The organism is Pseudomonas sp. SMV7, from assembly GCF_052041995.1.
Lineage (GTDB): Bacteria > Pseudomonadota > Gammaproteobacteria > Pseudomonadales > Pseudomonadaceae > Aquipseudomonas.
The window spans coordinates 1-112018 of record NZ_JBKGGT010000001.1; the positions used below are offsets into that span (position 1 = coordinate 1).

The window sequence follows — 112018 nt, forward strand, 5'->3', positions numbered from 1 at the left end:
GGCGGCCCCAGGGTAATTTGCATTTCAGACGGGATAGCACATCAATGGCTCATGTACCGCAAGTAAGAATCCCCGCCACCTACCTCCGTGGCGGCACCAGCAAAGGCGTGTTCTTCCGCCTGCAGGACCTGCCCGAGCGGGCGCAAATCCCCGGGCCGGTTCGCGATGCCCTGCTGCTGCGGGTGATCGGCAGCCCCGACCCCTATGGCAAGCAGATCGACGGCATGGGCGGCGCCACCTCGAGCACCAGCAAGACCGTGATCCTGTCGCAGAGCATCAAGCCCGATCACGATGTCGACTACCTGTTCGGCCAGGTCAGCATCGACAAGGCCTTCGTCGACTGGAGCGGTAACTGTGGCAACCTCTCTGCCGCAGTCGGTTCGTTCGCCATCAGCAGCGGCCTGGTCGACCCCTCACGCATCCCGCGCAATGGCATCGCCACCGTTCGCATCTGGCAGGCCAATATCGGCAAGACCATCATCGCCCACGTGCCGATCAGCGAGGGTGAAGTGCAGGAAACCGGCGACTTCGAGCTGGACGGGGTGACCTTCCCGGCCGCCGAGGTGCAACTGGAGTTCCTCGACCCGGCGGCCGACGAAGACGGCGACGGTGGGGCGATGTTCCCCACCGGTAACCTGGTCGATGACCTCGTGGTGCCGGGGGTGGGTACCTTCAAGGCGACCCTAATCAATGCCGGCATCCCGACCATATTCCTCAATGCGGCAGACATCGGCTACACCGGCACCGAACTGCAGGATGCCATCAACGCTGACCCGCAGGCGCTGCTGCGTTTCGAGACGATCCGCGCGCATGGCGCCGTGCGCATGGGCCTGATCGACAACGTTGACCAGGCTGCCGGGCGTCAGCACACGCCGAAAGTAGCTTTCGTCGCGCCACCGAGCACCTACACTGCGTCCAGTGGCAAGGCTGTGCAAGCGGGTGATATCGATCTGCTGGTACGGGCCCTGTCCATGGGCAAGCTGCACCACGCCATGATGGGTACGGCCGCAGTGGCGATCGGCACTGCGGCGGCCATTCCGGGGACGCTGGTGAACCTCGCCGCAGGCGGGGGCGAGCTTGGCGCCGTGCGTTTCGGCCACCCCTCGGGCACCCTGCGGGTGGGGGCCGAGGCGCGCCAGGCGAAGGGTGAATGGACAGTGACCAAGGCAATCATGAGTCGCAGTGCCCGGGTGCTGATGGAGGGCTGGGTTCGCGTACCTGGCGATAGCTTCTAACGCACCACCGGCGCTCGGCTTTAGTTCGTTGGGGCCGCTTTGCGCCCCTTCGCGGGCTTGCCCGCTCCCACAGGTAATCGCAGGCTCCGAAGGCTGTGGTGTACCTGTGGGAGCGGGCGAGCCCGCGAAGGTCTGCAACGCAGCCCCGGCAATTCTTAAGGGAGCTGCATATGAGCGCCAACGTAGACCTCAACGCCCGCCCGGACTACGACCGGGTGCTGCAAACCCTCGCCGACTATGCCCTCACGTACCGGGTCGACTCCGCCGAAGCCCTGGACACCGCCCGCAACTGCCTGATGGACACCCTCGGCTGCGGCCTGCTGGCCTTGCGCTTTCCCGAATGCACCAAGCTCCTCGGCCCCCAGGTAGAAGGCACCGTGGTGCCCAACGGCGCGCGCGTCCCAGGTACCAGCTACCGCCTCGACCCGGTCAAGGCGGCCTGGGACATTGGCTGCACGGTGCGCTGGCTGGACTATAACGACACCTGGCTGGCCGCCGAATGGGCACACCCCTCGGATAACCTGGGGGGCATCCTGGCGGTTGCCGATCACCTGTCGCAAAAGCGCGTGGCCGCAGGTGAAGCACCGCTGCTGATGCGCGATGTGCTCGAAGCCATGGTCATGGCTCACGAGATCCAAGGCGTGCTGGCGCTGGAAAACGCCTTCAACCGCGTAGGCCTCGACCACGTGATACTGGTCAAGGTGGCCTCCACCGCCGTGTGCGCCAGGCTGATGGGGGCCAACCTTGAGCAGATGCTGAGCGCCTTGTCCCACGCCTTCGTCGATGGCCAGGCGCTGCGTACCTACCGCCATGCGCCCAACGCCGGTTCGCGCAAGTCGTGGGCCGCTGGCGATGCTTCCAGCCGCGGCGTGCGCCTGGCTGATATCGCCCTGCGCGGCGAGATGGGCGTGCCGGGTGTGCTCACGGCGCCGCAGTGGGGCTTTTACGATGTGCTGTTCAGCCACACCAACAAGGACCTGGCACTCAAGCCTTCCGAGCAGCAAGCGCTGCGGGTGCCGCAAGCCTTGGGTAGCTACGTGATGGAAAACGTGCTGTTCAAGGTGAGTTTCCCGGCCGAGTTCCACGCCCAGACCGCCTGCGAGGCGGCGGTAACCCTGCATCCACTGGTGCGTAACCGCCTGCACGAAATCGACCGTATCGTCATCACCACCCAGGAGTCGGCGATCCGCATCATTTCCAAGAGCGGCCCGCTGGCCAATGCCGCCGACCGCGACCACTGCCTGCAGTACATGGTGGCGGTGCCGCTGATTTTCGGTCATCTGGTGGCCGAGCACTATGAAGACGCCTTCCATGCCAACCACCCAAGCATCGACCGCCTGCGCGAGAAGATGGAGGTGGTGGAAGACCCGCGCTTCAGCCGCGAATACCTGGAACCGGACAAGCGCTCGATTGCCAACGCGCTACAAGTGTTCTTCAAGGATGGCAGCAGTACCGAGCAGGTGGTGGTGGAATACCCGATTGGGCATCGCCGGCGGCGAGGGGAGGGCATACCTTTGCTGGAGGCCAAGTTCAGGGACAACCTGGCGACGCGCTTTGCGCGGCAGCGGTGTGGGGAAATTCTTGAGGTGTGCAAGAACCAGCAGAAGCTGGAGGGGATGGCGGTGCACAGGTTTGTGGATCTGTTTGTGATCTGAATCGGCCTGTTCCGGCCTCTTCGCGGGCTTGCCCGCGAAGAGGCCGGTAAAACCGACACAACCCTCACAAAAAAGCCCCGGCATCTCTGCCGGGGCTTCTTCTTGTAGCTTGCAGCTTACAACTTGCCGTTCAGCTTACGCCTGGACCACTGGGATCTTTGCGTTGGCTGCCGCTTCGCGGAACTCGGCGATCTGGTCGAAGCTCAAGTAGCGGTAGACGTCGGCAGCCATGCTGTCGATGTCTTTCGCGTACTGCATGTACTCTTCGACGGTCGGCAGCTTGCCGATGATCGAAGCGACAGCAGCCAGCTCGGCCGATGCCAGGTACACGTTGGTGGCGTCGCCCAGACGGTTCGGGAAGTTACGGGTCGAAGTGGATACCACGGTCGAACCGGTCTGCACACGTGCCTGGTTACCCATGCACAGCGAGCAGCCTGGCATTTCCATGCGCGCACCGGCCTTGCCGTAGATGCCGTAGTAGCCTTCTTCGGTCAGCTGGTGAGCGTCCATCTTGGTTGGCGGAGCCAGCCACAGACGGGTAGGGATACCGCCCTTGACCTTGTCCAGCAGCTTGCCGGCGGCGCGGAAGTGACCGATGTTGGTCATGCACGAACCGATGAACACTTCGTCGATCTTCTCGCCCTGTACCGAGGACAGCAGGCGGGCATCGTCCGGGTCGTTCGGCGCGCAGAGCACAGGCTCCTTGACGTCGGCCAGGTCGATTTCGATGATTTCAGCGTATTCGGCATCGGCGTCGGCCGACAGCAGCTCAGGCTTGGCCAGCCAGGCTTCCATGGCCTGGGCGCGGCGCTCCAGGGTGCGGGCATCGCCGTAGCCTTCGCCGATCATCCAGCGCAGCAGGGTGATGTTCGACTGCAGGTACTCGGCGATGGCCTTTTCCGGCAGCTTGATGGTGCAACCGGCAGCGGAACGCTCGGCCGAGGCGTCGGACAGCTCGAAGGCTTGCTCGACGGTCAGGTCGTTCAGGCCTTCGATCTCGAGGATGCGGCCGGAGAAGATGTTCTTCTTGCCTTTCTTCTCGACGGTCAGCAGGCCCTTCTGGATGGCGTAGTAAGGGATGGCATGGACCAGGTCACGCAGGGTGATGCCTGGCTGCAGTTTGCCCTTGAAGCGCACCAGTACCGATTCCGGCATGTCCAGCGGCATGACACCGGTGGCAGCAGCGAAGGCTACCAGGCCGGAACCGGCCGGGAACGAAATGCCGATCGGGAAGCGGGTGTGCGAGTCGCCACCGGTACCCACGGTGTCGGGCATCAGCATGCGGTTCAGCCAGCTGTGGATGATGCCGTCGCCCGGGCGCAGCGACACGCCGCCACGGGTGCGGATGAAGTCTGGCAGGGTGTGGTGGGTGGTCACGTCGATCGGCTTCGGATAAGCCGCGGTGTGGCAGAACGACTGCATTACCAGGTCAGCGGAGAAGCCCAGGCACGCCAGGTCCTTCAGCTCGTCGCGGGTCATCGGGCCAGTGGTGTCCTGGGAACCGACGGTGGTCATCTTCGGCTCGCAGTAGGTACCTGGGCGCACGCCCTTGCCTTCCGGCAGGCCGCAGGCACGGCCGACCATCTTCTGCGCCAGGGTGAAGCCTTTGCCCGAATCGGCAGGCTGCTCCGGCTTCTTGAACAGGTCGGAAGCACCCAGGCCCAGTTCGGCGCGGGCCTTCTCGGTCAGGCCGCGGCCGACGATCAGCGGGATACGGCCGCCAGCGCGGACTTCATCCAGCAGCACTTCGGTCTTCAGCTGGAAGGTGGTGACCAGTTCGTCGCTGCCGTGACGGCGCACTTCGCCCTTGAACGGGTAAACGTCGATGACGTCGCCCATGGCCAGGTTGGTGCAGTCGAATTCGATCGGCAGGGCGCCGGCGTCTTCCATGGTGTTGTAGAAGATCGGGGCGATCTTGGTGCCGAAGCAGAAGCCACCGGCACGCTTGTTCGGTACGTACGGGATGTCGTCGCCGAAGAACCACAGTACCGAGTTGGTAGCCGATTTACGCGAGGAACCGGTACCGACCACGTCACCGACGTAGGCCACCGGGAAGCCCTTGGCCTTGACCGCTTCGATCTGGGCCAGCGGGCCGACCGAACCAGGCTGCTGCGGCTCGATGCCGTCGCGGGCCATTTTCAGCATGGCCAGGGCGTGCAGCGGGATGTCAGGGCGCGACCAGGCGTCCGGGGCAGGCGACAGGTCGTCGGTGTTGGTTTCGCCAGGCACCTTGAACACGGTCAGGGTGTACTTGTCGGCGATCGCCGGACGCGAGGTGAACCACTCGCCGGCAGCCCAGGATTCCAGCACGGCCTTGGCGTGAACGTTGCCGGCCTTGGCCTTTTCGGCCACGTCGTGGAAAGCGTCGAACATCAGCAGGGTGTGCTTGAGCTGTTCGCCCGCGACGGCGCCCAGTTCGGCGTCATCCAGCAGCGCAACCAGCGTTTCGATGTTGTAGCCGCCCTGCATGGTGCCCAGCAGTTCGGTGGCGTGCTTGCGGTCGATCAGTGGCGACTTGGCTTCGCCCTTGGCGATGGCGGACAGGAAAGCGGCCTTGACGTAGGCGGCTTCGTCGACCCCTGGTGGTACGCGGTGGGTGATCAGGTCTACGAGGAAGGCTTCTTCGCCGGCCGGCGGGTTTTTCAGCAGCTCGACCAGGCCTGCAGTTTGTTCGGCGTTCAGCGGCTGGGGCACGATGCCCAGGGCGGCACGCTCTTCGATGTGTTTGCGGTAGGCTTCAAGCACAGTTATTTCCCTCATCAGTGGTCCCTAAAGGGGGTCCGGGACGCTCATCCAGCATTCAATGCACCCATGCGCTGCCACGGCTTTGTGGGCCGCCCAGCCAGAGTCGCAAGGAATCCTTACAGAAGCTGCTTTCAAAGTTTTACGCCTGCAGAACGGAAAGCTGATGAGGGCTGGCACGGGCATGCGAGGGATGCATGGCCCGGGCCAACGCCGTTCTACCGGATGAACTGTGCTCGTGACGCTTTGAAAACAGCTTCCAACGGACATTGTTGCCTTTGAAAAGGCCGGATGATTCTACGGCAAAAAAAGCCCGAAGGTAAGGCGGCGAAGATGACTTTAACGAGTGACCCTGGTTAGACAAAGGGCTAACATGGGCTCGTGTTCCACCGCCAAGCTGTTGTTTTTCATGTCCAACAAGTCCATCAAGACCCCTTGCGTCGGCCTCTGCTCCACGGTCTATGGAGACACGGTGTGCCGTGGCTGCAAGCGGTTTCACCACGAAGTGATCCACTGGAATGGCTACGACGATGCGCAAAAGCGCGCCGTGTGGCTGCGCCTGGAGCAGTTGCTGGTGCAGGTGATGATGGCCAAGCTGGAAGTGTTCGACAAAGGGCTGCTGCGCCAGCAGCTGGAGCAGCGCTCCATCCGTTTTGTCGAACAGCAATCGGAATATTGCTGGGCGTACCAGCTGATCGCCCGCGGCGCACGGATGATCCGTGACCTGGAAGCCTACGGCATGGTCCTGCTGCCGGAATTCCGCGACTGGGAGCTGCCGCAGTTGCGCGACGCCATCGACCGCGAGTTCTTCCTGTTGTCGGAAGCCCATTACCAGCGCTACATCGCGCCGGCGTTCCTGAACAGCACGCTGGAATAGTGGTTTCCAGCGGTCGGCCCGGCCAGCGCCAGGCCGCTATCCATTCAGCCCGTTTGCGGGCGTAGCGTCAGCGCCGGAGCCAGCCCTGGCTGCATCAGTCGCCGGTGTACTCGCAGCCGCTGGTGCAGGTTTCGTGGATGCGCACCTTGGACAGTTCCGGCATCAGCGGCTTGACCTGCTCCCAGATCCACTTGGCGATCACTTCGCTGGTGGGGTTTTCCAGGCCGGGGATGTCGTTCAAGTAGTTGTGGTCCAGCTGCTCGTAGATCGGCTTGAAGATCGCCTTCACCTCGGCAAAATCACGGATCCAGCCGGTATGCGGGTCGAGCGGGCCGGTGAGGTGCAGGCCGACCTTGAACGAGTGGCCGTGCAGGCGGCCGCATTTGTGCCCGGCCGGGACATTGGGCAGGCGGTGGGCCGATTCGAATGTGAATTCCTTGAAAATTTCCACGCTGTCGTAACTCTTTGTGAATCAACAATGCGCGCAGTCTACCAGCATGGCCGCTACAAGGCTTGCAGGCGTTCGTGCAACCGCCCGGTGGCGATCAGCTCCAGCAGCTCGTCGCCCAGGCGCTGGCTTTCGGCAATGGCTTTGTACCAGTAACGCTTGCGGCTTGGGGCGTCGCCCATGAAACGCTTGAAGTCGTTACGGTCGGGCAGCTTGCCATAGGGCAGGGCGGCCAGGTATTGCGGCGACGGTGTCAGCAGCAGCACGTTCTGCAGGCGCGTGGCGTCGCCCTTGCGCCACGGCAGGGCCTTGTCGAACCAGCCGGGTACCACCTTGTCGGTGAAGTGCGGGTACAGCACCAGGTCGTCGCCGCGGTAGGGCAGGTCGAGGTGGTAGTCGAGCAGGCCGCCGTCGCGGTAGGTGCCCGCGCCCGCGCCAGGAATGTCCCGGACGCCTTGCATGACCAGCGGAATCGAGCCTGAGGCGAGCAGGGCCTGGCGCAGGTTGGCCAGCTCCAGCGGCAGGCAGCGCGAGGGGAAATCGGTGAGTGCCTCGAGCGGCGGGGTAGCGCGGCCGTCGTGCAGGATGATGCGCTCGAAGTGGCGGGCCAGCCGCGCCCGGCCAAGCAGGTTGCTGGCCACCACCGAGCCCAGGCCAAGGCCCAGGCGGCCGCGGTGGTCATGGGCGAGGTGGCCATGGCTCTTCACCACCAGGATGTTCAGGCGATAGTTCGGGTTGGCCAGCAACTCACCGTCGCGACCTTGCAGCAGATCATCGAGCATGCGCTGGCAGCTGCGGCTGATCTCGGCGGGTGTGACGCCCTTGGCAAAATCCTGCTCGGTGTACAGTTCGCCCAGGCGCCGGATACCCGCGACCGGGTCGTCGAGGCAGGCACTGGCAAAGCGCCAGGCGCCGATCGAGGCGCCAATGAGGGCTCGCTGGCGTGGTGCCGACGGCAGCCATTCACCGAACAGTGCCAGGTCCAGGCCCTGGATACCCAACGGCTTCGGCCCGCCCGCGGCACCCGGCAGCACGCCCACGTCGAGCGCCTGCAGGCCGCGTTCGCGGATCTGCCGCAGGGCACGCTGGCCGGCCTTGAAGGTGAGGGCTGGGTATTTGACGTGGATGGCGCTCATGGCAGGTCTCTTCGGCGGTAAGCGGGCATTATAGGGATGGCACCGGGATCTGGGCGCGGACAAGCCCGTTGCCGCCTTGACCTGCGCTATCATGCCGCCAGTTGTTTTCAGGTTGAATTAAGGACCGGTGGTTAATCTTAACCCCGTAGACAACTTGTACAGTTCTCAGGAGAGAAGAACGATGAAAACCTTGACTGCCCTGTTCACCGCCGCCGCCCTTGCCGTGGGCGCCAACGCCGCCTTTGCCAAGGACGTGCAGCCCGACGAAGTGGTCAAACTGGTCAATGCCAAGACCATCAAGTCGCTGGATGAGCTCAAGGCCGCCGCCGTGGCCAAGCACCCCGGCGCCACCGTTACCGACTCGGAGCTGGAAGACGAATACGGCCGCTACATCTACAAGGTCGAGCTGCGTGATACGCAGAATGTCGAGTGGGACGTCGACCTGGATGCCAAGACCGGAGAAGTTCTGAAGGACGAGCGGGACAACTGATGATCCACCTACCGCGGTCGGCACGCTACCTTGCGCTGACGCTGCTGGCCGCATGCTCGCTGGCCATGGCCCGCGACCTTGACCAGGATGAAGCCCTGGAGCTGCGCCAGAAAGGCATCATCCTGCCACTCGAGCACCTGCTGGAAGCCGCCCTGGGGCGTCACCCCGGGGCGCGCCTGCTGGAGGCCGAGCTGGAAGAAGATGATGATCGCTACGAATACGAGGTCGAGTTGCTGACGGCCGAAGGTGTGGTACGCGAGATCAAGCTCGATGCCAGCACCGGTGCCCTGCTCAAGGACGAGGAAGACGACTGAATGCGCCTGTTGCTAGTCGAAGATAATGTCCCGCTCGCCGATGAACTGACCGGCGGCCTGCAACGCCAGGGCTATGCTGTCGATTGGCTGGCCGATGGCCGTGACGCCGTGTACCAGGGCCAGAGCGAACCTTACGACCTGATCATCCTCGACCTTGGCTTGCCAGGCTTGCCGGGCCTCGAGGTGTTGGCCCAATGGCGCGCCGCCGGCCTGGCCACGCCGGTGCTGATCCTCACCGCGCGCGGCTCGTGGGCCGAGCGTATCGAAGGGTTGAAGGCCGGGGCTGACGATTACCTGAGCAAGCCCTTCCACCCTGAAGAACTGCAACTGCGCATTCAGGCACTGCTGCGTCGTGCCCGTGGGCTGGCCAACCAGCCGACGCTGGAAGCGGCCGGCCTGCAGCTGGATGAAAGCCGCCAGTGCGTGATCCGGGATGGCGTGGATATCCAGCTGACCGCCGCCGAGTTCCGCCTGTTGCGCTACTTCATGCTGCATCCGCAGCAGATCCTGTCCAAGAGCCATCTGGCCGAACACCTTTACGACGGTGAGACCGAGCGCGATTCCAACGTGCTGGAAGTGCACGTCAACCATTTGCGGCGCAAGCTGGGCCGCAGTGTCATCGAGACCCGCCGCGGGCAAGGTTACATCTATGCCGGGAGCGCGGCGTGAAGTCGATCCAGGCGCGCCTGAGCCTGGGCCTGGTGGCGGTACTGGTGGTGGTCGGCCTGGTGCTGGCGCAACTGACCTTGTGGCTATTCGAGGCCGGCCTGCAGCGCTACCTGGAAAATGGCCTGCGCAAGGAGAGCGAAAACCTGTTGATGGCGCTGGTGCGCGGGCCTTCGGGCCTGCAGCTGGATGAGCGGCGTATCTCGGCGGCTTACCAGCGGCCATTTTCCGGCTATTACTTCCGCATCGATTTCGATAAAGGCACCTGGCGTTCTCGCTCGCTGTGGGACCTGGACATGCCCAAGCCTGCCGCTCCGGGGCTTTCCGACAGCCACGCGCTGGGGCCCGAAGGCCAGCAATTGCTGGCCTTGCGCGCCGACTACCGGCGCCTGGGCCAGGACATCTCGATCAGCGTGGCGCAGGACTATTCGCCAGTCCGCGAAGGGTTCCGGCGCATGCAGCAGATCGGCCTGGGCATGGGCCTGGTGGCACTGATCCTGGTACTGGTGTTGCAGCGCATCACCGTGACCCGCTCGCTAAGGCCGCTGGAGCGTGCGCGCCAGCAGATTGCCCAGTTGCAGCAGGGCCAGCGCTCACAGCTGGACGCCCAGGTGCCCAGCGAACTGGCGCCGCTGGTGGGGCAGATCAACCATTTGTTGACGCATACCGAAGACAGCCTGCGCCGTTCGCGCAATGCCCTGGGCAACCTTGGCCATGCGCTGAAGACACCGCTGGCGGTGCTGCTGAGCCTGGCTTCCAGCGAGCGCCTGAACGACTTGCCCGAGGTCCGTGCGCAGATGCGCGAGCAACTGGAGCAGATCCAGCAACGCTTGGCGCGCGAGCTGAACCGGGCGCGGCTGGCGGGTGACGCGCTGCCAGGTGCGCAGTTCGATTGTGGCGCCGAATTGCCGGGGCTGCTGGGGACGCTGGGCATGATCCATGGCGAGGGCTTGTTGCTGGCCAGCGACGTGCCGCCCGGGCTTTTGCTGCCATGGGACCGCGAGGATGTCCTCGAATTGCTCGGCAACCTGCTCGACAATGCCTGCAAGTGGGCCGACAGCGAGGTGCGCCTGGGCATCGCGGCGCATGCCGAGGGCTACCGGCTGTGGGTCGATGACGATGGCCCGGGCATCCCCGAGGCGCAGCGGCAGCAAGTGCTGGAACGCGGTTCGCGGCTGGACGAGCAGGTTGACGGGCATGGCCTGGGGTTGGGCATCGTGCGCGATATCATCGAAGCCTGGGGCGGGCGCCTGGCGTTGCTGGAGAGCCCGTTGGGTGGGCTGCGGGTCAGCATCGACCTGCCGCGCAAGCCTCGATAATGCCGGCGCCGCTTGCCGGCCAACAGGTAAAGCGCTGGCTTCGGATCGACGCGAAACGTGCAGGAGCGGCTTCAGCCGCGATCACCGGCAAAGCCGGTGCCATCCGCCGTGTCGCCTGCATCGCGGATAAAATCCGCGCCTACAGTCCGAATCGATGGGCTGTGATATCACCAATGCAAAAAAAATGCAGTACAGCCGCATTTTTTTGAATTAGCCCTACCTCAACCTGCTCGGCAAAATCCCCTGCACGAAATCCGGCCTTCAGTACCGGGCTTTCTCTCCTGCCAGAAAAACCAAAGATCCTGATTATCCAAATGTCTGCCTCGCGTTCCGAAAATCGTCTGCAGCGGCTGTTGCCTGCACCGCTGAACATACCCCCCAGAGAATGGTTGCGTGCCGCTATCGGTGCATTGCTCGGCCTGTTCCTCGCCGGCTGGCTGACCAGCATGGCCTTTGGCCCCGGCATCGCCTTGCACCTGCTCGGCCCGTTGGCGGCTTCGGCGGTGCTGGTGTTCGCCGTGCATTCCGGCCCGTTGGCCCAGCCCTGGCCGGTGCTGGGCAGCTACGCCGTCGCCGGCGTGGTCGGCCTGGCCATGCGCCAGGGCTTCGGCACGGAGTTGTGGGTGGCCGCCACAGCCTTGGCTATCTCGCTCCTGGTGATGTGCCTGCTGCGCTGCCTGCACCCACCGGGTGGCGGCGTGGCGGTGAGCGCGGTGCTGGCCGACTCGGGGCTGAGCGCCATGGGCGATCGGCTGTTGGAGCCGGTAGTGCTCAATGCGCTCATCCTGGTGGCGGTGGCGATCATCTACAACCGCCTGACGGGCGTGCGCTACCCGAAAGGCGCTGCACCACGCAAGGACCTGCACCATACCCATGACCCGCTGCCCAGCGAGCGGGTCGGCATCCGTGGTGAAGACCTGGACCAGGCGCTGGATGAACTGGGCGAGTTCGTCGATGTCACCCGTGACGAGCTGGAACGCATCATCCTGGCCACCGAACAGCACGCCCTGCAACGCAGCCTCGGCGGTATCACTGCAGCCTCGGTCATGTCCCGCGATGTTCAGTTCGCCTCGCCCGACACCACCCTGGAGCAGGCCTGGCGGATGCTGGCCAGCCATCACCTGAAAACCCTGCCGGTGCTGCAGCACGGCAAGCTGGTGGGTATCGTCAGCCTCAGCGACCTGGTCGGCCCGGCCATGCTGCGTGGCCGTTTCAGTTGGCGCGGCTTGTTCGGCCGCAAGGCCGTGCGCGTGGAACAGATAATGAGCCGTCGGGTCGTCAGCGTCAGCAGCCAGCATCCGCTGGAGCGATTGCTGCCGTTGTTGTGCGAGCAGGGCCTGCATTGCCTGCCGGTGGTCGATGACGAGCAGTTGGTGGGGGTGATCACCCAGACCGACCTGATCGCCGGCCTCAAGCGCCAGTTGCTCAGCCGCACAGAGGGTTCAGGCCAGCGGATCCCAACGTTGTGACCAGTCGCTGCTGCCGGCGGCTATCAGCTGGCGGAGGATGGCAAAGGCTTGTTGCAGGGCGTCGCTGTCGCGTTTGCGCGGGTACACCAGAAAGGTTGGGTAGGTGAACTCCGGCGCCTGCGGTACCCGCTCGAACACACCGCTGTCCAGGTAGGCTTGCACCACCCGCGTGCGGAAGTAACCACTGCCGCCCTGGTCGAGAATGAACTGCAAGGCCAGCGGGCCCAGGTTGAAACTCAGCGCCGGGCGCGCGCAGTCGGGCAGGGCGGCATCGTGCTGGCGGCGGAAGGCCTCGCCCCAGTCGATGTAGATGTACGGCTCTGGCCGGTCGACCCGGCGCACGCGAATCAGCTTTTCTTCCATCAGCTGCTCCACCTGCAGGCCCGGGCCGTAGCTCGGCTGATAGACCAGCGCGGCATCCAGCAGGCCCATCTCGACCTTGCGCAGCAGCGCGTCACCATCGCTCACCTCGCTACGGATGGCATGGCTGGGCAGCTCGCGGTGCAGGGCACTGACCCAGTCGAGGAGCATCGGGTTGCCCAGGCTGACCTCGCCGCCGACATGCAGCACTTGCTGGCAACCTTGCGGCAGGGGCAGGTCGCGGCGCGCGGCTTCCCAGGTCTGTACCAGCTGGTTGGCATAACTGACGAACGCCTCGCCGTCACTGGTCAGGCTGGCGCCGCTACGGCTGCGCACGAACAGTTGGCAACCCAGTTGCTGCTCCAGGCGCTGCACCCGCGCGGTAATCGCCGTCTGCGACACGAACAGGCGCTCGGCGGCGGCCACCAGGCTGCCGCAGCGCACGATTTCCAGAAAGGTCCGGGCCTGGTCGATATCCATGAGCTGCTCGCGGGTAGAAGGGTGGCCTATTCTAGAGGCTTTGCACCGTCATGGGGCGCTTTTGCGTTGTCTGCAAATTTGCAGGTCGGTTGTGACTTTAGTCCCGTGGCGGTGGCGGTGTAGCGGTCCATACTCAGGTTTCGCCCTTCAATAACAACAAATACCGGGTTTCCCTCGATATGAGCTACCAGCACAGCTACGCCCACTCCATTACCGACCCTGCCGCATTCTGGGCGGAACAGGCCGCGCACCTGGCCTGGCACCGCAAGCCTGCCCTGACCTTGCAGGACAACGCCGACGGTACCCACCGCTGGTTCGCCGATGGCCGCCTGAACAGCTGCTACCTGGCCCTCGATCACCAGATCGAGCAGGGCCGTGGCGATCAGCTGGCGCTGATCTACGATTCGCCGGTAACCGGCGTGCAGCAGGCATATACCTACCATCAGTTGCGTGACGAGGTGGCACGCCTGGCCGGTTTGCTGCGCCAGCTGGGGGTGAACAAGGGCGACGGGGTGATCATCTACATGCCGATGGTGCCGCAGGCGGCCATGGCCATGCTGGCCTGTGCGCGGATCGGTGCGGTGCACTCGGTGGTGTTCGGTGGCTTTGCCGCCAACGAACTGGCCGTGCGCATCGACGATGCCCGGCCAACGTTGCTGCTGACGGCATCCTGCGGGCTGGAGTTCGACCGGGTGATCGCCTACAAGCCGCTGGTCGACCGCGCCCTGCAGCTGGCCCGGCACCAGCCGCGCAACGTGCTGGTGCTGCAACGGCCGCAAGCCCACGCCGAACTGCAAGCGGGTCGTGACCTGGACTGGCAGGCGGCCTTGGCGAGCGCCGACCCGGTGCCGCCGGTCGAGCTGGAGGCGGGCGACCCGCTGTACATCATGTACACCTCGGGTACCACCGGCAAACCCAAAGGCATCGTGCGGGAAAACGGCGGCAACGCCGTGGCGCTGTGCTACGCCATGCGCCACATCTACGGCATGCAGGCGGGCGACGTGTGGTGGGGAATTTCCGATGTCGGCTGGGTGGTCGGCCATTCGCTGATCGTCTACGGGCCGCTGATGAGTGGTTGCACCACGGTGTTCTACGAAGGCAAGCCGATCCGTACCCCGGACGCTTCGGCCTACTGGCGGGTGGTGGAGCAATACCAGGTCAATGCGCTGTTCTGTGCGCCCACCGCCATGCGCGCCATCCGCAAGGAGGACCCGGACGGTGAGCTGATCCGCAAGCATGACCTGAGCTCGCTGCGCCAGTTGTTCCTGGCAGGTGAGAAACTCGATTCCAGCACCCACGAATGGCTGGAGCGGGTCACTGGCAAGCCGGTGCACGACCATTGGTGGCAGACCGAGACCGGCTGGCCGGTCACCGCACCCTGCGTCGGGCTGGCGGGCAGCGCGGCGAAGCCGGGGTCCAGCAACCGCGCGGTGCCGGGCTATCACGTGCAGGTGCTGGATGACGACGGCCATTTGCTGGGGCCGAACCACCAGGGCGCGATCGTCATTGCCCTGCCGCTGCCACCCGGGTGCAGCCAGACGCTGTGGGGCGATCACGAGCGTTACCTGCAGGCTTACCTGCGCACCTACCCGGGGTACTACCACACCGGTGATGGCGGGTACCTGGACGACGAAGGTTTCGTCTACATCATGGGGCGCACGGATGACGTGATCAACGTGTCCGGGCACCGCCTGTCCACCGGCGAGATGGAGGACCTGGTGGCGCGTCACCCGGCGGTGGCCGAGTGCGCGGTGATTGGCGTGCACGACGAGATCAAGGGGCAGGTGCCATTGGCCCTGGTGGTGCTCAAGGATGGTGAGGGCATTGCCGAGGCGCAGTTGCTGGTGGAACTGGTAGGCAGCGTGCGCGAAGAGATCGGCGCGCTGGCCTGCTTCAACCGGGTGCGGCTGGTGAAGCGGCTGCCCAAGACCCGCTCGGGGAAGATCCTGCGGGCCGTGCTGCGCAAGATTGCCGACGGGCAGGACTACGTGCCGCCTTCGACCCTGGATGACCCGGCGGTGCTGGGAGAAATCGAGGCGGTACTGGCGGACTTGCCCAGGGCCGGCTGAGCATGTGAGCTTGCGCGCCTGTTCGCGGGGGCGCCCGCGAACAGGCCTGTCAGGCCACCCGATCCTGGGGCCCAAGCTGACGCAACTGCCCCAGCCGGCTGCGCGTGCGCATCAAGTCGGCAAGCGGCCCGTCCAGGCTCTGTTCCAGCGGCCGTTTACCGAGCACTACCACCTCCCGGTCCTGGTCATACAGCACATCCACCAGGTTGACCAGGCGCTGCTGAGCCGCCAGCGAGCATTCCGTCAGATCGTCCAGCCCGTCGATGATCCACTCATCGTATCGCTCGGCCAGCACCAGGTAGTCGATGACCGCCGTGGCGTTCTCGCACAGGTCTGCAAAGGCAAACAACACCCGTCGGCCATCGCTGGCCAGCGCGCGCAACGGGCGCTTGTTCACTTCCAGCATTACCGGTTGCGGGTGCGGAACCCTGAGCGCCTGGCGTTGTGCCGCCGTGCCTGGCCAGGCATAACAACCACGAGTGAAGCGCTGGTGCTCGCGATTGGCTGGCAGGCTGCGGAAATCGGTGTCGCCACCCACCTCAAGGACTTCCATCGAGCTGTTGATCAGGTGGATCACCGGCAGGAAGCGCTCATGGTACAACGGGTTGGGCAGCAGCCCTGCGGGCGCATAATTGGACGTTACCAGCAACCACACCCCGCGGCTGAACAGGGCGTTGAACAGGCGCGTTAGCAACATGGCATCGCCAATGTCGTGGACGTGGAATTCGTCGAAGCACAGCACCCGGCAGCCGCCCAGCAGTTCGTCGAGAGTCGCGCCCAGTGCATCATCCAGCGCGCGGTGGCGGTGCATGCCCTGGTGCAGGCGGGCAAAGAAGTCATGAAAATGCAGGCGCTGCTTGGCCGTTATCGGCACGGCCTGGAAGAAACCATCGAGCAGCCAGCTCTTGCCGCGCCCCACCGGCCCGTACAGGTACAGGCTGCGCGCTTGGCCGTGTTCGAGCTGTGCCAGTTGCCGGGCCATGCATTGGATCACCCGGCGTTGGCCGTCGCTGAGCTGATAACCGCGGCTGCGTGCCTTTTCTTCGAACCAGCCGAGCAGTTCGCTTGGCCGGGCGCTGCCACGCAGGCGCTGACCGAGCTGGCGTAGCGGGGTAGGGATCCAGGCAGGCAAAGCAATGCTCCTCGGGCGACGGCGGGGTAGCGTGCAGCTTGCCCGAGGGCGGCCAATTTGACTAATACAGAAGGTGCCCGGCAATGATCGCCTGGCGAGATAGGTCGGCCCTGCAGGCGTACAGTGAAGGACATGACCGACACCGAGGAGGGACAAGCATGCATGCCGACCATGATCTGGAGCGCTTCGTCGAGGCGCAGAACCGGGTGTACGACCAGGTGATGCAGGAGCTGCAGGCCGGGCACAAGCGCAGCCACTGGATGTGGTATGTGTTTCCGCAGCTCGATGGCCTGGGCCGCAGCGCCATGGCCGAGCGTTATGCCCTGGCCGGGATCGACGAAGCCCGGGCCTACCTTGCTCACCCACTGCTGGGGCCGCGCCTGCAAGCTTGCCTGAGTGCGCTGCTGCAACACCGCGACAAGAGTGCCAGGGCAGTACTCGGCAGCCCCGATGACCTCAAGCTGCGTTCGTGCCTGACCCTGTTCGCCCGGGCAGCGCCCGACAACCCGTTGTTCCAGCGGGCGCTGGTGCAGTTCTATGACGGCAAGCCAGACCCCCTGACGTTGGCCGCCTTGGCAGGTTAGCTCAGCGCTTGCGCTCCAGTTGGCGCTCGATCATGTATTTCACGGCCAGCCGGCGTTCCTTGAGGTGACGCAGGTCTTCGTCCTCGAAGTTGCCGGCCGAGATCGACTCGGCGGCAAGCACCTGGTTGTCGATGTCCACGTACTCGTCGAGCAGCCGGTCCAGTTTCTTGTCCTGCTGGCGGCGTTGCTGGACGATTTCACGTGGGTAATGCAGGTCCTGGTAGAGATCGTGAGAAACAGGCATGGGAGTCCTCCATGGTCGATGCAGTTGCCTCATCTGATTGGAAGGGAGGAATGCGATTGTGTTGAAGCGAGGCGGGCGGAAAGCGACGGATGGTCACTGGGTAAACCACGAAAACGACTAACTCGCTGTTTTCTGGCAATTTTTTTTCATCAGGGGGTTCACAGACCGAAAGTTTGTTGTTAAAGTGCCGCGCATTCCAAGACAACAACCCAGTTGTCACTCAGTTGGAATTGTCTGAGCAGCAACTGCTGCATCCGATACAGGGGCGTCGCCAAGCGGTAAGGCAGCAGGTTTTGATCCTGCCATGCGTTGGTTCGAATCCAGCCGCCCCTGCCATTTTCCAGTTTCAAACGTATCTTGGTCCGGTGCTTGGGCAGTAAGCGCCGGGCTTTGCCGTATCTGCCTTTTGCGTTCCCTTGCAGGCGCGACACAAGACCGCGCCTACGCGGTCCTGGTCGTCAGCATCTCGTTCAGCACCCGGGCCAGTTCATCGGCCTGGACCGGCTTCTGCACCACCAGGCTGCCCGGCAGCTCCAGCCCCTGCAATTCCGCGTAACCGGTAAGCAACACCACTGGCAGGTGCGGATACCGTTCGCGTGCGGCCAAGGCCAGTTGTGCGCCGTTGAACTCGGGCATGGCGAAATCGCTCAGCAGCAAGTCGATGCGCTCGTCCAGCAAGGCCAGGGCCTGTTCGCCGCTGTGTGCCTGGCGCACCTGGTAGCCATACTGGCGTAACACATCGCCAAGCATGTCGCGCACCAGGTGGTCGTCATCCACCAGCAGTATCGTCCGGTTGCCGCCGCTTGCGCTGATCGAGTGGCTGAGCAGCGGCGGTAGTGGTTCACTCACCGCTTGATCCTTGACCGCCGGCAGGTACACCGCCACCTGCGTGCCGCGCCCCGGCACGGTGTCGATGTGCACGCCACCCCCGGACTGCTTGGCGAAGCCGAACACCTGGGCCAGGCCCAGGCCCGAGCCCTTGCCGATGTCCTTGGTGGTGAAGAACGGCTCGAATACCTTGGCCAGCACCTCTTCGCTCATGCCGCAGCCGGTGTCGCGGATGCTCAGCACCACGTATTCGCCCGGGTCCGGGTCTTCGGGGCGTTGCGGGCGGGCCTCAACACGGGTGTTACGGGTCGCCAGGGTCAGTTGGCCACCGTCAGGCATGGCATCGCGGGCATTGATCGCCAGGTTGAGGATGATCATCTCGGTCTGGGTCGGGTCGGTCAGTGCCTGCCACAGGGTCGGCTCCAGGTCCAGGCGTACCGAGACATTGCCGCCCAAGGTGCGGCGCAGCAGCTCCTCCAGGCCGGCCAGGGTGCGGTTGAGGTTCAGCGGCACCGGCTCCAGGCGCTGACGGCGTGAGAAAGCCAGCAACTGCGAGGTCAGCTTGGCGCCGCGTTCGCCGGCTTCGCGGATGTGCGTGAGGCGCGAGCGGGCCTTGTCCAGGTTGCCCTTGGCCAGGTCGCGTTCGAGGAAGCTGGCACCGGTGAGGATCACTGTCAGCAGGTTGTTGAAGTCGTGGGCCACGCCAGCGGTCAGCTGGCCGACCGCCTCCAGGCGCTGCATCTGTTGCAGCGCTGCCTCGATGCGTTCGCGTTCGTCGATCTGTTCGCGCAGGCGCGCGTTGGCTTCGGCCAGGCCCATGGCGGCCTCGCGTTCGCTGGTGATGTCGCGTGCCACCACGTACAGCAAGGTGTCTTCCGGCACCACCACCCACGACAACCAGCGCTGCTGGCCGCCGGCATGCAAGACGCGCCCGACGAAGCGGGCGCTGGTGCGGCCATGGGCGAGGGCGGCCAGTTCGGTGAGCAGCAGTTCCTGGTCGGGCTCGGGCAGCAGGTGCAGCAGCGAGGACTGGCTCAGGCGCTCGCGGGAAAAGCCCAGGCTGGCCTCCCAGGCGGGGTTCAGCGCGACCGGGGTCAGGTCCTTGTTGAGCACCGCCAGCAAGTCCTGTGACAGTTCCCAGGCGCGGTCGCGCTCACGGGTACGACGCTCGACCCGTTCCCCGAGCATCTCGTTGAGCTGGCGCAGTGCCTGGGTGGCCAGGCGCTGGGTATGGATGTCCTGCAGTACGCCGGAGAAGCGCACGCACTGGCTGCCGACGAACTGGCTCTGGCCGCTGCTGAGCAACCACCGCGGCTCCCGGCCATGAGGCTGCTCGATGCGAAATTCCACCCGGTACTGGCCGCCGCTTTCCGGGCGCATGGCACGCTCCACCGCCTCGCGCACCAGCGGCAGGTCGTCGGGGTAGATGCCGGCGTAGAACACGTCCAGGGTCATTTCGGTGCTGGTGGGCAGGCCGAACAGGGTCTTGCAGCGGTCGTCCCACAACAACAGGCCCTCTTGCGGGCGCATGTCCCAGGTGCCCATGCCGGCAGCGTCGATGGCAAAGCGTGCCCGTGCCTCGACGTCGGCCAGGGCTTCTTCGGCGCGGCGTCGGCGCTGGCGTTCCTGTACCTCGGTCAGGGCGCGGCGCACCGCCTTGGGCAGCAGTGGCAGGTTTTTCTTCAGCACATAGTCGGTGGCACCCAGGCGGATCATTTCCACCGCATGCTCTTCGCCATAGATGCCGGAAAGGAAGATGAACGGAACGTCCGGGGCCAGGCGCTGGGCGATGGCCAGCACTTCGGTGCCGGACGAGCCCGGCAGCACGCAGTCGCACAGGATCAGGTCGTAGCGGGCCTCGCGCAGGGCGTGCTCCACGCCGACATGGTCGAACACCAGTTGCGCCTGCACATGCAGCCCGCTGCGCTCCAGGCGCATCAGGGTCAGCTCGGCATCCATCGAGCTGTCTTCGACCATCAGCAGTTTCAGCGGCGTTGGCTGCATCGTCGCGGCGGCCTCAGTTGCTGCCGCGCCGGTTCAGGCGCAGCGAGCCGGGTGGGGGTTCGTTGAGTACTGCCCAGAAAATGCCCAGGTCGGAGATGGCGGCGACGAATTCCTTGAATTCCACCGGCTTGACCACATAGGCGTTCACCCCCAGCTCATAGGCGCGCAACAGGTCGGGCTCTTCCCGCGACGATGTCAGCATGACGGTCGGGATGCTGCGCAGTTCGGCGGTGGCGCGCACTTCCTTGAGCACCTCCAGGCCGTCGACCTTCGGCAGTTTCAGGTCGAGCAACAGCACGGCGGGGTTGCCGTCGTCACGTTCGGCGTAGGCATTGCGGCGCAGCAGGTAGTCCAGTGCCTCGGCACCGTCACGCAGCACGATGACTTCGTTGGCCAACTGGCTGCGCTCCAGCGCCAGAAGGGTCAGCTCCAGGTCGCGTGGATTGTCTTCGACCAGCAGGATGGGTTTGAGCATGATGGTAGCGGTGCCTCAGGTGGTCGCGGGGTGGCGCGGGAGGGTGAAGTGGAAGGTGGCGCCCTGGTCGACCTTGCCGTGGGCCCAGACCCGGCCGTCATGACGTTCGATAATGCGCCGCACGCTCGCCAGGCCGATGCCGGTGCCTTCGAAATCTTCCATGCGGTGCAGGCGCTGGAACACGCCGAACAGCTTGTTGGCGTAGGCCATGTCGAAGCCTACACCGTTGTCGCGAATGCACACCTCGATTTCGTCCGGGTGCTGCACGGCGCTGATGCCGATGCGCGCCGGGGTGCGGCCACGCGTGTACTTGATGGCGTTGGCCAGCAGGTTGTGCAAGGCCAGGTTGATGAAGGCAGGGTCACCGATCACCTTGGGCAACGGGGCGATGTCCCAGATGATTTCACGGCCTTCATAGTCGGGGGCCAGCTCACTGCGAACGGCTTCGACCAACGCATTGAGGTCGACGTCCGACAGGCGCAGGGCGGAGCGGCCCATTTGCGAGAAGTTGAGGAGGTTGTCCACCAGGCTGCCGGCAAAGTGTGCGGCTTCATGGATGTGGTGCAGGAAGCGTTTGCCACGCTCGCTCAGGCTCTGCTCCTCGATTTCCGCGAGCAGTTCGGTGTAGCCGGCAATATGCCGCAACGGCGCACGCAGGTCGTGCGATACGCTGTAGGAAAAAGCTTCAAGCTCCTTGTTCGAGCGGCGCAGTTCGCCGGCCAGCTGCGCCAGCTCCTCGGCCTTGCGCAGGACGATGCCGAGCACGGCGGTGCGCAGCTCCAGCACGCCTTCGATGACCAGTGGGTGCCAGGGCTCGCAGTAGCCGCGCAGCTGTTCCTGCCAACGTTCGAAACTGTGACGTGGGTCGAGGTTGCCCTGCGGCCCGACCTGCTTGGTCGGTTGCCCGGCCCAGTTAACCGTGCGCACCTGCTCGGGGCGGAACCACAGCAGGTAATGCGAATGGATCTGCGAGATGGCGACGGCCAGCACACCACCCGCATGGGCGGCGAGCTCGGGCAGTTCGTCGATGTCGCGCTGCAGGTTGTCGCTGTGGAAGACGGTCTCTTCGCCCCGTTGCGTCAGCCAGTGCACCAGCGCAGTGACTTGCGCGGCGGGCGGGGTCTTGCCGATCAGGTCGCAACGTTCGGCCGAGATGACCGCAGCCCCCTGGGCACCGGCGAAGGCCAGCAACACATCTGGCAGATCGCGCAGGCCGTCGCTGACACTGTCATGGTCGGCCATCGAGGAAATCATGCGCACGATGTGCTGGCGCAGCTGCAGCAGCTGACGCGTGTTGGCGTGCGACTCGCGTGACTCGATCTGCAACGACAGCACGCTGGCCAGCAGTTCGCAGGCGGTGCGGGTGCGCAGGTCCACCGGGCGTGGCTGCTGGTGGTGGCAGGACACCAGCCCCCACAATTGCCCGTCAACCACGATCGACAGCGACATCGAGGCCAGGGTGCCCATATTGCGCATGTATTGCAGGTGCACCGGCGAAACGCTGCGCAGCGCAGCAAAGCTCAGGTCCAGCGGCTTGCCGGTGCGCGGGTTGGCCGCGGGCAGCAGCGGTGAGGGCTGGTAATTGGCATCCTCGATCACACGGATGCGGTTGACCCGGTAAAGTTCGCGCGCCTGCGGCGGAATATCGGACGCCGGGAAGCACAGGCCCAGGTAACTGGGGTAGCCCGGGTCGACCGCTTCGGCCAGCACCTGGCCGTTGCCTTCGGCATCGAAACGGTAGGCCTTGACCCTGCCAAAACCGGTAATGCGCTTGAGTTGCAGCACGGTTTGCTGCAGCAGTTCGTCAAGGCTGGCGGCCTGGTGCAGACGGCCGACGAAGCTGCGCACCAGCGGGTAGTAATCACCCTGTGCGGCAAGGTCGTCCGGCAGCCGTGGGGGTTCGAACTCGGCAATCAGGACCTGGTCGTGACGGTGTGTCAGCAGGTGCAGTGTGTGGCTGTACGGTGCGCCCTGGCGCAGTTGCACGTCACCGATATGGAACGGAAACGCTTCGTCCTCGGGCTGGCGGGCCAGGTGCAGACGCAGGTCGAAGTCAGCGCTGACCAGCTCGGCAAAGCTGCAACCGAGGATTTCCCTGGCGGGTATGCCCAGCCACTGCTCGACATTTTCACTGGCCTGGAGCACGCGCAGATCGGCTTCGTCCAGCACCAGCAGGAACCCGTGGGGCTGGATGCTGCCAGGCAGCCGGATCGGCTCCTGGGCACAGCGTTCAAGGGCCTGGGTGAGCGTGCTGTGTGCAGTCATCGATGAAACGCTCCTGTCATGTCTGTCCATGCGTGCCGTAGGTGCCTGGTGCAGGATAAGAGTGCTTCACCCTAACAGATTATCGCCACCAGTGCCGGCCTTGAGCATTGGAGGCCTGAAGCGGCGGTGGGTTCTGCACCCGGCCGGCTGTTTTTATCGGGGCCCTATCGCTTTGTTGCTAACACAAAAAAAGTGGCTGTACGCCACCTCAATGATGTCAACTCGCTGCTACGCTCAGGTCTGCACACATCGACAAGGATAATCAAGGTGACGGAGCGCTTCCTGCCCGCGCTGTTGGGCCTGATGGTGAGCACCAGCGCCACGGCGACGGACTTCCTGGTGGAGGTACGCGTGCTGGTGCAGCGCGGCTGCATGCTGGTCGGCCAACCGCGCGACGCCGGCGCTCAGGCGCTGGGGCTTGTCGACTTGGGCGCGGCTGCCCGCCTTGACGGCCCAGGTGCGCCGCTCAGCGGTGTGCTGCTGAGCCAGCGCCCGCCACGCCTGGAATGCAATCCGCAAACTCCGTATCAGGTGCGCGTCGATGGAGGCCAGCATGGCGGCATCGGCGAGCTGCGTTTTCTCGCCAGCGACGATGACAAGGCCCGGCCGATCCCTTACCGGCTGTTCCGCGATGCTGCCTGGCGCGAACCGTTGGCAGTGAATGTGGCGCTTTCGGCGCGGGTGCCGGACAGCGGCTCGGCCGAGCTGCCGTTGTACGCACGCATCGACAAGCTGGCCTGGGTACCGCAGGCGGGCAGGTATGCCGACCTGCTCAAGATCACCCTCACCTGGTAGGGCTGCCGTCATGCACAGCAACTCGACGGCCATGAGCCGAACCTCGATCCTGCTACTTGCCCTGGGCCCATTGCTGGTCACCAGCGGTGCCGCGCATGGCACCAGCACCGGCTTCATCCAGGCACGCCTGGTGATCAGCGCAGCCTGCCAGGTCAGCAGCAACGGCACGCAAGCGACCGTGGTGGGCAACCCCGGCGTGCTGGATTTCGGCGAGCGCGGCCTTGGCTGGGACCAGCCGCTGCGCAGCCAGGTCGATGACCTGAGTGGCCAGGGTAGCCTGCAGATCAGCTGCACCCCTGGGGTTCGGGCGTTCAACGTGCGCATCAACGGCGGCCTGAATGGCGGCGATGGCATACGGCGGCTGAGCAACGGCCGCGAACTGATTCCCTATCAACTGGCCATCGACCCGGGTGGCAACAGCCGCTACGGCATCGGCCAGGCGCGTGCCTTCACCATCAGCGGCACCCGCCAGGTGCCTATTCCTATTTACGGTGTGGTGGTGGCGCATCCGCGTGCCCTGCCGGCCGGGCTGTACCGTGACACCCTGAGAGTGACCCTGGACTGGTAACAACGCTTAGGAGACGCCGATGCGATCGAACCTTTCATGCTGCATCCTTGCCAGTCTGGGCCTGGCGCTGGCCTTCCAGGCGCATGCCGCCACGACCGGGACCATCAGCTCGACGCTGACCCTGACCGCGGCATGCCAGGTCAATGGCAGCTCGGGCACCTCGGGGATGAACTTCGGTAGCTTGAATTTCGGCACGCAGGATGCCCTGTTCACCACCGCCGGCGCCCAGGTATTGGGCGGTGGCGGGGGGGCGATGAGCGTGCTGTGTTCGGCCGGTACGATCCCGGTGATCCGGGTGCGGGCTGGCCTCAACGACGGCCAGTCGACCGGGGGCACGCGTGCGCTGGCCGATGGCGCCGGCCATTACGTGCCGTACGACTTCTACACCGATGCCGGGCACTCGCAACTGCTGGCCATCGACGGCACCATCACCTTGCCGACCAGCACCGGCGTGGCCCAGACCGTCAACCTGTACGGCCAGGCACGTGGCAAGGCGGGCCTGCCGGCAGGGGTGTACACCGACACGGTGTCTGTCGAGCTGTCGTTCTGAGCCATGCGCAGTTGGCTGGCGGGTGGGCTGACCTGCCTTGGCGTGCTGCTGGCCGCGCCGCTGGATGCGGCGACCTCCAGCAGCTTTGCGGTAACCGCGCAGATCGTCGCCGGGTGCCTGGTGGTGGGGGGTGTCAGCAGCTACGGAACGCTTGACTATGGCTCGCAGTCGGCGCTGGCCAGCGGGGTTCTCGGCACCTCGCTGGGCGGCTCCACGGTGACCTTCCAGTGCACCCCGGGGGTGGCCTTGAACATGAGCGTGGATGGCGGGCAGAACAGTGCCGGCGGCACACGTAACCTCAAGCGCACTGGCGGCACCCAGGTGCTGGCATACCAGCTGTACCAGGATGCCGCCTACAGCCAGAACCTGGGGATCGGCCAGAGCGTGGCCGTGAGCTACAGCGACCCGACGGCGATCAAGCTGCCGGTGTACGGGCGGGTCCAGCTGACCGGTACGCTGCCGGCCGGGGCCTATACCGACGTGGTGCAAGTGACGGTGAGCTGGTGAACACAGCGGCAGCAAACCAGTATTCAAGGAGAGATTCATGGGGGCAGGCGCGAAGTGGGCGCGTGGTTGGGGGCGTGGGTGGATAGCAGCGTTGTGGCTGGCGAGCCTGCCGGCCGGCGCGGCCACCTCGGTGCTGATCTGGCCGATCGATCCGGTCCTGGAAGCTGACCAGAAAGCCGGCGCGCTGTGGCTGGAAAACCGCGGCACCACGGCGGCCAACCTGCAGGTGCGGGTGTTCGCCTGGCGCCAGGCTGACTACCAGGAGCAGTTCCAGGCGCAGCGCGAGATCATCGGTAGCCCGCCCGTGGCAAGCATCGCGCCCGGGCAGAGGCAACTGATCCGCCTGACCCGCACCGCGCCCTCGCCAGTCGGCCAGGAGCAGGCCTACCGCATCATCATTGACGAAATCCCGCCGGCCATTGCGGTCGACAAGGCCGAGCCTGGCACCACGGCGGCAATCCGCCTGCAGATGCGTTATTCGGTACCGCTGTTCGTCTACGGCGAAGGCCTGTGGAGCAGGGCCGACCCGGAGGGCAAGCGCACTGCCGAGGGCATGGGCAAGCCGCAACTCAGCTGGCGTGCGGTGACCGTGCAGGGCAAGCCCTATGTGGAGCTGCGCAATACCGGCCCGGTGCACGCACGCCTGACCGATGTGGTGGTGCAGCAGGGTAGCCAGAGCAAGGCCCTGGCCGAGGGCCTGCTGGGCTATGTACTGCCGGGGGCCAGCATGCGCTGGCCGGCGCCGCTGGCTGTGCATGCGGGCAGCGAGTTGAAAGGGCGGGTGAACGGCCAGAGCAGCGCGGACGCCATCCGCCAGGGCCAATGAGCCAGCGCCTGAATGTTGCTCGTGGGCCAGGGGGGACCCGGCAATGGCAGGAATCCGTGTGTGAGGTGGCTGACGAGGGTGCCCCGCTGGTGCCTGCGGCTGGCCATGCTCGGCTCCGGCCTGGTGCTGGCCGACGAGCTGCCGCCGCCACCCACGGAAGTGTCCGCCATCGCCGATGCCACGCTGTACCTCGAGCTGCTGGTGAACCAGATGCCCAAGGCTGAATTGGTGGCGGTGCAGCAGCGCGCCGGGCGGCTCTATCTGGACAGCGAGGTGTTGCGCGCGGCCGGTGTCTCGCTGCCAGGCAACCCCCAGGGTGAACTGGCCCTGGAGGCCATCGCGGGGTTGCACACCGACTACGACAGCCAGAACCAGCGGCTGCAGCTACAGGTACCGCCCGCCTGGCTGCCCGACCAGCAGGTGGGCGAGCGCAACCTGTACCCGGCGACTGAGGCGCGCAGCAGCTTCGGTGCCTTGTTCAACTACGACCTGTACCTCAACGACAGCGATGATGCTGGCAGCTACCTGGCGGCCTGGAATGAGCTGCGCCTGTTCGACAGCTGGGGCACGTTCTCCAGCACCGGGCAGTGGCGCCAGTCGTTCAACGGTGCGCCGGGCGGCGAGACGCAGCAGGGCTTCTTGCGTTACGACACCAGCTGGCGCTTTACCGACGAGCAGCGCCTGTTGACTTACGAAGCCGGTGACCTGGTGACCGGCGCCTTGCCCTGGAGCAGTTCGGTGCGGGTGGGCGGCTTGCGCCTGTCTCGCGACTTCGCGATACGTCCCGACCTGGTCACCTATCCGTTGCCGGCGTTCGCTGGCGAAGCGGCGGTACCGACCTCGCTCGACCTGTTCATCAATGGCTACAAGGCCAGCACCAGCGAGCTGCAACCTGGCCCCTACACCTTGACCAACGTACCGTTCATCAATGGTGCCGGGGAGGCCGTAGTGGTCACCACCGATGCGCTTGGCCGGCAGGTGTCGACCACCTTGCCGTTCTATGTCACCAGCAGCCTGCTGCAAAAAGGCCTGGTGGATTATTCGATGTCTGGCGGTAGCCTGCGCCGGGATTATGGCGTGCGCGATTTCGCCTACGGCCCCGGGGTTAGCTCGGCCAGCCTGCGCTACGGGGTCAGCGACAGCTTCACTCTGGAAAGCCATGCCGAGAGCGCCGAATCGCTGATGCTGGGCGGGATGGGCGGCAACATGCGCCTGGGCAACCTGGGTGTACTCAACGCGGCCCTGGCGCAGAGCCAGTTCGAGGGGGACAACGGGCATCAGGTCGCCCTCGGCTACCAGTACAACAGCCAGCGCATCGGCTTCAGCTACCAGCGCCTGCAGCGTTACGGCAGCTACGCCGACCTGACCCGTGTCGACAGCCAGGACCTGCAACTGAGCCAGCGCAGCGAACAGGTCACGTTCAGCCTGAACCTGAACCAGTACGGCAACCTCGGCGCCGGCTACTTCGACGTGCGGGCGGGCGACGGCACCCGTACCCGGCTGCTCAACCTCAGCTACAGCAAGCCACTGTGGGGCAGCAGCAGCCTGTACCTGTCGGCCAACCGCGAACTGGGGGACAGCCAGTGGGCGGTGCAGGCGCAGTTGGTGATACCGTTCGACCTGCACGGCACCCTGGCCATGGCCCTGGAGCGCAGCCAGCAGGGCGAGCGCCTGCAGCGCGTGAACTACAGCCGCGCGGTGCCCGTTGGTGGCGGTGTCGGTTACAACCTGGGCTATGCCGCCGGTAGCGAGCGCGATGCCTACCGCCAGGCCGATGTCACCTGGCGCTTGCAGTCGGTGCAGTTGCAGGCAGGTGTGTATGGCAGCACGGGTGAGATGACCCGTTGGGCCGATGCCAGCGGATCGCTGGTGTGGATGGATGCAGGGCTGTTCGCCGCCAACCGCATCGACGATGCCTTCGTGCTGGTCAGCACCGATGGTTACGCCGATGTGCCGGTGCGCTATGAAAACCAGGAGGTCGGCCGCACCGATGCCGGGGGCCATCTGCTGGTGCCGTACAGCAGCGGTTACTACCGCGGCAAGTACGAAATCGACCCGATGGACTTGCCGCCGGATATCCTTGCCACCGAAGTGGAGCAGCGCGTGGCGGTGCGCCGTGGCAGCGGCTACCTGCTGGAGTTCCCGCTGCGGCGCGTGCTGGCGGCCAGCGTCGAACTGGTGGACGCCAACCGGCAGGTGCTCACGCTGGGCAGCCGCGTCACCCATGTCGAAACTGGCAGCCAGGCCGTCGTCGGATGGGATGGCCTGGTGTACCTGGAAAACCTGGCGCCGCACAACAGCCTGCAGGTGGAGCTGGCCGGCGGCGGGCAGTGCCGGGTAGCGTTCGACCTGCCTGAAGCGCAGGGCTCGATCCCCCTGATCGGCCCGTTGGAATGCAAGTGATGGGCTGCTGGCGCGGATTGCTGGCCTGCGCCTTGTGCTTGGGGGCGGGTACGGCCTGGGCCAAGTGCACTTCCGTGGTGACCGCGCCAGCGGCATTCGGCTCGCTGAACTCGACTCAGGTACGCAGTACGGTGCAGATGGCCTCCAGTACCAATTCGGGCCTGCAGTGCAATGGTTCGGTGGTCAGCGTGCTCAGCAGCACTGACTCGTTCAAGATCAAGATCACTGCCACCACCAGCGGCCTGGTGGGGCCAACCGGGGATGTCATCCCCTACACGCTGTATGCCGACGCCACCACCAGCTATCCGATCACCCGTGGCAGCGCCTTCGAATACCGCTCCACCGGCATCCTCGATCTGCTGGGCCTGCTCAACGGTACCCCCAGGAACGTGCCGCTCTACATGCGCACGCAGGTGGGCAGCAACGTTGCCGCAGGGGCCTACCAGGAAACCCTCAACGTCGAATGGGCCTGGGATTATTGCGAGGGGATCGGGCTTGGCGGGCTTTGCATAGGCCGGGACACTGGCAGCGGCAGCAAGACCCTGACGGTGAGCCTGACGGTGACCAATGACTGCCAGATCACCACGCCCGACATCAGTTTCGCCAGTGCACCGGTGGTGGCGGGGTTCGGTACGGTCAGCCAGAACCTCAGCGTGTCGTGCACCAAGGGCAGTGATTACACCGTTGGCCTGGACGATGGCAAGAACGTGGCCGGCGGGCGGCGGCGCATGAAGTCGGCGGCGAACAACTACCTTGCCTACGATATCTTCAAGAGCGCCGGGGCGCAGCGCTGGGGTTCGGTAGGGGCCGCACGGCGGGCCAGTGCCGATGCCGATGTGAACCCCGGTGCGGGTACCGGGACCGGTAGCCAGGTGTTCAACTACAACGCCAAGGTCTACACCGACCAGGCGACACCGCCAGCGGGCAGCTACGCCGACAGTGTGATTCTGGATGTGCAGTTCTGAAGCAACCCACGCACTTCCAGCTTCAGGAGCGGGCATGCCCGCTCCCACAAGGACGGTGCAAGGTTCAGGTGCCGGGCGAGACAGTTGCGCCGACAGCAACCGAGGTCAGGCACGGCTCAACGCAAATCGTCCACCATCTGTGCCAGGGTCTCCAGCACTGCCCCGGCCAGCGCCTTCGACCGTGCCCCCGACCACCCGCTGACCGGGTCGGGCGCGTCGTCGTGGTCCTTGAACGGCATTTCCAGGGTCAGCGACAGGCAGTCATGGGCCATCCCCACGGCATTGCAGGCCAGTGTCGTGTTGGCCTGCCCCGGCTCGTCACGGGTGTAGCCGTGCACGGTCTGGAAGTCACGGGTCAGGCTGCACAGGGTGCTGCGGAACTGCGCTTCCAGCTGCGCCAGCCGCGGCGTATAGCCCGGGTTGCCTTCGCAGGCCGCAGTGAACACATGGGGAATCTCTTCGTCGCCATGCACGTCGATGAACGCATCCACCCCGTATTGCTTCATCTGCGCCTGGGCGAAGAACACCTCGGGGCTGAACTCGACACTGGCGTCCTGCCAGGCGCGGTTGAGGTCCTTGCCCTTGAAGTTGGTGCGCAGGTGGCCGAGGAAGGCACCGTCGGGGTTCATGTTGGGGATCAGGTACAGGTCGGCCTTGGCCAGCAATTGGCGGATCACCGCGTCGTCGGCCTGCAGGCGGTCGATGACCCCTTCCATGAACCATTCGGCCATGTGTTCGCCCGGGTGTTGCTGGGCAATCAGCCACAGCTTGCGCTTGCCTGCGGCGCCATCGCCGGCACGCAGCAGGGGAATGTCGCGGCCCTGGACGCTGCGGCCGCTGGCCAGCAACTCGACCCCTGGCAGTTGCCGGGCACGTTCGATCAGCTGGTTGTGGCGGGCGCGTGAGTAGGGTTCGAAGTAGGCGAACCAGATTTGCGGCTGTTCGGCGGTTACCTCGAACGACAGCGCCGTGCCATCGTACTGGCTGGGTACGCGGAACCAGCTTTGCTGGTCGTAGGAGGCCACGGCGTTGTAACCGCTCCAGGCATTTTTGTAGGACGAGCCGGAGGCGTTGTCGAGGCTGAAGCGGTGGACCTGGCCTGGCGTCAGCCCGCTGACCTTGAAGTGGAACCACTGGTAGTGGCCGCTGTGGGTGTCGGGGCGAATGGCCAGGTGCACCCGGGCCGGGTTGCTGGCATCCAGTACCTGAATGTTGCCGGAGTCGAAATCGCAGTCGATCTGCAAGGGGGACAGCGTTGCGGTCATGTGCCGGGCTCCTTCTGGGCTTTGTTGTGAGCCTACTGTACACGCCATGACCGGGTTGCTGCGTGAGATCGTGCAATGTTTGTTTTGCCGGTCATTTGAAGAACTGGCTGGGCGTGGTGCCGAACTGGCGCTTGAACATGCTGGCGAAGGCGCTTGGGCTGTCATACCCCAGCGCCACCGCGACATCGATGATCCGCTCGCCCAGGGCGATCCGTTCCAGCGCCTGCATCAGCCGCGCCTGCTGGCGCCACTGGCCGAAGGTCATGCCGGTTTCCTTGCGGAACAGGCGCTGGATGGTCTTTTCATCCACCCCCAGTTGCAGGCCCCAGTCGGCCAAGGTGGCGTTATCGTCAGGGCGTTGCTGCAATGCCGCGCAGATCGCCCGCAGGCGCCTGTCGCCGGGCTGCGCCAGCTTCAGCGGCAGGGTGGGCAGCACGCAGATCTCATCGAGGATCAGGCGCATCACCCGGCCTTCGCGCGAGTCATCGGCAAACGGCGCCGCGAAGCCCACCGAGGCCTTGATCAGTTCGCTGAGCAACGGCGAGATGCTGATCGCCTTGCTCTGCCCGGGCAACTGAACGGCGGTGTCGGTGCGCACGAACACACTGCGCATCTTCACCTCGCCCACGCAGCGTATCGCGTGCACCTGGCCGCAGGGCATCCACACCCCGCGGCTGGGTGGCACGGTCCAGCGTTCATTGCCGGATTCGACGATCATCAGGCCTTTGATGGCATAGATCAGCTGATGCTTGGCATGGCTGTGCGGCTCGATGAACCAGTCGGTCGGGTAGTCGGTTGCGCGGCTACCCACTTCCCAGGTCCATTCATCGACCTCCACCAGCAATTCCTGCTGCGGTTTGAGCATTGCTACCTCGTGTTCAGGCTGCCGGGCCCGGCCACTTTAACAGCAGCGGGCGGGGCGGGCTTGCGAGCGGGTTGCCGGCAGCAGCGCAGTGGCCAGCCCCAGCAGCGGCAGGAACGCGATGGCCTGGTACACCCACTCGATGCCATGCCGGTCGGCCAGCTCGCCGAGCCCGGCGGCACCGATGCCGCTGATACCGAACATCAAGCCGAACATCACCCCCGACACCATGCCGACCCGGCCCGGCACGGCCTCCTGGGCATACACCACCAGGGCGGCGAAGGCCGATGACATCACCAGGCCGATCAGCACCGCGAGGACCGCCGTCCAGGCCAGGTTGGCGTGGGGCAGGGCGAGGGCGAAGGGGGCCACGCCAAGGAACGAGACCCAGATCACTGCCTTGCGCCCGATCCGGTCACCCACCGGGCCGCCGGCGAAGGTGCCCAGCGCCACCGCTGCGAGGAACACGAACAGGTACAGCTGGCTGTGCTGCACGCTCAGGCCGAAATGGTCGATCAGGTAGAAGGTGAAGAAGTTGGTGAACGAAGCGATGTAGACGAACTTGGCGAACATCAGCACGGCGATCACCGCCACCGCGCGCCACATGGCGCCACGTGCCAGCCCGGGCGGCTGCTGGCCGGCGAAGGTGTTGAGCCGGGTCTGGCCGTGGCTCATGGTCCAGCCGGTCACCCGCCACAGCACCCACACCGCCAGCGCAGCTGCCAGCATGAACCAGGCGATGGCGGGCTGGCCATGCGGAATGACGATGGCGGCGGTCAGCAGCGGGCCAAGCGCCGAGCCGGTGTTGCCGCCCACCTGGAAGGTCGATTGCGCAGTGCCGAAGCGGCCGCCGGAGGCCATCCGCGCCACCCGTGAGGCTTCCGGGTGGAAGGTGGCCGAGCCCACGCCGACCACTGCGGCGGCCACCAGCAGCATGGTGTAGCTGCCGGCGCAGGCGAGCAGGGCGATGCCCACCAGGGTCACCAGCATGCCAGCCGGCAGCAGGTAGGGTTGCGGGTGCTTGTCGGTGTACAGGCCGACCCAGGGTTGCAACAGCGAGGCGGTTACCTGGTAGACCAGGGCAATCCAGCCGACCTGGGCGAAGCTCAGCGCGAAATCGCTCTTGAGCATCGGGTAGATCGACGGCAGCACGGCCTGGATCAGGTCGTTGAGCAGATGGGCGAACGCGGCAGCGCCGACGATGCGGACCAGAAAGCCCTGGGGTCGGTCGGCAGGCGTGTTGGCGGCCATGGAGGCGGAGGGAATCGTCATGGGCGAAGTTCTTCTGTCGAAAGGGAGCAAGGCATTGCCAGAGGAGGGTAGCCAGCGCCCTGCTTGCCTGTCTCACGCCGAACGGGCAGCCACTGTCGCGTTTCGGACATTGCCCAATCCGCTGCGCTTCCTTCACGCTTCCTGGCGAGCCATCCAGCGCAGCAAGGTGGCAATCGGTACGCTGCGGTGAGCCTCGTGGCGGCAGGGTTTGCCGTCGCCGGTAAAGCGTTCCCGGTAGCGGCTCAGCACCAGGCTGCGGCCATCGGCAGACAGGCGGGCTTCCAGCTCATGCAGCAGCAGCGGCTGTCGGGCGGCGCCTTCCAGGCGCCTGAACAACAGCACGGCGGTTTGGCTATCAGTTGCCACGGCCACCCCCGGCACAATCGACCTGCCATGCGCCCGGCTCGCCGGCCTTGCCTTCTGCCACCCGGTTGCTGCGCCGTTGCGCGGTGTAGTCACGCAGCGCAACGTAGTAATCCGGCCAGGTGCGCAGCAGGTCGGTCAATGGCAGGGCTTCGGCCCGTGCGTCGACGATGCCACCCGCCGTGGCGACGTTGCCCAGGGTGGCGACGGTATCGCTGTTGCCGCCAAGCGGGTCCAGCGCCATGCCCAGTACCGTGCCGGTGGCATCGCGCAGGTTGTGTGAACCCAGCAGCGGCAGCTCGACGATCGGGCCATTGGCGATGTTCCACACGCCGAAGGTCTGGCCAAAGTCCGAACGGTGCTGGCTCAGCCCCATTTTCCCCGACACATCGACCAGCCCCGCCACACCCAGGGTGGTGTTGAAGATGAAGCGCGTGAGGCTGGTCATCGCCCGCTCGCCATTGCCCTGCAGCACATCGTTGACGAACACCTTGGGCTCGGCGAAGTTGCTGGCAAAATTGTGCAGGCCCTGGCGGGCGAAACCGGGCAGCGCTGCATAGCCCCGGGCGACGGGGGCCAGCAGGTAGTCATCGACGCTGCGGTTGAAGGCGAATACCGCGCGGTTGGCGGGTTCTGCCGGGTCGCTGAGCTGATAGGCGACGTTGCCGCACATCGCCGTGGCGGGAGCGCGTTGGCTGCAGCCGCCCGCGGCCAGCAGCGACAGGGCCAGCACGGCAGAGCGCGCTGAACGGGAGGCGGAAAATGAACGGGACATAGGTTGCTTCCTGGCAAGAACTGGCGGCGATGCTGCGCAGTTTTGTTTGCCGGGTGATGTCCGGAATGTCTCGGCGTCGACACTTTGTTACCGGGTTGAAATATATGACGGCTGGCGGGAGATGGCCTTAAAGTACCGCTGGATTTCTTGTTTTGGTGGGTTCCAGTGAGCCATTTGCTGATAGTCGACGACGATGTCGAAGTACTCGACCTGCTGCAGAAGTTTCTTCGCCAGCACGGTTACGAGGTGGACGTGGCCAGGGACGGCAAAGCGCTCTGGCAGGCCGTCGAACGGCGGGTGCCAGACCTGGTGATTCTCGACGTGATGCTGCCGGGTGATAGCGGCCTGGTGCTGTGCCAGCGCTTGCTGGCCGAGCACAAGGTGGCGGTGATCATGCTCACCGCCATGGGCGAGCTGAGTGACCGGGTGGTGGGCCTGGAGCTGGGCGCGGATGACTACCTGACCAAGCCGTTCGCCGCGCGTGAATTGCTGGCGCGGGTCAGGGCAGTGCTGCGGCGTGCCGGCGAAGCGGCTGGTCGCGCAGCCGCTGGCGCCGCGGGCCATGCCTGCGCGATCCTCGAGTTTGCCGGCTGGCGGCTGGACGTGGTGCGGCGCGAATTGCGTTCGCCGGCCAACGTCATGATCCCCTTGTCCAACGGTGAATTCGAACTGTTGCTGGTGTTCGCCGAGCATCCGCGCCGGGTGCTCAGCCGCCAGCAGTTGCTGGACCTGGCCCGTGGCGATGCCTACGAGGCCTATGACCGCAGCGTTGACGTCCAGGTGAGCCGGCTGCGCCGCAAGCTTGAAAGCGAGCACGGCCACGAGCCCTTGATCCGCACCTTGCGCAACGCCGGTTACCTGTTCACGCCCACGGTCGCCAGGCGATGAGCCTGCTTGCCCGGGTTCGCCAGGCCCTGCCACGGCCGAAGATCACCATTGCCCGCTGGATCGCGCTGACCACCCTGACGGCGATGCTCTTCCTGTTGCTGCTCAAAGGCCTGTTCAGCCTGCTGCTGAGTGTCTGGGCGCAGCCACCGCTGCTGGAAAGCGGCGTGATCGAAAAGGTCGCAGCGGTTACCCGCATTCTCGATGTCGCGTCCTTGGCAGAGCGGGCCAGCATCGCCAGCGCGGCGGGCGACGGCAGCTACTCGGTGCGCTGGTTACGCCGCCATGACGAAGCCGGCGTGCCCGCGCTGGTCGATGCCGAGTTCAGCGAGGGCACGCCTATCCTGCGCGCGCTGCTCAAGCGCCCGGATGCCAGGATCGAAGCCTTCGAACCGTCCGACATGCCGGAATACGCACCTGAGCGTGGCTATGCGCTGATGATCGAGCTGAGCGACAAGTCCTGGGTGCTGTTCCGCGCCACTGCCCGCAGCTGGGGGCTGGATGAGCTGCCACGCAACCTGATCATCCTGACCCTGATGCTGCTCTCCAGCCTTGCCGTTGCCTTGCTGGCCACGCGCTACCTGGCCAAGCCGCTGGAGCGTTTTGCCGAAGGCGCACGGCGTTTTGGCAAGGACTTCAACGCGCCACCGATTCCGGTGGTCGGCCCGCACGACCTGCGCCAGGCGATTCTTGCGTTCAACGCCACCCAGGCGCAGCTCAAGCACTTTCTCAACGACCGCACCCAGATGCTTGCGGCCATTTCCCATGACTTGCGTGCGCCCTTGACGCGCATGCGTTTGCGCGCCGAGTTCATTGATGATGCCCAACTGCAGGCCAGGCTGTTCAAGGATGTTGACGAGATGCAGGCGATGGTCGAAGCGGCGCTGGCGTTTTTCCGCGACGATGCGCGGCTGGAGCAGGCCACCGTGTTCGACCTGGGCGAGTTGCTGTCGACCGTGGTGGACGATTTCAGGGATGCCGGCGTGGAGGTGGGGCTGAGCGGGCCACGTCGTTGCGTGTACGAGGGGCGGCCGATGGGTATCAGGCGGGTGCTGGTCAACCTGATCGACAATGCCGCGAAGTATGGCCGTGACCCCACAGTGTCGCTGGCGCTAGGTACCGGGCAGATCGAAATCAGCGTGCAGGACCGTGGCCCGGGTATCGCGCCGGAGCTGCACGAGCAGGTGTTCGCGCCGTTCTACCGCATCGAAGGCTCGCGCAACCGTAATACCGGTGGCGTCGGGCTGGGCCTGCCGGCAGCACGGGCCATCGTGCTGGAGCAGGGCGGCAGCGTGACCTTGGGCAACCGCCCAGGGGGTGGCCTGGAAGTCAGGGTCACGCTGCCGACAGGCTGATCAGAGCCCCAGCTCGCTGAGCCCGGGGTGATCATCCGGGCGCCGGCCCAATGGCCAGTGGAACTTGCGCTCGGCTTCGCTGATGGGCTGTTCGTTGATGCTCGAATGGCGGTTCTGCATCAGCCCGTCGTCGGCGAATTCCCAGTTTTCGTTGCCATAGGCGCGGTACCACTGGCCGCTGTCGTCGTGGTACTCGTAGGCATAACGCACGGCAATGCGGTTACCGGTGAAGGCCCACAACTCCTTGATCAGGCGGTACTCCAGTTCGCGGTTCCATTTGCGCGTCAGGAAGGCTTCGACCTCGGCGCGGCCGCGGGGGAACTCGACGCGGTTGCGCCACACGGTGTCGACGGTATAGGCAAGCGCGACCTTGGCCGCGTCGCGGCTGTTCCAGCCATCCTCGGCCAGGCGGACCTTTTCGATGGCGCTTGCGTGGGTGAAGGGCGGCAGGGGTGGGCGGGACATGGGCTACTCCTCGGTTCGATTGGCTGGTGAGGAGCTTAGCCGCCGCTGCGTGGCCAGAGAATGGATGTGCCTGGCACTTCTTAATTGCATTGCCTGGAACAATGCCTGGCTGCCAGGCCAGGCACAGTCCCGCTTCTGCAGGTGGTCGCGATCAGGCCGCGTCGGCAGCGGTGTTTTCGACCGCCTTGCGGCGCCCGCCCAGCCAAACCAGCAGCAGCCCGGCTGCCGCGAGCACGCCCCCGGCCATTGGCACCGCCGCATAACCCAGGTTCAGGCTGATCACCGCACCACCCAGCGCAGCGCCCAGGGCGTTACCCAGGTTGAACGCACCGACGTTGATCGACGACGCCAGCCCCGGTGCCTCGATGGCCGCGATCATCACCCGCATCTGCAGTGGTGGCACCACGGCAAAGGTGAACATGCCCCACACCAGCAAGACCAGGGCGGCGCCGATATGGCTGCCCAGCACCAGCGGCATCAGCAGCATGATGGCCGCCAGCGCTGCGAGGAAGATCCGCGCTGCACCGTCCAGCGACCAGTCGGCCAGGCGCCCGCCCAGGCTGTTGCCCAGGGTGAAGCCCACACCGATCAGCACCAGGCCGAGGGTGACGAAGCTGTCCGAAGCGCCGGTCAGTTCGGCCAGCACCGGGGCGACGTAGGTGTACAAGGTGAACATGGCACCGGCGCCAAGCACCGTGGTGGCCATCGCCAGCAATACGCTGGGGCGGGCGATGACCGCCAGCTCCTTGCGCACATGCGGCACGCTGCCGCGCTCACCCTTGGGCAGGGCGAACCACAGTGCGGCCATGGCCAGCAGGCCCAGTGCGGCGGTGCCGGCAAAGGCCATGCGCCAGCCGACCTGCTGGCCGACCCAGGTGGCCGCCGGTACGCCGCCGATGTTGGCAATGGTCAGGCCCATGAACATGGTCGCCACGGCACTGGCCTGTTTCTCCTTGGGCACCACGCTGGCCGCCACCACCGCGCCAAGGCCGAAGAACGCGCCGTGGTTGAGGCTGGTGACCAGCCGCGAGGCGAGCAGGGTGTAATAGTCCGGTGCCAACGACGACAGCAGGTTGCCCAGGGTGAAGATGGCCATCAGCGCCATCAGCGCTGCGCGCTTGCCGAAACGGCTGAACAGTAACGTCATGACCGGGGCGCCGACCATCACGCCAATGGCATAGGCGGTGATCAGCATGCCGGCACTGGGGATGCTCACCTCGACACCCTGGGCGATCACTGGCAGCAGGCCCATCGGGGTGAACTCGGTGGTGCCGATGCCGAAGGCGCCGATGGCCAGGGCGAAGAGTACCCGGCCGCTTTTCATGGCTTGAGAGGTCATGGCGATCAATCCCAGGCTGGGGCCAGGCCGTCGGGGCTGACTTCGCGGCCATTGCGTTCCAGCCCGGCAATCCGGGCCATGTCTTCGGCGTCCAGCTTGAGGCTCTGGGCGAGCAGGTTGCTGGCCAGGTTCTCGCGCTTGGTCGACGACGGGATCACCGCGTAGCCCTGCTGCAGGGCCCAGGCCAGGGCAACCTGGGCGACCGTGGCCTTGTGCCTGGCGGCGATGTCGGCCAGGACCGGGTCTTTCAGGACCTTGCCGTAGGCCAGCGTCATGTACGAGGTGACGGTAATGCCCTGCTCCTTGAGGAATGCAGCCAGCTTGCCGTTCTGCAGGTACGGGCTGAGCTCGATCTGGTTGGTCGCGATCTGGCCCTTGCCGACCACGTCGATGGCCTGGCGGGTCAGCTCGATGTTGAAGTTGGACACCCCGATCTGGCGGGTCAGGCCCAGCGCCTTGGCTTCGGCCAGGGCGGCCATGTACTCGGGCAGCTCAACGCCGTTGCCCGGGGCTGGCCAGTGGATCAGCAGCAGGTCGACATGGTCGGTACGCAATTTCTGCAAGCTGTCGCGCAGGCTGGGGATCAGTTTGTCGGCCGCGTAGTTGGCTACCCAGATCTTGGTGGTGATGAACAGCTCGCTGCGCGGCACGCCGCTTTCGGCGATGGCCTGGCCGACTTCAGCTTCGTTGTTGTAGATCTGTGCGGTGTCGATGACCCGATAGCCCAGTTCCAGGGCTGCCTTGACCGAATCGATGACGGTCTGGCCGGTGAGACGGAAGGTGCCGAGGCCGAAGGATGGAATGCTCATGTTCTGTTCCTGGTGAGTGAGGTGGGGCCGGACCGAGCCTGTGCGCCCGGTTCGATCGCTCTTCATGTGGGGAGCAGTGTGCGGGTTTGTAGCGGATTGATTAAGGTGGGGCGCGGCCAAGGTCCTTTGACCGAGATGCAAGAATAGGCCGTTGTGCTGTGACTGTTGCCAGGGGAATGCTGGCACCGAAACGCAACGGCCCGCCAGGAAGGAGGGCCGTCTGGTACAGCCGGGGACGGTCAGCGGCGGCGGAACAGCGGCAGCGGCTCGTCGGCGGCGGCCTGGTAGGTCACCGAGAAGTCCTTCAGGCTTTGCAGCGCGTCTTCCGGGTCCTTGTCGGCACGGATGGCGAACGCATCGAAGCCGCAGCGGGCCATGAAGAACAGCTGGTCGCGCAGCACGTCACCAATCGCACGCAGCTCGCCCTTGTAGCCGTAGCGGTCACGCAGCAGGCGTGCATTGGAGTAGCTGCGCCCGTCGGTGAAGGCCGGGAAGTTCAGCGCGATGACCTGGAAGTGTTGCACGTCGTCGCCAATTTCTTCCGCTTCCTCGTCACTGTCCAGCCACACACCCAGGCCACCGTCGCGGGCTTTCAGGGCATGGGCATGGTCGCGCCACATCTGCAGCGGGACGATATAGTCGTCGCAGTTGGTCAGCTCGTCGAACGAGGTGTCCTTGGGCAGCAGGTGCCAGGTTTCGTCGACGATCTGGTTGTTCTTAATGATTCGCTGCATAGACGCGTTCCTTGAAGGGGTCGATGCCGATACGCTGGTAGGTGTCGATGAAACGCTCTTCCTCGGTACGTTGCTCGACGTACACGGCGATCAGCTTCTCGATCACATCGGCCATGTCGTCCTGGGCGAAGGACGGGCCGAGGATCTTGCCCAGGCTCGCGCCACGCGCGGCATTGCCGCCCAGCGATACCTGGTAGAACTCCTCGCCCTTCTTGTCCACGCCGAGGATGCCGATGTGGCCCACGTGGTGGTGGCCGCAGGCGTTCATGCAGCCGGAAATGTTCAGGTCGATCTCGCCGATGTCGAACAGGTAGTCCAGGTCGTCGAAGCGGCGCTGGATGGACTCGGCGATCGGGATCGACTTGGCGTTGGCCAGCGAGCAGTAGTCACCACCCGGGCAGCAGATGATGTCGGTCAGCAGGCCGATGTTCGGGGTGGCGAAGCCGGCTTCGCGCAGCTCCAGCCACAGCGCGTGCAGCTGGCGCTGCTCGACGTCGGCGAGAATGATGTTCTGCTCGTGCGAGGTGCGCAGGAAGCCGAAGCTGTAGCGTTCGGCCAGGTCGGCCACGGCGTCCAGCTGCTTGTCGGTCAGGTCGCCCGGGGCAACGCCGGTGGGCTTCAGCGACAAGGTCACGGCCACGTAGCCCGGGCGCTTGTGGGCGCGGGTATTGCGCGAACGCCAACGGGCAAAGCCTGGGTATTCGGCATCCAGGGCGCTGTAGTCGACGTTGTCCAGGGCCAGGTAGTCCGGGTCGACGAAGTGCCGCGAAACGCGCTGGACTTCGGCTTCGGTCAGGGTGGTGCTGCCGCCGCGCAGGTGGACCATTTCGGCCTCGACCTTCTCGGCGAACACTTCCGGGGTAAGGGCCTTGACCAGGATCTTGATGCGCGCCTTGTACTTGTTGTCACGGCGGCCGTAACGGTTGTACACGCGCAGGATGGCATCGAGGTAGCTGATCAGGTCCTGCCAGGGCAGGAACTCGTTGATGAACGAGCCGACTACCGGCGTACGGCCCAGGCCACCGCCGACCAGGACGCGGAAGCCCAGTTCGCCAGTGGCATTGCGCACCGGCTCGAGGCCGATGTCGTGCACCTCGATGGCGGCGCGGTCTTCCTGCGAGCCGTTGATGGCAATCTTGAACTTGCGCGGCAGGTAGGCGAATTCCGGGTGGAAGGTGGTCCACTGGCGGACGATTTCACACCACGGGCGCGGGTCGATGATTTCGTCCGCAGCGACACCGGCGAACTGGTCGGTGGTGGTGTTGCGCAGGCAGTTGCCGCTGGTCTGGATCGCATGCATCTGCACGGTGGCCAGCTCGGCGAGGATGTCCGGGACGTCTTCCAGCGCCGGCCAGTTGAACTGTACGTTCTGGCGGGTGGAGATGTGGGCGTAGCCCTTGTCGTAATCGCGGGCGATCTTGGCCAGGGTGCGGACCTGGCGGGCGTTCAACTGGCCGTACGGCACGGCGACACGCAGCATCGGTGCGAAACGTTGGATGTAAAGGCCGTTCTGCAGGCGCAGAGGGCGGAATTCTTCTTCGCTCAGTTCCCCGGCCAGGTAGCGGCGGGTCTGATCACGGAACTGCTTGACGCGGTCCTCGATGATCCGCTGATCGTACTCGTCGTATACGTACATAAAAGTCCTGTCTCAGGCATGCAGCTATTCGCGCGCACGGCCGCGCACTCCGGTTCGGAGCCGGGGAACGATAGCAGGTTGCGTTTATGCGCTAAAGTGATGTTTTTGCATATGAAAAGAACCAAACGGACTATGTGAGATTGACTGCCATTTGTGCGCTGGCCGTGGCCCGGCGTTTATAATCCGCTGTTTGCTTCGCAGGGTTTTCTCCCCATGCTCAAGGCGTTATGCCAAAGCTTGTGTCTTGTCTTGCCGTTGACGGCCACAGCGCAACCGGCTTCGGTGGTATTTCTCAACCCGGGGTTGTCCTCCGAGACGTTCTGGACCAGTTATACCCGTTTCATGCAGGCCGCCGCAGACGAGCTGGGCATGACCTTGCGCGTGGAATACAGCGAGCGCCGTGCCGACCTGGCACTGAGCCGCGCGAGGGCGATCCTGAGCGGGCCGCAGCGGCCGGACTACCTGGTGCTGGTCAACGAGCAGTATGTAGCCCCGGAAATCATGCGCCTGTCGCGTGGCACCGGGGTCAAGCTGTTCCTGGTCAACAACGGCCTGACCGCCAGCCAGGCAACCAGTATCGAGGCCCAGCCCGACAAGTATGCCGAGCCCCTGGGTACCTTGGTCAGCAACGACGAGCAGGCCGGCTTCCAGATGTTGCAGCAGATGGCCGCGCAACTGCCCCGTGACAGCGGGCCGGTGGACCTGGTGGCCTTCGCCGGGGTCAAGACCACGCCGGCCTCGCAGTTGCGCGTACAGGGCATGCGTCGGGCCCTGGCCGATCATCCCCAGGTGCGCCTGCGCCAGGTGGTGTATGGCGGCTGGAACCGTCAGCGTGCCTACGAGCAGGCGCGGCAACTGCTGGAGCGCTACCCGGGCACGCGCCTGGTGTGGGCGGCCAATGACGAGATGGCCTTTGGCGCCATGCAGGCATTCGAGCAGGCAGGCCGCCGACCGGGGCATGACGTATTGTTCGCCGCCGTGAACGCTTCGCCCGAGGCCTTGCGCGCGCGTATCGACGGGCGCCTGAGCGTGCTGATGGGCGGGCATTTCACCCTCGGCGGTTGGGCCATGGTGCTGCTGCACGATGACGCCCAGGGGCTGCCGGTGAACCGCGACGGCCTGCGCGTGCACAGCGTGCCGGTGCTGCAGCTGATCGACCAGGCCAAGGCAAGGCACTGGCTGCAACTGCAGGAACGGGCCGACTACGGCGTCGATTTCCAGCAGTACAGCGCCGAAGGGCGTCCGGCCAGCTACCAGTACCCGTTTCTGCTGTCGCCGATCGATTATTGAAAGACCCTGCTTGAGCGAAGGGCATTGCTCGTCTTAACTGCTGGTGTGAAGTGCATTCCCATAACCACTACAAGAGGCAATGCAATGGGAAACTCAACCAAGGTCCGTAAAGCTGACAGCAGTGTCGATGCCTGGGCGATCCTCTGCCTGATCGTCCTGGTGGTGGTCACCGCCGTGTATTGGGTCAGCCACCAGTAGACTTGTCTTCAAGACCATGATGCAGCCAGGGCGCCTGCGGGAGGGAATCCCGCAGGCGCTTCATCGCGCCAGCGAACAGAGCGCTGGCGGCTAGCGGGCAAGGTGCAGGGCCAGTTGCACCAGGCCGATCAATACGGCAATGAACACCAGGGTGAACAGCGTCCCCAGCGCAATGAAATGGCTGGCCTTGCCGTGGGTGAAGTCGCGGGCGCGGTTCTTGCCGCTTTGTACGCCGAAGGCGGCGGCGAGGATGCTGTGCAGCATCTGCCAGAAGGTTGGGGGTTTGCCCTGGCTGGAATCGTCCATGGTGGCTCCTGGGGAATCAGAGGCAATCAGGGACAGTGTAGGTAGCTATTGGAGCTGCTGCGCAGCCCGTCGTGACACAAGGCCGCGCCTGCCAGGGCTTGCATGTTCCTGCAGGCGCGGCCTTGTGTCGCGATGGGCCGCAAGGCGGCCCAGAGGACTTAGCTGTCGTAGCCGAGGTTGGGCGCCAGCCAGCGCTCGCTCACGCTGATGTCCTGGCCTTTGCGCGCGCTGTAGTTCTCGATCTGGTCGCGGTCGACCTTGCCCACGGCAAAGTACTGCGCCTGCGGGTGGGCAAAGTACCAGCCGCTGACGGCCGCCGCCGGGAACATCGCGAAGTGTTCGGTGAGGAACACGCCGCTCGGCCCGGTTTCGCCGATGGCCGTGCCGTCCAGCAGGCGGAACAGGGTCTCCTTCTCGGTGTGGTCCGGGCAGGCCGGGTAGCCCGGTGCCGGGCGAATGCCGCGGTACTGCTCCTTGATCAGCGCCTCGTTGTCGAGGTGCTCGTCGCGGGCATAGCCCCAGTGTTCCTTGCGCACCTGCTCGTGCAGCCATTCGGCACAGGCTTCGGCCAGGCGGTCAGCCAGGGCCTTGACCATGATCGAGCTGTAGTCGTCACCCTTGTCCTGATAGGCCTTGGCCACTTCCTCGGCACCGATGCCGGCGGTGGTGATGAAACCGCCGACATAATCGGTGACACCGCTGGCCTTCGGCGCGACGAAGTCGGCCAGCGACCAGTTGGGCTTGCCGTCCGGCTTGATGGTCTGCTGACGCAGGTGATGCAGGGTAGCCAGGGCCTGGCCGTCGTCGCCGTACACTTCGATATCGTCATCGCCCACCTGGTTGGCCGGCCAGAAGCCGAACACCGCACGGGCGCTGATCAGCTTTTCATCGATCAGCTTGTCGAGCATCTCGCGCGCATCCTGGTACAGCGCCGTGGCCGCCTCGCCAACCACCTCGTCGGTGAGAATGCGCGGGAACTTGCCGGCCAGGTCCCAGGAAATGAAGAACGGCGTCCAGTCGATGTATTCGGCCAGGGTGCGCAGGTCGATGTTCTCCAGCACCTTGACGCCGGTGAAGGAGGGCACTGCCGGTTGGTAGCCGGCCCAGTCGTATTGCGGCTTGGCTGCAATGGCCTGGGCGTAGCTCAGGCGTTCGGTGCGGGCACTGCGGTTGGCCGTGCGCTCGCGCACTTGCTCGTATTCCTCGCGGGTCTTCTCGACGAAGCCCGCTTTCAGCTCCTTGGACAGCAACTGGGTGGCAACGCCCACGGCACGTGAAGCGTCGGTGACATAGACCACCGCATCGTTGCTGTACTTGGGTTCGATCTTGACGGCGGTGTGCGCCTTGGAGGTGGTGGCGCCGCCGATCATCAACGGCAGGTTGAAGCCCTGGCGCTGCATTTCGCGGGCCACGTGGACCATCTCGTCGAGGGACGGCGTGATCAGGCCGGACAGGCCGATGATGTCGCACTTCTGCTCGCGGGCGGTTTGCAGGATCTTCTCGGCCGGTACCATCACGCCAAGGTCGACGATGTCATAGCCGTTGCAGCCCAGCACCACGCCGACGATGTTCTTGCCGATATCGTGTACGTCGCCTTTTACCGTGGCCATCAGGATCTTGCCCTTGGCCTCCGGCTTGTCGCCTTTCTCGGCTTCGATGAACGGAATCAGGTGGGCCACCGCCTGTTTCATCACGCGGGCCGACTTGACCACCTGCGGCAGGAACATCTTGCCCGCACCGAACAGGTCGCCGACCACGTTCATGCCGCTCATCAGCGGGCCTTCGATCACCTCGATTGGGCGCGCGCACTGCTGGCGGCATTCCTCGGTGTCTTCGACGATGAACGCGGTGATGCCCTTCACCAGCGCATGCTCCAGGCGTTTTTCCACCGGCAGCGAGCGCCACTCTTCGTTTTCCACTTCACGGGTTGCGCCGCCGCCCTTGTAGTCGTCGGCGATGGCCAGCAGTGCATCGGTGCCATGCGCGGTGCGGTTGAGCACGACGTCCTCGACCTTTTCCCGCAGCTCGGCGGGGATCTCGTCGTAGATCTCCAGCTGGCCGGCGTTGACGATACCCATGGTCAGGCCGTTCTGGATCGCGTGGTACAGGAATACCGAGTGGATCGCTTCACGCACCGGGTTGTTGCCACGGAACGAGAACGACACGTTGGACACGCCGCCCGAACTCAGTGCGTACGGCAGGTGGTCGCGGATGTAGGCACAGGCCTCGATGAAATCGACGGCGTAGTTGTTGTGCTCCTCGATACCGGTGGCGACGGCGAAGATGTTCGGGTCGAAGATGATGTCTTCCGGCGGGAAGCCCACCTCGTTGACCAGGATGTCATAGCTGCGCTGGCAGATTTCCTTCTTGCGTGCGGCGGTATCGGCCTGGCCGACCTCGTCGAACGCCATCACCACCACCGCGGCGCCATAGCGCTTGCACAGGCGGGCATGGTGCTTGAACTGCTCGACGCCTTCCTTCATGGAGATCGAGTTGACGATGCCCTTGCCCTGGATGCACTTGAGGCCCGCTTCGATCACCTCCCACTTGGACGAGTCGATCATGATCGGCACGCGCGAGATATCGGGCTCGCCAGCGATCAGGTTGAGGAAGCGGACCATGGCGGCCTGGGAGTCGAGCATCCCTTCGTCCATGTTGATGTCGATCACCTGGGCACCGGCCTCGACCTGCTGCAGGGCAACTTCCAGGGCTTCGGTGTAGTTCTCTTCACGGATCAGCCGGGCGAACTTGGCGGAGCCGGTGATGTTGGTGCGCTCGCCGACGTTGACGAACAGCGACTGGCGGTCGATGGTGAACGGTTCCAGGCCTGACAGGCGGCAGGCCTTGGCGATCTGTGGAATCTTGCGCGGCGGGTACTTGGCCACGGCCTCGGCGATGGCCTGGATGTGCCCTGGCGTGGTGCCACAGCAACCGCCGATGATGTTGAGGAAGCCGCTGGCGGCGAACTCTTCGACCACGGCGGCCATTTCCGCCGGGGTCTCGTCGTATTCGCCGAAGGCGTTGGGCAGGCCGGCGTTGGGGTGGGCCGAGACGTGGGTGTCGGCCTTGGTCGCCAGCTCTTCCAGGTACGGGCGCAGGTCCTTGGCGCCGAGGGCGCAGTTCAGGCCCACGGAAATCGGCTTGGCATGGCGAACCGAGTTCCAGAATGCCTCGGTGGTCTGCCCCGACAGCGTGCGCCCGGAGGCGTCGGTGATGGTACCGGAGATCATGATCGGCAGTTCGATACCGTCTTCTTCGAACACCTGCTGCACGGCGAAGATCGCCGCCTTGGCGTTGAGGGTGTCGAAGATGGTCTCGATCAGCAGCAGGTCGGCGCCGCCCTCGATCAGGCCGCGGGTGGCCTCGATGTAGTTGGCCACCAGTTCGTCGAAGGTGACGTTGCGGTAGCCAGGGTCGTTGACGTCCGGGGAAATCGAGCAGGTGCGGCTGGTCGGGCCGAGCACGCCGGCGACGAAGCGCGGCTTGTGCGGGGTTTCCAGGGTCTTGGCGTCGGCCACCTGGCGGGCGATGCGTGCGCCTTCGACGTTCAGCTCGTACACCAGCGCTTCCATGCCGTAGTCGGCCTGGGAGATCTGCGTGGCGTTGAAGGTGTTGGTTTCGAGGATATCGGCCCCGGCATCCAGGTAGGCCTTCTCGATAGCGGCGATCACATCGGGGCGGCTGAGCAGCAGCAGGTCGTTGTTGCCTTTGACATCGCTTGGCCAATCGGCGAAGCGCGTGCCACGATAGTCGTGTTCCTCGAGCCGGTAGCTTTGGATCATAGTACCCATGCCGCCGTCGAGGATCAGGATGCGCTCTTCGAGGGCGTTCTGGAGTGCTTGGAGACGAGCGCTACGGTCGGACATAGGAACTACCTGGTCGGGCAAATTTCAGAAGGTGCCGAATCATAACAAAGCTGCGCGGTTTTTAGGCATGTCGCCCATTTGCATGAAAACTGCTCATGTTGGGCAGGCCTGCAGGCAGCGCATCCAAGGACGATCAGGCAAAAACGTGATGGTTTCAATTCCCAGGACTTTCCGCACATGGTGCATCGTATTCTTGCCGCCGCTGTCGCGCTGTTCATCAGTAGCGTGGCGTTCGCGCAAGCCCCACAGTCGAGCCCGGCTATCTCTTATACCCGGGACATCCAACCGATCTTCACCGAGAAATGCGTGGCCTGCCACGCCTGCAACGATGCCGCCTGCCAGCTGAAGCTGGAAAGCCCCGAGGGCGCCGTGCGCGGTGCGACCAAGGTCCCGGTCTACCAGGGCGAGCGCAGCAGGGCGGTGCCCACCACGCGGTTGTTCTACGACGCCCACAGCGAGGGCGAGTGGCGCAAGAAAGGCTTCTATTCGGTGCTCGACAGCCAGGGCAGCCAGGCCGCGTTGATGGCACGCATGCTGGAGCTGGGGCACAAGACCCCGCTTACGCCCAACGCCAAGCTGCCTGAAGAGATCGTCCTGGGCCTGAACCGCAACAATATGTGCCCCTTGCCCGAGGAGTTCGACGCTTATGCCGGCGCCCACCCCAAGGAGGGCATGCCGCTGGCGGTGACCGGCCTGACCGACCAGGAATACGCCACCCTGCGCCGCTGGCTGGCTGCCGGTGCGCCGGTCGAATACCAGCCAGTCAAGCCAAGCGCGATCGAAGCCACGCAGATCGCCGAATGGGAAGAACTGCTCAACCGCCCCGGCTCCACCGAGGCGCTGGTCGGCCGCTGGCTGTACGAGCACCTGTTCCTGGCCCACATCTACTTCGCCGGAGGCGAGCAGGGCCACTTCTTCCAGTGGGTGCGCTCGCGCACGCCGAGTGGGCAGCCGGTCGACCTGATCGCCACGCGCCGCCCCAACGACCCGCCGGGCACCGACTTCTATTACCGCCTGATTCCGGTGCAGGGCGTGATCGTGCACAAGACCCACATCACCTACCCGATGGGGCCGCAGAAGCTCAAGCGGGTCAAGCAACTGTTCTACGCCGGCGACTGGCATGCCGCTGCCTTGCCAGGCTACGGCCCGCGCCACCGGGCCAACCCGTTCGAGACCTTCGAGGCGATTCCGGCGGTGGCGCGCTACCAGTTCATGCTGGATAACGCCGAGTACTTCGTGCGCACCTTCATCCGCGGCCCGGTGTGCCGTGGGCAGATCGCCACCGATGTGATCCGCGACAACTTCTGGGCGTTGTTCCAGGAGCCGGCCCATGACCGCTACATCACCGATGCCCAGTACCGCGGCGAGGCCACGCCGCTGCTGGCCATGCCTGGGCAGATCGATGACGTGGGCAGTGTGCTGAGCCTGTGGCACGCCTACCGCGACAAGCGCAACGAGTACGAGAAACTGCGCCGCGAAGCCTACGCCGATATGCCGGCGCCGGGCTGGGCCACCCTGTGGGCCGGTAACGACAACGCGCTGCTGAGCATCTTCCGCCACTTCGACAGCGCCGCGGTGACCAAGGGCCTGGTCGGCGACGTGCCACTGACCGTGTGGCTGTTCGATTACCCGCTGTTCGAACGTACCTATTACCAGTTGGCGGTCAACTTCGACGTGTTCGGCAACGTCTCGCACCAGTTGCAGACGCGCCTGTACTTCGACCTGATCCGCAACGGTGCCGAAATCAACTTCCTGCGCCTGATGCCCGCCGACCAGCGCAAGGCGATCCTCGGCGACTGGTACCAGAACAGCGGCAAGGTGAAGATGTGGATGGACTACGAGGACATCGACACCGACACCCCAACAGGCATCAAGCTCGACCCGCGCGACCCCAAGCGCGACTTTGGCCTGAAGCTGTTGCAGCGCACCGGCAGCCTGAATGCCGCGCCGGACCCGATCAACCGCTGCCAGGGTGCGTACTGCTCTCGGCCGCAGATGAGTGAAGAGTTCCGCAATGTCGAACAGTCGCTCAGCCGCCTGGTGTCGCGCCCGGCTGCCGGGTTGAAGGTGATCAACCAGCTGCCCGAGGCGACCCTGCTGCGCATCGAAGGGCAGGGTGGCCAGCGTCAGGTGTACAGCCTGCTGCGCAACCGCGCGCACAGCAACGTGGCTTTCCTGCTGGGTGAGGCGTACCGCTACCAGCCGGGCCTGGACACGCTGACCCTGTACCCGGGCGTGCTCAGCAGCTACCCCAACTTCATCTTCAACATCCCGGCCGGCGATGTGCCGGAGTTCGTCGAGGACATGGAGTACGCCAGGGATGATGCTGCGCGCTTCGAGCGTATCGTCATGCGCTGGGGTGTGCGCCGCAGCCACCCCGAGTTCTGGCGCTACTTCCATGACCTGAACAGCTTCATCAAGGAGACCGAGCCGGTCGAGGCGGGGGTGCTGGACATGAACCGCTACGAGAACCTCTGATCGGGCGGGCTGACCTTTGCGCATACCCTGCGGTCGGAAATGCTGGGTGGTCCGGGGGCTGCTGTGCAGCTCGCCGGGCCTCAATGCACCGGCAATTGCAGGGTATTCCATGCTGTATTCGCTTCAGGCACTGCGGGCGTTCGCCGCCTGGGTGGTGGTCTGCCACCATTTCATGCAGATCTTCTTCGACTTCCATGCCACCGGCCCCATTGGCCAACTGCTCACCGACCGTGGCGCTGTTGGCGTCGACATCTTCTTCGTCATCAGCGGGCTGGTCATTTACCTGTCGACCCGTGACAAAGCCATCGAACCGCGCCAGTTCCTGCTCAACCGGGTGTTGCGCATCGTCCCGGCCTATTGGTTCTACACGGCGCTGATGGCCACGCTGCTGCTCGCTTTCAGTCAATGGATGCCGCACCAGGCGTTCACCTGGCAGCACTTGTGGCTGTCGCTGTTGTTCATCCCGGCGGAAAACCCTGGCGGCTACGGCTTGTACCCGACCCTGAACGTGGGCTGGACGCTGAACTTCGAAATGTTCTTCTACTTGCTGTTCGGCCTGGCCTTCCTGGTGCGCCAGCGCCATCACCAACTGCTGGCTACCGCTGCGCTGCTGCTGGCCAGTGAAGTGCTGGGGCGGCTGGGCGTGCTCAGCCGTTTCTACAACAACCCGATCATCTATGAGTTCCTGCTCGGCATCGGCCTGGGCGTGCTGCACCGCAGCGGGCTGATTCGCCATGCCCGCGGGTTGCCGTTGCTGTTGCTGGTGCTGGCGAGTCTGGCCATCTATTACCTGGACGCTTCCCGGCGGCTGCTCAACTGGGGCGTGCCGAGCGCAATGATCGTGCTGGCCTTCGTCGCCCTGGAGCCGCAGTTCCGTGGCAACCGGCTGCTCAAGGCCCTGGGCGATTGTTCGTATTCGGTGTACCTGGTTCATGTGCTGGTGCTGTACGCCGGCTGGTTCGCCAGCCAGCGCCTGCAACTGAACCCGTACCTGGTATTCGCTCTGTGCGTGCCGTCCATTGGACTAATGTCGTGGTGCAGCTACCGCTGGCTGGAGCGCGGCCTGTACCGGCGCATGCAGGCCTGGTTGGCGGCGCCACGGGAGCCAGCCCCTGAATATGCGCTTTCCCGAGTCAAATACTAGGACTTTGTTCGAAGGCCGGGTTGGCGTACACTTGGCCGCAAGTCTGTGAGGAACCTACATGAGCGCTATAACCATTACCGACGCCGCCCATGACTACCTGGCCGATCTGCTTTCCAAGCAGAATACGCCTGGCATCGGCATTCGCATTTTCATCACCCAGCCAGGCACCCAGTACGCCGAAACCTGTATCGCCTACTGCAAGCCGGGCGAAGAGAAGCCTGACGACACCGCCGTGGGCCTGAAGAGCTTCACCGCTTACCTGGATGCCGTCAGCGTGCCGTTCCTGGAAGACGCGCTGGTCGACTACGCCACCGACCGCATGGGCGGCCAGCTGACCATCAAGGCGCCGAACGCCAAGGTGCCGATGGTCAACGAAGACAGCCCGATCAACGAGCGCATCAATTACTACCTGCAGACCGAGATCAACCCCGGCCTGGCCAGCCACGGCGGCCAGGTGAGCCTGGTGGACGTGGTCGACGACGGCATCGCCGTGCTGCAGTTCGGCGGTGGTTGCCAAGGTTGTGGCCAGGCAGACGTAACCCTCAAGGAAGGCATCGAGCGTACGCTGCTGGAGCGCATACCCGAGCTGAAGGGCGTGCGCGACGTGACAGACCACAGCCAGAAAGAGAACGCCTACTACTGATGCGGGAAGGGCTGCTTCCCCAAGGCCGCGCTCCTAGCAACAAAGTGTTACTGTTTCAACCCCTGCGACAACAGGCCGCAGCCCGGATTCAAAGGGCTGCAGCCTGTCCTTGCCTTCGTCGGGTAGAACCCCTCGGGGTGTCGTGCCAGAATGCCCCGGCTTTTTGTCCGGCCCGTCCCGAGGGCCGGCACCTTCCCTGTAAAGGATGGTTTCATGAATGATCTATATACCCGGCGCGCAGTTGTCGCCGGGATGGGCGTTCTCGGGCTTGGCCTGCTGGCAGGCTGCAGCCCGGCCCGGGGGCTCGAGTTCAAGTACGGCAAGAACATGAGCAACGAGATTCTTGGGCGCAAGTTCAGCCTCAAGGACACCCAGGGCAACGTGCGCACCCTGTCGAGTTTCTACGGCAGCATGCCGATGATCTTCTTCGGTTTTACCCAGTGCCCGGCGGTCTGCCCGACCACGCTGGCGCGCGCCGCACAGATTCGCAAGCTGCTCAAAGGCCGCGACCGCGACCTGTTCCAGGTGGTGCTGATCACCCTGGACCCGGAGCGCGACACCCCGGAAGTGCTCGATGCCTACGTCAAGGCGTTCGACCCGTCGTTCACCGCGCTCACCGGCACCCCCGAAGAGATTGCCGCAGTAGCCAAGGAATTCAAGGTGTTCTACGAGAAGGTCCCGGCCGGGGATACCTATACCGTCTCGCACTCGTCCACCAGCTATGTCTACGATACGCGCGGCACGTTACGCCTGAGCCTGGGCCATGCCCTGACCGCCCAGGAATGCGCCGAAGACCTGGTTACCCTGATGGAGATCTGCTGAATGTCGATGCAACCGATCAAGCGCGGCCTGGCCGCCCTGGCCCTGATGGGCCTGGCCTTGCCAGCCCTGGCCGAGACCACCGTGAGCGATGCCTGGGTGCGTGCCAGTGTGCCGCACCAGCAGTCCACCGGGGCCTTCATGACCCTGACCGCCAGCAGCGACAGCAAGTTGGTGGGCGTGGCGTCCCAGGTGGCCAAGACCGTCCAGGTGCACGAGATGACCATGAACGGCGACGTGATGGGCATGCGTGAGGTGAAAACCGTCGAGTTGCCAGCTGGCAAGGCCGTGACGCTGGATCCGAATGGCCTGCACGTGATGCTGATGGGGCTGAGCAGTCAGGTGAAGGAGGGTGACAAAGTGCCGCTGACCCTGACCATCGAAGATGCCAAGGGTGCCAGGGAAACCGTCGACGTGCAGGCTGAGGTGCGAGCGCTCACCGCCGAGGCGGGCAGCGGGCATGAGCACATGCACATGAACCACTGACAGATGTGCAACCGGGCCGCTTTGCGGCCCTGTTCATTTTCAGCTGCGAAACTTCGGCAGTGGCCGGTCGAGCGTCAGTGAGGTCAGGGTCTTGCGCACCTTGGCCTCGTCAGCCTCCAGGGCCTTCAGGCTCGCGCGGATCTTGCCGGCGGCGGGCACATCGCCCTGCCGGTCGATCCAGTCGGCAATTTCCTTGCAGGCGCTGCTCAGGCAGGCTTGGCGCTGGTTCATCAGCGACAGCAGGGTGGTGAGCTCTCTTTCGGACATGGCAGGATCCTCCGTTCAGCTCTGTCAGTGTAGCAGTGGCTGGCGGGAATACCTGTGGCCGGCTGTCGCAGCTCAGGCCTGCAGGCAGGCGCTGCGGTAGGCCCCCGGGGTCACCCCATAGGCCTGCTTGAACTGCCGGCTCAGATGACTTTGATCGGCGTAACCCAGGTCAAATGCCACCTCCGAGGCTGCCCAGCCACGCTTGAGCATTTCCCGTGCCCGGGCCAGGCGGCGCTGCTTCAGCCAGGCATGGGGCGGCAGCCCGGTGGCCTGGCGAAACACCCGGGCGAAATGGAACGGTGACAGGTTGACCGCCGCCGCCAGCGCTTCCAGCGATGGCGGGTCGGCCAGCTGGCTTTCCAGCAGTTCGCGCGCGCGGGCCACCGCCAGCGGTTCCTGGCCGGGGGCCGCAGGTTCGGCGCATTGCCCGTGGCGCTGCACCAGGGCCAGCACCGCCTGGCGCCAGGCGGTCTGTTGCTGCAGGGCACTGGCGCCGGCTTCGGACAGCTGGTGCAACTGGCTGAAGGCGCTGGCCAGGGCCGGGTCATGGATCACGCTGTCCTTGAAACGGGGCATGCCGTGGCGGCCCAGTTCCAGCTCCTCGAGCACTCCGGTTACCCGCTCGTGCTCCGGGTAGAAGCCACGGTAGCGCCAGCCCGCTTCGTGGGCGGTGGCCCCGGTGTGCAACTCGTCAGGGTTGATCAGCACCATGCTGCCGACCGGCGCCAGGTGCTCGCTACCGCGGTGCCAGAAGCGCTGGGCACCCGACTCGATCACAGTGAACACGTAGCCTTCATGCACATGTGGGGCGAAGCGCTGCTGGAAATAGCGTGCATGCAGCATTTCGACGTCGCCCAGAGCCGGCGCCTGCCAGAGGTGTGTCTGCTCGCGCAGGGGCGTGCTCATGCCAGCCAGCTGCGCAGGGCGTAGAAGATCAACATGCTCACCAGCATGCTCAGCAGCACGCTGCGGGTCAACAGCACCAGGGCGATGGCCACCAGCGAACCCAGCAGGTAGGGGTTGAGCAGGCTCAGGTCGAGCTGGTGCCCGGGCATGAAGATGATCGGGGCGCAGATCGCGGTGAGCATGCCCGGAACGGCAAAGCCGAGGAACTGCCGGGCGTTTGAGCTCAGGCGCAACGGCAGGCGTGGCTCCAGGAATGCATAGCGGTTGAGGAACACAATGGCGCCCATGGCGAAAATCAGGATCCAGGTCATGAGCGGGCTCCGCTGAATTTCTGGCAGATGAAACCGGCACTCATGCCCAGCAGGCCTGCCGCCACCAGGGCGGTTTCCCATTGCCAGTGGCTGAACAGTACCGAGCAGAACAGCGACACTGCCACGCATACCACCGTGGCCAGGTTGCGCACCAGCGGTGCGATCAGCGCGACGAAGGTGGCGACGATGGAGAAGTCCAGGCCGAGCTGGTCCAGGTGGGGAATGTTCTGCCCCAACAGGATGCCTGCCAGGGTAAACAGGTTCCAGGCGATGTAGAACGTCAGCCCCACGCCAAGGGCATACCAGCGGTTGAACTGTTGCTGGTCGTATTGGCTGGTGAGGGCAAAGAACTCGTCGGTCAGGAGGAAGCCCAGGCCCAGCCGCCAGCGCAATGGCTGGTTGGACAGCAGCGGGCGCATCGACAGGCCATACAGCAGGTGCTGTGAGGTCAGCAGCAGGGTGGTCAGCAGGATCGACGCCAGGTTGGCGCCGCCCTTGAGCATACCGATGGCGACCAGTTGCGCGGCCCCGGCGAAGACAATGGCCGATAGCCCTTGCCCTTCCCAGGCGCTGAGGTTGGCTTCGATGGCCATGGAACCGGCCAGCAGGCCCCAGGGGGCGACGGCCAGCGACAGCGGCAGGCTGGCGATGGCACCGTGGAGGTAAGCTTGGCGTGCAATGTGGGGCATGATGGCTGCAGTGCATGTACAAGGTAGGCCAGCATGCCAGAAGGCGCGCGGGAATGGCTTGAACGATCTTGCTGGTCGACGCGGTTCCTGCAGAAGGCGCTCAGGGATGGCTGGTCAGGTGCTGTTGCGCCGTTACGCAGCCATTTATCTCGACGGCCTTTTGCAGCAGGCTCTGGCGCTGTTGCGGGTCGAGGTCGCCGAGCAGGCGGTACACCTCGGCCTGGTAGTCGCGCTGACGCCCCCACTGCATTTCCAGCCCCTGCGGCCTGTTGCGGTTGCAGGCCAGGCGCGTGGCCGGCTGCGGGTAGTAGGCGGCATACACCGTGGCCATGTTGGGGATGGCTTCCAGCGCAGCACGGTAATCGTCGCTGACGTTGTAAGGGGGGCACCAGGTGGCAATGGCCGGCGCCGGTGCGGCAAAGCCCTGCTTGAGGCTGGCTTCGAGCAATGGGCAGGCGGCATCCGGAATCTGTGCCGCAGGCAGGTAGGTCATGTAGTACAGCGCCAGGCGGTACTGTGCGACCGGGTGGCCAAGCTCCACGGATTTCTTCAACAAGGCAACCGCCGTGGGCAGGGTATGGGCCATGGCCTGGCCCTGGCGGCTGAGTTCCGGGTCGCCGCTCACGGCCGTACGCAGCGTACTGGCGCTGTCATCCTGGCTGTCAGCCTGCTCCAGCAATGGCAGGGCCTGGCGGTAGAGCAGGTCGGCATGCGGGTCGATACGCACCTCGTGGGCATGCGCGGCCAGAGGCATCAGGGCGATCAATAGTGAGGGCAAGCGAAGCATGCGGCTCACAGGCAGACTCCACGCGGTGCCAGGTACTGATGGACGGCTTCGATGTTCATGGCGGTCAAGCGGGCGCCTCGGGCAGGTCGGAACGACGGCCTATTCTAGCCACCCGAGGGCCTCGCCGGAAGACCACCTGCCGACTCTCAGACGAGCTTGACTGGCGAGGCCTTGCGCTGGGCGTGTTTTTCCTGGGCCAGGCCAAGCTTGGCGGTAATCACCTTGGCCAGCGCATTGTTGCCCAGGTCGTTCAGGTGCAGGCGGTCGATGAACAGGTCGGCGCCGAACACCGGCGAGCTGCTGAGCATGCTGTTCATGTCGTAGCAGGGGACCGGGTCGGCCTGGCGCTTGATGCGGCGGAAGAAGGCCGAATGCAACTGGCTGTCGAAGGCGCCGTCCAGCAGCCGGTCGAAATTTGCCGGTCGCCGCTCCAGCGTGTCCAGCATGGCTTGCTCGCCAGCCGGCAGGCTATCCCGGCACCAGGGCAGCAGCGGCTGCAGGATGAAGGTGAGGGTGGCGTGGCTGTCAGCCAGCAAGCGGTCCCACTGGCGCAAGGTTCGGCCGATATGGTCGGCGGCACGCGCCATGCGTTTTTCCGGAGACGACAATGGCCAGGTGGCTGGCGTTTCGACCTGAGTGGGCGCGCCCAGTGCCTGGCTGATGCGCCGCCACAGTGATGGCCGGTGGGGCGGTGCGGCAGGCTGCAGGCCTTCGCTGAAACTGTTGAGAAAACTCTGGTAGGCCTTGGCGTGTTGCGGGTCGTGCTGGTTGCCGAGGACTTCGCTGAGGGCTTCGTGGGCCAGGCTGTTGACGCCACTCAGCACCACCACATGCCCGATCTGGCCAAGGCGGTGCTGGTGGGTGAGGAACATCAGCAGTTCCTGGCTGGCGTTGAGCCCGCAGCCGGCCAGGCTCAGCCAGACTTCGCCGGTGAGCATCGACAGGTGCGAAGCCACGGTATGTTCATCGGAGCTGGCGCCGATGCCCAGGGCGGTGGAACCACCTACCAGCAGGTTGATGCGGGCCGCACTGCCGCGCTCGGCCGCCGAGAAGCGCTTGCCGGCGCAATGGCTATAACGCAGGCCCAGGGCATCGGTGTTGATGGTACCGGAGCGGTAGCCGGTTTCATGCACATGCACGGTGTGCGGGGCACGCCGGCTGCCCAGCAGGAGAAAGCGCTGGTAGTCCTGTTGCAACGGTGAAGGCGCCCGGTTCGGGTCTGTCGCGGTCATGGGTTCTCCTTCTGTTGCAACGGGCGCCTGCACGGTGTCAGGCTGCCAGTTCCCTGAGGTTGTACAGCAGGCCGCCAGCCGCGATCAGCAGCAGGGCGACGCCCGAGGCCAGGCTGATCATGCGGTTGCTGCGCTGCGAGGCGATCTTGCCGATGGCGAAGATGTACAGGCTGAGCACGGCGAAGTCGATGACCACCCACAGCAGCGACAGCACCACCATGCTCTTGCCGAACGACTCGGTGATCTGGATGAACTGGGGGAAGAAGGCGATGAAGAAGATGATGTCCTTCGGGTTGGAAATGCCCACCATGAAGCCCTGCAGCAGCCCGCCGCGGCCGGGCTTGGCGGGTTCAGCCGGGGCCTCGGATGCAGGCGCCGCCAGTGCTTCCCTGAGCGTGCCCACGGCAATGTAGCCAATGAACAGGCAACCCAGCAGGCTCATGGCGCTCAGCCAGGTCTTGTCGATGGCCGCGCTGGTGAGGATGATCCAGGCGGCCGCGCCGATCAGCACCAGTGACGCCCAGTTGGTACCGACGGCGGTGAAAATGGCTTTGCGCGAGCCGGAGGCGGCTGCGGTGTTGACGATCAAGGCCACCACCGGGCCGGGGGTGGCGATCAGCAGCAGTACGGTAAGGGCGTAGGTAGCGGTGAGTGCGGTATTCACGGTCAGGTCTCGATCAGTAGGTCGGGTGTGGCCGGGTGTGCGGCATGGGCATGGAACGGGCAGCGGGAAGGGTTGAGCGACCCTGCCTCCTGCAGTTGGTACTGCTTCCACTCGTAATTGTCGGCATCGCCAAAGAAGCCAAGGGTGTCGGGCATGACACCGTCGTTGTAGTGGCGCACGCGTTCGCGAATGCGTTCGCGGATTCGCTGGCCACTTTCGGTATTGGCGTTGGCCACTTCGTCGAAATTGGCCCGAGGGTTGATGACGAAGGTGATGTGCGGCCCCAGGTTGCGGCTTTTCATCTGCTGGTGGCCGGGAAAGTTCATGTTGATGAACAGCGGCATGCCGGCATAGCAGAACGACCAGCCATTGTCTTCGGGGTCGCTCGGGATGCCTTGCGGCCAAGGGTGCGGATCGCGCGCATGCACGCCACGCAGCACCTTCCAGGCCAGCGCCTGCTGCTCGGCCAGGGTATGGTCGGTAGCGGTTTCGAGGAATACCACCAGCGGGCTGCCGATACGTTGCTTGGCAGGGATCGGGGTGATCATGCGCACGTAGTCGGCCAGGCCCTGGGCGATGTCGTCGGCCAGTTGCCCGGAGCGGGCGAAGAGTATGTGACAGGTAGCGCCGTTCACCGCCTTGCGGCCGAACAGGCATGGGAATTCGGGGTTGGCAAGGACAGTGCGAAAATGTTCTATGGTTTGGTAAGTCCAGTGTTGCGTGTACCGGACATGTTCAGCGGCCAGCTCCAGCGCGTCCAGGCGATAGCAAGTTCCATAACCCGTAAACATGATTTCCCCAGGCGATAATTAGATGAACTTTCCAGTCATATGCAGGCAGGATCTTGGTTATCTTTATTATTTACCTGCATTTTCCGAGACGATCCGGGCGTTGTAAAACGCGTGGAACTATGACCTACTATTAGTCTCATTCATGCTCGGGGCGTCGCCATGTCGGAACGGATTCAGGCCTTGCACGCGTTGCGTGCCTTCGAGGTGGCCTCTCGCTATGGCTCATTTACCCGTGCCGCGGAAGAACTGGCCCTGACTCAAGGGGCCGTCAGCCATCACATCAAGACGCTCGAAGCCATGTTCGGTTGTGACCTGTTCGAGCGGCGCGGGCCGAAACTGGCCCTGACCGAGCATGGCCGCCTGCTGGCGCAAGAGCTCAAGGTGGGTTTCAAGATCATCGAGAATGCCTGCGCGCTGCTGCGCCAGGACCGCTACGGGCTGCGCCTGAAAGCCCCGTCCACGCTCACCGTGCGCTGGCTGCTACGGGCGCTGGATGCGTTCAAGAAGATCGAGGACAACTGCAGCGTGCAACTGTCCAGCGTGTGGATGGACATCGATAGCGTGGACTTCTATTCCGAGCCCTACGACTGCGCGATCCTGCTGGCCAACGGGCGTTTTCCCGCCGATATCGAGAGTTTCAAGCTGTTCGACGAGTGGCTGATTCCGGTGTGCCACCCCGACTACATGACCCAGGCGCAACCGGACCTGGCCGACCTGGCCCAGTGCGAGTTCCTGCACCCGTCGCCCGACCGGCGTGACTGGCGGCGCTGGCTGGCACGCATGGACGCGCTGCACATCAGCATCGACCACGGGCAAGTGTTCGATACCCTTGACCAAGGCATCTCTGCTGCCCAGCAAGGCCTGGGTATTTCGGTGGTAGACCTGGTGCTGGCCAGCGCCGACCTGGCGGCGGGGCGCCTGGTCACGCCGTTCAAGCACGCGGTGGCCACTGGCGACGGCTATTACATGACCTGGCTCAAGGCCAGCCCCAAGGCGCGGCAGATGCACAAATTGCGCGAGTTCCTGCTCGGCCAGGTGCCGGCGCTGGCCTGCAAGGACATCAACTACCTGTACGGTTGAAGACGCGGTCGAGCATGAAGTCGATGAATACCCGCAGTTTCGGTGGCATCTGTCGCCCGGACGGCCAAAGCAGGTAGAAGCTGCCGCGCCGCTCCATGAAATTGTCCAGTAGGCTGACCAGCGCACCGCTGGCCAGTTCACGGCGGACGGTAAAGTCCGGCAGGCAGGTGATGCCGCGGTGGTTCACGGCAAAGCAGACGCGCGTCTCGACATGGTTGCAGACCATCGAGATGGGAATGTCATAGCCCTGCTCGGGGTGCTCCTGGCGCAGTGGCCAGGTTTCCAGCTTGCCATTGCTGGGGAAGCGGTAGTGCAGGCAGGTATGCGTCGCCAGGTCGCGCGGGTGCAGGGGCGTACCGCGTTCGCGCAGGTATTCCGGGGAAGCCACCAGGCAGTGCTGGAAGTGCCCCAGGAACTTGGCGTTGAGCCGTGAATCGCCCGGTTGCCCGCCACGCATCACCACATCGAAGCCTTCGCCGACGATGTCCACCATGCGGTCGGAAAAGTCCAGGTCCAGCTCCACCTCCGGGTACTGTGCCATGAACTCGGCCAGCGCCGGCATCACCAGCCCGGTGACCTGCGGCATGCTTACCCGCAGGCGACCGCGCGGGGTCTCGCTGGCCTGGGACAGTTCCTGCTCGGTGGCCTCGATTTCGGCCAGGATGCGCCGGCTGCGCGCGAGGAACAGCGCGCCTTCGGCGGTGAGGGTGATGCTGCGCGTGCTGCGGTGGAACAGGCGCACGCCCAGGCGGCCTTCCAGGCGCGCCACACGTTTGCCCACGGCCGAGGCACTGATGCCCAGCGACTGGCCGGCAGCGACGAAGCTGCGGGTTTCGGCCACCCGGTTGAAGACCACGAAGCCGCTGAGGCTGTCCATGCTGTATCTCTGATTGCGGACACTGGTGTCCTGGGTGAACGGCATTGTAGCCGTCTTTTTCCGCAATGGCCTTGGCTTGCAGACTGTCCGCCTGGTTTTCCTACACAAGGCATCTGCAATGTCCCAGACATCCTCCGCACCGCTGCTGGCCGCCGGCAATGAACGTTTACCGCTCAGCGGGTTGCTGGCGCTGGCCATGACCGGCTTCATTGCCATCCTCAGCGAAACCTTGCCGGCCGGCCTGCTCGACCAGATCGCCGACGGCATGCACATCAGCCAGGCCATGGCCGGGCAATGGGTCACGGCGTATGCCCTGGGTTCGCTGTTGACGGCCATCCCGCTGGTGGCCCTGACCCAGGGCTGGTATCGCCGCCGCGCCCTGTTGCTGGCGATCGGCGGTTTCGTGCTGTTCAACGGGCTGACAGCCGTGTCGTCGTCCAACACCCTGACCCTGGTCCTGCGCTTTTTCACCGGCGCAGCGGCCGGGCTGGCCTGGGGGCTGATTGCCGGCCATGCCCGGCGCATGGTACCGGTGGCGCTGCAGGGCCGGGCCATGGCGGTGGCGATGCTCGGCCAGCCGATTGCCTTGTCGCTCGGGCTGCCGATCGCCACCTGGCTGGGGGCGGGGCTGGGGTGGCGGGCGACCTTCGTGGTAGTTAGCGTGGTGGCGCTGGTACTGATGGCCTGGGTGCTGCGGTCGGTGCCGGATTACCCAGGGCACGTCGTCGGCAAGCGTCCGGCTGCCCTGCAGGTGCTGCGCACGCCGGGGGTGCTGGTTGTGCTGCTGGTGATCCTCGGCTGGATCCTGGGCCATAACATTCTCTACACCTATATCGTGCCGTTGCTGGCAGCCGCCGGCATGGCCGCCGACATTGGCCCGGTGCTGATGGTGTTTGGCCTGGCAGCCCTGGCCGGGATCGGCGTGGTGGGGGTGCTGGTGGACCGGCACCTGCGCACGCTGGTGTTGCTGAGCCTGGCCGGCTTTGCCCTGGCCACGCTGGTGTTGGGGCAGGCGTCGGCGTGGCTGATGTACCTGGGCATCGCCTTGTGGGGCGTGACCTACGGTGGCGCGCCGACCCTGCTGCAGACTGCCTGTGCAGATGCGGCAGGCGAGGGTGGCGATGTGGCGCAGTCGATGCTGGTGACGGTGTGGAACAGCGCCATTGCCCTGGGCGGGATCATTGGCGGGTTGTTGTTGAGCGGGGCAGGGGTGGAGTGGTTCGGCGGGGTGGTGCTGGGGCTGGTCGGGGTTGCCTGGCTGTTGGCCTGGGTTGGGCGGCGTCATGGCTTCGTGATCGGCGCTCGCTAGACGCTGTTCGCCGGTCCGCCTGTTACCCGTGGGGCGGCGCCCCTGATCCCATAAAAATGCGCGGCGCCGCTGCGCCAGAGGTAGAATCGCCACGATCAGCCCAACAAACGATGCAGAGGTCGACGCGGTGGAGTTGCAGCAGGGCTTTGTCCTGACCCGACATTGGCATGACACGCCCGAAGGCACCTGTGTGGAGTTCTGGCTGGCCACCGACCAGGGGCCGCGGCTGTTGCGCCTGGCGCCGCAGGTGTCGGTGGCGTTCGTTCCCCAGGCCCAGGAAGCGCATGCCCGGGTATTGCTGGGCAACGAACCCGGCGTGGAGCTGCGGGCGTTGCAGCTGAAGGACTTCGACCAGCGCCCGGTGCTGGGCCTGTACTGCCGCCAGCACCGGCAGTTGATGCAACTGGAGCAACGCCTGCGCGCGGCCGGTATCGAGGTGTTCGAAGCTGATATCCGCCCGCCCGAGCGCTACCTGATGGAGCGCTTCATCACCGCCCCGGTGCAGTTCACCGGCCAGGCTGACGCCGAGGGCATATGGTGCGATGCCCAGCTCAAGCCGTTTCCGGCTTATCGCCCGCCACTGCGCCTGGTGTCGCTGGACATCGAAACCAGCGAGCGTGGCGAGCTGTACAGCATTGCGCTGGAAGGTTGCGGGCAGCGCCAGGTGTACATGCTCGGCCCGGCGAACGGCGTAGCCGATGACCTCGATTTTGTCCTGCACTATTGTGCCGACCGCGCCGCGCTCCTGACCTGCCTCAACCAGTGGTTCGCCGCGCATGACCCCGACGCGATCATCGGCTGGAACCTGGTCCAGTTCGACCTGCGCCTGTTGCATGAACACGCCAGACTGCTGCAGGTGCCGCTGGTACTGGGGCGCAATGGCGCGCCGTTGACCTTGCGCAGCCACGCCAGTGGCGGCCACGTGTTCGCCGATGCCCCGGGCCGGCTGCTGATCGACGGTATCGAGGCACTGCGCTCGGCAACCTGGAGCTTCCCGTCGTTCAGCCTGGAAAGTGTTGCCCAGACGTTGCTCGGCGAAGGCAAGGCCATCGACACGCCGTACCAGCGCATGGATGAAATCAACCGCCGCTTCGCCGAGGACAAACCGGCCCTGGCGCGTTACAACCTCAAGGATTGCGAACTGGTCACGCGCATCTTCGCCCATACCCGCCTGCTCGATTTCCTCCTCGAGCGTGCGTCGGTCACCGGCCTTGCCGTGGACCGCAGCGGCGGTTCGGTGGCGGCGTTCGGTCATTTGTACATTCCGCAGATGCACCGCCTGGGCTTCGTCGCCCCCAACCTCGGCAGCCGCCCCGAGGAAGCCAGCCCTGGTGGTTTCGTCATGGATTCGCGCCCGGGCCTGTACGACTCGGTGCTGGTGCTCGACTACAAGAGCCTGTACCCGTCGATCATTCGTACCTTCCTGATCGACCCGGTCGGGCTGGTCGAGGGTTTGCGCCTGCCTGACGACGAGCATTCGGTGGAAGGTTTCCGGGGGGCGCGTTTTTCGCGCAGCCAGCATTGCCTGCCGGCCATCGTCGAGCGGGTATGGCAGGGCCGGGAAGCGGCCAAGCGCGAGGGCAACGCGCCGCTGTCACAAGCATTGAAAATCATCATGAATGCGTTCTACGGCGTGCTCGGCTCCAGCGGTTGCCGGTTCTTCGACCCGCGCCTGGCCTCGTCGATCACTCTGCGCGGCCACCAGATCATGCGCCAGACCCGGGCATTGATCGAAGCCCAGGGGTATGAGGTGATCTACGGCGATACCGACTCCACCTTCGTCTGGCTGAAAGGGCCGCATGAGGACCAGGCCGCGGCCCGCATCGGCCGTGAGCTGGTGGGCCTGGTCAACCAGTGGTGGCGCGAACACCTGCGCGAGCAGATGCACCTGGAAAGCGCGCTGGAACTGCAGTACGAAGTGCATTACCGGCGTTTCCTGATGCCCACCATCCGCGGCGCCGACGAAGGCAGCAAGAAGCGTTATGCAGGCCTGGTGCAGCGCGCCGATGGCAGCGAAGAAATGGTCTACAAGGGCCTGGAGTCGGTGCGCACCGACTGGTCGCCGCTGGCCCGGCAGTTCCAGCAGGAGCTGTACGGACGAATATTCCGTGGCGAGCCATTTCGCGACTACCTGCGCCAGTACGTGCAACGGACCCTGGCTGGCGAACTCGACAGCCTGCTGGTGTACCGCAAGCGCCTGCGCAGGCCGCTGGCCGATTACCAGCGCAACGTGCCGCCGCATGTGCGGGCCGCACGCCTGGCCGATGACTATAACCGCCGCCTGGGCCGCCCGCTGCAATACCAGCGCGGTGGCTGGATCAGCTATGTCATGACCACTGCCGGCCCGGAACCGCTGGAGAACCTGCAAGCGCCGGTCGACTATGAGCATTATCTGTCACGCCAGCTGCAACCGGTGGCCGACGCCATCCTGCCGTTCGTGGGAGAAGGCTTCGGAGCCCTTGTGGATCAGCAATTGCCGCTGTTCTGAGCCGGGGTGGCAGCCAGGTATTAAATATCTAGGCGCCGGCTTGGCTGTCAGCTGCTTAGGCTGGGGTCTTCATTCAATGGAGACACGCATGATGCCTGGCAGCCCCGAGCAACCGCTTTACCCACCCATGACCGCAGAGCAGGCCTTCCAGGACGCAATCATTGCGGAGCGCTTGCCGGGCTGGCTGGGTTCGGCCACCCCGGCGCAAGTGCAGGCGCTGTCGCAGGCCATGACCCTGAGCCTGTACTTCCGCCAGCGCGTCAGTGCAGTGCTGGGGCAGATCCAGGGCATCGACCGGTTTGCCAGGCCCTTGCTGCAAGCGGGGTTGAACCTGCCCGCGACGATCGACCTCGGGACCCTGCAGTTTCGCCAGGGCCGCCGTGAGCCGGTGATCAACTATCAGCCGGTGGGCAGCCACCTGACCACGGTGGTCTATGAACAGGTCCCCCTGCTTGAAGCCGCATTGCGCAATTTCACGGCTGACCAGGCAGAGGAAGGTGGGCAACCCATCGGCAATGGCTTGTTGGGGGCGGCAGAGGGGCACACATTGCCAACTGCGCGGGATTTCGCGGCGCTGTGTCGCAGCCTCGACCTGGGTGGGCAGTATCAGGCTCACCTGAGGTCGATCCTGCAGGCACCTGCAAGCGATGACGCGACGCCAAAGGTAGAGTCGCTGATTGCCCGGGCGCAGCGCTATGCGATGCTGGTCGATGCGCATGTCGCCTGGATCAGCGGCCACGTCAGCGAAGCGGATCACCAGCTGCTGGTGGACTTCTGCGGGTTGTACACGTCCTTGCAGCTTGACGGGCGACCGGTGCAGGCCAAGCGTCTGAAACTGCTGGGTACCTGGCTTGAACAGGTCGTCGTGCTCGACGTGCGCGATGAAACCTTCAGTCCGCTTTACAGCAGCACGGCGCGGGTTCTGGTGCATGTTCCGGGGGACCCGCAGGGCGCCTGGCGGGCATTCCCTGACTTGCGTCATTTCGCCAACGCCTTGGGCAAGCGCTTGCGAACCCCGCAGTACCAGCGCTTTTTCAGCCGTTTCGTTCGCCGGCGCGACAGCCAGACGTTCTTCGCTGCGGTGATTGCCGGCTACCAGGGTGTTTCCGACCTTGCCAACATCAGCCTCGAGGAACACATGCAAGCCCTCCCTCAGCCAGTGTTCGAGGCCTTGGCCCGGGCGCGCATCGAACAGTTGATGGATGACGCTGCGATGATCGCGGTGCCGACCCGACACGTCGATGCCGAGCAACAGAAGGCTCATGACCAGCGCTTGGCCGCCGAAGGCTGGGCCCTGCTCAACCTGGCGGCATTGTTCGTACCGGTGATCGGTGTCGGCCTGCTGGCGGTGACTGCTTGGGAACTGCTGGGAGAGGTGTTCCATGGCATCGAGGCCTGGCACGAGGGCGATACCAGCGAAGCGCTGGACCACGTGCTGAATGTTGCCGGCGACGTGGCGGTGATGGCCGTGACGGTGGCGGGTGCCAGCGCCGTGCGCAGTGTGTGGAACAGATCGGCACTGGTCGACAGCCTGGTCCCGGTGCGCCTCGAGGATGGCACCAGGCGCTTGTGGCGGCCGGCCCTCGCACCGTTCCGTAGCGTGCTGCCGGCGCAGGCGAGCGCAGGCGACAGCGAGTGTATCCAGCGACTCGGCGAGCAGGCCTGGGTGGAAATGGACGGCCATCACTACGCGGTCGTCGCGGACCGGCTACCGGGGCAGTGGCGCCTGCGGGCACAGGCCGGCCATGCACCGCGCCTGCAGCACAACGGCGCCGGTGCCTGGCGGTTGTGGTGCGAACAGCCCGCGCAGTGGGACGGCCAAGGTTATCTGCTGCGCCGCCTGGGGGGCGAATTTGCCAGGCTCGATGACGAGGAGGTGGAGCTGTTCATGGCGACCCATGCCCTCGACAGTGCACAACTTCGCGGCCTGCATGTGCATGGCCATGCCCCCGGGGCAGGCATGCGCGACAGCGCCATGCGCTTCAACCTTGACCGGCGCATCCGCCAGGTGGTGAGCCGACTGCGCGGTGGTGCGCAGGTCATCGATGCTGCCGTGCTGGAACATGCCCGCAGGCTGCCGGGCGCGGCGGGGCTCACTGACCAGGCGCTGGCCGAACTAGCCTGGGCACAGCGACGGGCGTTGTTCGAGCGCGTGTATGTCGCGGAACAGGGCAGCCAAGGGCAGGATGTCGCGACCTTGCGCCGGTTGTTCCCGGGGCTGCATGACCGGCAGGCCGCCGCCTTGCTGCGTGATGCGCGGCCGGCTGACCGGCAACGGCTGCTCGACACCGGGCGGGTGTCGCTGAACCTCGCCGCCGCTGCCCGGGAAGCCGCACTGGAAGCACGGGTGGTACGGGTGTACGAGGGGCTTTTTCTGGACACGCCACAGGGGGCCGACCTGGCGAGGGCCGTGCTGGGCTTGAGCGAGCGTCTGCCAGGGCTGGCCAGCGGCGTTCGCTGGCGGTTGTTCGAAGGGGCGCTCGACGGGCCAATGCTGGCGGGCAGCGAGCAGTGCGAGGGATGTTTCGACCTGGTCCATCTGCATGGGCAGTTCCAGCTACACGGCACGCATGGCGTGGTCGGAGAGCCGGGTGAACTGTTTACGGTGATTGCAGCTGCGTACGATGAGAGCCAGCAGGCCGCATTGGGCGTGGGTGACCCCTTCGCCCACAACCTGCGGGTGCTGGTCGGGCGCCAGGCCCAGCAGCAGCGGGCGCTGATACGCCGTCTGTTGGGCCACGCCGAACCGGCCGGCTGGTTCCGGCCACCGCGGCGGCTGCCGGACGGGCGCGTTGGCTACCCGCTGAGCGGACGCGGCGATGGTGCCGGGCGGCGTACCAGGCCGCAGGGGGTGTTCGCCTCGTTGCGTGCCATCTACCCTTCGTATACCGACGCGCAGGTGCTCGCCTGGATCAACGATGCACAGCAGGCTGGACGCCGCCCCGAGGATGAACTGGCCAGCCTCACGCGTGAGCTGGAAACCCTGCAGACGCATCTGCACACCTGGGTACAGATGGGCACGAGTGCCTTGGAACGCGGAGAACGCGGCTATCTGCGCGATACCCTGGTCAATTGCTGGCAACGCAGCGCTGTGCGCGCGGCCGGGATGGAAGGCCGGCCATCGGGGTATCGCTTGAGCGTGTGGGCAGTGACCCTGCAAAGGTTGCCCGATTTGCCGGAACAGGTCAGCTTCGGCCACGTGCATGAGCTGTCGATGATGGGCGTGGGGCTACGCGAGGTCTCCCCCGGGTTCTTGCGTGCTTTCTCCCGCTTGCAGGTGCTGGAACTCTCCGGCAACGAGTTGACCCGGGTTCCGGCAGGCCTGCAGCACCTGGCGCATTTGCGCGAGCTGGACCTGTTCGGCAACAACATTGTGCTGGATGCCTCGCAGGCCATGACGCTTGCCAACTGCGATGCGCTGGAATACCTCAATCTCTCCTACAACCCGTTGGGCCGCACCTTCCCGCTGTACCGCCTCGACCGCCTTGCCCGGCTGCACTTGCGCAACACGGGCATCAGCGAATTCCCTCCGGCACTGTTGGACCGCCTGGAACTGGTAATCGCCGATCTGCGCGGCAACCAGATCACCGAATTGCCGCAGCGCTTCTATCGCTCACCGATCTGGGTCACCAGCACCGTTTTGCTCGAAGGTAACCCGCTGACTGCCGAAGCTGCCCAGCGGCTACAGGTGTTCAGGCAGGCGCATGCCATGCCCCTTGAACAGGAGGTGATCGCCCCGGCTGCATCGGTCCGCCTGCGTTGGCTGGATGCCGCCGATAGTGCCTTGCGGCCTGAACAGTCTGCCGTGTGGGACGAACTGGTGACTGAGCCAGGCGCCGCGGATTTCTTCAACCTGCTGCGCAGATTGCAGGAAACCGCGGATTTCGGTACGCATCGCCAGGCCTTGGCGAACCGGGTGTTCGACATGCTGATTGCCATGCGTGACTACAGTTCGTTGCGCGAAGAACTGTTCAGGCGCGCGAGCGATACACTCACGTGCCAGGACAGCGTCACGTTGTGCTTCAGCAACCTGGAACTGCATATGCTGGTCTGGCGCGCACGGGTGGATGCAGCGGGGGGGAACCAAGAGGCCGCATTGCTGCAACTGGGGCGGCGTTTGTGGCGTCTGGACGAGGTGGACCGCATTGCCCTCGAGGACATCCAGGCGAGGCGGGCCGATGGCGCGGACCCGGACGAAATCGAAGTGGGGCTTGCCTATCGTATTGGCCTGCGCGACAGCCTGGACTTGCCGGCGCAGCCGGGCGACATGCTGTTCGCCGAGGTTGGCGGGGTGACTGCGCAGCGCCTGGAACAGGTGCGCGCGCGGGTAGAGGAGGCCGAAACCACGGAGCACCTTGCCGCATCGCTGGTGGCCCGTGAATTCTGGGAAGAGCATTTGCTCAGGAACCATGCCGAGCGCCTGGAGGCGTTCAATGCGCCTTACCAGGAGCGCTCCAACCGGTTGATGGAGGCTGCCGACAGCATGCCGGAAGCCGAGTACATGGCCCAATACGCGACCTTGCAACGCGAGCGTGATGAAGCACGTCATGCACTGCTGCTGGCGCTTACCCGGGAGGCCCTGGAGGCCGGTCCAGAGTCGCGCTCGGCAGGGCAATGAGGCCCCCGTGGGCTATGCTCAGCTTCGGGCACTGGTGTTTCCCGGGTGGCCGGCGCACGGTCAAGGAAATGCCAGGTTACCTTTGCCGGCGCCGTGATCGTGCTGGTTGGTTTAGGCTCGCACGTAGGATCTTTCTCCATGATCTGTAGTCTTTGGTTAATCGAGAGAATAAGGAGATACACATGCTCGTTCGGTCACTGACCCTCGCCACCTTGCTTGCTGTTGCCGGCCCGCTGTTCGCCGCAGACAGCGATGCGCCATTGGCCAAGGAACTGGGCAAGGCCAGGCCATTGGTGGTTATCGCCCCGAGCAGCGCCGACCCGACCCTGCGCGGGTTGAACGAGGCGTTGAAAGACCCGGCCACCCAGGCCGCGTTCAAGGAACGCGGCCTGGTGCTGTACAGCGTCGCCAGCATGATGGGCAAGCGTGATGACAAGAACCTCGAACAGCAGACCACCATGGCCCTGATTCGGGAACTGAAACTGGGCGCGAGCAAGGGGACCAAGGTGATCCTGGTGGGCAAGGACGGCGAGCGGCATGTGCTCAAGGACGACGACAGCGGCGAGGCTATCGACCCACAGACGATCTTCAAGGCGGTCGATGAGCTGCCCGCCAGCGAAAAAGCGCTCACGGCGCCCGAACCCGTGGCCGCGGCGCCGGAAACCAAGGCCAAGGACAGCAAGCCGGCCAAGCCAGCCAAACCGACCGCTCCGCCCAAGCCGCTGGAAGACTGAGTGGCTCGGCCCCGGCGCCCGCCGGGGCCGCTTGCAGCCTGGTTTGTATCTGACTGTATATGGCCACGCTGCTGAGCGGTTTTCATACAAAACCGCGCCCTCCGCGATACATCCCCGACAAACCGCAACGGCCTAATGGCTCCACATCCCAACCACAGTGGAGCATCACCATGACACCTGTACGAAGCACGCTCGGCCTGCTTGGCGCCGCCCTGATCGGCAGCATGGCCCTTGGCAGCAGCGCATTCGCTGTCGAACCCCTGGCCCAGGGTTACCAGCTGGCTTCGGCTAAGGTGGCCGGCGAAGGCAAATGTGGTGAGGGCAAGTGCGGGGCCGGCGCCAAGGCCACCCAGGGCGAAGGCAAGTGCGGTGAAGGCAAGTGTGGCGCCAGTGCCAAGGCCGGCGCCGAGGGCAAATGTGGCGAAGGCAAGTGCGGCGATGCGTCGTTCGCCAGGACCGATACCAACCACGATGGCCAGGTGTCGCGTGACGAGTTCGTTGCAGTGGCCAAGGACCGCGCCGGCGACTTCGACAAGATCGACCGCAACCACGATGGCTACATTTCCGAACAGGAAGCTGCCGACCATCTCAAGGCGATCTACCAGGCCAATGGCAAGCGCATGCCCGAAGGGCTGTTCAGCCACCTGACCGGCAAGCCCTGAGCCGTTGACCCCCTGTAAGCGCAACGCCCCTCCTGCTGGCCAGGCGGGGCGTTGTGCCTGTTGGAGATCTTTCCATGCACCCAACGCAACTACCCGCCGTCCCCCTGCAAACGGGGCTCGGCCTGCGCCGCGGCCTGATGTCGGAACTGCTCGCCCTGGAGGCCGGCGTGGTGGACTTTCTCGAATGCGCCCCGGAAAACTGGATTGCCGTGGGCGGTGCCTACGGCAAGGGGCTGGCGCAACTGGCCGAACGTTTTGCCATTGCCTGCCATGGCTTGTCGTTGTCGCTGGGCGGCAGCGCACCGCTGGACCTGCGGTTCCTCGAGCAGACGCGGCGTTTTCTCGAGCGCTACCAGGTGCGCCTGTACAGCGAACACCTGAGCTACTGCAGCGACGACGGCCACCTGTACGACCTGATGCCCCTGCCATTTACCGATGAAGCCGTGCGCCATGTGGCCGCGCGTATTCGCCAGGTCCAGGAGCATCTGGGGCGGCGGATAGCCGTGGAAAACATCAGCTACTATGCCGCGCCTTACCAGGCCATGAGTGAGCTCGACTTCATCCGGGCGGTGCTCGACGAGGCTGACTGCGACCTGCTGCTGGACGTCAACAACGTGTTCGTCAATGCCTGCAACCACGGTTACCAGGCCCAGGCGTTTCTTGCAGGCCTGCCCCAGGCCCGGGTGGTCGGCATGCACGTGGCCGGCCACTACGACGAAGCGCCCGACCTCAAGGTCGACACCCATGGCGCCGCGGTAAAGGAAGAGGTGTGGGCGCTGTACGCAGTCGCCTGTGCGCGCTTTGGCGTGCAACCGACGGTGCTCGAACGTGACTTCAACTACCCGCCGCTTGCCGATCTGCTGGCCGAGACCGCGCGCATTCGCCAGGTGCAGCACGCCACCGGAGGGCACGCCAATGGATGAGACCTTGCGTCAGCAGCAATATACCCTGGCCCGCCACCTGCGCGACCCGCAGCGCCATGCACCACCGGCTGGCGTGGAGGCACGCCGGCTCAGGGTGTACCGGGAGTTGTTCTATGGCGCCATCGAAGGCTTGCTGGCCGGCAGCTTCCCGGTCATGCGCCAGGCGCTGGGTGAGCAGCGCTGGCATGCTCGGGTACATGATTTCTACGCCAACTACCGTAGTCAGACGCCACTGTTCACCGAAATAGCCGGGGCGTTCGTCGACTACCTGCAGGGCGTGCAGCCGGATGCCCCCTGGCAACTGGAGCTGGCGCACTACGAGTGGATCGAGGCGCAGCTGTACCTGAGCGATGCCGAGGACCCACCGCATGACCCGGGGGGCAATCTGCTGGAAGGGGAGCCGCTGTTGTCTTGTGTGGCGCGGGTATTGGCCTATCGGTGGCCGGTAGAGCGGATCGGGGCGGATTACCAGCCGCAGGCCGTACCTGCGACAGCGACCTTGTTGCTGGTTTATCGCGATGCCGGGTTGCAGGTGCGCTTCGCTCGCCTGACGCCGCTGGCGTACCGGTTGCTGGCGCTGGAGCAGGGCAGTGGGCGGGCGCGGCTGGAGGCGCTGGACGCCGATGTGATGCAAGGGTTGGCATTGCTGGAGGGGCTGCGCGAGCAGGGCATCATCATCGGTACAGTTTGACGTGTGGTAGTGGGGCTGCTGCGCAGCCCCAAACGTATCTACTTGCAGCAGCGCACCCTGAACCAATGGTCCAGGCTCAAGTGCCCAGCCCCCTTGAGCAGCAGCGGCAGCAGCGCCACCAGGTAGATCAGCGGCAGTTTGAAGTTGCCGAAGCCCTGGTCAGTAATGACATAGCCCTGGGCCAGCTCGGCCAGGCTCGACCAGTGCGCCGGCCAATGCACCGCGACGATCGCCACCACGGTCAGCACCATCAGCCCTGCTGCTGCCAGCCGGGTACCCAGGCCGAGCAACAGCAGCAACGGCAGGATCAGCTCGGCCCACATCGACAGCTGCCAGTTCAACTCCGCCGGCAGCAGGTTGAAGGGGAACGGGAAACTGGCTTGCAAGTCAGCGAACCAGTTGCTGCCATTGAGCTTCTCCCAGCCGGACTCGAAAAACTCCCAAGCCAGGAACAGCCGCAACGGTAGGTCGGCGCTCCAGGCGCCAAAACGGTCAAAGGTGCTCAGGGTACGCGTCAGCGTGCTCATGCTGTTTTCTCTCCTCAGGGATAGGCGCGGGCGTTGCGGCGTTGCTGGCGGGCGAGCTTGGCGGTGAGTTTCATGGCGATGGCGCTGAACATCAGGGCGAATGCCAGCGGGTACCAGCCTCCCATGGGGATGCGTTTGTAGAACGACAGGCAGAACACGGCCGCCAGTACCCACATGCCGGTGCTGTGCAGGGCCCGCCAGGCACGGCCACCCAGCAGGCGCATGGGGGCCTGGAATGAAGTGACGGTGAGCAGCAGCAGGAACAGGTAGCCGAGGGTGCCGGGCAGGCTGGACGTGAGCGTGCGGTTGGCCCAGAACAGCTCGGGGAACTGTTGCGCATAGCGGTAGATCAGCACGCCATGCACGGTGTGGGAAAAGGCGAATGCCAGCCCCAGGTAGCGCCGTTCCTGGAGGATGCGGCGGCTAGGGGTGCCTGGCAGCAAGATCACCAGGGAAGAGGCGAGGAACGCCAGCAGGAACAGCGCGAACGAGCTGCGCGCGGTGGCGCGGATGGCGCTGCGCAGGCCGTCGGGGTCGGGTTGGCTGGCCAGGACCACGGCGGTCATCGCCAGGGTCAGGCCGGCGAGGACAGCGAACAGCTGCCAGCCGGAGGGTAGAGTCAGGGGTTTCATCAGGGGGCTCCCGCAATGTGGTGGTGAACGGGAGTGTGTTGGAGCGGGGTATCTGCAGTGTGTCGGCGGAAGTTGGGTTGTGTATCTGTTTGTAGAGGCGAGGCCCGCTTTTTGTAGGCGCGGCCTTGCGTCGCGACAGGGCCGCACCGGCAAAAGCGGTCATTGCAGTTCGATCTGCGCGCACAACCCGCCGCTTGTGCGGTTGCTCAGTGTCAACCGGCCGCCCATGGCCTGGATCAGCTGGTGGGCAATCGCCAGCCCCAGTCCGGTACCACCAGTGCTACGGTTGCGCGAACCCTCCACGCGGTAGAACGGCTTGAGCACTTCATCCAGCTCGCCAGCGGGTATTCCCGGCCCGTTGTCGAGTACGCGGATGACCGTCGTGTCGCCCTCCCGGGCTATTTCCAGCTCGGCAGCCCCGGCGAACTTGAGGGCGTTGTCCACCAGGTTCACCAGCACGCGGCGCAGGGCATGCGGCCGGGTCTGCAGCAGGCTGCCGCTGCTGCCGCGGCGCTCCACCCGGGCACCGCTGTCCTGATAGTCGAATACCAGGCTGTCGAGGAAGGCATCGAGGTTGACCCGGCACGGGGCCTCGGTACTGGTGTCCATGCTTCGCGCATAGGCCACGCCTTCACGCACCAGGTGTTCCATTTCCCCCAGGTCATTCCACAGCTTGTCCTTTTCCAGCCCGTCGTCCATCACCTCGACCCGCAGCTTCATGCGGGTGATCGGTGTTTGCAGGTCATGCGATATTGCCGCCAGCAACTGCATGCGTTCTTTCAGGTAGGCGGCGATCCGCGCTTGCAGGGCGTTGAAGGCCACGGCGGCGTAGCGCACCTCGCGCGGGCCGCTTTCGTCCAGCTGCACACCGGGCTTGTCCGGGTCGAGGTTGTCCACCGCTTGGGCCAGGCGGGTCAGCGGGCCGATTGCCAGACGCACGGCCAGCCAGGTGCACAGCAACAGCACGGCCAACTGGATCAGCAACACCACCGGTAGCCAGCGGGCCACCGGCACCGGTGACGGGGTCACGTCGATGGTCAGCGGCGCACCGTCGGCCAGGCTCAGGTGCGCCTGGAAGTGTAGGTTCGGCCCGGGTATTTCCTGAAAGGTCAGGCGGTAGTCGCTGCCGATAGCCTTGACGATCGAATCGGCGGCCATGGGCGGGTCGCTGCTGGGCATCGCTTCGCCCGCCAGACCCTGGTCCAGACGGTAGCGGTAGGTGCGCCGCTCCAGGCGCGGCAACCAGGCGGCGCGTTCGGCTGCGGGCAGGCGATCGAGGATGGCTACCGAGGTGGCCACGTCCTGTTCCAGGGTGCTGAGCATCATCGAGCGGCTGCTGATATAGCGTTCGTAGGCCTGCAGGCCGAATGACAGGCCATAGGCCAGGACCAGGCCGGTGAAGAAGATCAGCGCCAGGCGCGAGGCGAGGGTGCGTGGCCACTTCATGACGGCGACTCGAGCAGTTGTACCGGCAGCGAGAATACATAGCCCTCGCTGCGCACGGTCTTGATGCAGCTGGGTTCGCGCGCGTCGTCGCCCAGGCGCTGGCGCAGGCGGCTGACCAGCAGGTCGATGGAGCGGTCGAAAATGTCGGCCTCGCGGCCCTGGGTCAGGTTGAGCAGCTGCTCACGGCTGAGCACCCGCTGCGGGTGGTCGAGAAACACCCGCAGCAGGCGGTATTCGGCGCCGCTCAGGGCCACCAGGGTGCCTTCGCTGTCGAGCAGGTGGCGCGCGGTAGTGTCCAGGCGCCATTGGCCGAAGCCCAGCAGCCGGCTGCTTTCGCTGATGGTCAGGTTGGGCGGCAGCATGCGTGTACGGCGCAGCACGGCATTGATGCGTGCGAGCAGCTCGCGGGCCGAGAACGGCTTGGTCAGGTAATCGTCGGCACCCATTTCCAGGCCGATGATGCGGTCGGTCTCGTCGTTGCGTGCGGTCAGCATCAGCACCGGGGTGTTGCGATGCTTGCCGGCGCGCAGCTCGCGGCACAGCAACAGGCCGTCGTCACCGGGCATCATGATGTCGAGCACGATCAGGTCGACACTGTTGGCTTCGAGAAAGGCACGCATCTGCCGGCCATCGGCAACGATGCTGGTGCGCAGGCCGTTCTTCTTCAGGTAGTTGCCGACCAGCTCGCGGATTTCGCGGTCGTCGTCGACGATCAGGATGTGATCGACGTGTTCCATGCGCTGCGTTCCTGTGCAAAGGGTATGGGCGCAGTGTACCGAGCGCGTGGGCGCTTGCCTGCGGGGTTTTGTATTGCAGTGTATCTGGCCCGTGGGCCGATACAGGAGGAAGCAGATCACAACGCTGGGTGACACATGCGGGATACCTGGCGGGCGTGAAATGGCTCTCGACCGGGGAGCAGCACTCCCCACCCCCCCAGCGTTACACAGGAGAGATGCCATGACCTTCAAGACCTTCGCCAGCGCCAGCCTGTTCGCCGTGCTCAGCTTCGGCACCCTGGCCGCCCACGCTGCCAGCGCACCGATGGACGACGCTGCCGTGATGCAGTACCGCTACGGCGACCACCTGGATGTCCAGAAAGTGTTATCGGTGCAGGATGACCAGAGCAACGCCTGCGGCCTGGTGAACACCCGCATGGACTACCTCGATTCCAAGGGCCGGCAGCAAAGCGTGCAGTACCGCAGCTACGCCACTGGCGGCTGCCATGAAAATTGATCGCCGCCTGATGCTGAAGGTGGGCGGTATCGCCCTGGCCCTGACCGGCCTTGGCCTGGCCGGGCACCTGATGGCCCGTGACAGCTACGGCGCCATGCCGTCGCTGTCGGGGGCCAGCCAATGGCTCAATTCGGCGCCGCTGGATGCACCCGTGCTCAAGGGCAAGGTAGTGCTGGTGGATTTCTGGACCTGGGACTGCAGCAACTGCCAGCGCAGCCTGCCGCATGTGAACGAGTGGGCACGCCGCTATGCCGACCAGGGCTTGGTGGTGGTCGGGGTACACACGCCGGAATATGACTACGAGCACGATGTCGGCACCTTGCGTGACAAGGTGGCCCGGCTGGGGATCGGTTACCCGGTGGCGGTGGATAATGACTACAAGGTGTGGAATGCCTGGGGCAACCAGTTCTGGCCGGCGCATTACTTTGTCGACCGCAAGGGCCAGGTGCGCCATGTCCATTTTGGCGAGGGCGATTATGCCGGGCAGGAGCAGGTGATACAGGCGTTGCTGGATGAGAAGGAGTGAGTGGCCAGTATCGACTGTGGCAGCGGCCTTGGGTTACGCAAGGCCGCTGTCACTGGTAGGCGCAGGGACGTGCGGTCAGGTAAGACTGGCGAAATGCGCCTGCATCCGCGCCGCATCCGCCTGCCGTCCGCTGAACAACTCGAACGCTTTCACCGCCTGGAACACCGCCATGTTGCTGCCATCCAGCGTGCGGCAGCCCAGGGCGCGGGCCGCGCGCAGCAGTTCGGTTTCCAGCGGGAAGTAGATGATTTCCGCCACCCACAAGCGTGCGTGCAGCAGCTCTACCGGCAGCGGTGTACCAGGCAGTTTGGCCATGCCCACCGGCGTGGTGTTGACCAGGCCGTCCGCCTCGGCCAGTGCTGTAGCCAGGTCGCTGCCGACCACGGCGCGGCCGGCACCGAAGTGGCTATTCAGGTTGTCCACCAGGGCCTGCCCACGGGCCGCGTCCACCTCGAACAGCACCAGCCGCTCGACGCCTTCTCCCAGCAGGGCATGGGCCACGGCCGAACCTGCGCCACCGGCACCCATCTGCACCACCTGGCGCCGGGCTACATCGGGCAGCCCACGGCGCAAGCCTTCGGCGAAGCCCAGGCAGTCGGTGTTGTGGCCAACCCGCTTGCCATCCTTGAGTACCACCGTGTTCACTGCGCCGATGCCGCGGGCTTCTTCCGACAGTTCGTCGAGCAGCGGCAGGATTGCCTGCTTGAACGGGTAGGTGATGTTGAGCCCGGTGAAGCCTGTGTATTGCGCGGCGTCGAGCAGGCCGGGCAGGGCGCTGTCGTCCAGTTGCAGCTGGTCGGCATCGATCAGTCGGTACAGGTAACGCAGGGCCTGGGCATCGCCTTCGTGCTCGTGCAGGGCCGGGGTGCGTGACAGCTGGATGCCACGGCCGATCAGGCCTGCGAGAATGGCTGGCTGGCTCATGCAGTGCGCTCCCGGAGCATTTCGGCGAAGTGGCTGAGGGCCATGCGGTAGCCGTGGCTGCCCAGGCCGCAGATCACCCCGACGGCGACAGAGGATATGAAGGACAGGTGACGGAAGGGTTCGCGTTTGTGCACGTTGGACAGATGCACTTCGATGACCGGCAGCTCGGCGGCGACCAAGGCGTCGCGGATGGCTACCGAGGTGTGGGTCCAGGCACCGGGGTTGATCACGATGCCGGCACAGCGACCACGGGCGGCGTGGATCCAGTCGATCAGTTCGCCTTCGTGGTTGGTTTGGCGGAATTCGATTTCCAGGCCATGGGTCTGGGCTGTGTCGGCACAACCCTGCGCCAGGTCGGCAAGGGTTTCGTAACCATACTGGGCAGGCTCTCGGGTGCCCAGCATGTTCAGGTTGGGGCCATTGAGCACGAGAATGACAGGCTTCATGACGAGCATCGCTTTGTTGTTGTTGGATGCATCCAGTTTTGTACCGACTGGTTAGTTTAGTCAATCCAGCCAAGCCCTGGCTCCGTAAATGTGGGCGATTATCGAACCACGCTGTCCGCAATTGATTACAAAATTGTAATTTCCACGCCACCGCCCCGATAAGCAGCGCTTTCTACAGTGCCTCGCCAACGTTCGCCGACGAGGAGCTGTTACGTGCCCATCCCGCGCAAGATCGCCTTGCTTTGCCTGTTGCTGGCGGGCGCCCCCGGCGCCCAGGCCAGCCTGAGCCTGCCCGAGGCGCTGGCCGCCGCCTTTGCCCACAACCCTGAGCTGGCTGCGGCTGGCCGGGAAATCGGCATCGCCGATGGCGAGCGGCGCCAGGCCGGGCTGATCCCCAACCCGGAACTGGCCTGGGAGCGCGAGGACACTCGCCGCGACACCAGCACCACCACTGTCACGCTCAGCCAGCCATTGGAGCTGGGCGGCAAGCGTGGCGCGCGCATTGCCGTGGCCAAGGCCGGCCAGGCCATTGCCCAGCTGGACCTCGAACGCCAGCGTAACGGCCTGCGCGCCGATGTGGTGCAGGCTTTCCACGCTGCCTTGCGCGCGCAAACCGCAATGGCACTGGCGCAGCAATCGCAGGCGTTGACCGAGCGTGGGCTACGGGTGGCGCAGGGGCGGGTAGCTGCCGGCCAGGCGTCACCCGTGGAAGTGACCCGCGCCCAGGTGCAGCAGGCGCAAGCCGAGGCCGCAGTGCGCCGCGCGCGCACCCAGCGCAGCGCGGCCTACCAGGCCCTGGCACGGTTGACCGGCAGCCCGCAGGCAAGCTTCGGGCAATTGCAGGCGACCAACCTGTCGCCCGGCGCAGCGCCCAGCGTCGAGGCGTTGCTCGACCAGGTCGAGCAGACCGTCGAGTGGCGCCTGGCTGCTACCCAGGTCGAGCGCGGCGATGCGTCCCTCGGCTCGGAAAAGGCCCTGCGTATTCCCGACCTCACCGTCAGCCTCGGTAGCCAGTACAGCCGCGAAGACCGCGAGCGGGTGAATGTGGTCGGCCTGTCGCTGCCCTTGCCGTTGTTCGACCGTAACCAGGGCAACGTGCTGGCGGCAGCCCGCCGGGCCGACCAGGCGCGGGATCTGCGTAATGGCGTGGCACTGCGCCTGCGCAGTGAAACGCGCAACGCTGTCGAGCAGTGGGCGACGGCGATGCAGGACGTGCAGGCCTATGACCGCACCATCCTGCCTGCTGCGCAGCAGGCGGTAGACACAGCCACCCGCGGCTTCGAAATGGGCAAGTTCGCCTTTCTCGATGTCCTCGACGCCCAGCGCACGTTGATCGAGGCGCGCGGCCTGTACCTCGAGGCGCTGGCTTCGGCGACCGACGCGCGGGCGCAGGTCGAGCGGATCTATGGCGACCTCGGCGACCTCAGCAAATACCCGCACCGCAGGAGCAACAATGACTAATCCACGCAAGATCGCCGTTCTGGTCGCTGCGCTTGCCGCATTCGGCCTCACGGGCCTGGTCTGGACCAGCAACCTTGGCAAGGCTTCCAGTGCACAAGCCATTCTCGACGACCATGGCGAAGACAGCCACGGCCATGGCGAAGAAGCGGCCGGTGAAAGCCATGCCGAGCAACCAGGCAAGCTGCACCTGAGCCGCGCCCAGATCGAAGCTGCCGGTGTACAGCTGGCCACCGCCGGCCCTGGCGAACTGGGCAATGCCATCAGCTTCCCGGGTGAGATCCGTTTCGACGAAGACCGCACGGCGCATGTCGTGCCGCGTGTGCCAGGCGTGGTCGAGGCGGTGCAGGCCGAACTGGGCCAGGCGGTCAAGCGTGGCCAGGTACTGGCGGTGATTGCCAGCCAGCAGATATCCGACCTGCGCAGCGAACAGCAGGCCGCCCAGCGCCGCCTGGAACTGGCGCGTCTGACCTTCCAGCGCGAGCAACAGTTGTGGCAGGAACGCATCAGCGCCGAGCAGGACTACCTGCAGGCTCGCCAGGCGCTGCAGGAGGCCGAGATCGCCATGGCCAACGCCCGGCAGAAGGTGGCCGCCGTGGGCCCTGCCGGCGCCGGTAATCGTTATGAATTGCGCGCGCCGTTCGATGCAGTGGTGGTGGAAAAGCACCTGAGCGTGGGTGAAGTGGTCGATGCGACCAGTAACGCCTTCACCCTGTCCGACCTGAACCGGGTCTGGGCAACCTTCGCCGTGGCCCCGCGTGACCTGGACAAGGTGGTGACCGGTCGCAGCGTCACGGTCAGCGCGCCGGACCTGGGTGCCCGGGTCGAGGGCCAGGTCAACTACGTTGGCAACCTGCTCGGCGAGCAGAACCGCGCCGCCACTGTCCGCGCAAGCCTGGAAAACCCCAACGGCGCCTGGCGCCCCGGGTTGTTCGTCAATGTTGCCGTCAGCCTCGAGCGCTTCAGGGCTGCCGTGGTGGTGCCGGAAAGCGCACTGCAAACCTGGGAGGAACAGACCGTGGTGTTTGCCCGTAGCGAAGAAGGTTTCGAGGCGCGCCCGGTGCAGACCGGCCGGCGTGACGGCGGCCAGGTGGAAATCACCAGCGGCCTGGCCGCCGGTACCCAGGTAGCCGCCGCCGGCAGTTTTGTCCTGAAGTCCGAGCTGGGCAAAGGCTCGGCTGCACACAGCCATTGACCCGGGAACGCCAGCATGTTCGAACGCCTGATCCAATTTGCCATCGAGCAGCGCCTGGTGGTGATGCTGGCCGTGGTCCTGATGGCCGCGGTGGGTATCCATAGCTACCAGAAACTGCCGATCGATGCTGTCCCGGACATCACCAACGTCCAGGTGCAGATCAATACCGCCGCGCCCGGTTTTTCGCCGCTGGAGACCGAACAGCGCATCACCTTTGCCATCGAGACCGCCATGGCCGGCCTGCCCGGGCTCAAGCAGACCCGCTCGCTGTCGCGCTCGGGCCTGTCGCAGGTCACGGTCATTTTCGATGACAGCACCGACCTGTTCTTTGCCCGGCAACTGGTCAATGAACGCCTGCAAGTGGCCCGCGAGCAGTTGCCCGACGGTATCGAAGCCGGCATGGGGCCGATTTCCACGGGGCTGGGGGAGATCTTCCTGTGGACGGTGGAGGCCGAGCCGGGCGCCCTGAAGGAGGACGGCACGCCCTACACCCTCACCGACCTGCGGGTGATCCAGGACTGGATCATCAAGCCACAGTTGCGCACGGTGCCGGGGGTGGCTGAAGTGAACAGCATCGGTGGCCATGCCAAGCAATACCTGATCGCACCGGAGCCCAAGCGCCTGGCGGCATACAAGCTCACCCTCAACGACCTGGTCGCGGCGCTGGAACGCAACAACGCCAATGTCGGCGCCGGTTACATCGAGCGCAACGGCGAGCAATGGCTGATCCGCGCGCCGGGCCAGGTGGCGTCGGCCGAGGACATCGCCAATATCATCATTTCGACCGCCGAGGGCACGCCGATCCGGGTCAGCCATGTCGCCCAGGTAAGCCTGGGTGAGGAGTTGCGCTCGGGTGCGGCCACCGAAAATGGCCGGGAGGTGGTGCTGGGCACTGTGTTCATGCTGATCGGCGAGAACAGCCGTACGGTATCGCGGGCGGTCGCCGCCAAGCTGGTGGAAATCAACCGCAACCTGCCCAAGGGCGTGGTCGCCGTGACAGTCTACGACCGCACCAACCTGGTGGAGAAAGCCATCGCCACGGTGAAGAAGAACCTGGTCGAAGGCGCCATCCTGGTCATCGCCGTGCTGTTCCTGTTCCTGGGCAATGTTCGCGCCGCGCTGATCACTGCCATGGTCATCCCGTTGTCGATGTTGTTCACCTTCACCGGCATGTTCGGCAACAAGGTCAGCGCCAACCTGATGAGTCTTGGGGCGCTGGACTTCGGCATCATCGTCGACGGCGCGGTGGTGATCGTGGAGAACGCCATCCGCCGCCTGGCCCATGCCCAGCAACGCCATGGGCGCATGCTGACCCGTGCCGAGCGCTTCCACGAGGTGTTCGCCGCCGCCCGCGAGGCGCGCCGGCCGCTGATCTACGGGCAGCTGATCATCATGGTGGTGTACCTGCCGATCTTTGCCCTGACCGGGGTGGAGGGCAAGATGTTCCACCCCATGGCCTTCACCGTGGTCATGGCCCTGCTCGGTGCGATGGTCCTCTCGGTTACCTTCGTACCGGCGGCCATTGCCCTGTTCGTCACCGGCAAGGTCAAGGAAGAGGAAGGTTTGCTGATGCGTACGGCGCGCCAGCGCTATGCCCCGCTGCTGGCCTGGGTGCTGGGCCGGCGCCGGCTGGCGTTCGCCACTGCCGCCAGCCTGGTGCTGCTGTCCGGCCTGCTGGCCAGCCGCATGGGCAGCGAGTTCATCCCCAGCCTCAGCGAGGGCGATTTCGCCCTGCAGGCCCTGCGTGTGCCGGGTACCAGCCTGTCGCAGTCGGTGGACATGCAGCAGCGCCTGGAGCAGGCGATCATTGCCCAGGTGCCGGAAGTGCAGCGGGTGTTTGCCCGCACCGGCACCGCCGAAATCGCCTCCGACCCGATGCCGCCGAACATCTCCGATGCCTATGTGATGTTGCGCCCGCGCGAGCAATGGCCGGACCCGGGCAAGCCGCGCGAGGAACTGATTGCCGAGGTACAACGTGCCGCGGCCAGCGTGCCGGGCAGCAACCATGAGCTGTCGCAGCCCATCCAGCTGCGTTTCAACGAGCTGATTTCCGGGGTGCGCAGCGATGTGGCAGTGAAGCTGTATGGCGATGACATGAACGTGCTCAACCGCACCGCCGGGCAGATCGCCAGCAGCCTGCAGGGTGTGCCGGGCGCGTCCGAGGTGAAGGTCGAACAGACCACCGGCCTGCCGGTGCTGACCATCGACATCGACCGTGACAAGGCGGCCCGGCATGGCCTCAACGTCGGTGAGGTGCAGGACGCCATCGCCATCGCCGTGGGCGGCCGCACGGCCGGGACGCTGTACGAAGGCGACCGCCGTTTCGACATGGTCGTGCGCCTGCCGGAAACCCTGCGCACGGATGTCGACGGGCTGGCCAGCCTGTTGATTCCGGTACCGGCCAATGCCGGCGGCGGGCAGATCGGCTTCATTCCGTTGTCGCAAGTGGCCACGCTGAACCTGCAACTGGGCCCGAACCAGGTCAGCCGCGAAGATGGCAAGCGGGTGGTGGTGGTCAGCGCCAACGTGCGTGGGCGGGACCTGGGCTCGTTCGTCGAGGAGGCCGAACAGACCCTGCTCGAGCAAGTGCCGATACCGCCGGGCTACTGGACGCGCTGGGGTGGCCAGTTCGAGCAGTTGCAGTCGGCGGCCGCGCGCCTGCAGGTGGTGGTGCCGGTGGCCTTGCTGCTGGTCATGGCCTTGTTGTTGATGATGTTCAACAACCTCAGGGATGGCCTGCTGGTGTTCACCGGTATTCCCTTCGCCCTCACCGGTGGGGTGCTGGCGCTGTGGTTGCGCGACATTCCGCTGTCGATTTCCGCCGGCGTGGGGTTCATTGCCTTGTCGGGGGTGGCGGTGCTCAACGGGCTGGTGATGATCGCCTTCATCCGCGGCCTGCGTGAGCAAGGGCGCACGCTGCGGGGAGCGGTCGAGGAGGGCGCGCTGACGCGCTTGCGACCGGTGCTGATGACGGCATTGGTGGCGTCGCTGGGGTTCATTCCGATGGCCTTGGCCAGCGGCACCGGGGCCGAGGTGCAGCGGCCATTGGCGACGGTGGTGATTGGCGGGATCCTGTCGTCCACCGCGCTGACCTTGCTGGTGTTGCCGGCGTTGTACCAGTGGGCGTACCGGCGCGAAGAGGAGCAGGAAGATTGAGATCGTCGGGGCCGCAAAGCGGCCCCGACTACTCAGACTGCTCGACGAGCCGCAGCCCTTACCCCGTCGCCTTCCACCTCATCATGCAACGAAATCCGTGAAGTCTCCGGCAACGCCAACCCGCCCAGCAACGCCACCAGCGCGATCACCACCAGGTAGAACGCCGGAGCCAGGTTGCTGCCGGTCTGCCCGATCAGCCAGGTCGCCACCAGTGGCGCGGTACCGCCAAACAGCGTGTAGGCCACGTTGTAGGTAATCGCCGAAGCGGTATAGCGGGTGCGGGTAGGGAAGCTTTCCGAGAGCAACGCCGCGGTCACCACGCCACTGCACAACGCCCCGATCGCCAGCAGGATCACGCCCAGCAGCGCGCCAGCTATCGAACCGGAACTGGCCAGCCAGTAGGCCGGAAACACGCACAGCATCACCCACAGGCAGGTGAAGCCGATGGTCCTGCGCCGCCCGACGCGGTCCGAGAACGCCCCGGCCAGCGGGCAGCCGACCGCAGCGAACAGCAAGGCTACCGTGGTGACCAGCAGCGCCTGCGCGCGGGTCAGGTTGCCGACCAGTTGCAGGTAGGTCGCGAAGTAGGTGGTGAACATGTAGAACGACAGCGCAGTGAGCGAGATGAAGGCACCCAGGTTGCGGATCGCCCGGCCATGGTGGCGCAGGGTTTCCTTGAGCGGCGAATGTTCATGTGCCTTGCCTTCGGCGAGGGCTTCGCGGAACGCCGGGGTCTCCTCCATGCGCCAGCGCAGGTACAGGCCAACCAGCCCCAGCGGCGCGGCGATGAGGAACGGGATGCGCCAGCCCCAGGCATTCATGGCCTCGGCCGACAGGCTGGCCTCCAGGCCATAGGCGATCACCGCCGCGCAGGCAAAGGCGGAAAAGGTCGAGACCGGCACGAAGCTGCCATAGAAGGCGCGCTTGCCGTTGGGCGCATGTTCCATCAGGTAGGCGCATGCCCCGGCATACTCGCCACCGGCAGAAAAGCCCTGCAGGCAGCGCGCCAGGGTCAGCAGCGCGGGGGCTGCCAGGCCGATACTGGCATAGGTCGGCAACAGGCCGATCAGGGTCGTCGAGCCGGCCATCAGCAGGATGGTCAGCGACAGGATGCGCTTGCGCCCCAGGCGGTCACCCAGTGCGCCGAACACGATGCCGCCCAGCGGGCGCAGGGCAAAGGCCACGGCAAACACGGCGAAGGTCTTCAGCAAGGCCACGCTGGCGTCTGTGCTGGCAAAGAACTGGCTGGCGATCAGGGTCGCGAGAAACCCATAGACGGCGAAGTCGAACCATTCGACGAAATTGCCGATGGCCGAGGCGGCGATCACCCGGCGCAGGGTGGCGGGGGATACCTCATGCGATGCAGACATACGGAAGCTCTCCGGTTTCCATAGGCAGCCTGGATGAATGTGGCGCACTTCAGCGCGCCATCGTTGTTATCAGGGCCAGTAGACCGAGCCTGGCAGATGCCCGCTTCGTTCAGGGCGACCTCCGGATGCCTGTTTCGACCGCATCGACAGGCGCTACACCGAAAACACCACCCCGGTGCGTGAAGCCGCATTGCGGATATGCTCCTGCATCGCCTTCTGCGCCGCAGCCTGGGAACGACGGCACAGGGCGCGCAGAATCTTGCGGTGTTCCTGCCAGGTTTCCATGGCCCGCTCCGGGCGAATGAACGGCAGCTTCTGGCTTTCCAGGAAAATGTCCTGGCCAGCGGTGATCACCTGCAGCATGGCGTGGTTGCCACAGGCCTGCAGCAACAACTGATGGAAGGCGAAGTCCAGCCGGGCGGCTGCTTCGAAGCGGCCGGCCAGCAGTTCCCGGCGCATCGCCTCGACATTCCCCTCAAGGCGGTCGATGTCGTCCGCTGTCAGCGCCAGTGCCGCCTGGCCAGCGGCAAACCCTTCCAGGGCGTAGCGCAGCTGGAAGGTGTCGCTGGCCGATACCTGTTCGGCGTAGGGCCAGGCGAACGCCGCGGGTGGCGGCACCTGCACGAACACCCCCTTGCCTGGCTGCACGCTGACCAGGCCCAGGGCGCTGAGTGATGACAGGGCCTCGCGCAACGACGCCCGGCTGACCCCCAGCTGCTCGGCCAGGTCGCGTTGCGAGGGCAGGGCATCGCCGGGCTGATAGGCGCCTTCATCAATCAACTTGCGGATGCCTTGCAGGGCCTGTTCGGGGACGGCGCGGGGGAGGATGTCGAGCATGCTGTTCAGACCGGTCGGAGGGCGATGACCCTGGCTTTTTACGGCTATTACCCCGTGCTGGCAAGCGTTGCGCCGCGCTGGCGCAAGGTGCTGGCAGGCTGCACAAAAGCGGGGCGTGGCCGTTTGCTCGGCAGTCGCCGTGGCCTGACTGTTCAGACCAGTAAGACCGTTCAATGCCGGCTTTCGCCCCGGTTCGTGCGGGGTGGCGGCAGGTGCTGGCATGCCCTGTGCACTGCCTGGCCAACACCTTCTTTCCGTTGATCTCTGCGAGGCCGTTCGATGAAGACATTCCGCACCCTGTTCCTGGCCAGCCTGTTCTGCAGCGGCACCCTGGCACTGCCTACCGTTCAGGCCGATGCGCTGGCCGACATCAGCGCTCGTGGCGTGCTCAAAGTGGCAGTGCCGCAGGACTTCCCGCCCTTCGGCTCGGTCGGCCCCGATCTCAAGCCGCGCGGCCTGGACATCGATACCGCGCAACTGCTGGCCGACAAGCTGGGGGTGAAGCTGGCCCTGACGCCGGTAAACAGCACCAACCGCATTCCGTTCCTCACCACCGGCAAGGTCGACCTGGTGATCTCGAGCCTGGGCAAGAACCCCGAGCGGGCCGCAGTGATCGACTTCTCGCGCCCCTATGCGCCGTTCTACCTGGCGGTATTCGGCCCGGCAGAAGTCGACATCGCCGGTATCGACGCGGTCGCCGGCAAGACCATCAGCGTCACCCGGGGCTCGATCGAGGACATGGAACTCAGCGCCGTGGCGCCCAAGGGCGCAGTGATCAAGCGCTTCGAGGACAACAACTCGACCATCGCCGCCTACCTTTCCGGCCAGGTCGAACTGATCGCCAGTGGCAGCGTGGTAATGGCGGCCATTGCCGAGAAGAACCCGGCCAAGGTGCCGGTGGTCAAGGTCAAGCTCAAGGACTCGCCGGTCTACGTGGGGCTGGCCAAGAACGAGCCGGCGCTGCTGGAAAAGGTCAACGCCACGCTGGACGCCGCCAAGGCGGACGGCAGCCTGAACCGCAACGCCGAAAAATGGCTGAAGCAGCCGCTGCCGGCGGACCTCTGAGTGTCGCCCGGAGCCTGCCGACATGGCCTATGAATTCGACTTCGCCCCCGTGCTGGCCCAGGTCGACCTGCTGCTCAAGGGCGCCGGCTTCACCTTGCAGCTGACCGCAGTCGGCACGCTGCTGGGCGTTGCCATCGGCGTGCTCGGCGCCGGTGTACGCGCCTGGCGCGTGCGGCCTTTCGATATGCTGTTCGGCCTGTATGTGGAGCTGATCCGCAATACGCCGTTCATTGTCCAGTTGTTCTTCATCTTCTTCGGCCTGCCGGCGCTGGGCCTGCGCCTGACCGAGTGGCAGGCGGCGGTGCTGGCCATGGTGATCAACCTGGGCGCCTATTCCACCGAAATCATCCGTGCCGGCATCCAGGCGATTCCCAAAGGCCAGCTGGAAGCGGCCGCGGCGCTGGCCATGAGCCGCTTCGAAGCGTTCCGCCACGTGGTGCTGCAACCCGCGCTGGCCAAGGTCTGGCCGGCGCTGTCGAGCCAGATCGTGATCGTCATGCTGGGTTCGGCGGTGTGCTCGCAGATCGCCACCGAAGAGCTGTCATTCGCCGCCAATTTCATTCAGTCGCGCAACTTCCGCGCGTTCGAGACCTACCTGCTGACCACCGCGCTGTACCTGCTCATGGCCATCCTCCTGCGCCAGTTGCTGGCGTGGCTGGGGCAGCGCCTGTTGATGGGGAGACGCTGATGGATTTCACCTTCTGGGACATTCTGCGCAACCTGCTGATCGGCCTGCAATGGACCTTGCTGCTGTCGCTGGTGGCGTTCCTCTGCGGTGGTGCTGCCGGCTTGCTGGTGCTGGTCGCACGGCTGTCCGCGCAGCGGTTCTGGCGCGGCCTGGCGCGCGGCTATATCGAGCTGTTCCAGGGCACGCCGCTGTTGATGCAGCTGTTCATGGTGTTCTTCGGTATTGCCCTGTTCGGCCTCGATGTGTCGGCCTGGATGGCTGCGGCCATTGCCCTGACGCTGTTCACCAGCGCCTTTCTCGCGGAAATCTGGCGCGGTTGCGTCGAAGCGATCCCGCGTGGCCAGTGGGAGGCCTCCGGCAGCCTGGCGCTGAGCCGGCTGGAGCAGCTGCGCCACGTCATCCTGCCGCAGGCATTGCGTATCGCCGTGGCGCCGACCGTGGGTTTTTCGGTGCAGGTAGTCAAGGGCACGGCGGTCACTTCGATCATCGGTTTCACCGAGTTGACCAAGACCGGCGGCATGCTGGCCAATGCCACTTTCGAACCGTTCATGGTCTACGGCCTGGTCGCGCTGGGCTACTTCATTCTCTGCTATCCGCTCTCGCTGAGCGCCCGTTACCTGGAAAGGAGGCTGCATGCCCCTGCTTAGAGTGTCTGCGTTGCACAAGTACTACGGCGAAAACCACGTGCTCAAGGGCGTCGACCTCAGCATCGAAGAGGGTGAGGTGGTGGCCATCATCGGCCGCAGCGGCTCGGGCAAGAGCACCTTGCTGCGCACCCTCAATGGCCTGGAGTCGATCAGCGACGGCGTGATCGAGGTGGACGGTGAATACCTCGACGCCAGCCGCGCCGACCTGCGCGCCTTGCGCCAGAAGGTGGGCATGGTGTTCCAGCAGTTCAACCTGTTCCCGCATCTGAGCGTGGGCGAGAACGTGATGTTGGCGCCGCAGGTGGTGAAGAAGGCCAGCCGCGCCGAAGCGCGCCGCCTGGCCGAGCACATGCTGGCGCGGGTGGGGCTGGCGGAGAAGTTCGATGCCTACCCCGACCGGCTCTCCGGTGGCCAGCAACAGCGGGTGGCGATCGCCCGCGCCCTGGCCATGTCGCCAAAGGTGCTGTTGTGCGACGAGATCACCTCGGCACTCGACCCCGAGCTGGTCAACGAAGTGCTCGGCGTGGTGCGCCAGCTGGCCAGCGAGGGCATGACCCTGGTCATGGTCACCCATGAGATGCGTTTCGCCCGTGAGGTGGGCGACAAGCTGGTGTTCATGCACCAGGGCAAGGTGCATGAAATGGGCAACCCGCGCGAGGTGTTCGCCGCGCCGCAGACAGCGGAGCTGGCCAACTTCATCGGTGCGGTGGCCTCGGCCTAGCTGCGTTTCATCGCACGCCGACTTTCCAGCGGGCATACTCCACCTCGCTGTAGCCCTTGGCCAAGCCATCCGTCTCGGCCTGGAAGCCCGGCAGGTTGGGCAGGTCCAACGCCGGCGGTGTCGGCGCCAAGGCCGACACCGCCTCGCGTCAGAATCGCAGGTCCAGCGCCAGTTCGAAGGTACGCGGTGGCCCCATGTAGTACTGGCTGTTGTAAGCCTGCTTGGCATAGACCTCGTCGGTCAGGTTGCGCACCCGCGCGGTCAGGCTGGTGGAGGCATCCAGCCGGTAGCGGGCGAATGCGCCGAACAGCGTGTAGGCCGGGGCCTTCAGGCTGTTGGCATTGTCGGCATACACCGCGCCCACGTAGCGCCCGTCCGCGCCCATCGACCATGCCGGCGAGAGGTTGTAGGTCAGCCACAGGTTGGCGACACTGGCCGGCACGTTCACCGGTGCATTGCCCTTGCGCGACACCGACACGCCGTTGACTGCCTCATTGAACTCATCGTACCGGGCATTGACGTAGGCATAGTTGGCCTCGGCCAGCAATTTCGCTGTCACCTGCAGGCGCCCGGACAACTCGATGCCCCGCGAAGTCTGCTGACCGGCCTGGACCGTGCGGTTGGCATCGTTGGCATCACGCACGGCAAAGTCCTTGCGTACGATCTGGTACAGCGCCAGGGTGGCCGCACCGCGCCCGTCGAGGAAGTCGAACTTGCTGCCCACTTCCCACTGCTGCCCCTTGGACAGGTCGAACAGGCCGACGTTGGAGTAGGTAGCTGCCGCCAGCGAACCGGCCGGCAAGTCGGCGGACGTGCTGTACTGGGCATATACGCTGGCAGAGGGAGTCAGTGCGTAGGTCAGGCCGACACGCCCGGACAGCGGTTCCCAGCGCCGTTCGAAGTAGGCCGGCGAGGTTGGCGTCACCGCGCCATAGTTGGTCACTTGCATGTCCAGGTAGTCGTAGCGCAGTGCCGTCAGCAGGGCCAGGCGCTCGGTGAGTTGCAGGCGGTTTTCGGCAAACGCGGCGCGGTTGCTTACCTCGTGACGGCGCTGCTTGGTCAGGCCTGCGTTCACCCCGGGGATGTCACCGAAACTGCCGGGGGCGAACTGCTCGGCATCGACCACGTCGCTCCAGCTGCTTGATGTGGGGAAGAGGGTCTGGCGCATGCGCGAGTATTCCAGCCCCAGCGACCACTGGCTGGCCAGGCCGAACAGCTGGTGGTCGTGACGCAGCTCGATGCGGTTGCCCAGCAGGTTGTGGTCGTGGCGTTGCAGGTAAGGGCTGCTGCGCCGGACCTTGCCATCGTCGGTGTAGCTGTAGCGCTCCAGGTTGCGATAGTCGCGCTGTGCGCTGTAGTGGTACAGCGTGTTCTGCACGCTGGTGCTGTCGCTGACCTGGTAGTCGAGGATCGAGCGCAACCAGCGTACCCGCTGTTCATAACGGCCATCGCCGACGTTGTAGTTTTCGAAGCGGCGGCTGTTGTCGATCGTCATCGTGCGGCGACCGGGCAGGATCGGCGAGCCCCAGTAGGGGCTGTCTTCACGGTCTTCCTGGTATTCCACGGCCAGGGTGTGGGTGAGGTTGGCTGCGAGATCGCTGAGCAGCGAGAATGCCAGGCTGTCGGTGTGCCGTTCATTGCGGTCGACGTAGCCGTTGGCATGCCCGCGGCTGAAGTCCAGGCGCGCGAAATGGCGGGCATCGGCGGGGTTGCTGGCCAGTGCCTGGTTGATGCCGAAGGCGATTTCGCTGTCGTCGAAGCTGCCGTAGCGGATCCGTCCGTCGAAGGTCTGCTGGTCGCGGCTGGCCAGCTTGCTGATGTAATTGATCGAGCCACCCACCGCACCTGCGCCGTGCAGGAACGATGATGGCCCGCCGATCAGCTCGACGCGATCAAGCAGCCAGGCATCCACCGGCCGGGTGGCGCTGCTGTAGCCGAGGTTGATGCCGTTGTACAACTGGGTGACCTGGTTCTGGGTAAAGCCGCGGTAGGCGACGAAACCGCCAAAACCGGGGTTGGCCGAGGCGTTCACGCCGGTCATGGCGTTGATCACCTCCTGGCTGTCGCGGGCACCGCGTTCTTCGATCACACGGCGGTCCGAGACGCTGACCGAGGCGGGGGTTTCCCGCGCGGTGAGGCCGAGGCGGGAGCCGGTGCGGATCGGCTCGTCCAGTTGCACGCCGCTGGCGGCGTCTGCTTCACCGTCGATGGTGATGACGCCGAGTTCTACCGGGGCAGTGTTCGCCCAGGCGAGGCTGCAGGTGCCCAGGAGGAGCACCAGGGAAGTATTGCGAAGCATGTTGGTCGTTGTTCCACGCAAAGGTCATGGCTGACTGCGGGCGCGCAGGCGGGCGCGCCCGGCTCAGGTCAGGCGAAATGAATATCAGCTGCGGGGAAAATGACGGGCGGCGCGCGAGGGGTGAGGGCTGGGCGTTGATAGCGGGGTGGCGGTTGCGCCCAGCTGCGTATCACGACAGGCGCAGTGGCCACGGCTTGCGCCGGGGTAGCCGACCAACCGCCACTGCTGAGCGGCACGGCCAGGCCGAACGAGGAGCACACCGGGCAGTCGAGCTGGGCCATGTGCTGGTCGCTGCCGCTGCCCTCGAAGTCGATGGCCATGCCGTGCTCGCTGCCGAGCGAGCAGAAACTGCCTTGCAGGCCGGCCAGGCGCAGGCCACCCATCTGGCCATGGTGCAAGCCGCACAACGCCAGGCTGAACAGGACACTGGCGTAGAGTGCCCAGGCGGTCAGCATGCGAGTGTGGCGGGTGGTTTTCATGGCGCGAATCTACCACCCGGATGAACGGTCGGGTAGGGCTTTTACCTGCGGTTCCTGCTCGCTGTGTTGCAGCCCGGAGCGATACGAGGCCTCAGGCAATGACAACCCGGTTGCGTCCTTCTTGCTTGGCCTGGTAAAGCGCCCGGTCTGCGGCACTCAATACATACCCCGGCTCGCCACCGGCCTCGCCTTTCCAGTGCGCCACCCCCAGCGAAATCGTCACCGCACCCACCGGCTCGACCGGCGTATCCTGCACCGTCACCCGCAGCCGCTCGGCCACTACCGCTGCCACGTCCAGGCTGGCCCCAGGCAGCAGCATGAGGAACTCCTCGCCGCCGGTACGGCACAGCAGATCACCCTCGCGGCAGCAGCGGCGCATCAATTCCGCCAGCCGGCGCAGCACCTGGTCGCCGACTTGGTGGCCGTGATTGTCATTGACCCGCTTGAAGTGGTCGATATCCAGCACGATGGCGGCAAACGGCCGACCTTCGGCTTCCAGCAAGGACAAGCTGAATTCCAGGCCGCGACGGTTGCCCAGGCCGGTCAGCGGGTCGGTCTGGGCGTCGCGGTTGAGCCGGCCGATGCGCTCATGCAACAAGTTGAGGCCGAACAACAGCGCACGTTTGAGCTGGGCAGCCTCGAAGTACCAGGCCGACACCCGATGCAGGCGCTCGGCGGTGCCGGCGCGGTCCATCGAGCGGGCGCCGGCGGCCAGTTGCCACAGTGGCCGGGCAATGATCATGGCCAGCCACCACAGCAACAGGCTGCCGACCAGCGCCAAGGGGACCGAGGTGCCCACCACGTTCAGGATCAGCCGGTTCAACGGCGCCACGGTCTGCGCCAGCGGCTGCTGCGCCACCACGCCCCAGCCGGCGCTGGGCACGGTGGCGAAACCGGCAACCATTGCCACACCGTGGCTGTTGGTCAGCTGGCGGGTGCCGTTGCCCAAGGTCGCCAGTTGGTCGATCAAGGCATTGCCTTCAACCACTTTGCCCACCCGTTGGCCGTCGGGGTGATAGAGCAGGCGACGGTTGCGGTCGACCACGTACAGGTACGAGCCGTCCTTGTAGAAATGTTCACCCAGCAGGCTGTTGAGGATGTTGCGCTCGCGCAGGTACAAGCTGCCGCCAACGTAGCCCCGGTAGCGACCGTTGCTGTCGAAAATCGGGTGCGACAAGGCCACTACCAGGTTGTTGGCCGCCGATATGTAGGGCGTCGACACCAGTGGGCTGCGCGCATTCAGCGCTTCCTCGACCCCGGGCGAGTGCATGCGGCTGCCAACCAGATGCCGCAGTGATGCCGGGGAAATGGCCAGCAGCACCCCGTCGGCATCGAGCACGAAGGTGGAATTGAAGGCCATGCTCTGGTTCAGCACGCGTTCTGTTTCGGCTTGCAGTGCCTGGGCATCAGCCAGCTGTCGCCCTTGCACCCCGGCGCTGAACGACAACTGTTGCTGGGCATTGCTGATGAAGGTCTCGGTGATGCTGGCCAGCTTGGTCGCATACACCCGGTTGGCTTCCAGGGCGTGATCGATCAACAGCTGGCGCTGCACCCGGTAGCTGGCGAAATAGCTGGCGCACAGCATGACCAAGGCGGTGAGGGCGCAGAGCACCAGGATGAGGGTGCGTAGATCCAGGCGCAATCCGTGCTTGCTGTTTGGCAATCCTGACCTCGAATAATGGAATAAGCATCTACGAAACAGGAATAACCTTACGCGTTATGCGCGCGATGGGAAACCGTATTCACGAGCCTGTCTTCTCCAGCGCTTCGAGTTCGTCTTCCACTTGTTGCATGCGCTGCTCGGCCAGGGCCTGGGCTTTTACGTCGCGGGCGGTCTCGCGCATCAGGGCGGTGAGCTTCTCGCCCAGGCGCTTGCCGGCTTCGGTGTCTTCCAGGGCGCGTGCTTTGGCCGGATCCTGGGTGGCCTCGACGATAGTGGCGAACTCAGCGTCGCTGAAGTTCTTTTCGCTGTAAAGGCGGAACAGGTCCTGGCGCTGGTCTTCGACGGTCAGGTGCTTGCGTAGCACACCCTCGATGGTCGCCTGCGCCAGCTGCGGGTGCCGGCGACCGAGCAGCGCGGCCATGCGCGTGATGTTGTGCGCATAGGCGTCCTGCAGGGGCAGCTGGGCCAGGATCTGTTGTTCACGCGAGGGCTTCTGGTCGCAGGCGGTGAGGGTGGCTGTCAGCAGCAGGGGTAACAGCAACGTGGGTAGGCGCGGCATGGTGTGGCCTGGTCGGGCAGTGATAGCGGGGATTATACCGATGTCGGCCGGGCCACGACGACCCCGTCCTCTGCCTTCGCAGGCCCGGGTGGCGGCATTGGCGGTTCAGAAGATGCCTACAAAACGCCTGGTTGGGTGAACGACGCGTTCATTTCAAAACCCGCCTGCCTTGCTTACCTTCCACGGTGCACCGATTGTTCAAATGCACCAAGGGAGATTCGCGATGCCACATATGGCCCCGTACAAACTCAAACTGCTGGACGAGTTCGAAGACCGCAATGACCTGTGGACCTTCGCCGATTTCGAGAGCCGCCTGACGGCACTCTGGCGTGGCGCGACTTACCACGATGCCAAGAGCATCATCAATGCAGCGCACCAGGAGCAGCGCTGGCCCAGGACGGTAAAGCGCTACCTGCTGACCAATTACCAGGCGTTCGGCAATGTCAGTGCGGAACTTGAGCGCACGTTTGCCGAGGTGGTGAAGGCGATGGAGGCGCAGGAGCGGGCGCAGTGGGGGTTGCAGCCTGCTGCCAGTTCGGTGGTCTGACGGGGGGCGGGGCTGCCTGGCAGCCCCGGTTCAGCTGACGCGGCCGATCAGAGCGCACCCGCCAATGGCCATTCCACGGCCAGGCGGATCTGGTCCCCGTCCAGCTCCGCCTGGGCGGTATTCCCTCGATGCAGGTTATGCCGCAACGAAAACGCGGTGCCCTTGGCCCTGCCACCCTGCACCACATAGCGCGCCTCCAGGTCGCGCTCCCAATGTCTGCCACCCTTGCCATATCCCAGGTAGGCATAACCACCCGCCGGGTCGACATGCGTGCCATCAATATCGAACCCGCGCACGTACAACGCCGTCAGGTTCAGACCCGGCACGCCATAGGCGCCCAGGTTCAGGTCATAGCGTGCCTGCCACGATTTCTCGTTCGGCGCGTTGAAGTCCGACATCTGCACCGCATTGGCCAGGTAGATCGCCCCACGCGTCACGTAATCGAACGGCGTATTGCCATGTACCTGCTGCCAACCCACGCTGAAACCATGCGGCCCCTGGTCGTAACGCGAGACCAGGCTCCAGGTGGTGTTGTCGATGCGCCCGGACAGCGCCTGGCCGGTGTCGGTGGTGCGATACAGGTTGAGGTCCAGGCTGAGGCTGCGGCGGTCGTCCAGGGCGTGGATGAAGGTACTGCCGAGATAATGCTGGTTCCAGCTGTCCTGGTAGCGTGAGGTGTACAGGCTGCCGCGAAAAGCGGCGCCCGGGTTCCATACCATGCCAGCCAGGTCGAAGCTGTTGCCCTGGCGGCCGTTGGAATAGTTCACCACGAAGCCCTGGTCATGGCTGGACGCATTGCGGTCAGTGTCCTCGGTGAAGTGCCCGGCCACCAGCTTGAGGTGGTCGAGTTCGTTGCTGGTGAGCAACAGGCCGGTCATGGTCTCGGGTAACAGGCGGCTGTCGGAGGCGCTGAACACCGGGGTCTTGACCCTCTGCTCACCGTAGGACAGCACGGTATCGGACCAGCGCAGCTTGAGTGCCGCACCGGCACGGCTGTAGTTGCGCTTGGGGTGCCCGTCGTTATCGACTGCAAGCAGGCGCGCCTTGCCCGCCCGCCCGCCACCGCTGTCGAGCTGCACGCCCAGGTAGGCATGCGCATCGACCCCGACGCCGATCAGCCCCTGGGTAAAACCGGACTGCCAGGTTGCCATCAGGCCATAGGCCCATTCCTCGGCCTTGCCGTTACGTTCATCGCGCGGCTTGTAGGCGTTGCGCGCTGCGCTGTTGCGGCCACCGTGCCGGTAGTCGCGCTGGTCGAATACGCTGCGGTTGAGCAGGTTCCAACTGCCATCTTCAAGAAAGCCGTTGCTTTGCGGTTGCGCGGAATCGGCGAGGGCGATCGGGGCCAGCAGGGTGCTGGCGAGCAGCAGGGCAACAGGGCGCGACATGCGTGGAACTTCCTGTTCAAGGGGCGCGGAAACGCAGGATGCGCGCGCCGTCGAAGGGGTCGGTGAGGTAATGGGCATGCACGCCGAAGGTGCTCAGCAGGCGCTCGGGCGTCAGTACCTCGAGGGGTTTGCCAAGGGCAACCAGGCGGCCCTTGTCGAGCACCGCCAGGCGGTCGCAGGTGAGCGCCTGGTTGAGGTCATGCAGCGCCACCAGGGTGGTGACCGGCAGCGCTTGCACCTGTTGCAGCAGGCTCAGCTGGTGCTGGATATCCAGGTGATTGGTCGGCTCGTCCAGCAGCAATACCTGCGGCCGCTGCGCCAGGGCGCGGGCGATGTGCACGCGCTGGCGTTCGCCACCGGACAGCGAGCCCCACAGGCGCCTGCGCAGGTGCAGCGCGTCGAGGTCGGCCAAGGCCTGCTCGACGATGGCCTGGTCCTCCCGCGAGAACGGCGCCAATGCCGACAGCCAGGGGGTGCGGCCGAGGGCAACGGCGTCGAACACGCTGATTGCATCGAGGGTGTCGGCCTGTTGTTCGACCAGCGCCAGGGCCTGCGCTATACGCCGGCGGGGCAACTGTGCCAGTGGTTCGCCCAGCAACTGCACGCTGCCGCTGCCTGGCTTGCGCAGCCCGGCAAGCACCTTCAGCAATGACGACTTGCCGGAGCCGTTGGGGCCGACGATACCCAGCGTTTCGCCCGCGACGACCTGCAGGTCTATCTCGCGCAACACGGCATTGCCAGCCAGTTGCAGGCCCAGGCCCTGGCAACTCAGGGGCGAAATGGCCACAGTGGTCATGGCGGTCATGGGCGCCCCCGACGGCTGACCAGGATCAAGGCGAACACCGGCGCGCCGATCAGTGCGGTAACCACTCCCACGGGAATCACCTGGCCAGGAATCAGGATGCGCGACAGGATGTCGGCGGCAATCAGGAACAATGCGCCACCCAGTGCGCTGGCTGGCAGCAGGCGGCTGTGCCCCGGGCCGAGCAGCAGGCGCAGCGCATGGGGAATCACCAGCCCGACGAAACCGATGGCACCGACGATCGATACCATGACCGCGGTGACCAGGGCTGCGCAGCTGATCAGCAGCAACTGGGTACGCCGTACCGGTATGCCCAGCGATGCCGCGGAGTCGGCACCGAAGGTGAACGCATCCAGTGGGCGGCGGTGCCACAGGCACACCAGCAGCCCGGACAATGCCACTGGCACGGCCAGCCACACCGAAGGCCAACGCACGCCGCTGAGGTTGCCCAGCAGCCAGAACAGGATGCCGCGTGCCTGCTCGGCAGTGGCCGACATGGTAATCAGCAGCGCGGTGAGGGCGTTGAACAGTTGCGAGCCGGCGATTCCGGCAAGGATGACCTGGGCGTTGCCGCTGCCGCCGCCGGCCGTGCGCGCCAGTACCAGCACCAGGGCGAACGCCGCCAGGGCGCCGAGGAAGGCGCCGGCGGACATGCTCAGCGCCAGGCTACCGAAGCCCAGCAAGCCGACCAGCACTGCACCGGTCGAGGCGCCGGCGGACAACCCCAGCAGGTAGGGCTCGGCCAACGGGTTGCGCAACAGCGCCTGGAGGACCACGCCGCAGGTGGCCAGGCCGGCGCCGCAGGCCGCGGCAACCAGGGTACGGGTCAGGCGGTAATTCCAGACGATCCCTGCATCGATCGGGTCGACCGGGTAGCCGGCCTGCCACAGCTGGTTGGCCAGGATCTGGGCGACCACAGCGGGTGCCAGTTCGCTCTCGCCGATGGCGGTACCGGCCAGCACGGCCAGCAGCAGCGCTGCCAGGGCCATTGCGACGGCGCATGACAGGCGCAGCATCACTGGCCTGCGTTGCCGCTGGCGAAGGCGGCGGACAAGGTCTGCAGGCCGCTGAACAGGCGAATGCCAGCCTGCATGGCGTCGGCATCGAGGATGATGATGCGGTTGCGCTGCACCGCCTCCATGTTGCGGGTGACCGGGTCGCTATGCAGGAACGCCAGCTTCTTCTGGTAATCGTCGGCGGGGTAGCGGCGACGGTCCATGCGGGCGATGATCAGCCAGGTGGGGTTGGCCTTGGCCAGGGTTTCCCAGCCTACGGTCGGCCATTCTTCGGTGGACGTCACCACATTGCGCACGCCGAGGGTGCGCAGCATGAAATCGGCAACGCCCTGGCGGCCCGCTACATAGGGTGCGATTCCCAGGTCGGCGCTGGAAAACCAGAACAGCGCCGAGGTGCTGGACAGGTCCTTGCCCGCCAGCTGTGCCCTGGCACTGTCCAGGCGGCCTTTCAGCTCGGCGTTGAGGGCACTGCCGCGCGCCTGTACGTCGAAGATCTCGGCCAGCTGGCTGATGCTCTTGTAGATGCTGTCGACCTGGAACGCCTGCAGGCGGGTACCGTCGGCACCGACCTGGTTGTCCTTGCCTTCGCAGTCCGACGGCAGCAGGTAGGTGGGAATGTTCAACTCGTCGAACTGTTCGCGGGTGGCCACCGCGCCCTGGGCACCGACCATCCATTCGAACTGCACTGCCACCAGTTGCGGACGCTTGCCGACCACCGCCTCGAAGCTGGGCTCGTTGTCGGCCAGGCGCGGCACCTTGGCGTTCTGTGCCTGGTACTCGGGCAGTACGTTGTTGAACCACAGCGAAGTGCCTGCCAGCCGGTCGCCCAGCCCCAGGGCGTAGAGCATTTCAGTGCTGGCCTGGCCAATGGTGACGGCGCGTTGCGGGGCCTGGACGAAAGTCTGCGGCTGGCCGCAGTTATCAATCGTCAGCGGATAATGGGTGGCTGCGGCCTGGGCCAGGCCAGTGAGGCCGAGGCCGGCGAGCAGGGTGGCGAAACGGGGCAGCATGCTGGGCGATCTCCTATCGGACAGTGCGGGTGAGGAACGCACGGACAGGCATCGCCGGGCCCCCGCTGACGGCAGGGGCAACACTGATGGCCAATCCCGGACACCCCGCCGGTTGGTGAATGTAGGCCGGCAGGTCTCCTGACTGATGCGTCATGGCCTGGCTCCGGCCTTCCCGGGTCAGCGACCCAGTGGCATCGGTGGAGCAGGCTCGGCACCTACAGTTGCGGGGGCAGTTCCGTTTGGCCCGTTTGCTTGGGCCCGGGATTCCCTATTGATTCCGTGATGGAAACCGGCGGCCGGCATGGTAGACCATCGTGCCGCCGGGTGAAACGCTTTTCACAAGTACTTCAGCCAGCCGATGTCACGTCGCCGCGCCTTGAGGCGGGCGAACCAGCGCACCGGCAGGTACAGTGAACCCGCCAGCAGCACCGCCCCCAGCCATACGGCACTGATGCCATCGAAACCGAAGTAGTCACCCTGGTTGCGGCCGTACAGCGCCACGCTGGCCAGGTACAGCAGCTTGAGCACATACAGGTGCAGCAGGTAGAAGAACATCGGCGCCGCGCCGAATACCGCCAGGCCATTGAGCCAGCGCGCCTGGCCGGCGCGTTCGAAGGTGCGCAGCAACAACAGGCCACAACCCAGGGTGAGTGCCAGGAACAGTAGCGAGGGCGGGTACTTGGTGATGTTGAAGAAACTCATGAGGGTTTGCGTAAACGTGGGGTAAACGCCCCATGGGGCCTCGCCGTAGCCGTTGAACAGGCGCAGCACGACAAAGCCCAGCAACGCGGCCAGGCCGGCCAGCAGCAAGCGTTGTTGGCGCTGAGTGTTATCGCTGCCACGGGCGAACCAAGGGCCCAGGCCATAGCCCAGGGCGATCACGCCTATCCACGGCAATACCGGGTAGGAGGTGCGCAGGCGCAGGCTGTCGGAGACCTCCAGCCAGCCGCGATCATGCAGGATCGCCCAAGGTACATGCAGGGCAGATCCGGCGTCGAAGTGCACAGTGTCGAGCAGGTTATGCCCGGCGACGAGGGTCGCGCCCAGGCCGATCAGCGCGCCACGTGGCAGCCACACCAGCAGCGACAGGGCGATCATGCTGATGCCGATGGCCCAGATCACCTGCAGGTAGATGACACTTGGTGGCAGCTGGAAGGTCCAGGCGAAGTTGACCAGGGTGAACTCCAGCACCACCAGGAACAGCCCGCGCTTGAACAGGAATGCCGAGACATCGCCACGGCCCTGGTGCTTCTCGCCATACAGCCAGGCCGACAGGCCGGTCAGCAGGACGAACACCGGGGCGCACAGGTGGGCCAGGGTGCGGCTGAAGAACAGCGCGGGCTCGGTGGTGTCGATGGCCATCGGGTCGCTGACCTGGCGATGCAGGAAAAAGGTCTCGCGCACGTGGTCGAGGAGCATGAACAGGATCACCAGGCCGCGCAGGGCATCGATGCTCTGCAGGCGCTGGGTGAGCAGGGTGGGGGTGGCACTGGCGCTGGTCATGGCGGGTCGCTGCTAGGAATGAATGTCAAATGAAACGTTATCTTATAACTAAAAATTCCCGGTTGGTAGCGCTTTTTGCCTGTGCCGGCCTTTTCGCGGGCACGCCCGCTCCCACAGCTACAGCGCCGGCCTGGCGAGCTGCGCGATAGTTGCGGGAGCGGGCGTGCCCGCGAAAAGCCCAGTTCTGAAAGAAACGCTTAGCGCCCGCGTCGCCGCGACACCCGCGCCTCGATATTCTTGCGCCCGATCAGCAGCGGCGGTTTTTCCACCACCGGTTCATCAGCGAGCCACTTGTACATCACCAGGCAGTCCACCAGGCCGAGGCTGGCATGGCGGTAGGCCTTGGGCAAACGGCCAACGGTTTCGAAACCGAGCTTGTGCCACAGCGCCACCGCCACCTCGTTGCTGGCAACCACCGAGTTGAACTGCAGGGCCAGAAAGCCCTCCTGGCGTGCCAGTTTCTGCGAGTGTTCACACATCAGCCGCGCCACACCCCGGCCACGGGCGCGCTCGCAGACCATGTAGCCGCAATTGCCCACGTGCGCCCCAGGCCCGGCGGCGTTGGGCTTGAGGTAATAGGAACCAAGCAATTCGCCGTCCGCCTCGGCGACCAGCGTGCGCAACGGCAATTCCAGCCACAGTTGGCGCGCCTGTTCGAAGCTCAGCGCCGGGTCGAATGCATAGGTTTCCCGGGCCTGGACAACAGCCTGGAAGGTGGGCCAGAAGTGCTCGAAGTCTTTGGCCGTCATGGGGCGGATGTGGATCATGCGGGTACCTGAAAGGGCTGGGCCGCACAGTCTGGTGGGCGCGGCGCCGTCGCGCAAGGGCGACGACGCCGGTTGCCCTCAGTCGGTGGCCTTGCCCACTGCATCCAGGGCCCGCGCCGAGTACACCAGCGCGGCACCGGCATTCATCGCCACGGCCACGCCGAGGGCCTCGGCAATTTCCTCGCGGCTGGCGCCGTGCTTGACGGCTTGCTGCGAATGCACGGCAATGCAGCCATCGCAGCGGGTGGTCACGGCCACGGCGAGGGAGATCAGCTCGCGGGTCTTGGCGTCCAGGTGGTTGGTCTTGGCACCCGCGCCACTGGCGGTCATGTAGCCGGCAACGGTGTCGGGGGAGAGTTGCTTGAGATCGCCGATGCCGGCCATCAACTGCTTACGGTAGGCGTCCCAGTCCATCATGCTCATTGTCTTCACCTTGGTAAGGTTGCGAGTGGAGCTTTCAGGCTAGTCGAAGCGCGGGAAGTGAAACTTGTACTTTGGTGCTGGCGGGCTTTGAAGCGGCCCAGCAAGGCCGCTTCTGCAATCGCCCGAGGGCCGGTCAGATGTAGATGAACACCAGCACCAGTGCGGCGACGAACGCCCACTTTTCCAGGTAGTAGCGGGTGCGGTTGCGTTTTTTCAGCGCCTTGCCCCGTTCGCGGATCTTGTAGATACGCGTGAACAGCCGGTTGATGCCGCCGGTCTTGTCACCTGCATCGTTGGGCGCGGCGGCGGCTGCCATGACGTTGCGGCTGAACCAGCGGTTGAACGCGGTTGCCCAGCGGTACTTGAGCGGGCGTTCGATATCGCAGAACAGGATGATGCGGTTGTGCTCGGTGGTGTTGGCCGCGTAGTGGATGTAGGTCTCGTCGAAGACCACACCTTGGCCATCACGCCACGAGTACTTCTCGCCGTCGACGTCGATGTAGCAACCGTCATCGTTGGGTGTGTCGAGGCCCAGGTGGTAGCGGTACGAGCCGGCATACGGGTCACGATGACGCACCAGCTTGGCGCCCGGTGGCAGGGTGGCGAACATCGCGGCCTTGACCGTGCCGATGCCTTTGAGCAGCTCGGTGGTGCGCGGGCACAGGGTCATCGCCGAGGGGTGGCTTTCACCGTACCATTTCAGATAAAAGCGCTTCCAGCCGGTCTTGAAGAAGGAATTGAAACCGACGTCATCGTAGTTGTCGGACTTCTTGATCTCGCCCACATGCAGCAGCTGGCGCGCCTCTTCGCGGATCTCCTGCCAGTGGTCCTGCAGCGTTTGCAGTTCCGGGAAGGCTTCCACCGGCAGGTAAGGCTTGGCCGGGTGCTTGGAAAACAGGTACAGGAAGCTGTTGACCGGGGCCAGGAAACTGGAGTGGTCGCCAAGCTGACGGGTCAGCTTGTGGCGAACCCGACCGCGCAGGTGAACATAGGCGATCGAGAGGGCGAAGAGGACTACGAGTGCAATTTTCATGGACGTTTACTTGTCGAAAAATGGCCATGCGCCATGGCATTAGCCAGCCAGCATAAACAATCATGGGGGTACTTTGTACCTATTGTTACGAAACATCGGGACGACTTAGGTGTAATACCCTCTAGCCTTGCGCAAACGTTTCATGTTCGGGAGTTCCCATGATTCAGGATTTACGCGGCACTGGCACCCCCTTCAGGCGGTTGTTCTTCGCCTTGCCGGTAAGTGATGCCCAGCGCCGGGCACTGGCCCAGTGGCGACGCGGCCTGAACCTGCGCAGCGGCAAGCCGGTGCCGGCCGCCAACTTCCATGTGACGCTGCTGTTTCTCGGCGATGTAGATGCCGCCCAGGTGCCAGCGATCTGCGCGGCGGTCGACCAGCTGACGCTGCCGGCTGCGGCACCACGGCTGTTACTGGACCGCTTGCAGGTATGGCAGCGGGCCAGTGCCCTGGTGCTGGAGGCTCAGCAAACCCCAGCGGCGCTGTTGCACCTGGTGTACGGCCTGCAGCAGGCGCTGCTGCCGCTAGGGGTGGAAGCGGCCAGCCGCGACTATCGTCCACACCTGACACTGGCCAGGGATTTTCGCGGCCAGCCGCCAGAAGCCAGCAGTACGCCGGATTTCTTCCTCGCTGCCCGCCATTTCACCCTCTACGAGTCGCGCAAGGGCGCCTACTGGCCCTTGGCGCAGTGGCCACTGTCGAACTGACTCAGGCCGTCACTTCGCAAGCGGCGAACAACCGTTCGCCGAGCGCGCGCGCGGTGCGCAGGTGCGGCGCCGGGTCGAGACCTTCGCTGTCGTACAGCAGGGTGGAGCTGAGCACCTCGGCGCCGCAATAGTCGAAAATGCCGTGCTCGATCTGCACGCGCATCGCTTCGCCATAACCATGCCGTTCAAAGGTACCGCGGTCGGCGCCGGCGACGCCGACCAGGTGCACCTTCATGGCGCGCAATTTCTTCACGGTGGTGCTGCCGTCATAGTCGAACGCCCAACCGTTGCTGAATACCCGCTCGACCCAGCCCTTGAGCAAGGCCGGCAGCGACCACCAGTAAATCGGGTACACCAGCACCAAGGCATCGGCGCGTTCGATGCGTGCCTGCTCCTTGCGTACATCCGCTGGCGGGGCAGCCAGCCGGCGGTGCACGGCATGGTCGGCCAGGCCGAACCGTGGGTCGAAACCTTCGCTGGCCAGGTCGGCGATCTCGCTGCTGTGGCCTGCCTGGGCGAGGCCATCGGCAACCTGGCGGGCCAAGGTGTGGGTCAGGGACTGCGGGTCGTGATGACCGATGACGATCAAGGCATGCATGGTGAATTCTCCTGGATGAGGATGCAGGGTGACCTTCAGCGCTATATACTCAAGGTAAGTTACGTCCAGTAAGTTACTTTTGGTAGGTAAGCAATGTCAAGCGATGATCCAACCCGCACGCGCAAGCGTCTGAGCCGTGACGAGCGCCGTCGTCAGTTGCTCGACATGGCCTGGCAGCTGGTGCGCGAGGAGGGCACCGATGCCCTCAGCCTGGGCCGTCTGGCCGAGCAGGCGGGGGTGACCAAGCCGGTGGTCTATGACCATTTCGAAACCCGTACCGGGCTGTTGGTGGCGCTGTATCAGGAATACGATGCCCGCCAGTCGCGCATGCTGGAACAGGCCCTGGCGCGCTGTGACGCCAGCCTGGCCAGCCGCGCCTGGGTGATAGCCGAGGCCTACGTCGACTGCGTGGTGAGCCAGGGGGCGGAAATACCCGGCGTCTCGGCCGCGTTGGCCGGGTCGCCGGAGATGGAAGCGCTCAAGCGGGCGTATGAGCAGCCCTTTCTGGACAAGTGTCGGGAGGCGCTGGCCGGCTTTTCGCCCAGTGGTACCGTCGGCGCTGCTGGCATGCGCCTGTTGGTAGGGGCAGCGGACGCCTTGTCGCAGGCGGCTGCGGCGGGAGAACTGGAAGCTGAGGCGGCCAAGGCCGAACTGCAGGCCGCCATCATGGCGATGGTCGAGCGCCAGTGACGGTTCGAGATTGCCCGGCGGCAAAGCCCTTCAGCTCAAACCGGCAAGCTTTGATAGGGTAGTTCGTCGCCTGGGCTGCGGTTGAACTGGCGCTTGTATTCACGGCTGAACTGCGAGGTGCTCTGGTACCCCACCCGGTGGGCCGCCTGAGCCACCCCCAGGCTTTCGCCAATCAGCATCTGCTGGGCCTTGAGCAAGCGCAGGCGCTTGAGGTATTGCATCGGCGCCATGTCAGTGCAGCGCTTGAAATGCTCGTGAAAGGTGGAAACGCTCATGTTGGCACGCGCGGCCAGCGCCTCCACGCTCAGTGGCTCGGCGTAATGCTCGCGCAGGTGGGCGAGGGCGGCGCCAATGCGGGCAAAATGCCCCTGTTGCTCGACCAATGCCCGCAATACGCCCGCCTGGGGGCCACGCAAGGCGGTATACAGCACTTCGCGGACCCGCGCCGGCCCCAGCACCTTGGCATCCAGCGGGTCCTGCAGGCAGTGCAACAGGCGTTCCACGCATTCGCGCATCGGTGCATCCAGCGCCGCCGAAGTCATCGATTGCGGCGTTTGTGCCTGCACCGCTGCATCCGGCGCCAGGTCCATGCTTTGCACCAGCTCCCCGAGCACGCCGCGGTCGATGTGTACCGCTACGCCCAACAGCGGCGCTTCGGGGGTGGCGAAGGTTTCGCACATGAACGGCACCGACAATGCCTGCACCAGATAATGCCCGGCGCCGTACTCCAGGGTTCGAAGCCCCAGGCGTGCCAGTTTGCTGCCCTGGGCCAGGATCATCAGGCTGGGTTCGTAGATCTGCGGGCTGCTGGCCACGTAATGGTCCCAACTCAGCACCTGCACCTGGGGCAGGTGTGTCGGCACGAAGCCGGGGCGTGTGGCGAGACGGCGGATCAGCGCGCAAAGCGCTGCATTGGCGTCGACGTGGCGGGTCAGTTGCATGGTCAACCAGGGCAGAGAATCAGACAGCCTGATCATCGCAGATTGCAGGCTGGGCGCCAGCTGCGACAGCACATGTTCGGAGAATCAGGCATGAATGCCGGAGGATCAGCGGTGGGCGGGGCGGTCCATGGCGAGCAAAATGCGCCACCTGAATCGTTTCACTTTACCGCGAGGCCCTGTATGTACACCGCCATCGGTTATGCCGCCCAGACGCCCACCAGCCCCCTGGCGCCCATGACTTTCGAGCGCCGCAGCCCGCGCCCGGACGACGTCGCCATCGAGATCCTGTATTGCGGCGTGTGTCACTCCGACATCCACCAGGCCCGCAACGAATGGGGCATTGCCGTGTACCCGCTGATGCCTGGCCACGAAATCATCGGCCGCGTCACCGCGGTGGGCGACAAGGTGACTGCGCACAAGGTCGGTGACCTGGTCGGGGTCGGCTGCATGGTCGACGCCTGTCGCCACTGCGAAGCCTGTGCCAAGGACCTGGAACAGTACTGCCTGGAAGGCCCGACCATGACCTATGCCACCCCGGACCGGGTCGACGGCAGCAATACCATGGGCGGGTACTCCAGCAGCATCGTGGTCAACGAACACTTCGTGCTGCGCATTCCGGCCGGCATGGACCTGCCCAGCGCTGCGCCGATCCTGTGTGCCGGCATTACCACCTATTCGCCGCTGAAGCACCATGGCGTCGGCCCCGGGCACAAGGTCGGCATCCTTGGCATGGGCGGCCTCGGCCACATGGGCATCAAGCTGGCCAAGGCCCTGGGCGCCGAGGTCACACTATTCACCCGTTCGCCAGCCAAGGCCGAGGAAGCGCGTCGCCAGGGTGCCGACCATGTGATCGTGTCCACCGATGCCGGGCAGATGCGCGCAGCAGCCGGGCGGTTCGACTTCCTGCTCGACACCATCCCGGTGCAGCATGACCTCAATCCCTACCTGGAAACACTGAAGTTCGATGGCGTGCATATTCTGGTAGGCCTGATCGAACCGATCGACCCGGCTGTGCACGCGGCCAATCTGGTGTTGAAGCGTCGGGTGCTGGCGGGGTCCCTGATCGGCGGGATCGCCGAAACTCAGGAAGTGCTGGATTTCTGCGCCGAGCATGACATTCGCTGCGATATCGAATTGCTGGATATTCGCAACATCAACCAGGCCTACGAGCGGATGATTGCCGGTGATGTGAAGTACCGCTTCGTCATCGACATGGCCACCCTCGAGGGCTGACCGAACGGCTGCTTAGCAGCCGTTCGGTCACACCCGCTTCCGCACAGCTGTGGTGTTTCAGAAATACCATTGAAAAATCATTTGCCCAGCGCTCGTGCCGCACGAGCGACTGAGGCAAGGATGTCCTCGGCCTTATGGCTTCGATGATGTTGCCGCGTTGGTCATAGTCATATCGCCATAATCCCCCTCGGCATACCGTGTTTTAAAGTTGGTCGGGGTCATCGTAGGCGTGGTGGACCGAGGTGCCATCTGGACGAGTGTGCTGCAGCAGGTTACTGCGCTCATCGTAGGCATAGTGGTCGACGGTGCCGTCGCGGTGCACATTTTGGACCACGTTCATGGCATCGTCGCGGAAGAACCACTCCTCGTTGTCGTCGGGGTGGACGATGCGATAGGCGTAGCCCTGAATGTTGTAGTAGTGCTTGGTTTCTTTGCCCAGGGCGTCCATGACGTAGGTAAGGCGGATGTGCTTGTCCCACTCCAGGCGCACCTCATAGCTGCCATCGTCTGCCCATTCGTGGATGGCTTTGGCATCCGGTCCTTCACCCAGCCATGCCAGGTTCATTGCTCGGCTTCCGTTTGAAGCCCATCGTGGGGTCACTTTCCAACGGTACACGAGCACTGACGTAACGGCGTACAGACTGATCAGGCCGTGGTCGGAGGCCGGGAGCGGCGGCAACAGACATACTGCTGGGAGGTCTGTTGTTCGCCTGCTCCAATTGCCGAGTTGGCTTAGCTATGGACGCTGCCGTGTGAGCCGCTGGCAATCAAGCTTGCCCCGCATGCGGTCTTCATGCCATCGAGCGCGACGGGTACTCCGTTAACGCGGTAGGTATCACTGCCCTCGACGATGGGAAACTCGCCTTTGCATAGAGGGCAGAAAACCATGTTGCCTTTGCCGGCCATTGGTTTGCCGTTGAGGTTGGTGTGGGGGATGGAGTCAAGGACTCTTCCGCCGTGGTCGGTCGTATCGTCTAGTCGAACTATTTTCTTCATTTAATGGATGCTTCGCTTGGGTAATTTAAGGGCGTGCAGATTTTTGTAGAAGTCCCAGTGAATTATTTTCGAGCGTTTTTCGTTAATGTATATCGTGTTCACGTAATCTAGCTCTTGTGCAAACCCCTGCCATTCTTCCAAGGTTGTCCTGATTGCTGGGAAAGCATCATCTATATTGACGATAATTATGGTTTCCCCGCGATCAAGCTCTATAGCTGACGCTGCGGCCAGAATCTCAGTAGTCAAACTATCTCTTTGAACGGAGTGTATTTGAATTTTGCTGGGGATGCTCTCCCAGTGGATGCTCGACGCTCCTGTCGGGAGTGATTTTCCGATTTCTTTCAAAAGTTCATCTTGCCTTTCGAAAAGATGAGTGTTGATGTAGGCGAGGCACTCTGGTGTGAAGGTCATCGGTTAAATCTCCTAATTATTCGTCCAACTGTTCTTTGCGTTGCTTCAAGGCAGATGGTTCTTTCGTTCTTTCTGTTGAAGGTGTTTATGTGTGCCTTGTGCCTGTTGTCATACTCTACCCGGAAGCCCCGGTGTTCAGTTGCGGCACGCCTTCCATTGAATGGCTCTGGGTTAGGGACGGAATTTTTTGCGGAGATTTGAGTATGGGTAGCCGAGAATATCGCAGAAGTGCTGGGTCTCATTGCCGGTGCTTAATCTTAGGTCGGGACAGGCGGTAACAGGCATACTGCTGGGATGCCTGTTGTTCGTCTGCTCCATTTGGCCTGGTTGGCTCAGCTGTGGACGCTGCCGTGTGATGTGCTGGCAATCAAGCTTGCCCCGCATGCTGTCTTCATGCCGTCGAGTGCGACAGGTACTCCGTTCACGCGGTAAGTATCACTACCCCCAATGATAGGGAACTCGCCTTTGCATAGAGGACAGAAGACCATGTTGCCTTTGCCTGCCATAGGTTTGCCGTTGAGGTTGGTGTGGGGGATGGAACTCACTACGCGCCCTCCATGGGTCGTCTCGTCCCCGAGCCTAACTATATCCATTGAATATCACCCTAAGTCTTCAAGGAATTCTGTGCGAAAATTTTCTGACTTCCGGATAGTTGCTTAAGAATTCTTCGGATCTTATTATTTTAAAGAATGTGTCTCTCTGGGGTTCTTTGGCTCTGAGGGCTGTGTCTAGCAGCGTGTTGAAATGCCCCGAATATAGTTCAATTCCTATTAGCGTCATGTCCCAGCGCTTTTCAGGGGAACGCTCTGAGATTTCTTTTATTTCGTCTAGTAGTGCTGGATAAAATATCGACTTTTCAGAGGATTCTAGAATGTTTCTCGTGTTTTCTTGGGTTCCGAAGTCGTCGGCGTCTGAGAAGGTTTTTAAAAGTTCTGTTGCTACTTCTTTGCTCATATTGTTTTCTGCTATTGCTAGTAGCTTTTCAAACTCATCGCAATCTTCAGCTGTTGAAAAATTTGAATGCGTATGGAGAAGTTTGCGCCAGCTGTCTAGATTGAATTTATCGCTTGTATGTCTCATTTTGTTAAAAGTCATTGGCATTTGGAGTAAGCGAGCATCTCGCGTATTGCTTCGTTGTATCTCGTTGGATCCCCTGCGTTACGGGCCACTCTGCGAACATCTTGGATCTCACATGCGCGTACCGTGATGCGAACAGGGGGAGGTGTGGGGTCATTGCGGTCAGCTAAAAAGCTGGTCCAGCCGAGGTGGGTGCCATGCTCGGCTCTGAGGCTGAAGGGCGGTGCCTCTTCGGCACGCATGCGTAATTCCAGGTCATACGCTCCGACATCGCGCAGCAGAAACTCCACAAGCCGGGCCAGTCGGTGGTAGCTGTCACCGCTGGGCAGGAACTGGCGAAACTGCTGTTGGTCAAGCCCCGCGATCACGATGGTGAACTTACTGCTACGTGACACGGTGCTGCCGCCCACCAGGAAGTTGTCATTGAGCGTGCAATTGCGCGAACCCAAGCCATTGCGCTGAGACTGCGGTATCTGCACGACGCGTTTCTCGAACTCGCGGATCGTCACGTCCCGAAGATCGAAGCAGTGCGCGATCATGCCTGCCACCATGCCCGGTGATCGGCTGCGGCTGGCAATCATCCCCACGAAGCTCAGCAACCGGCTCCAGGGCAAGGCGGTCGCCCCGCGCAACGCCGCGTCATCCAGGCCGATCATGGCGAAGATGTAACGAGAGAAACCGTCTGTGGCGCCCGGTTGGAAGCGCCGGTAATAGCGGTACTTGCGCCAACCCTGATGCACCAGGGTATGCAGACGATGGTTGAAGAAGTTGAAGTAGGCCGGGCGTACACCAATGCCCTGCGCATGCTCAAAGGCCACTTGGTCAAGGTAATAGCTGGGCAGCGGTGAATCGGTCCCATGCAGGCCAAGGAAGGTGGCTTGAATGCTGTAGCGATCGTCCCCAATGCGCTCAGCACTGATTACATCGGCGACGGGGAATGACAGTTTCGGAGAGACCTCCAGCCGCAAGCGTCTTCGGGTTTCGCGGGAGAGGGGGCGTTGCTCAAGATCATCGCCGTGTATCTGGTACATTGACTCCAGAAGCTGGAAGTACGCGTACTGATGGGCCTCAGGCAACATACGGTCCACAGCATCCTGGACTTTATGTTCTGATTCATCGTCCATGTCAAATCCTCAGGGAGTGGTGTGGTTTCTATATGTAAGACGTGTTTGTAAGAATAATTACCAGTCAGTAGGCATTGATTAAACAAATGACTCGGCGGTAGTTTCGCTAAAAAGAAAACCATGCAATGAGGAAGGGCTTCCGGTCGAGGTGCGAAGTGTAAGCAGATGTTTGCAGGAAGTTGGTCACCACCCTATCGCGCAGGTCACAGCTTTTTCCTGTGCCAGGTAAGTCTGGTGCGTGGAATGTTCGGTCGTGTTGGTTGCTGCTGTTCATTCTGTGATGCGCAGGGGTAATACAGAACTCCGAGTTGCATGCTCGATGACTGCGGATGGGTTTGCTTTACGACACGGTTGTCGAAACTTCTCGCTCCGCATTGAAAAAACGCTCAACCTCAGCCATGACGCCGAGGTCAGCGTGAAGGGGTGCTCTTGGATAGTGAGCTTCTGCCAAGCCTGGCTCAGATTTTCAGCGGCATTTCTGCAACACCACACTCGTCCCGATGGGAGCGGGGCACCTGCGGTTACCAGGCCATCGGCTTGTCCCAGCCCTTCCAGAACAACCAGCGCCGCACCTCGCCATGGTCGCCGGTGCCGATCTGCCAGGCGGGCCGCCCGCCATCCAGCGCAATCAACGAAACGAACCCGGCATGGCTGGCTGCCACCAGTGTCCGCCCATCGGCACTGACATCCAGCGCACTGATGGTCGAGCCCAGGTAATGCTGCCAATGCTCCGTGCCATCTTCGCCAAACGCCCGCAAGTAGCCATAGGCATCGCCGACGATATACTCGCCATCGCGCGCCACGGCGGCATACACCCGTGCGCCATCCTGTACCCGCGGCGTACGTGGGTCCTGGCTGTAGTAGTCGGTATCCAGCCCCGGCAGGTCGGCCACCCTGACCGCCAGGCTGGCACCGCTGTAGAAGTGGCAGGCGTTGAGCAGCAGTTGGTCGCCCGTGCGGTTGAACAGGGCAAAGTGCGGGTATTCGCTGGCAGGCCCGATCGTGGCCACGGGCCTGAGCTGGTCGTCCAGCACGTGGTGGCGGCTGCCCTGTTCACCGACCACGATCAAACGGCCATCCGCCGATACCGCACCGTGTTCCATGCTCAGCCCCAGGCCGATGTCGTCCGGGTCGGTGCCCTCGGCCAGCTCATCGAGTATCCGTGCCTGCGGCGGCAGCAGCCGGGTCGCACCCTGGCAGGTGAGCAGGAAGATACCGTCGGCACTTACCAGCAGTACGCGCTGGCCATCCGGAAAGGGGATCAGGGCGGAGGGAGTGGGTGGCAACTCGAACGGCTCGAACGGGTAACCTGCCGGCAACCCTTCCAGCCCCGTCGGCCAGGCCAGGCGCTGCACCTGGGGGCCGCCCCAGCCATCGGTCACGCGCACGCCTTCGGCGTTGGCCAGGGCGAAGTAGCGACGTGCCGGGCAGCGGCCGAAATGTTCGACCCCGATCACCGGCGTTACCGCGTGGCTGTCGATATGCACTACCTGGCCTTTGTCACAAGGCATGCCGATGCGCGCCAGCAGGCTGCCGTCATCCAGCAGCAAGACGTTGCTGATGCCCTGGCCGTGGGCATCGAGCAACGGCACCAAGGGATGGTGCGCAGGCGGCCAGGCCTCGCGGAAGGCCTGGCGCTGCTGGTCATCCACGCCGGGGCGGTTGGCCGCTTGCAAGGCTGCCAGCCAGGCCTCCAGCAAATGCTCGGTCGCGGCGGCCTGCGGTGCTTCGAGGTGGTCCCAGCCGTGCGCGCGGCCCTGCGCGACGTAGTCGTTGACGGCCTGGGCATAGGCGGTGACCGCCTGTTGCCACTGTTGCTGGGGAGGCTGCTTGTCCATGCGCGGGTCGGGCTCCAGGTTGCATACACGTTTCACACAAAGCGCGCATGGTACTCCTTCTGCCCGATGCGCGGTTGTGACGCCCGGGTGTGACGCGTACCATGCCGGGCATTCCTTCCAATAACAAAGCGTACGTCGACACCCAGTGCAACCGGGTGGCTGGCGTGCGGTCTGTTGCCTTGTCTGCGGAGAACCGGTTTCAACCCATGAATGGACCCATACCCACCCACATGCCCCCCACAGCAGGTAGCGGCAGCTGGCTGAGCGTGATTGCCCTGGCCCTGGCGGCGTTCATCTTCAACACCACCGAGTTCGTCCCGGTGGCGCTGCTCAGCGACATTGGCCGCAGCTTCGCCATGAGCACCGCCCAGGTCGGCCTGATGCTGACGATCTACGCCTGGGTGGTGGCGCTGGCCTCGTTGCCGATGATGCTGCTGACCCGCAACATCGAGCGGCGGCGCCTGTTGCTGCTGGTGTTTCTGGTGTTCATCGTCAGCCACCTGCTGTCGTGGCTATCGCAGAGCTTTGCCATGTTGCTGGTCAGCCGTATCGGCATTGCCCTGGCGCATGCGGTGTTCTGGGCCATTACCGCCTCGCTGGCGGTGCGCGTGGCACCGCCGG

General features: G+C 64.6%; 107 protein-coding genes, 1 tRNA gene and 1 riboswitch (1 of these 109 cut by a window edge). Of the genes, 48 read left to right on the forward strand and 60 right to left on the reverse strand.

What is annotated here, in order from left to right:
* Positions 1 to 44: 44 nt before the first annotated feature.
* Complete coding sequence (gene prpF, locus ACLEJP_RS00005) at positions 45 to 1235, forward strand: 2-methylaconitate cis-trans isomerase PrpF (RefSeq protein ID WP_440803368.1); 1191 nt, start codon at positions 45 to 47, stop codon at positions 1233 to 1235.
* A gap of 170 nt (positions 1236 to 1405) precedes the next feature.
* Positions 1406 to 2890 (forward strand): 2-methylcitrate dehydratase, encoded by a 1485-nt coding sequence (gene prpD / locus ACLEJP_RS00010; RefSeq protein WP_440803370.1) that lies wholly within the window; start codon positions 1406 to 1408, stop codon positions 2888 to 2890.
* Between the two features lie 135 nt (positions 2891 to 3025).
* Here prpD and acnB read toward each other — a convergent pair whose 3' ends face one another.
* A complete protein-coding gene (gene acnB, locus ACLEJP_RS00015; RefSeq protein ID WP_440804426.1) occupies positions 3026 to 5635 on the reverse strand; it encodes a bifunctional aconitate hydratase 2/2-methylisocitrate dehydratase in 2610 nt (869 codons plus the stop codon).
* 406 nt (positions 5636 to 6041) lie between these two features.
* Here acnB and ACLEJP_RS00020 point away from each other — a divergent pair, with 406 nt between their 5' ends.
* On the forward strand, positions 6042 to 6509 hold the full coding sequence (locus ACLEJP_RS00020; RefSeq protein WP_440803372.1) for a DUF1289 domain-containing protein: 468 nt from the start codon (positions 6042 to 6044) through the stop codon (positions 6507 to 6509).
* A 94-nt stretch (positions 6510 to 6603) separates the two neighbouring features.
* Here the strand turns inward: ACLEJP_RS00020 and queD are convergent, their stop codons facing one another.
* Both queD and ACLEJP_RS00030 read right to left on the reverse strand, forming a co-directional pair.
* Positions 6604 to 6960, reverse strand: coding sequence for a 6-carboxytetrahydropterin synthase QueD (queD, locus tag ACLEJP_RS00025; protein WP_167069693.1), 357 nt, complete (start codon positions 6958 to 6960; stop codon positions 6604 to 6606).
* A 53-nt stretch (positions 6961 to 7013) separates the two neighbouring features.
* Complete coding sequence (locus ACLEJP_RS00030) at positions 7014 to 8093, reverse strand: patatin-like phospholipase family protein (protein WP_440803374.1); 1080 nt, start codon at positions 8091 to 8093, stop codon at positions 7014 to 7016.
* A 181-nt stretch (positions 8094 to 8274) separates the two neighbouring features.
* On the opposite strand from ACLEJP_RS00030, the gene ACLEJP_RS00035 reads away from it, so the two are divergent.
* The 5 genes from ACLEJP_RS00035 (at position 8275) to ACLEJP_RS00055 (ending at position 12351) form a co-directional block, all read left to right on the forward strand.
* Positions 8275 to 8583, forward strand: a complete 309-nt coding sequence (locus ACLEJP_RS00035; protein WP_440803376.1) for a PepSY domain-containing protein — start codon at positions 8275 to 8277, stop codon at positions 8581 to 8583.
* Entirely contained in the window at positions 8583 to 8897 is a 315-nt protein-coding gene (locus tag ACLEJP_RS00040; RefSeq protein ID WP_440803378.1) for a PepSY domain-containing protein, read from the forward strand. The genes ACLEJP_RS00035 and ACLEJP_RS00040 overlap by 1 nt, the downstream gene beginning before the upstream one ends.
* Positions 8898 to 9566 carry a response regulator transcription factor gene (locus ACLEJP_RS00045; protein ID WP_440803380.1) on the forward strand — a complete coding sequence of 223 codons (669 nt, stop codon included), beginning with the start codon at positions 8898 to 8900 and terminating at the stop codon, positions 9564 to 9566.
* The gene (locus ACLEJP_RS00050) at positions 9563 to 10882 is read left to right on the forward strand and encodes an ATP-binding protein (RefSeq protein ID WP_440803382.1); all 1320 of its coding nucleotides are present in this window, start codon (positions 9563 to 9565) and stop codon (positions 10880 to 10882) included. The genes ACLEJP_RS00045 and ACLEJP_RS00050 overlap by 4 nt, the downstream gene beginning before the upstream one ends.
* A gap of 314 nt (positions 10883 to 11196) precedes the next feature.
* Positions 11197 to 12351: an HPP family protein gene (locus ACLEJP_RS00055; RefSeq protein WP_440803384.1), complete on the forward strand. Its 1155-nt coding sequence runs from the start codon at positions 11197 to 11199 to the stop codon at positions 12349 to 12351.
* Here the strand turns inward: ACLEJP_RS00055 and ACLEJP_RS00060 are convergent.
* A complete protein-coding gene (locus tag ACLEJP_RS00060; RefSeq protein WP_440803386.1) occupies positions 12325 to 13191 on the reverse strand; it encodes a LysR family transcriptional regulator in 867 nt (288 codons plus the stop codon). The genes ACLEJP_RS00055 and ACLEJP_RS00060 overlap by 27 nt on opposite strands.
* Positions 13192 to 13370: 179 nt before the next feature.
* Here ACLEJP_RS00060 and ACLEJP_RS00065 point away from each other — a divergent pair, with 179 nt between their 5' ends.
* Positions 13371 to 15260 carry a propionyl-CoA synthetase gene (locus tag ACLEJP_RS00065; protein ID WP_440803388.1) on the forward strand — a complete coding sequence of 630 codons (1890 nt, stop codon included), beginning with the start codon at positions 13371 to 13373 and terminating at the stop codon, positions 15258 to 15260.
* 49 nt (positions 15261 to 15309) lie between these two features.
* Here the strand turns inward: ACLEJP_RS00065 and zapE are convergent, their stop codons facing one another.
* Positions 15310 to 16392, reverse strand: a complete 1083-nt coding sequence (gene zapE / locus ACLEJP_RS00070; RefSeq protein WP_440803390.1) for a cell division protein ZapE — start codon at positions 16390 to 16392, stop codon at positions 15310 to 15312.
* Positions 16393 to 16550: 158 nt separating this feature from the next.
* Between zapE and ACLEJP_RS00075 the strand changes: the two genes are divergently transcribed.
* Positions 16551 to 16976: a DUF1810 domain-containing protein gene (locus tag ACLEJP_RS00075; RefSeq protein ID WP_440803392.1), complete on the forward strand. Its 426-nt coding sequence runs from the start codon at positions 16551 to 16553 to the stop codon at positions 16974 to 16976.
* 1 nt (position 16977) lies between these two features.
* On the opposite strand, the gene ACLEJP_RS00080 is transcribed toward ACLEJP_RS00075, so the two are convergent.
* Complete coding sequence (locus tag ACLEJP_RS00080; RefSeq protein WP_440803394.1) at positions 16978 to 17220, reverse strand: hypothetical protein; 243 nt, start codon at positions 17218 to 17220, stop codon at positions 16978 to 16980.
* A gap of 261 nt (positions 17221 to 17481) precedes the next feature.
* Between ACLEJP_RS00080 and ACLEJP_RS00085 the strand changes: the two genes are divergently transcribed.
* Positions 17482 to 17556: transfer RNA gene (locus ACLEJP_RS00085), tRNA-Gln, on the forward strand.
* 105 nt (positions 17557 to 17661) lie between these two features.
* Here ACLEJP_RS00085 and ACLEJP_RS00090 read toward each other — a convergent pair.
* The 3 genes from ACLEJP_RS00090 to ACLEJP_RS00100 are packed head-to-tail and all read right to left on the reverse strand — an operon-like array spanning position 17662 to position 22792.
* On the reverse strand, positions 17662 to 20052 hold the full coding sequence (locus ACLEJP_RS00090) for a response regulator (RefSeq protein WP_440803397.1): 2391 nt from the start codon (positions 20050 to 20052) through the stop codon (positions 17662 to 17664).
* Positions 20053 to 20065: 13 nt separating this feature from the next.
* On the reverse strand, positions 20066 to 20527 hold the full coding sequence (locus ACLEJP_RS00095) for a response regulator (RefSeq protein ID WP_225777195.1): 462 nt from the start codon (positions 20525 to 20527) through the stop codon (positions 20066 to 20068).
* A gap of 15 nt (positions 20528 to 20542) precedes the next feature.
* Positions 20543 to 22792: an ATP-binding protein gene (locus ACLEJP_RS00100; RefSeq protein ID WP_440803401.1), complete on the reverse strand. Its 2250-nt coding sequence runs from the start codon at positions 22790 to 22792 to the stop codon at positions 20543 to 20545.
* Positions 22793 to 23059: 267 nt separating this feature from the next.
* Here ACLEJP_RS00100 and ACLEJP_RS00105 point away from each other — a divergent pair, with 267 nt between their 5' ends.
* The 7 genes from ACLEJP_RS00105 to ACLEJP_RS00135 all read left to right on the forward strand — a co-directional run bounded on the left by ACLEJP_RS00105 (position 23060) and on the right by ACLEJP_RS00135 (position 29406).
* A complete protein-coding gene (locus ACLEJP_RS00105) occupies positions 23060 to 23587 on the forward strand; it encodes a Csu type fimbrial protein (RefSeq protein ID WP_440803403.1) in 528 nt (175 codons plus the stop codon).
* Positions 23588 to 23618: 31 nt separating this feature from the next.
* Positions 23619 to 24155 (forward strand): Csu type fimbrial protein, encoded by a 537-nt coding sequence (locus ACLEJP_RS00110; RefSeq protein WP_440803405.1) that lies wholly within the window; start codon positions 23619 to 23621, stop codon positions 24153 to 24155.
* 19 nt (positions 24156 to 24174) lie between these two features.
* Positions 24175 to 24705, forward strand: a complete 531-nt coding sequence (locus tag ACLEJP_RS00115; protein WP_440803407.1) for a Csu type fimbrial protein — start codon at positions 24175 to 24177, stop codon at positions 24703 to 24705.
* Between the two features lie 3 nt (positions 24706 to 24708).
* The gene (locus ACLEJP_RS00120; RefSeq protein WP_440803409.1) at positions 24709 to 25212 is read left to right on the forward strand and encodes a Csu type fimbrial protein; all 504 of its coding nucleotides are present in this window, start codon (positions 24709 to 24711) and stop codon (positions 25210 to 25212) included.
* A 37-nt stretch (positions 25213 to 25249) separates the two neighbouring features.
* Entirely contained in the window at positions 25250 to 26038 is a 789-nt protein-coding gene (locus tag ACLEJP_RS00125; protein ID WP_440803411.1) for a fimbrial biogenesis chaperone, read from the forward strand.
* Between the two features lie 105 nt (positions 26039 to 26143).
* On the forward strand, positions 26144 to 28441 hold the full coding sequence (locus ACLEJP_RS00130) for a fimbria/pilus outer membrane usher protein (protein ID WP_440804428.1): 2298 nt from the start codon (positions 26144 to 26146) through the stop codon (positions 28439 to 28441).
* Entirely contained in the window at positions 28441 to 29406 is a 966-nt protein-coding gene (locus tag ACLEJP_RS00135; protein WP_440803413.1) for a Csu type fimbrial protein, read from the forward strand. The genes ACLEJP_RS00130 and ACLEJP_RS00135 overlap by 1 nt, the downstream gene beginning before the upstream one ends.
* A 116-nt stretch (positions 29407 to 29522) precedes the next feature.
* On the opposite strand, the gene ACLEJP_RS00140 is transcribed toward ACLEJP_RS00135, so the two are convergent.
* The 5 genes from ACLEJP_RS00140 to ACLEJP_RS00160 form a co-directional block, all read right to left on the reverse strand.
* Positions 29523 to 30671 carry a M14 family metallopeptidase gene (locus ACLEJP_RS00140; RefSeq protein WP_440803415.1) on the reverse strand — a complete coding sequence of 383 codons (1149 nt, stop codon included), beginning with the start codon at positions 30669 to 30671 and terminating at the stop codon, positions 29523 to 29525.
* 91 nt (positions 30672 to 30762) lie between these two features.
* Entirely contained in the window at positions 30763 to 31536 is a 774-nt protein-coding gene (locus tag ACLEJP_RS00145; RefSeq protein ID WP_440803419.1) for an AraC family transcriptional regulator, read from the reverse strand.
* A gap of 36 nt (positions 31537 to 31572) precedes the next feature.
* The gene (locus ACLEJP_RS00150; protein ID WP_440803421.1) at positions 31573 to 32805 is read right to left on the reverse strand and encodes an MFS transporter; all 1233 of its coding nucleotides are present in this window, start codon (positions 32803 to 32805) and stop codon (positions 31573 to 31575) included.
* A gap of 132 nt (positions 32806 to 32937) precedes the next feature.
* Positions 32938 to 33171, reverse strand: a complete 234-nt coding sequence (locus tag ACLEJP_RS00155; RefSeq protein ID WP_440803423.1) for a hypothetical protein — start codon at positions 33169 to 33171, stop codon at positions 32938 to 32940.
* Positions 33161 to 33943 carry an MlaA family lipoprotein gene (locus ACLEJP_RS00160; protein ID WP_440803425.1) on the reverse strand — a complete coding sequence of 261 codons (783 nt, stop codon included), beginning with the start codon at positions 33941 to 33943 and terminating at the stop codon, positions 33161 to 33163. The genes ACLEJP_RS00155 and ACLEJP_RS00160 overlap by 11 nt, the downstream gene beginning before the upstream one ends.
* Positions 33944 to 34108: 165 nt before the next feature.
* On the opposite strand from ACLEJP_RS00160, the gene ACLEJP_RS00165 reads away from it, so the two are divergent.
* Positions 34109 to 34831 carry a response regulator gene (locus tag ACLEJP_RS00165; protein ID WP_440803427.1) on the forward strand — a complete coding sequence of 241 codons (723 nt, stop codon included), beginning with the start codon at positions 34109 to 34111 and terminating at the stop codon, positions 34829 to 34831.
* Positions 34828 to 36183 (forward strand): ATP-binding protein, encoded by a 1356-nt coding sequence (locus ACLEJP_RS00170; protein ID WP_440803430.1) that lies wholly within the window; start codon positions 34828 to 34830, stop codon positions 36181 to 36183. The genes ACLEJP_RS00165 and ACLEJP_RS00170 overlap by 4 nt, the downstream gene beginning before the upstream one ends.
* Here ACLEJP_RS00170 and ACLEJP_RS00175 read toward each other — a convergent pair whose 3' ends face one another.
* From ACLEJP_RS00175 to ACLEJP_RS00195, 5 genes are all read right to left on the reverse strand, one after another.
* The gene (locus ACLEJP_RS00175; protein ID WP_440803433.1) at positions 36184 to 36648 is read right to left on the reverse strand and encodes a nuclear transport factor 2 family protein; all 465 of its coding nucleotides are present in this window, start codon (positions 36646 to 36648) and stop codon (positions 36184 to 36186) included.
* A gap of 151 nt (positions 36649 to 36799) precedes the next feature.
* The gene (locus ACLEJP_RS00180; RefSeq protein ID WP_440803436.1) at positions 36800 to 37987 is read right to left on the reverse strand and encodes an MFS transporter; all 1188 of its coding nucleotides are present in this window, start codon (positions 37985 to 37987) and stop codon (positions 36800 to 36802) included.
* A gap of 5 nt (positions 37988 to 37992) precedes the next feature.
* On the reverse strand, positions 37993 to 38796 hold the full coding sequence (gene dkgB, locus ACLEJP_RS00185; protein ID WP_440803438.1) for a 2,5-didehydrogluconate reductase DkgB: 804 nt from the start codon (positions 38794 to 38796) through the stop codon (positions 37993 to 37995).
* A 239-nt stretch (positions 38797 to 39035) separates the two neighbouring features.
* Positions 39036 to 39530, reverse strand: a complete 495-nt coding sequence (locus ACLEJP_RS00190) for a DUF934 domain-containing protein (protein ID WP_440803439.1) — start codon at positions 39528 to 39530, stop codon at positions 39036 to 39038.
* Positions 39514 to 41166 (reverse strand): nitrite/sulfite reductase, encoded by a 1653-nt coding sequence (locus ACLEJP_RS00195; RefSeq protein WP_440803442.1) that lies wholly within the window; start codon positions 41164 to 41166, stop codon positions 39514 to 39516. Before ACLEJP_RS00195 ends, ACLEJP_RS00190 begins: the two co-directional genes overlap by 17 nt.
* Positions 41167 to 41379: 213 nt before the next feature.
* On the opposite strand from ACLEJP_RS00195, the gene ACLEJP_RS00200 reads away from it, so the two are divergent.
* Positions 41380 to 42456, forward strand: a complete 1077-nt coding sequence (locus ACLEJP_RS00200) for an ABC transporter substrate-binding protein (protein WP_440803444.1) — start codon at positions 41380 to 41382, stop codon at positions 42454 to 42456.
* A 288-nt stretch (positions 42457 to 42744) separates the two neighbouring features.
* Here ACLEJP_RS00200 and ACLEJP_RS00205 read toward each other — a convergent pair whose 3' ends face one another.
* Together ACLEJP_RS00205 and metH are read right to left on the reverse strand one after the other, a co-directional pair.
* Entirely contained in the window at positions 42745 to 42960 is a 216-nt protein-coding gene (locus ACLEJP_RS00205) for a DUF2970 domain-containing protein (protein ID WP_003256398.1), read from the reverse strand.
* A 158-nt stretch (positions 42961 to 43118) separates the two neighbouring features.
* On the reverse strand, positions 43119 to 46826 hold the full coding sequence (gene metH, locus ACLEJP_RS00210; RefSeq protein ID WP_440803446.1) for a methionine synthase: 3708 nt from the start codon (positions 46824 to 46826) through the stop codon (positions 43119 to 43121).
* A 177-nt stretch (positions 46827 to 47003) separates the two neighbouring features.
* On the opposite strand from metH, the gene ACLEJP_RS00215 reads away from it, so the two are divergent.
* From ACLEJP_RS00215 to ACLEJP_RS00235, 5 genes are all read left to right on the forward strand, one after another.
* Positions 47004 to 49304 carry a fatty acid cis/trans isomerase gene (locus ACLEJP_RS00215; protein ID WP_440803449.1) on the forward strand — a complete coding sequence of 767 codons (2301 nt, stop codon included), beginning with the start codon at positions 47004 to 47006 and terminating at the stop codon, positions 49302 to 49304.
* Positions 49305 to 49413: 109 nt separating this feature from the next.
* Entirely contained in the window at positions 49414 to 50448 is a 1035-nt protein-coding gene (locus ACLEJP_RS00220) for an acyltransferase family protein (RefSeq protein WP_440803451.1), read from the forward strand.
* 58 nt (positions 50449 to 50506) lie between these two features.
* Positions 50507 to 51091 (forward strand): Fe-S biogenesis protein NfuA, encoded by a 585-nt coding sequence (gene nfuA, locus ACLEJP_RS00225; protein ID WP_003250416.1) that lies wholly within the window; start codon positions 50507 to 50509, stop codon positions 51089 to 51091.
* 213 nt (positions 51092 to 51304) lie between these two features.
* Positions 51305 to 51913 carry an SCO family protein gene (locus ACLEJP_RS00230; protein ID WP_225777214.1) on the forward strand — a complete coding sequence of 203 codons (609 nt, stop codon included), beginning with the start codon at positions 51305 to 51307 and terminating at the stop codon, positions 51911 to 51913.
* Entirely contained in the window at positions 51914 to 52396 is a 483-nt protein-coding gene (locus ACLEJP_RS00235) for a copper chaperone PCu(A)C (protein WP_440803454.1), read from the forward strand. It begins immediately after the preceding gene.
* 39 nt (positions 52397 to 52435) lie between these two features.
* Here ACLEJP_RS00235 and ACLEJP_RS00240 read toward each other — a convergent pair whose 3' ends face one another.
* The 8 genes from ACLEJP_RS00240 to ACLEJP_RS00275 all read right to left on the reverse strand — a co-directional run bounded on the left by ACLEJP_RS00240 (position 52436) and on the right by ACLEJP_RS00275 (position 58043).
* Positions 52436 to 52663 carry a hypothetical protein gene (locus ACLEJP_RS00240; RefSeq protein ID WP_225777216.1) on the reverse strand — a complete coding sequence of 76 codons (228 nt, stop codon included), beginning with the start codon at positions 52661 to 52663 and terminating at the stop codon, positions 52436 to 52438.
* 72 nt (positions 52664 to 52735) lie between these two features.
* A complete protein-coding gene (locus tag ACLEJP_RS00245; protein ID WP_440803457.1) occupies positions 52736 to 53569 on the reverse strand; it encodes an AraC family ligand binding domain-containing protein in 834 nt (277 codons plus the stop codon).
* Positions 53566 to 53880, reverse strand: coding sequence for an AzlD domain-containing protein (locus ACLEJP_RS00250; RefSeq protein ID WP_440803460.1), 315 nt, complete (start codon positions 53878 to 53880; stop codon positions 53566 to 53568). Before ACLEJP_RS00250 ends, ACLEJP_RS00245 begins: the two co-directional genes overlap by 4 nt.
* Positions 53877 to 54569, reverse strand: a complete 693-nt coding sequence (locus tag ACLEJP_RS00255) for an AzlC family ABC transporter permease (RefSeq protein ID WP_440803462.1) — start codon at positions 54567 to 54569, stop codon at positions 53877 to 53879. Before ACLEJP_RS00255 ends, ACLEJP_RS00250 begins: the two co-directional genes overlap by 4 nt.
* A gap of 100 nt (positions 54570 to 54669) precedes the next feature.
* A complete protein-coding gene (locus tag ACLEJP_RS00260; RefSeq protein WP_440803464.1) occupies positions 54670 to 55365 on the reverse strand; it encodes a sel1 repeat family protein in 696 nt (231 codons plus the stop codon).
* Positions 55366 to 55502: 137 nt separating this feature from the next.
* On the reverse strand, positions 55503 to 56588 hold the full coding sequence (locus ACLEJP_RS00265; RefSeq protein WP_440803467.1) for a hypothetical protein: 1086 nt from the start codon (positions 56586 to 56588) through the stop codon (positions 55503 to 55505).
* A 37-nt stretch (positions 56589 to 56625) separates the two neighbouring features.
* Positions 56626 to 57252 (reverse strand): LysE family translocator, encoded by a 627-nt coding sequence (locus ACLEJP_RS00270; protein ID WP_225777222.1) that lies wholly within the window; start codon positions 57250 to 57252, stop codon positions 56626 to 56628.
* A 2-nt stretch (positions 57253 to 57254) separates the two neighbouring features.
* Complete coding sequence (locus ACLEJP_RS00275) at positions 57255 to 58043, reverse strand: YqcI/YcgG family protein (protein WP_440803471.1); 789 nt, start codon at positions 58041 to 58043, stop codon at positions 57255 to 57257.
* Between the two features lie 159 nt (positions 58044 to 58202).
* On the opposite strand from ACLEJP_RS00275, the gene ACLEJP_RS00280 reads away from it, so the two are divergent.
* On the forward strand, positions 58203 to 59123 hold the full coding sequence (locus ACLEJP_RS00280; RefSeq protein WP_440803473.1) for a LysR substrate-binding domain-containing protein: 921 nt from the start codon (positions 58203 to 58205) through the stop codon (positions 59121 to 59123).
* Here the strand turns inward: ACLEJP_RS00280 and ACLEJP_RS00285 are convergent.
* On the reverse strand, positions 59104 to 60000 hold the full coding sequence (locus tag ACLEJP_RS00285; RefSeq protein WP_440803476.1) for a LysR family transcriptional regulator: 897 nt from the start codon (positions 59998 to 60000) through the stop codon (positions 59104 to 59106). The two genes, ACLEJP_RS00280 and ACLEJP_RS00285, sit on opposite strands and share 20 nt — an antisense overlap.
* A 118-nt stretch (positions 60001 to 60118) precedes the next feature.
* Here ACLEJP_RS00285 and ACLEJP_RS00290 point away from each other — a divergent pair, with 118 nt between their 5' ends.
* From ACLEJP_RS00290 to ACLEJP_RS00320, 7 genes are all read left to right on the forward strand, one after another.
* Entirely contained in the window at positions 60119 to 61309 is a 1191-nt protein-coding gene (locus tag ACLEJP_RS00290; protein WP_440803478.1) for an MFS transporter, read from the forward strand.
* 127 nt (positions 61310 to 61436) lie between these two features.
* Positions 61437 to 63797: a DNA polymerase II gene (locus tag ACLEJP_RS00295; RefSeq protein ID WP_440803481.1), complete on the forward strand. Its 2361-nt coding sequence runs from the start codon at positions 61437 to 61439 to the stop codon at positions 63795 to 63797.
* Between the two features lie 88 nt (positions 63798 to 63885).
* On the forward strand, positions 63886 to 68415 hold the full coding sequence (locus ACLEJP_RS00300; RefSeq protein WP_440803483.1) for an NEL-type E3 ubiquitin ligase domain-containing protein: 4530 nt from the start codon (positions 63886 to 63888) through the stop codon (positions 68413 to 68415).
* A 182-nt stretch (positions 68416 to 68597) separates the two neighbouring features.
* Positions 68598 to 69149: a DUF4174 domain-containing protein gene (locus ACLEJP_RS00305; RefSeq protein ID WP_440803485.1), complete on the forward strand. Its 552-nt coding sequence runs from the start codon at positions 68598 to 68600 to the stop codon at positions 69147 to 69149.
* A gap of 170 nt (positions 69150 to 69319) precedes the next feature.
* Positions 69320 to 69811 (forward strand): HvfA family oxazolone/thioamide-modified RiPP metallophore, encoded by a 492-nt coding sequence (locus ACLEJP_RS00310; RefSeq protein WP_440803487.1) that lies wholly within the window; start codon positions 69320 to 69322, stop codon positions 69809 to 69811.
* 74 nt (positions 69812 to 69885) lie between these two features.
* Positions 69886 to 70734: an HvfB family MNIO-type RiPP peptide maturase gene (locus ACLEJP_RS00315; RefSeq protein ID WP_440803489.1), complete on the forward strand. Its 849-nt coding sequence runs from the start codon at positions 69886 to 69888 to the stop codon at positions 70732 to 70734.
* The gene (locus tag ACLEJP_RS00320) at positions 70727 to 71425 is read left to right on the forward strand and encodes an HvfC family RiPP maturation protein (protein WP_440803491.1); all 699 of its coding nucleotides are present in this window, start codon (positions 70727 to 70729) and stop codon (positions 71423 to 71425) included. The genes ACLEJP_RS00315 and ACLEJP_RS00320 overlap by 8 nt, the downstream gene beginning before the upstream one ends.
* A 38-nt stretch (positions 71426 to 71463) precedes the next feature.
* On the opposite strand, the gene ACLEJP_RS00325 is transcribed toward ACLEJP_RS00320, so the two are convergent.
* The 4 genes from ACLEJP_RS00325 to ACLEJP_RS00340 all read right to left on the reverse strand — a co-directional run bounded on the left by ACLEJP_RS00325 (position 71464) and on the right by ACLEJP_RS00340 (position 74767).
* Complete coding sequence (locus ACLEJP_RS00325) at positions 71464 to 71952, reverse strand: HvfX family Cu-binding RiPP maturation protein (RefSeq protein ID WP_440803494.1); 489 nt, start codon at positions 71950 to 71952, stop codon at positions 71464 to 71466.
* A gap of 14 nt (positions 71953 to 71966) precedes the next feature.
* Entirely contained in the window at positions 71967 to 72584 is a 618-nt protein-coding gene (locus ACLEJP_RS00330; RefSeq protein WP_440803496.1) for a ferric reductase-like transmembrane domain-containing protein, read from the reverse strand.
* A 159-nt stretch (positions 72585 to 72743) separates the two neighbouring features.
* The gene (locus tag ACLEJP_RS00335; RefSeq protein ID WP_440803498.1) at positions 72744 to 74030 is read right to left on the reverse strand and encodes a sensor histidine kinase; all 1287 of its coding nucleotides are present in this window, start codon (positions 74028 to 74030) and stop codon (positions 72744 to 72746) included.
* The gene (locus ACLEJP_RS00340; protein WP_003250463.1) at positions 74027 to 74767 is read right to left on the reverse strand and encodes a response regulator; all 741 of its coding nucleotides are present in this window, start codon (positions 74765 to 74767) and stop codon (positions 74027 to 74029) included. Before ACLEJP_RS00340 ends, ACLEJP_RS00335 begins: the two co-directional genes overlap by 4 nt.
* Before the next feature lie 220 nt (positions 74768 to 74987).
* On the opposite strand from ACLEJP_RS00340, the gene ACLEJP_RS00345 reads away from it, so the two are divergent.
* Together ACLEJP_RS00345 and ACLEJP_RS00350 are read left to right on the forward strand one after the other, a co-directional pair.
* Positions 74988 to 75263, forward strand: a complete 276-nt coding sequence (locus ACLEJP_RS00345; RefSeq protein WP_440803500.1) for a DUF2790 domain-containing protein — start codon at positions 74988 to 74990, stop codon at positions 75261 to 75263.
* Between the two features lie 10 nt (positions 75264 to 75273).
* A complete protein-coding gene (locus ACLEJP_RS00350) occupies positions 75274 to 75789 on the forward strand; it encodes a thioredoxin family protein (RefSeq protein WP_440804429.1) in 516 nt (171 codons plus the stop codon).
* Between the two features lie 75 nt (positions 75790 to 75864).
* On the opposite strand, the gene ACLEJP_RS00355 is transcribed toward ACLEJP_RS00350, so the two are convergent.
* The gene (locus ACLEJP_RS00355; RefSeq protein WP_440803502.1) at positions 75865 to 76713 is read right to left on the reverse strand and encodes a shikimate dehydrogenase; all 849 of its coding nucleotides are present in this window, start codon (positions 76711 to 76713) and stop codon (positions 75865 to 75867) included.
* The gene (gene aroQ, locus ACLEJP_RS00360) at positions 76710 to 77159 is read right to left on the reverse strand and encodes a type II 3-dehydroquinate dehydratase (protein WP_440803504.1); all 450 of its coding nucleotides are present in this window, start codon (positions 77157 to 77159) and stop codon (positions 76710 to 76712) included. Before aroQ ends, ACLEJP_RS00355 begins: the two co-directional genes overlap by 4 nt.
* Before the next feature lie 213 nt (positions 77160 to 77372).
* Here aroQ and ACLEJP_RS00365 point away from each other — a divergent pair, with 213 nt between their 5' ends.
* Genes ACLEJP_RS00365 through ACLEJP_RS00375 form a run of 3 tightly spaced genes read left to right on the forward strand, consistent with a single transcriptional unit; the run spans position 77373 to position 82968 of the window.
* A complete protein-coding gene (locus ACLEJP_RS00365; RefSeq protein ID WP_440803506.1) occupies positions 77373 to 78620 on the forward strand; it encodes a TolC family protein in 1248 nt (415 codons plus the stop codon).
* Complete coding sequence (locus tag ACLEJP_RS00370) at positions 78613 to 79812, forward strand: efflux RND transporter periplasmic adaptor subunit (protein WP_440803508.1); 1200 nt, start codon at positions 78613 to 78615, stop codon at positions 79810 to 79812. Before ACLEJP_RS00365 ends, ACLEJP_RS00370 begins: the two co-directional genes overlap by 8 nt.
* Positions 79813 to 79827: 15 nt before the next feature.
* Positions 79828 to 82968 carry an efflux RND transporter permease subunit gene (locus tag ACLEJP_RS00375; RefSeq protein ID WP_440803510.1) on the forward strand — a complete coding sequence of 1047 codons (3141 nt, stop codon included), beginning with the start codon at positions 79828 to 79830 and terminating at the stop codon, positions 82966 to 82968.
* Between the two features lie 32 nt (positions 82969 to 83000).
* Here the strand turns inward: ACLEJP_RS00375 and ACLEJP_RS00380 are convergent, their stop codons facing one another.
* Positions 83001 to 84338: an MFS transporter gene (locus tag ACLEJP_RS00380; protein ID WP_440803512.1), complete on the reverse strand. Its 1338-nt coding sequence runs from the start codon at positions 84336 to 84338 to the stop codon at positions 83001 to 83003.
* 153 nt (positions 84339 to 84491) lie between these two features.
* The gene (locus tag ACLEJP_RS00385; protein ID WP_440803515.1) at positions 84492 to 85175 is read right to left on the reverse strand and encodes a FadR/GntR family transcriptional regulator; all 684 of its coding nucleotides are present in this window, start codon (positions 85173 to 85175) and stop codon (positions 84492 to 84494) included.
* A gap of 279 nt (positions 85176 to 85454) precedes the next feature.
* On the opposite strand from ACLEJP_RS00385, the gene ACLEJP_RS00390 reads away from it, so the two are divergent.
* Genes ACLEJP_RS00390 through ACLEJP_RS00405 form a run of 4 tightly spaced genes read left to right on the forward strand, consistent with a single transcriptional unit; the run spans position 85455 to position 88296 of the window.
* Positions 85455 to 86240: a transporter substrate-binding domain-containing protein gene (locus tag ACLEJP_RS00390; protein WP_440803517.1), complete on the forward strand. Its 786-nt coding sequence runs from the start codon at positions 85455 to 85457 to the stop codon at positions 86238 to 86240.
* A gap of 22 nt (positions 86241 to 86262) precedes the next feature.
* Positions 86263 to 86928, forward strand: a complete 666-nt coding sequence (locus tag ACLEJP_RS00395) for an amino acid ABC transporter permease (RefSeq protein WP_440803520.1) — start codon at positions 86263 to 86265, stop codon at positions 86926 to 86928.
* Positions 86925 to 87575, forward strand: a complete 651-nt coding sequence (locus ACLEJP_RS00400) for an amino acid ABC transporter permease (protein ID WP_440804430.1) — start codon at positions 86925 to 86927, stop codon at positions 87573 to 87575. Before ACLEJP_RS00395 ends, ACLEJP_RS00400 begins: the two co-directional genes overlap by 4 nt.
* A complete protein-coding gene (locus ACLEJP_RS00405) occupies positions 87562 to 88296 on the forward strand; it encodes an amino acid ABC transporter ATP-binding protein (RefSeq protein ID WP_440803522.1) in 735 nt (244 codons plus the stop codon). Before ACLEJP_RS00400 ends, ACLEJP_RS00405 begins: the two co-directional genes overlap by 14 nt.
* Before the next feature lie 7 nt (positions 88297 to 88303).
* On the opposite strand, the gene ACLEJP_RS00410 is transcribed toward ACLEJP_RS00405, so the two are convergent.
* The 5 genes from ACLEJP_RS00410 to ACLEJP_RS00430 all read right to left on the reverse strand — a co-directional run bounded on the left by ACLEJP_RS00410 (position 88304) and on the right by ACLEJP_RS00430 (position 93296).
* A complete protein-coding gene (locus ACLEJP_RS00410; RefSeq protein ID WP_440803524.1) occupies positions 88304 to 88426 on the reverse strand; it encodes a hypothetical protein in 123 nt (40 codons plus the stop codon).
* Between the two features lie 18 nt (positions 88427 to 88444).
* A complete protein-coding gene (locus ACLEJP_RS00415; protein ID WP_440803527.1) occupies positions 88445 to 90595 on the reverse strand; it encodes a TonB-dependent receptor in 2151 nt (716 codons plus the stop codon).
* 68 nt (positions 90596 to 90663) lie between these two features.
* Entirely contained in the window at positions 90664 to 91074 is a 411-nt protein-coding gene (locus ACLEJP_RS00420; RefSeq protein ID WP_440803529.1) for a DUF2946 family protein, read from the reverse strand.
* 91 nt (positions 91075 to 91165) lie between these two features.
* Positions 91166 to 92737, reverse strand: a complete 1572-nt coding sequence (locus ACLEJP_RS00425; protein WP_440803531.1) for a sensor domain-containing diguanylate cyclase — start codon at positions 92735 to 92737, stop codon at positions 91166 to 91168.
* Between the two features lie 79 nt (positions 92738 to 92816).
* Positions 92817 to 93296, reverse strand: a complete 480-nt coding sequence (locus ACLEJP_RS00430; RefSeq protein ID WP_440803533.1) for a hypothetical protein — start codon at positions 93294 to 93296, stop codon at positions 92817 to 92819.
* Between the two features lie 223 nt (positions 93297 to 93519).
* Between ACLEJP_RS00430 and ACLEJP_RS00435 the strand changes: the two genes are divergently transcribed.
* Positions 93520 to 93843: a hypothetical protein gene (locus tag ACLEJP_RS00435; RefSeq protein ID WP_440803535.1), complete on the forward strand. Its 324-nt coding sequence runs from the start codon at positions 93520 to 93522 to the stop codon at positions 93841 to 93843.
* A gap of 47 nt (positions 93844 to 93890) precedes the next feature.
* Here the strand turns inward: ACLEJP_RS00435 and ACLEJP_RS00440 are convergent, their stop codons facing one another.
* The 8 genes from ACLEJP_RS00440 to lpxO form a co-directional block, all read right to left on the reverse strand.
* A complete protein-coding gene (locus ACLEJP_RS00440; RefSeq protein WP_440803537.1) occupies positions 93891 to 95231 on the reverse strand; it encodes an OprD family porin in 1341 nt (446 codons plus the stop codon).
* A gap of 16 nt (positions 95232 to 95247) precedes the next feature.
* Positions 95248 to 96036, reverse strand: a complete 789-nt coding sequence (locus ACLEJP_RS00445; protein WP_440803539.1) for an ABC transporter ATP-binding protein — start codon at positions 96034 to 96036, stop codon at positions 95248 to 95250.
* Entirely contained in the window at positions 96033 to 97049 is a 1017-nt protein-coding gene (locus tag ACLEJP_RS00450; RefSeq protein ID WP_440803542.1) for a FecCD family ABC transporter permease, read from the reverse strand. Before ACLEJP_RS00450 ends, ACLEJP_RS00445 begins: the two co-directional genes overlap by 4 nt.
* A complete protein-coding gene (locus tag ACLEJP_RS00455) occupies positions 97049 to 98059 on the reverse strand; it encodes an ABC transporter substrate-binding protein (protein WP_440803545.1) in 1011 nt (336 codons plus the stop codon). The genes ACLEJP_RS00450 and ACLEJP_RS00455 overlap by 1 nt, the downstream gene beginning before the upstream one ends.
* Before the next feature lie 111 nt (positions 98060 to 98170).
* Positions 98171 to 98368: riboswitch (cobalamin riboswitch) on the reverse strand.
* Positions 98369 to 98395: 27 nt separating this feature from the next.
* Positions 98396 to 99562, reverse strand: a complete 1167-nt coding sequence (locus ACLEJP_RS00460) for a DUF1624 domain-containing protein (protein ID WP_440803547.1) — start codon at positions 99560 to 99562, stop codon at positions 98396 to 98398.
* A 197-nt stretch (positions 99563 to 99759) separates the two neighbouring features.
* Entirely contained in the window at positions 99760 to 100329 is a 570-nt protein-coding gene (locus ACLEJP_RS00465) for an N-acetyltransferase family protein (protein ID WP_440803549.1), read from the reverse strand.
* 78 nt (positions 100330 to 100407) lie between these two features.
* The gene (locus ACLEJP_RS00470) at positions 100408 to 100752 is read right to left on the reverse strand and encodes a carboxymuconolactone decarboxylase family protein (RefSeq protein ID WP_225777259.1); all 345 of its coding nucleotides are present in this window, start codon (positions 100750 to 100752) and stop codon (positions 100408 to 100410) included.
* A gap of 133 nt (positions 100753 to 100885) precedes the next feature.
* Positions 100886 to 101785: a lipid A hydroxylase LpxO gene (lpxO, locus tag ACLEJP_RS00475; RefSeq protein WP_440803552.1), complete on the reverse strand. Its 900-nt coding sequence runs from the start codon at positions 101783 to 101785 to the stop codon at positions 100886 to 100888.
* Between the two features lie 158 nt (positions 101786 to 101943).
* Here lpxO and thpR point away from each other — a divergent pair, with 158 nt between their 5' ends.
* Positions 101944 to 102489 (forward strand): RNA 2',3'-cyclic phosphodiesterase, encoded by a 546-nt coding sequence (gene thpR, locus ACLEJP_RS00480; RefSeq protein ID WP_440803554.1) that lies wholly within the window; start codon positions 101944 to 101946, stop codon positions 102487 to 102489.
* A 1-nt stretch (position 102490) separates the two neighbouring features.
* Here thpR and ACLEJP_RS00485 read toward each other — a convergent pair whose 3' ends face one another.
* Positions 102491 to 103087, reverse strand: a complete 597-nt coding sequence (locus ACLEJP_RS00485) for an NAD(P)H-dependent oxidoreductase (RefSeq protein ID WP_440803556.1) — start codon at positions 103085 to 103087, stop codon at positions 102491 to 102493.
* A 93-nt stretch (positions 103088 to 103180) separates the two neighbouring features.
* Here ACLEJP_RS00485 and ACLEJP_RS00490 point away from each other — a divergent pair, with 93 nt between their 5' ends.
* Entirely contained in the window at positions 103181 to 103777 is a 597-nt protein-coding gene (locus tag ACLEJP_RS00490) for a TetR/AcrR family transcriptional regulator (protein ID WP_440803558.1), read from the forward strand.
* A gap of 35 nt (positions 103778 to 103812) precedes the next feature.
* On the opposite strand, the gene ACLEJP_RS00495 is transcribed toward ACLEJP_RS00490, so the two are convergent.
* Complete coding sequence (locus tag ACLEJP_RS00495; RefSeq protein ID WP_440803560.1) at positions 103813 to 104718, reverse strand: AraC family transcriptional regulator N-terminal domain-containing protein; 906 nt, start codon at positions 104716 to 104718, stop codon at positions 103813 to 103815.
* A 180-nt stretch (positions 104719 to 104898) separates the two neighbouring features.
* Here ACLEJP_RS00495 and calA point away from each other — a divergent pair, with 180 nt between their 5' ends.
* Complete coding sequence (gene calA / locus ACLEJP_RS00500; RefSeq protein ID WP_440803562.1) at positions 104899 to 105951, forward strand: vanillin reductase; 1053 nt, start codon at positions 104899 to 104901, stop codon at positions 105949 to 105951.
* Positions 105952 to 106153: 202 nt separating this feature from the next.
* Here the strand turns inward: calA and ACLEJP_RS00505 are convergent, their stop codons facing one another.
* From ACLEJP_RS00505 to ACLEJP_RS00535, 7 genes are all read right to left on the reverse strand, one after another.
* Positions 106154 to 106516 carry a hypothetical protein gene (locus ACLEJP_RS00505; RefSeq protein ID WP_440803565.1) on the reverse strand — a complete coding sequence of 121 codons (363 nt, stop codon included), beginning with the start codon at positions 106514 to 106516 and terminating at the stop codon, positions 106154 to 106156.
* A gap of 167 nt (positions 106517 to 106683) precedes the next feature.
* Positions 106684 to 106947, reverse strand: coding sequence for a PAAR domain-containing protein (locus ACLEJP_RS00510; RefSeq protein WP_440803567.1), 264 nt, complete (start codon positions 106945 to 106947; stop codon positions 106684 to 106686).
* Positions 106948 to 107358: a hypothetical protein gene (locus tag ACLEJP_RS00515; RefSeq protein ID WP_440803569.1), complete on the reverse strand. Its 411-nt coding sequence runs from the start codon at positions 107356 to 107358 to the stop codon at positions 106948 to 106950.
* A 332-nt stretch (positions 107359 to 107690) separates the two neighbouring features.
* Complete coding sequence (locus tag ACLEJP_RS00520) at positions 107691 to 107951, reverse strand: PAAR domain-containing protein (protein ID WP_440803571.1); 261 nt, start codon at positions 107949 to 107951, stop codon at positions 107691 to 107693.
* 19 nt (positions 107952 to 107970) lie between these two features.
* Positions 107971 to 108438: a hypothetical protein gene (locus tag ACLEJP_RS00525; protein ID WP_440803574.1), complete on the reverse strand. Its 468-nt coding sequence runs from the start codon at positions 108436 to 108438 to the stop codon at positions 107971 to 107973.
* An 11-nt stretch (positions 108439 to 108449) separates the two neighbouring features.
* Complete coding sequence (gene tssG / locus ACLEJP_RS00530; RefSeq protein ID WP_440803576.1) at positions 108450 to 109559, reverse strand: type VI secretion system baseplate subunit TssG; 1110 nt, start codon at positions 109557 to 109559, stop codon at positions 108450 to 108452.
* Positions 109560 to 110080: 521 nt separating this feature from the next.
* Positions 110081 to 111397: a hypothetical protein gene (locus ACLEJP_RS00535; protein WP_440804431.1), complete on the reverse strand. Its 1317-nt coding sequence runs from the start codon at positions 111395 to 111397 to the stop codon at positions 110081 to 110083.
* A gap of 206 nt (positions 111398 to 111603) precedes the next feature.
* On the opposite strand from ACLEJP_RS00535, the gene ACLEJP_RS00540 reads away from it, so the two are divergent.
* A protein-coding gene (locus tag ACLEJP_RS00540; RefSeq protein ID WP_440803578.1) for a sugar transporter crosses the window boundary here: on the forward strand, positions 111604 to 112018 show its 5' end (the start). 785 nt of this gene lie beyond the right edge of the window; only the first 415 of its 1200 coding nucleotides appear in the window; the start codon lies at positions 111604 to 111606; its stop codon lies off the right edge, out of view.

Bases quoted from the DNA above. Each gene is read 5' to 3' on its own strand.
- prpF (WP_440803368.1), top strand. From the start codon at position 45: ATGGCTCATGTACCGCAAGTAAGAATCCCCGCCACCTACCTCCGTGGC.
- prpD (WP_440803370.1), top strand. From the start codon at position 1,406: ATGAGCGCCAACGTAGACCTCAACGCCCGCCCGGACTACGACCGGGTG.
- ACLEJP_RS00020 (WP_440803372.1), top strand. From the start codon at position 6,042: ATGTCCAACAAGTCCATCAAGACCCCTTGCGTCGGCCTCTGCTCCACG.
- ACLEJP_RS00030 (WP_440803374.1), bottom strand. From the start codon at position 8,093: ATGAGCGCCATCCACGTCAAATACCCAGCCCTCACCTTCAAGGCCGGC.
- ACLEJP_RS00035 (WP_440803376.1), top strand. From the start codon at position 8,275: ATGAAAACCTTGACTGCCCTGTTCACCGCCGCCGCCCTTGCCGTGGGC.
- ACLEJP_RS00040 (WP_440803378.1), top strand. From the start codon at position 8,583: ATGATCCACCTACCGCGGTCGGCACGCTACCTTGCGCTGACGCTGCTG.
- ACLEJP_RS00045 (WP_440803380.1), top strand. From the start codon at position 8,898: ATGCGCCTGTTGCTAGTCGAAGATAATGTCCCGCTCGCCGATGAACTG.
- ACLEJP_RS00055 (WP_440803384.1), top strand. From the start codon at position 11,197: ATGTCTGCCTCGCGTTCCGAAAATCGTCTGCAGCGGCTGTTGCCTGCA.
- ACLEJP_RS00060 (WP_440803386.1), bottom strand. From the start codon at position 13,191: ATGGATATCGACCAGGCCCGGACCTTTCTGGAAATCGTGCGCTGCGGC.
- ACLEJP_RS00065 (WP_440803388.1), top strand. From the start codon at position 13,371: ATGAGCTACCAGCACAGCTACGCCCACTCCATTACCGACCCTGCCGCA.
- ACLEJP_RS00075 (WP_440803392.1), top strand. From the start codon at position 16,551: ATGCATGCCGACCATGATCTGGAGCGCTTCGTCGAGGCGCAGAACCGG.
- ACLEJP_RS00080 (WP_440803394.1), bottom strand. From the start codon at position 17,220: ATGCCTGTTTCTCACGATCTCTACCAGGACCTGCATTACCCACGTGAA.
- ACLEJP_RS00090 (WP_440803397.1), bottom strand. From the start codon at position 20,052: ATGCAGCCAACGCCGCTGAAACTGCTGATGGTCGAAGACAGCTCGATG.
- ACLEJP_RS00095 (WP_225777195.1), bottom strand. From the start codon at position 20,527: ATGCTCAAACCCATCCTGCTGGTCGAAGACAATCCACGCGACCTGGAG.
- ACLEJP_RS00100 (WP_440803401.1), bottom strand. From the start codon at position 22,792: ATGACTGCACACAGCACGCTCACCCAGGCCCTTGAACGCTGTGCCCAG.
- ACLEJP_RS00110 (WP_440803405.1), top strand. From the start codon at position 23,619: ATGAGCCGAACCTCGATCCTGCTACTTGCCCTGGGCCCATTGCTGGTC.
- ACLEJP_RS00115 (WP_440803407.1), top strand. From the start codon at position 24,175: ATGCGATCGAACCTTTCATGCTGCATCCTTGCCAGTCTGGGCCTGGCG.
- ACLEJP_RS00120 (WP_440803409.1), top strand. From the start codon at position 24,709: ATGCGCAGTTGGCTGGCGGGTGGGCTGACCTGCCTTGGCGTGCTGCTG.
- ACLEJP_RS00125 (WP_440803411.1), top strand. From the start codon at position 25,250: ATGGGGGCAGGCGCGAAGTGGGCGCGTGGTTGGGGGCGTGGGTGGATA.
- ACLEJP_RS00130 (WP_440804428.1), top strand. From the start codon at position 26,144: ATGCTCGGCTCCGGCCTGGTGCTGGCCGACGAGCTGCCGCCGCCACCC.
- ACLEJP_RS00135 (WP_440803413.1), top strand. From the start codon at position 28,441: ATGGGCTGCTGGCGCGGATTGCTGGCCTGCGCCTTGTGCTTGGGGGCG.
- ACLEJP_RS00140 (WP_440803415.1), bottom strand. From the start codon at position 30,671: ATGACCGCAACGCTGTCCCCCTTGCAGATCGACTGCGATTTCGACTCC.
- ACLEJP_RS00145 (WP_440803419.1), bottom strand. From the start codon at position 31,536: ATGCTCAAACCGCAGCAGGAATTGCTGGTGGAGGTCGATGAATGGACC.
- ACLEJP_RS00150 (WP_440803421.1), bottom strand. From the start codon at position 32,805: ATGACGATTCCCTCCGCCTCCATGGCCGCCAACACGCCTGCCGACCGA.
- ACLEJP_RS00160 (WP_440803425.1), bottom strand. From the start codon at position 33,943: ATGTCCCGTTCATTTTCCGCCTCCCGTTCAGCGCGCTCTGCCGTGCTG.
- ACLEJP_RS00170 (WP_440803430.1), top strand. From the start codon at position 34,828: ATGAGCCTGCTTGCCCGGGTTCGCCAGGCCCTGCCACGGCCGAAGATC.
- ACLEJP_RS00175 (WP_440803433.1), bottom strand. From the start codon at position 36,648: ATGTCCCGCCCACCCCTGCCGCCCTTCACCCACGCAAGCGCCATCGAA.
- ACLEJP_RS00180 (WP_440803436.1), bottom strand. From the start codon at position 37,987: ATGACCTCTCAAGCCATGAAAAGCGGCCGGGTACTCTTCGCCCTGGCC.
- dkgB (WP_440803438.1), bottom strand. From the start codon at position 38,796: ATGAGCATTCCATCCTTCGGCCTCGGCACCTTCCGTCTCACCGGCCAG.
- ACLEJP_RS00190 (WP_440803439.1), bottom strand. From the start codon at position 39,530: ATGCAGCGAATCATTAAGAACAACCAGATCGTCGACGAAACCTGGCAC.
- ACLEJP_RS00195 (WP_440803442.1), bottom strand. From the start codon at position 41,166: ATGTACGTATACGACGAGTACGATCAGCGGATCATCGAGGACCGCGTC.
- ACLEJP_RS00200 (WP_440803444.1), top strand. From the start codon at position 41,380: ATGCTCAAGGCGTTATGCCAAAGCTTGTGTCTTGTCTTGCCGTTGACG.
- ACLEJP_RS00205 (WP_003256398.1), bottom strand. From the start codon at position 42,960: ATGGACGATTCCAGCCAGGGCAAACCCCCAACCTTCTGGCAGATGCTG.
- metH (WP_440803446.1), bottom strand. From the start codon at position 46,826: ATGTCCGACCGTAGCGCTCGTCTCCAAGCACTCCAGAACGCCCTCGAA.
- ACLEJP_RS00215 (WP_440803449.1), top strand. From the start codon at position 47,004: ATGGTGCATCGTATTCTTGCCGCCGCTGTCGCGCTGTTCATCAGTAGC.
- ACLEJP_RS00220 (WP_440803451.1), top strand. From the start codon at position 49,414: ATGCTGTATTCGCTTCAGGCACTGCGGGCGTTCGCCGCCTGGGTGGTG.
- nfuA (WP_003250416.1), top strand. From the start codon at position 50,507: ATGAGCGCTATAACCATTACCGACGCCGCCCATGACTACCTGGCCGAT.
- ACLEJP_RS00230 (WP_225777214.1), top strand. From the start codon at position 51,305: ATGAATGATCTATATACCCGGCGCGCAGTTGTCGCCGGGATGGGCGTT.
- ACLEJP_RS00235 (WP_440803454.1), top strand. From the start codon at position 51,914: ATGTCGATGCAACCGATCAAGCGCGGCCTGGCCGCCCTGGCCCTGATG.
- ACLEJP_RS00240 (WP_225777216.1), bottom strand. From the start codon at position 52,663: ATGTCCGAAAGAGAGCTCACCACCCTGCTGTCGCTGATGAACCAGCGC.
- ACLEJP_RS00245 (WP_440803457.1), bottom strand. From the start codon at position 53,569: ATGAGCACGCCCCTGCGCGAGCAGACACACCTCTGGCAGGCGCCGGCT.
- ACLEJP_RS00250 (WP_440803460.1), bottom strand. From the start codon at position 53,880: ATGACCTGGATCCTGATTTTCGCCATGGGCGCCATTGTGTTCCTCAAC.
- ACLEJP_RS00255 (WP_440803462.1), bottom strand. From the start codon at position 54,569: ATGCCCCACATTGCACGCCAAGCTTACCTCCACGGTGCCATCGCCAGC.
- ACLEJP_RS00265 (WP_440803467.1), bottom strand. From the start codon at position 56,588: ATGACCGCGACAGACCCGAACCGGGCGCCTTCACCGTTGCAACAGGAC.
- ACLEJP_RS00275 (WP_440803471.1), bottom strand. From the start codon at position 58,043: ATGTTTACGGGTTATGGAACTTGCTATCGCCTGGACGCGCTGGAGCTG.
- ACLEJP_RS00280 (WP_440803473.1), top strand. From the start codon at position 58,203: ATGTCGGAACGGATTCAGGCCTTGCACGCGTTGCGTGCCTTCGAGGTG.
- ACLEJP_RS00285 (WP_440803476.1), bottom strand. From the start codon at position 60,000: ATGGACAGCCTCAGCGGCTTCGTGGTCTTCAACCGGGTGGCCGAAACC.
- ACLEJP_RS00290 (WP_440803478.1), top strand. From the start codon at position 60,119: ATGTCCCAGACATCCTCCGCACCGCTGCTGGCCGCCGGCAATGAACGT.
- ACLEJP_RS00300 (WP_440803483.1), top strand. From the start codon at position 63,886: ATGATGCCTGGCAGCCCCGAGCAACCGCTTTACCCACCCATGACCGCA.
- ACLEJP_RS00305 (WP_440803485.1), top strand. From the start codon at position 68,598: ATGCTCGTTCGGTCACTGACCCTCGCCACCTTGCTTGCTGTTGCCGGC.
- ACLEJP_RS00310 (WP_440803487.1), top strand. From the start codon at position 69,320: ATGACACCTGTACGAAGCACGCTCGGCCTGCTTGGCGCCGCCCTGATC.
- ACLEJP_RS00315 (WP_440803489.1), top strand. From the start codon at position 69,886: ATGCACCCAACGCAACTACCCGCCGTCCCCCTGCAAACGGGGCTCGGC.
- ACLEJP_RS00320 (WP_440803491.1), top strand. From the start codon at position 70,727: ATGGATGAGACCTTGCGTCAGCAGCAATATACCCTGGCCCGCCACCTG.
- ACLEJP_RS00325 (WP_440803494.1), bottom strand. From the start codon at position 71,952: ATGAGCACGCTGACGCGTACCCTGAGCACCTTTGACCGTTTTGGCGCC.
- ACLEJP_RS00330 (WP_440803496.1), bottom strand. From the start codon at position 72,584: ATGAAACCCCTGACTCTACCCTCCGGCTGGCAGCTGTTCGCTGTCCTC.
- ACLEJP_RS00335 (WP_440803498.1), bottom strand. From the start codon at position 74,030: ATGAAGTGGCCACGCACCCTCGCCTCGCGCCTGGCGCTGATCTTCTTC.
- ACLEJP_RS00340 (WP_003250463.1), bottom strand. From the start codon at position 74,767: ATGGAACACGTCGATCACATCCTGATCGTCGACGACGACCGCGAAATC.
- ACLEJP_RS00345 (WP_440803500.1), top strand. From the start codon at position 74,988: ATGACCTTCAAGACCTTCGCCAGCGCCAGCCTGTTCGCCGTGCTCAGC.
- ACLEJP_RS00350 (WP_440804429.1), top strand. From the start codon at position 75,274: ATGCTGAAGGTGGGCGGTATCGCCCTGGCCCTGACCGGCCTTGGCCTG.
- ACLEJP_RS00355 (WP_440803502.1), bottom strand. From the start codon at position 76,713: ATGAGCCAGCCAGCCATTCTCGCAGGCCTGATCGGCCGTGGCATCCAG.
- aroQ (WP_440803504.1), bottom strand. From the start codon at position 77,159: ATGAAGCCTGTCATTCTCGTGCTCAATGGCCCCAACCTGAACATGCTG.
- ACLEJP_RS00370 (WP_440803508.1), top strand. From the start codon at position 78,613: ATGACTAATCCACGCAAGATCGCCGTTCTGGTCGCTGCGCTTGCCGCA.
- ACLEJP_RS00375 (WP_440803510.1), top strand. From the start codon at position 79,828: ATGTTCGAACGCCTGATCCAATTTGCCATCGAGCAGCGCCTGGTGGTG.
- ACLEJP_RS00380 (WP_440803512.1), bottom strand. From the start codon at position 84,338: ATGTCTGCATCGCATGAGGTATCCCCCGCCACCCTGCGCCGGGTGATC.
- ACLEJP_RS00385 (WP_440803515.1), bottom strand. From the start codon at position 85,175: ATGCTCGACATCCTCCCCCGCGCCGTCCCCGAACAGGCCCTGCAAGGC.
- ACLEJP_RS00390 (WP_440803517.1), top strand. From the start codon at position 85,455: ATGAAGACATTCCGCACCCTGTTCCTGGCCAGCCTGTTCTGCAGCGGC.
- ACLEJP_RS00395 (WP_440803520.1), top strand. From the start codon at position 86,263: ATGGCCTATGAATTCGACTTCGCCCCCGTGCTGGCCCAGGTCGACCTG.
- ACLEJP_RS00405 (WP_440803522.1), top strand. From the start codon at position 87,562: ATGCCCCTGCTTAGAGTGTCTGCGTTGCACAAGTACTACGGCGAAAAC.
- ACLEJP_RS00415 (WP_440803527.1), bottom strand. From the start codon at position 90,595: ATGCTTCGCAATACTTCCCTGGTGCTCCTCCTGGGCACCTGCAGCCTC.
- ACLEJP_RS00420 (WP_440803529.1), bottom strand. From the start codon at position 91,074: ATGAAAACCACCCGCCACACTCGCATGCTGACCGCCTGGGCACTCTAC.
- ACLEJP_RS00430 (WP_440803533.1), bottom strand. From the start codon at position 93,296: ATGCCGCGCCTACCCACGTTGCTGTTACCCCTGCTGCTGACAGCCACC.
- ACLEJP_RS00435 (WP_440803535.1), top strand. From the start codon at position 93,520: ATGCCACATATGGCCCCGTACAAACTCAAACTGCTGGACGAGTTCGAA.
- ACLEJP_RS00440 (WP_440803537.1), bottom strand. From the start codon at position 95,231: ATGTCGCGCCCTGTTGCCCTGCTGCTCGCCAGCACCCTGCTGGCCCCG.
- ACLEJP_RS00445 (WP_440803539.1), bottom strand. From the start codon at position 96,036: ATGACCGCCATGACCACTGTGGCCATTTCGCCCCTGAGTTGCCAGGGC.
- ACLEJP_RS00450 (WP_440803542.1), bottom strand. From the start codon at position 97,049: ATGCTGCGCCTGTCATGCGCCGTCGCAATGGCCCTGGCAGCGCTGCTG.
- ACLEJP_RS00455 (WP_440803545.1), bottom strand. From the start codon at position 98,059: ATGCTGCCCCGTTTCGCCACCCTGCTCGCCGGCCTCGGCCTCACTGGC.
- ACLEJP_RS00460 (WP_440803547.1), bottom strand. From the start codon at position 99,562: ATGACCAGCGCCAGTGCCACCCCCACCCTGCTCACCCAGCGCCTGCAG.
- ACLEJP_RS00465 (WP_440803549.1), bottom strand. From the start codon at position 100,329: ATGATCCACATCCGCCCCATGACGGCCAAAGACTTCGAGCACTTCTGG.
- ACLEJP_RS00470 (WP_225777259.1), bottom strand. From the start codon at position 100,752: ATGAGCATGATGGACTGGGACGCCTACCGTAAGCAGTTGATGGCCGGC.
- lpxO (WP_440803552.1), bottom strand. From the start codon at position 101,785: ATGAAAATTGCACTCGTAGTCCTCTTCGCCCTCTCGATCGCCTATGTT.
- thpR (WP_440803554.1), top strand. From the start codon at position 101,944: ATGATTCAGGATTTACGCGGCACTGGCACCCCCTTCAGGCGGTTGTTC.
- ACLEJP_RS00485 (WP_440803556.1), bottom strand. From the start codon at position 103,087: ATGCATGCCTTGATCGTCATCGGTCATCACGACCCGCAGTCCCTGACC.
- ACLEJP_RS00490 (WP_440803558.1), top strand. From the start codon at position 103,181: ATGTCAAGCGATGATCCAACCCGCACGCGCAAGCGTCTGAGCCGTGAC.
- ACLEJP_RS00495 (WP_440803560.1), bottom strand. From the start codon at position 104,718: ATGCAACTGACCCGCCACGTCGACGCCAATGCAGCGCTTTGCGCGCTG.
- calA (WP_440803562.1), top strand. From the start codon at position 104,899: ATGTACACCGCCATCGGTTATGCCGCCCAGACGCCCACCAGCCCCCTG.
- ACLEJP_RS00505 (WP_440803565.1), bottom strand. From the start codon at position 106,516: ATGAACCTGGCATGGCTGGGTGAAGGACCGGATGCCAAAGCCATCCAC.
- ACLEJP_RS00510 (WP_440803567.1), bottom strand. From the start codon at position 106,947: ATGAAGAAAATAGTTCGACTAGACGATACGACCGACCACGGCGGAAGA.
- ACLEJP_RS00515 (WP_440803569.1), bottom strand. From the start codon at position 107,358: ATGACCTTCACACCAGAGTGCCTCGCCTACATCAACACTCATCTTTTC.
- ACLEJP_RS00520 (WP_440803571.1), bottom strand. From the start codon at position 107,951: ATGGATATAGTTAGGCTCGGGGACGAGACGACCCATGGAGGGCGCGTA.
- ACLEJP_RS00525 (WP_440803574.1), bottom strand. From the start codon at position 108,438: ATGAGACATACAAGCGATAAATTCAATCTAGACAGCTGGCGCAAACTT.
- tssG (WP_440803576.1), bottom strand. From the start codon at position 109,559: ATGGACGATGAATCAGAACATAAAGTCCAGGATGCTGTGGACCGTATG.
- ACLEJP_RS00535 (WP_440804431.1), bottom strand. From the start codon at position 111,397: ATGGACAAGCAGCCTCCCCAGCAACAGTGGCAACAGGCGGTCACCGCC.